Raw genomic sequence first — 86,672 nt, 5'->3', positions numbered from 1 at the left:
GGGCCTTACCGCTCGACTTGCATGTGTTAAGCACGCCGCCAGCGTTCGTCCTGAGCCAGGATCAAACTCTCCGTTGAAGACTCTCAACCACGCCCCAAGGGCGCAATCGGAAGTAACTCGAACCAGAGTCCGAAAACCTAACTAAAAACGCCAGCCGGAAATTAGCTGACAAAAATGCCTGTCCCTCACACGGGGGTATGAGGAACAGAACCAAAAATATTTGGCACTGACATTCATCGACACACTATTGAGTTCTCAAAGAACACACGCACACACAATCTCCCAGGCTCTTCACCCGCTCGATCGTGAGGCAACTTTTCCAGCTTAGCTCAGCCCTGGACTCCGATCCAAATCGGGGTCTCGGTCGAGCCAGTGTGATCGTCAGGCGCCTATCGTACATCCTCGTGTCCCCGGCCTTTCGGCCCGGGTCGGTGTCCGTGTCGCTCTGACCTGGAATAAGTTACGTGCCAACCACTTTCGATGTCAAATCGCCTGGTCACACGCCCAATCGCGATCATGGCCGAGAATGGCGAAAGCCGGTCCGCCCGCGGGCGAACCGGCTTCGGATTCGGATCAGCCGTTACAGTCCGAATGGCTGATCACGGCGGGCCCCGATCCCTCGGAACTCAGCGACGGCGGGTGGCCCGGTCCGAGCGCCGCGATCGCGTTCCGCTCGGCCTCCGCTCGGGTCGCGCCCGTTCCCACGGCGTGAATATCGTCGCGCCGGGAAATGGCGGCGCAGCCGTCGACCGCCCGCACCACGACCACACAGCGCGGCGCGCCCTCCTTCGCGCACTCGTCCCGCGCGTCCGCGTCCGCACTGGCCTGATCCGGGTAATTGAAGGCGGTGCCGATACTCCAGCCGTCCTCCATCGCCCCCGACAACGCCATGGCGCCGTACAGGTGACCGTCCGGTCCCCGCTCCGCCTGAGCCGGCGCGGCGACGGAAACGAGAGCACCCGCGCACGCGACCACTCCCAGGGCAATCCTGCCCATCGAAAACATCGTGAAAACCCCTAACGATGGCCCCCGATTGAGGCCAACCGGCAATCATGCAGGACACGGCCGAAAATGTCCACCCCCCAAGGCATCTCGGGCTCACCCGGTGCGCCAGGCCACCTCCGGCCACTGCCCGCTCGGAACCGACTGACCGAGCAGGGCGCCCGCGAGGAACTCCGCTACCAGCGCGCACGTGATCTGGGCGGCCCGGGGCGCGGGGAGCGTGCCGCACAGGTCGGACTGGCCGCCGAAGGCGCACAGGTCCGTGGGTGAGTAGTGGCCGCCCCCGCGCACGGTCGCCAGGCGGAACGGGCCGGTGGTGCGAGCGCGGAAGCCGATCCAGGAGGCGTGGACCATATCGCCGTAGGCGACGACCTCGACGGGCCGATCAACCCCCGCCTGCTCGACCGTCGAACCGTCGTGCCAGCCCGCCGAGCCGTCCAACACCACACCGGCGCGAATTCGGTTGTCCGCCACCATGGTTGCGAGGGTGGTGTAGCCGCCGTAGGAGTGTCCGGCCATCGCCACCCGCCCGAGGTCGAGATGGTCTCCGACGACAGGCAGCGTGGCGAGGCGATCCAGGACCAACCGCGCGTCCGCGACGCGGGTGTCGAGTTCGGCCGCCATGTAGTCGTCGTTGTCGATATCGGGGGCGGTGCCCGTCACCACCCGGCCGTCGGGGAAGGCCACGGCGGGAGACTCCCCCGTGTGGTCCATGACGATCGCGGCGTACCCACGGGAGGCCAGATCCGCGGCGAGCCCCGACATGATCCACCGCGGTGCGCCGAGGCCCGGCGAAATGAGCACGACCGGAAGGCGATTCGCGCCGCTGTCCACGGCGGCGGCCTCGATCGCGGCGGAGCGGGCGCCCAGCATGGCCGCGACCGCCGTGGGCGTGTGCAGCCAGTCGGCCGCTCGGGTCACGACCCGCAGCTGCACGTCCGAGGTGGTCGCCGGGACGTAGGCCGCGGGCGTGTCGTCCGCTCCGGAACCGCCGGCCGCTGGATACCAGACCGACACCATCAGCGCTCGGCTCTCGTCCCCCACCTCGACATCGACCCGTCCTACCGCGTGCGGACCGACCGGGTCGGCCAACGGCGTGGCCCGCGTCGCCGGTAGGCGGCACGCCAGCGCGTCCGCGCCGCACAGCAGCGCGCTGTCGGCGAACGCGGGTTCGATGTGCCCGCCGCCGATCGCGAGCGCCGCGAGCACACTCACCGCCGCGACTCGGCGCGCGATCATCGGGCGGCTCCGAAAACCAAGCGCGCGAACGTGTTCGGCACGATTCATCTCCCCTGTCGACGGCCCACCGGGATCGAGGCCGACGGATGATCATCTCCGACCGCGTACGCGTTGTCCAGATGTGTTCTCGCCCAATCATTTCGGGGAGGTAAACACCGGAGGCCGGTCCACTCGAACGAGTGGACCGGCCTCCGGGTCGAAAAGGGTTGCCGGGTGGCAGGACTCAGAAGTCCATGCCGCCCATGCCGCCGGTGGGATCGCCCGCGGGAGCGGCGGTCTTCTCCGGCTTGTCGGCGACGACGGCCTCGGTGGTGAGGAACAGGGCCGCGATGGACGCCGCGTTCTGCAGAGCGGAACGGGTGACCTTGACCGGGTCGGCGACGCCGGCGGCCAGCAGGTCCTCGTAGACGCCCGAGTCGGCGTTGAGGCCCTGGCCGGCGGGCAGGCCCGCGACCTTCTCGGCCACCACGCCGGGCTCCAGGCCCGCGTTGAAGGCGATCTGCTTCAGCGGGGCGGCCAGCGCGACCTTGACGATGTTCGCGCCGGTGGCCTCGTCACCCTCGAGCTTCAGATCCTCGAGCGCGGGGCCGGCCTGCAGCAGGGCCACACCGCCACCGGGGACGATGCCCTCCTCGACGGCGGCCTTGGCGTTGCGCACCGCGTCCTCGATGCGGTGCTTGCGCTCCTTGAGCTCCACCTCGGTGGCGGCGCCGGCCTTGATGACCGCGACACCGCCGGCCAGCTTGGCCAGGCGCTCCTGCAGCTTCTCGCGGTCGTAGTCCGAATCCGAGTTCTCGATCTCGGTGCGGATCTGCGCCACGCGACCCTGGATGGCGTCGGCATCGCCCGCGCCGTCGACGATCGTGGTCTCGTCCTTGGTGACGACCACCTTGCGGGCCTGGCCCAGCAGGTCCACGGTGGCGGTCTCCAGCGACAGGCCCAGCTCCTCGCTGATGACCTCGCCGCCGGTGAGGATGGCGATGTCGGCCAGCTGCGCCTTGCGGCGGTCGCCGAAGCCCGGGGCCTTGACGGCGACGGACTTGAAGGTGCCGCGAATCTTGTTGACCACCAGGGTCGACAGGGCCTCGCCCTCGACGTCCTCGGCGATGATCAGCAGCGGCTTACCGGCCTGGATGACTTTCTCCAGCAGCGGCAGCAGATCCTTGACGGTCGAGATCTTCGAGCCGACCAGCAGGATGTACGGATCCTCGAGGACCGCTTCCTGACGCTCCGGGTCGGTGACGAAGTAACCCGAGATGTAGCCCTTGTCGAAGCGCATGCCCTCGGTCAGCTCCAGCTGGAGGCCGAAGGTGTTGCTCTCCTCGACGGTGATGACGCCTTCCTTGCCGACCTTGTCCATGGCCTCGGCGATCAGCTCACCGATGGACGGGTCGCCCGCGGAGATCGCGGCGGTGGCGGCGATCTGCTCCTTGGTCTCGACCTCCTTGGCCGAGTCGAGCAGGCGCGCGGTGACGGCCTCGACGGCCTTCTCGATGCCGCGCTTCAGGCCCAGCGGGTTCGCGCCCGCGGCCACGTTGCGCAGGCCCTCGCGCACCAGCGCCTGGGCGAGCACGGTCGCGGTGGTGGTGCCGTCGCCCGCGACGTCGTCGGTCTTCTTGGCGACTTCCTTGACCAGCTCGGCGCCGATCTTCTCGTAGGGGTCCTCGAGCTCGATCTCCTTGGCGATGGACACGCCATCGTTGGTGATCGTGGGCGCGCCCCACTTCTTCTCCAGAACGACGTTGCGCCCCTTCGGGCCCAGCGTCACCTTGACAGCGTCGGCGAGGCTGTTCAGGCCCCGCTCGAGGCCGCGGCGGGCCTCTTCGTCGTACGCAATCGTCTTGGCCATTGCGTTGAGATCCTCCAGATCAGGGGATTTGACACGATCTGGCCAGGTTCGGTGCCCGCGACGGACGAGCAGGGTGTCGTGGATCCCGCTCTCACCATCCCGACCTGGCACTCACAGGTCGAGAGTGCCAGCTCCCTTTTTAGCACTCGCGTGTACCGAGTGCAAGGTTGGTCCAGGATCTCACGTATCGGTGACGCGCAGGGCGAGTGCCAGAAACGCGTCGGTGCGGCGTTCCTCCGGCGAGCGCGGTTCGCCGCGGTCGATGGTGACCTGCTCGGCGTCGTTGAGCAGCAGCTCGGCCTCGATGCGCATGATGGCACGGATGAAGGGCGGCGCCACCTCGGGCGGGAGGTCGCCGTTGACGATGTAGCTACCGTCCGGACCGGTCTCGGTCTGGACATATGTGAGCGCCCGCAGCAGGTCGGAGCGTAATTCCCCTGCTATTAGGTCGGAATCGCGATCATCCGCCATAGCGACATCGTATCCGGACAACGCTTGCAATCTCGCATCCGGGCAATACAGTACGTACGTACGGTTTGGTGAATGCGACCCTTTGGAGCCTCCGATGTGGGATCCCCAGCAGTATCTGGCCTTCGACGACCACCGTTCCCGCCCCTTCTTCGAGTTGCTCGCCCGGGTACGCGCCGAGCACCCTCGGCGTGTCGCGGACCTGGGCTGCGGCCCCGGCCACCTCACCGTGGCGCTGCGTGAGCGCTGGCCGGACGCGGTGGTGGAGGCGTCGGACTCCTCGCCGCAGATGGTGGCCGCCGCCCGGGCGCGCGGGATCACCGCGGAATTGCTGGACGTGCGCGACTGGCGGCCCGAACCGGATACCGACGTCGTGGTCTGCAACGCGGTCCTGCAATGGGTGACCGGACATACCGCGCTGCTCACCGAGTGGGCGCGGGCGTTGCCCGCGGGCGCCTGGCTGGCGATCCAGGTGCCGGGCAACTTCGACGCGGCGTCGCACCGGTGCATCCGGGAGCTGGCGGGCGCGGACGCCTGGCGGGAACGGCTCGAACCGACCGGGGTGACCCAGGCGCGCAATGTGCTGGATCCGGAGGGGTACGCGAGCGTGCTCGCCGCCGCGGGATGTGCCGTAGACGCTTGGGAGACAACGTATTTGCAGCGCCTGACCGGTCCCGACCCGGTGCTGAAATGGGTTTCGGGCACCGCGCTGCGTCCGGTGCGGGCCGTGCTCGACGACACCGAGTGGGAGCGGTTCACCGGGGAGCTGGGTGCCATGCTGCGGGCCGCCTACCCGCAACAGCCCGACGGGACGACCTGGCTGCCGTTCCGCCGGGTGTTCGCGGTCGCCCGAACCGCCGACTAGTCCGCCGATCCGGCGGGCGACTGATCGGCGACGAGCGACCGCAATTGCGCGGCGATGTCCCGTTCGAGAGTGTCGCGCACCAGGCCCAGACCGGACAGCGGGCCGGTGCCGTTCTCCAGTTCGAGCAGGGCCAGCAGGATGTGTTCGGTCCCGATGTAGTTGTGCCCCAAGCGAAGTGCCTCGCGGAAGGTGAGTTCGAGGGCCTTGCGGGACTGCGCGCTGTAGGGAATGAGCGCGGGCAGCTTCTCGGTGCTGGCGGGCGGCAGGGCCGCGGTGGCGACGCGGCGCACCGCGTCCAGGCCCACCCCGTGGGCGACGATCGCGTGCGCGGCGAGGGATTCCGGGTCGGCGATCAGGCCGAGGATCAGGTGTTCGGGATGGATTTCGGCGTGCTGCCGGTCGCGGGCCTCCTCCTGGGAGAGGACCACCACCTTGCGGGCGCGGGTGGTGAAGCGCGCGAATCCGGCGCTGGGGTCCATGGCCGCATCGGCCTTGGGCACGAAGCGTTTCTGCGCGGCCTGCTTGCTGACGCCCATGCTGCTGCCGATATCGGTCCAGGACGCGCCGGAGCGGCGGGCCTGGTCGACGAAGTGGCCGATCAGGTGATCGGCCACATCACCCAGATGTCCGGCGACGACCACGGCGTCGGACAGCTGCTCGAGCACATTGTCGGGACGGGCCTTCTTGATGCCATCGATCAGATCGTCGAGGCGGATGTTCTGCGTCATGCGTCAACTCTAAGTTGACGAACAGGGCTGCGTCAACGAGAAGTTGACGGCGAGTCGAGCCCTACCGCGTGGCGACCCCGATGGCGACGGCGACCGGCTTGTCGGCCTGACTCGACGCCAAACACACCAGCTTCGCGGTGCCGAGGGCGAGGCTGGGGTTGCCGTCCAGTTTGGAACCCGGGTTGTCGGCGAGGACCTGATCGATCACGGCCTTCTCCGATTCGGCGTCGAGGGTCTTGAACTGCGCGCAGGTCGTCTGCGAGCCGAGGCCCTGGGCGCTGTCCTTCGGCGCCTCGCTCGGCGGCTCGATCACCGTGAACGTGGTGGTGGGCGCGGCGGAGGTCGGCGCGGCGGCCGTGGTGGTCCCGTGCTGATGGTCGTGGCCGTCGTGACCGGACGAGTCGTTGCCGCCGCAGGCGCTCAGCGGCAGGGCCAGCGCGGCCACAACGGCGGCGGTCGCCGAAAGTCGTTTCATCACCGTCGATTCCCCATGGTCTCGAGCGCCCGGCGTGTCCGGCGCGCGTCGCAGAGTACCTCAGGGCTCGGTGAGCGCGGATCGCCGCCATTCGCTGGGTGACAGGCCGTACGCGGCGCGGAAGCGCCGGGCGAAATGCGAGGGATCGCGGAAGCCGCAGATCCGCCCGACCGTGGCGATCGAGCGGTGTCCGATGTCGAGCCGGGCCAATTCGGCGCGGGCGCGTTCCAACCGCTTACCGATGATCCACTGCTCGAGGCTGAATCCGCTTCGGCTGCACAGCTTGTAGAGATGCCGCACCGAGATGTGCTGGGCGCGGGCGATGCGCTCGGGACTCAGCTCGGCATCGGAGAGATGCTCGAGGACATAGCGGCGGATCCGGGTGAGCAGGACCGTGTCGGGCAGCGACGCCCCGTCCGGTTCGGATCCGATCGCGGACAGCAGCAGGGCCCGCACCATTTCCGTACAGGCGTCGCCGAGGGCGGCCTGCGCGGGGCCCACGGGCATGTCGTCCAGCGAATCCACCAGGGCCGCAAGGTAATCGGCGACCACCGAATGCAGCGGCGAGGACGGCACGCACAGCAGTGCCCGGCGCAATGTGTCCGACGGCAGGCACAGCGGTTCCACCGGAACCTGCAACGCCAGCGCGCGACAGTCACCGCCCCAATGAATCTGGTAAGGGTTGTTGAGGTCCACGACCACGAACCGGCCGGGATCGCCCACGCTCGGATTGCCGTGCTGTTCGTAGAAGCCGCGGCCCCCCTGTTGCAGGATCAGGGTCAGGACCGCGGCCGGAGAGTCCTTGACCTGCCGGGCCGTCCGCACGATGTGCATGTCGCGCAGCTGCGAGCGATAGACGGTGGCGTCCCCGAGTTGCCAGATCTCGTACCGCCCGCGCACCGATTCGGGATTGTCGAACCGGACGTGCGAGGGTGCGGAACTCTCCTCGGTGAGCGTGACCAGGGCGTCCACCCGGTCCCCGGGGTCGAGCGTGTCGGTATCGAGAACAACGGTCATCGCACCCTCCGGTGGAAACACCCGTACTCGAGGTTCGCTGGCGGTCGCGGTGCACGGACGGTCCACAGACGTGCACGCACAGCCCATTGTGGGTCACCGTCGGGCCGTATGGTCCAAGAACCGGGAACGATCCTGGCAGATGTTCCGGTACTGACAGTCTGCTGCACGTTCGACGACACCACGTTCGTGCAGCAGACCCGGGCGGTCTCAGTGGATGTGCTCGCGCCAATCCGCCGGTACCCGCTCGCGCGGTCCCGGCACCGACTGCTCACGCGGATGATGGTGCGGCGGAGCGAGTTCCGGGCCGCCGGTGAGGGTCTCCTCGCGACGGAAGTCCCAGAACCAGTCCTCACCCGGCTCGTAGCTCTGGATGAACGGGTGCCCGGTCGCGGCGAAGTGCCGGGAGGCGTGCTGGGCGGGCGAGCTGTCGCAGCAGCCCACGTGCCCGCACTGCGCGCAGCGCCGCAGATGCACCCACCAGCCTTGTGCCGCTTCGCATTCCACACAGCCGGGCCCGCTCGGCGGGACGGCCGGATCGATGCCCTCGATCGCTTCGGACATTACTCACCTCCGGTATCGGTAACCGCTTGCGCCGCTTCGTTTTTCAGGGGCAGCCGGACGATGAACCTGGTGTCGCCCGGTACCGATTCCACCCGGATGTCGCCGCCGTGCTTGTTGGCCACGATCCGGAACGAGATGTCCAGGCCCAGGCCGGTGCCCTCGCCGACCGGCTTGGTGGTGAAGAACGGCTCGAAGATGCGGTGCCGCAGATCTTCCGGGACGCCGGGCCCGGTGTCGCAGATCTCCACCGCGACGCAGTCGTTCTCGCGGTAGGTGCGGACGGTGAGGGTGCCGTGGCCGTCCATCGCGGCGACCGCGTTGTCGATCAGGTTGGTCCACACCTGGTTCAGCTCGGCCGCGTAGCACGGCACCGGGGGCAGTGTGCGGTCGAACTCCTTGACCACCGTGATGCCGTCGCCGATCTTGCGGGCCAGCATCACCAGCGTGGAGCCGAGCAGTTCGTGGATGTCGACCACCTGGAAGGGGGCCCGGTCCATCTGCGAGTACTGCTTGGCTGCATTCACCAGTTTCGAGATGCGCGCGGTCGAGTCGGTGATCTCGTTCATCAGCAGCTCGGTCTCGACCGTGTAGTTGAGCCAGCGGATCGCGCCCTCGAACACCGAAGTCTCCGCGCCCTCCAGCGTGGCCGCGACCTTCTCCAGCCAGTCGATGTCGAAACCCGCCTGCACGAAGGTCGGCGCGATGTCCCAGCCGTTGGCGATGCCGTGCCCGGACAGCCACTCGCCGAGCTCGTCCTCGCGGTCGGCGGCCTCGAGCGGGGTCAGGTCCGGGGCCTTGGCGACCTGGGTGGCCGCCTCCTCCTGGAGCTGGACCAGCGATTCGAGCGAGGCCGGATCGAATTTGCCGTGCGCGATCATCTTCAGCTTGTGCCGCATTCCGGCGACCCGATCGCGCAACGACGAGGTGGCCCGCACGGCGGCCGCGGCCGGATTGTTGAGTTCGTGGGTCAGGCCCGCCGACAGCGAGCCCAGCGCCAGCAGCCGCTCGCGCTGGCCGATGATCTCGTTGGCGTTGCGGTTGCCGAAGAAGATGCCCTCCAGCAGATGCAGGGCCATCGGGAACCATTCCTGCATCATGCGCGAGAAGGTGCCCGCGTCGAGGACGAAGAACCGCGACGGCTGGGTGACGTGGAACGAGCCGGTGTAGTTCTGGTCCCCGCGATCGCCCATGTAGGCCGTCCACGCCCCGGCGTAGGAGCCGCGATGGCTGGTGCGGACCAGCTCGATCTCCTCGCCGCCGGACCGCTTGGTGAGCACCACCTCGCCGTCGAGCAGGACGTAGAAGCAGGTGGCCGGGTCGCCCTCGCGGTAGACCAGGCCGGGTTCGAACTCCTCGACGCGGCCGTCGCGGCACAGCCAGGCGAGCTGTTCGTCGTCGAGCTTCTCGAACAGGAACAGCGTGCGCAATTCGTCGGGGTCACAGACCAATCGGGTGCCCATCGGCACACCTCCTACTGCTTGGCGAGGTATCGGTGGACGAGCATGACGGCCATCGCGCCCTCGCCCACGGCGGACGCGACCCGTTTCGCCGACTCCGAGCGCACGTCGCCGGCCACGAAGACGCCCGGCACGCTCGTCTCCAGATGATGCGGGGGCCGCGGCAGTTCCCAGCCCGCCGGGCGGCTGCGGTCGACCATGAGGTCGGGCCCGGCGAGCACGTAACCCGCCTCGTCGCGCTCGACCAGTCCGTCCAGCCACTCCGTCTCCGGGGCGGCCCCGATGAACAGGAACAAACGCTCGGCGTCCACCTTTTCTTCCACGCCGGTGGCATTGTTGCGGAGCACGATCCGTTCGAGGTGGTCGTCGCCGTCGGCGGCCGTCACCTCGGTGCAGGTGTGCACCCGGATGTTGGGGATCTCCTCGATCTGCCGGACCAGGTAGTGCGACATGGAGTTCTCCAGCGAATCCGACCGCACCAGAATGTGTACGGCCTTCGCGTTGCGCGAGAGGAACACCGCCGCCTGCCCGGCCGAGTTCGCGCCGCCGACGATGTAGACCTCGCGGCCCGCGCAGTCGGCCGCCTCGGTCATCGCCGAGCCGTAGTAGACGCCGCGGCCGGTGAACTCGTCCACGCCCGGTGCCGGATGGTGGCGATAGTTCACGCCGGTCGCGATCAGCACCGAATGGGCCGAGACCGCGCTGCCGTCGTCGAAGCGCACCAGCCGCGCCGATCCGCACACCTCGAGCCCGACCACCTCGCGCGCGGTGATCAGCTCGGCGCCGAACTTGATCGCCTGCCGCCGCGCCCGGTCGGCCAGCTGCGCCCCGGACAGTCCGTCGGGGAAGCCGAGGTAGTTCTCGATGCGCGAACTCTGCCCGGCCTGCCCACCGGTCGCGGTCCGCTCCACCAGCACCGTGCGCAGGCCCTCCGACGCGCCGTAGACCGCCGCGCCCAGCCCGGCCGGGCCGCCGCCGACCACGATGAGGTCGTAGAAGTCGCCGGTGGGGTCGGTGTTCAGGCCCACGCTCCCGGCCAGTTCGCTGTCGGTCGGGGAGAGCAGGGCCTGGCCCGTCGGATCGATCACGACCGGGCACTGATCCTCGGCCGCCCCGGCCGCCGCCAGCAGCCGCGCGCCCTCGGGCTCGTCGGCGAGATACCAGCGATACGGTAATTGGTTGCGCGCCAAGAACTCTCGGACCTGCGAGCAGCGGGCCGACCAGCGGTGGCCGATCACCTTGGTCTCGTGCACCGGGCGGTGCTCGTCCCCGCGCCACGCCTCGAGCAGCGCGTCGACCACCGGATACAGCTTCTCCTCCGGCGGATCCCACGGTTTGAGCAGGTAGTGGTCGAGGTCGACCACGTTGATGGCCTCGATGGCCGCGTTGGTGTCGGCGTAGGCGGTCAGCAGCACCCGGCGCGCGTAGGGGTGCAGGTCCATCGCCTGTTCGAGGAATTCGATGCCGTCCATGCCCGGCATGCGGTAGTCGGCGATCAGCACCGCGACCGGCTGGCCGCGCAGTTTCATCTCGCGCAGGGCGTCCAGCGCCGAGGGACCCGATTCGGCCCGCAGGATGCGGTAGTCCGCGCCGTAGCGGCGGCGGAGGTCACGCACGACCGCTCGGGAGACGCCGGGATCGTCGTCGACGCTCAGGATCGCCGGTTTGGCGGGGGCTGGGGAACTCACATCGAAAGTATGGTCGGTTCGCGCCGAGCCGTCACAGTCGATGCCGTTCCAGCAGTTCGAGCTCGCCCGGGGTCGGCAGGCGTTCGAGCCGCTCGTCGCGGTCGTTCCGCTCGATGAGCGGCAGTCGCGGAACGTCGTGCGCGTGCCGCCGAGGGAGGAGTGAGCGCAAATTCACGATCGATCACCTCGCAGTGGACTCCAGTTGCCGAACCTGCCTGATCTATCACCGCTTTCACACCCCGTATTACAGGGTAACGACCGGGATCACATCGTGCGATGATCGGGACGAACCTCGGGAAATCGAGATCTGCGTCACACCCGCTCCGCGCGGGGACGGCGGCTAGGATTCCCGGTACCGACCGTCACATCTCTCGGAGGCAGTGTGCCGCAGCCCTTGGAAGCCAGTATCGATATCGCCGCGCCCCCGGACCGGGTCTGGGCGGTGCTGTCGGATCTGAAGCGGATGCCGGAGTTCAGCCCCAACACCGTGCGCATGGTCCCGCTGGGCACGCCGCGCGCGGGCACCTGGACGGTCAACCTCAATCGCGACGGCCGCAAGTACTACCCGACCACCTCGCGCATCGTCCGTTTCGAGCCGGGCCGCGAGTTCGCGTTCCGGATGAACGAGAACGCCACCATCTGGAGCTACACCCTGGAGGCGACCCCCACCGGCACCCGCCTGGTGGAACGCCGGGACGTGCCCAACGGCGTGCGCAAACCGGTCCGCATGATGGTCGAGGCCTTCCTCGGCGGCGAGGCGGCCTTCGAACAGAATCTGGTCGACGGCATGCACGCCACGCTGGCGAAGATCAAGGCCGCGGCGGAAGCGTGACGCACCGGATCGTCGCGGCCGCAACGGTTTTCGCGGGTGCGGCCGCCCTGCTGACCGGGTGCGGGAACTCCGGCTCCGACACCGACCGCGAGGTCACGGTCGTCGGAACCGGTGAGGTGCGCGGCGCGCCCGACACCCTGAACGCCGATCTCGGGGTCGCGGTGACCGCGAGCGACGTCTCGACCGCGATCGATACCGCGAACACCCGCGTCCGGGCCGTGACCGACGCGGTGGTCGGGGCCGGGGCGAAGCGCGAGGACGTGCAGACCACCGATGTGACGGTGCAGCCGCAATACGGCCCCGGCCGCACGATCTCCGGCTATCAGGCCACCAACTCCCTGCACGTGGCGGTGCGCGATCTGCCCAAGGCGTCGGCGGTCCTGGCCGCGGCGGCGCAGGCGGGCGGCAACGAAACCCGGGTCCAGGGCGTGTCCTTCGCGCTCGACGACAATTCGAAGCTGCTCGCCGACGCCCGCGCCCGGGCCTTCGACGACGCCAAGGCCCGCGCCGAGCAGTACGCGAAGCTGGCCGGAGTGAAACTGGGCGCGGTCAAGACCGTCGACGAAACCTCCAGTGGCGCAACGCCGAAGCCCGCGCCCCGCTACAACCAGGCCCCGGCCTCGGACGTTCCACTGGAACCGGGCACCCAGACCGTGGGCTTCACGGTCACCGTTACCTGGTCGCTGGGCTGAATGTCATTGCCAGTTGGGCAGTTTCACGACCTGCGCGGCGTAGGACAGCCCGGCCCCGAACGCGACCAGCAGCGCGTCCGCGCCGGGTTTGGTGTCGCCCCGGCGTAACAGCGCCTCCATGGCCAGCGGCACCGAGGCGGCGGAGGTGTTGCCGGTCTCCTCGATGTCGTTGGCCAGGGCACAGGATTCGGCGAGTTTCAGCTCCCGGGCCATGATGTCGAGGATGCGGCCGTTGGCCTGATGAGGGACGAAGGCGTCGATCTCGGCGGGGGTGAGCCCGGCGCGTTCGATGGCGTCCAGGCACACCTTCTTCAGCGAGTGCGCGGCCCAGCGGAACACGGTGGTGCCCTCCATGGCCAGATACGGCCGGACCGCGTCGGTGCCCCGCTCGTCGATCTCGCGGAAGAACTCCATCCAGTCCTTGTCCTGCCGGATGGCGTGGTGCTGATCGCCCTCCGAACCCCACACCGTGGGCCCGATGCCCGGCTCGTCCGACGGGCCGATCACGACCGCGCCCGCGCCGTCGGCGAACAGGAACGCCGTGCCGCGATCCGCCGGGTTGAACGTGTCGGTGAGGCGTTCCACCCCGATCACCAGCACGTGCCCGGCCGTACCCCCCTTGACGAGATCCGAGGCCAGGGCGACCGCGTGACAGAAGCCCGCGCATCCGGCCGAGATGTCGAACGCCGCCGGGGACTTCATGCCCAGTTCGGTGGCGATCTGGGGGGCGGCGGCGGGCGTGAGCAGCAGCCATGTCGAGGTCGCGACGATGACGCAGCCGATCTGATCGGCGCTCACGCCCGCGGCGTCGAGCGCGTCGCGCGCGGCCGCCGCGCCCATCGCCAGGATGGTCTCCGAGTCCGAGGCGAATCTCCTGGTCCGGATGCCCGAGCGGGTGCGAATCCACTCGTCGCTGGAATCGATCGGACCCGCGACCTCCTCGTTGGTGACGACCCGAGCGGGGCGGTACACGCCGAGCCCGAGCATTGCGGTGTGCTCTGCCCCTGTGACCTGGGCGAGTCGACCTACCATCGTGCTTCTCCTAGGTACCTGCCAAGCACTGAACGAACCTTCATCGGGCCCTCACCGGCTCCGCGAGCCGCAGACATGAGGCCCCCTCATATTAGCTCGGAAGGTTAATCGTATGGGCGGGTATTAGCACAATCGTTTCGGGTATTGCCGGTCTGCAAGCCGGTTGCTCGACGCGCTCGCGTGGCCGGTGCCAACCACTGTTCCAACGAGTGATTCGAGGACACACAATGCTCGGTCTCGGGATTATCGGCTGGATCATCATCGGCGGCCTCGCCGGATGGATCGCCAGCAAGTTCATGGGAACTGATGCGCAGCAGGGCATCTTCCTCAACATCGTCGTCGGCGTCGTCGGCGGCCTGATCGGAGGTTTCCTGCTGAAGCTGTTCGGTGTCGACGTCGAGGGCGGTGGCCTGATCTTCAGCTTCCTCACCTGCCTGGGCGGCGCGGTGATCCTGCTGTTCCTGGTGGGTCTGGTCACCGGTCGCCGAAAAGTCGGCTGATCACGTGCCGGATCGCGATGGCCCGTCCCGGTGACGGGCCATCGTCACGTCCGGCCCCGATCTCGGCCCACCCTCTCCGCGTGCGCTTCCCGTAAGGTGTGAGCGCGGTCCGACAACCGCTTCAGCACACCCCAGCGCACGAAAGAGGAGCTTGTGGCCCGCCGTCCCACCCCGCCCGGCACGCCCGACCGCACCGGGCTCGGTCATGTCGCCGACCTGGTCCGCGACGCGATTCCGCCGCTGCACCCCGCCGGTCTGCCGTTCGTCGCGGCGCCCCTGGCGGTCGCCGTGGCGGGCCGCAAACGCGCCTGGGTGCGTCGCGCCGGATTGACGGCCGCGGCGGCGTCGGCGGCGTTCTTCCGGCACCCGGACCGCGTGCCGCCGAACCGGCCCGGTGTCGTGGTGGCCGCCGCGGACGGGCGGATCGCGCTCGTGGACACGGCCGCCCCGCCCGCCGAGCTGAACCTCGGCCCGGCGGAACTGCCCCGGGTCAGCATCTTCCTGTCGGTGCTCGACGTGCACGTGCAGCGCACGCCCGTCTCCGGCGCCGTGCGTGAGATCGCTTATCGCCGTGGGCAATTCCGCTCCGCCGACCTGCCCGAGGCGAGCGACGCCAACGAGCGCAACTCGATGGTGCTCGAGACCGACGCCGGGCAGCTGGTCACCGTCGTGCAGATCGCCGGACTGCTGGCGCGGCGCATCGTCTGCGACGCCGCGGTCGGCGACAAGCTGACGATCGGCGACACCTACGGCCTGATCCGCTTCGGTTCCCGCGTCGACACCTACTTTCCCGCCGGGACGCGGCTGCTCGTCGAACCCGGGCAGCGCACGATCGGCGGAGAGACGGTGCTGGCCGAACTGTCATGATCGAGGAAACCGTGCCCGGCACGGGCCGGCGCCGCCGGACGGTCCGCCTGCTGCCCAGCATCGTGACGATCCTCGCGCTGTGCGCGGGGCTGTCCGCGGTCAAGTTCACCCTGGACAATCAGCTCGACGTGGCCCTGGCGATGGTCGGCGCGGCCGCGGTGCTCGACACCCTGGACGGGCGGCTGGCCCGAATGTTGTCCGCCACCACCAAGATCGGGGCGGAGCTCGATTCGCTGTCCGACGCCATCTCCTTCGGCGTCGCGCCCGCGCTGGTGCTCTACATCGGCTTCCTGAAGTCCGACAGCGCGGGCTGGATCATCGCGCTCATCTTCACCGTGAGCGTGGTGCTGCGGCTGGCCCGGTTCAACACGCTGATCGACGACGACACCCGGCCGGACTGGCAGCGTGAGTACTTCGTCGGCGTCCCCGCGCCCGCGGCGGCGTTGATCGCGCTGCTGCCGGTCGCGCTGCTCGAACAGTTCGGCGACGGATGGTGGACCGGCTTCCCGATGGTGGCGGCCTGGACCGTGCTGGCCGCGCTGCTGGCGGTGAGCACGATCCCGACGCTGGCGATGAAGTCGGTGTCGGTGGCCCCGCAGGCCGCGGCGCTGCTGCTGGTGCTGGTCGCCCTGGCGGCCGCCGCGCTGGTGACCTATCCGCTGATCCTGCTGATGGTGCTGGTGGCGCTGTATCTGGGCCACATCCCGTTCGCGTGGCGCTCGCAGCGCTGGGTGGCGGCGCGGCCGGAGGTCTGGCATCACAAGCCCGCCGAGCGCCGGGCCCAGCGCCGCGCCGCGCGGCGGCGTCCCGCCCTACGCGTGTCGGTGAACTCGGCGCGGTTGCGGCTGCGCCGACCGGGTCGCTGACCGCCGCGCGGCAGAATGGCAGACGTGTCCCAGCTGTCCCTGACCGCGCGCCTGAATCCGTCCGCCGCCGATGCCCGGCGGGGGGTGGTGCGATTGCATCCGGAAGCGTTGGCGGCGTTGGGTTTACGCGAATGGGATGGGATCGCGCTGATCGGTTCGCGCCGGACCGCCGCGGTGGTCGGCCTGTCGGCGGAGATCCCGGCCGGGACGGCCCTGCTCGACGACGTGACGCTGTCCAACGCCGGGGTCAAGGAGAACGCGACGGTCGTGATCACCGCCGCGACGGTGTACGGGGCGCGGCAACTGTCGGTCACCGGATCGCGGCAGGCGATGCGGACGATTCCGGAACAGACGCTGCGCCAGGCGTTGCTGGGCAAGGTGGTCACCGTGGGCGACACGGTCTCGCTGCTGCCCCGCGACCTCGGCCCCGGCACCAGCACCGCCGCGGCCTCGCAGGCGCTGTCGCGGGCGTTCGGCATCGCGTGGACCTCGGAACTGCTCACCGTCACCGCGACCGATCCGCTGGGCGATCCGGTGAGCGTGCAACCCAACAGCGCGGTGATCTGGGGCGCCGGGGTGCCCGACGTGGACTCCTCGCACGATCCGGGCGCCGGATCCGCGACCGCGACGGGTCTGCCCGGGACGCGGATGCGGGTGCGGGAGCGGCCGTCGGCGGTGCCGGTCGCCGAACTCGCCGGGGTGCGCGCCCCCGCCGCGAAGCTGTCGGAGTGGCTGAGCCTCGCGCTCGACGAACCCGAACTGCTCCGAACCCTCGGCGCCCCACCGCATCTCGGCGTGCTGATCACCGGGCCCGCCGGGGCGGGCAAGGCCACGCTGGCGCGCGCGGTGGCCACCCCGCGGCGCATCGTCGAACTCGACGGCCCGACCGTGGGCGCCACCGAGAGCGGCACCCGGCTGCGCGAGGTGAGCCTCGCGGTCGGCGAGATCTGTTCCGGCGCGGGCGGAGTGCTGCTGATCACCGATATCGACGCGCTGCTGCCCGCAGAGCCGGAACCGGTGGCGGCGCTGATCCTCGATCAGCTGCGCGCGGCGGTCGCCACGCCCGGGGTGGCCTTCCTGGCGACGACCGCCCATCCCACCGCCGTGGACAGCCGCGTGCGCGCCCCGGATCTGTGCGACCGCGAGGTCGCGCTCACCCTGCCCACCGCGGCCGTGCGCAAGGATCTGCTCGAACAGCTGCTGCGCAAGGTGCCGACCGAGCGGCTCGCGCTCGACGAGATCGCCTCGCGCACACCGGGTTTCGTGGTGTCGGACCTGGCGGCGCTGTGCCGGGAGGCGGCGCTGCGAGCGGCCTCGCGCGCCAGCCGCGAACACACCGACCCGGTGCTCACGCAGGCCGATCTGATCGGCGCGCTCGGCGTCATCCGGCCGCTGTCGCGTTCGGGCACAGAGGAATTGGCGATCGGCAGCCTCAGCCTCGACGACGTCGGCGATATGGTCGAGACCAAACAGGCCCTCACCGAGGCGGTGCTGTGGCCGCTGCGCCATCCCGACTCCTTCGCCCGCCTCGGCATCGATCCGCCGCGCGGCGTGCTGCTCTACGGACCGCCCGGCTGCGGGAAGACCTTCCTCGTGCGCGCCCTCGCCGGGAGCGGGCAGTTGAGCGTGCACGCGGTCAAGGGCGCCGAACTGCTGGACAAGTGGGTCGGCTCCTCCGAGCGCGCGGTGCGCGAATTGTTCCAGCGCGCACGCGATTCCGCGCCCTCGCTCATCTTCCTCGACGAGATCGACGCCCTGGCCCCGCGCCGCGGGCAGAGCACCGACTCCGGCGTGGGCGATCGGGTGGTGGCCGCGCTGCTCACCGAACTCGACGGCGTGGAACCGCTGCGCGACGTGGTCGTGGTCGGCGCGACCAACCGCCCCGACCTCATCGACCCCGCCCTCACCCGGCCCGGCCGGCTGGATCGGCTGGTGTTCGTGCCGCCGCCGGACGGACCCGCCCGCGCGGAGATCCTGCGCACCGCGGCCCGCTCGGTGCCGCTGGCGGCCGATGTGAACCTCGCGGAGCTGGCCGACGGGCTCGACGGCTATTCGGCAGCGGACTGCGCGGCGCTGCTGCGCGAGGCCGCGCTGGCGGCGATGCGCCGCGACGTCGAGGCCGCCGACATCACCGTCGCCGACGTGGCCGCGGCCCGCGCGGCCGTCCGGCCGTCGCTGGAAGCCGGGCAGGTCGAGTCGCTGCGGCGGTTCGCCGAGAATCGGGCAAATATCCGGTAAACGGCACGTCGAGCGCGAGCGTGATCACTTTCCCGGGTACCTTTGGCCGGGTGCGGAACCTCCGCGAAGTGGCCGAAACGGGCACGGCATTCCTGTCGACGCTGGTTGCGGGGATGTCGCTGACGTTGCCGATCAACTTCGCCTGGACCTCGGAATCGTCTGCGCTGCAACTGAACATGATGTCCTACAACCTGCCGCGGTCGATCGCGGCGGGCGTGATCATCGCCCTGATCGTGGCGGTCTTCGCGACGACGGTGAATCACGGTCTGGCGGCGTGGGGTTCGGCCCTGTTCGGCATCGCCATCACCTTCGTCAACCATGTGATGGGCCGCCACGTCGGACCGTCGACCTCGCTGTCGACGCTCAACTTCATCGACGCCATCGGGGCCGGAATCCTGATCGGCGGCACCGCGGCCGCGATCCTGCACACCCGGCCGCAGGTGTTCGGCTGGACCCTGGGCGCGCTGTGCAGCATCGTGCTCGGCGCGGCCCTGCCCGGACCGCACGGCGAGACCCGCGCGACCGACTCCGGGCTGCCGGTGTACTCCCCGGCCTCGGACACCCCGCCGATGTGGCTGATCGTGGTGACGCTGTTCGCCATCGCCGTCGGCACTTTCGTCAACCGGCACCGCACCGGCATCGAACGCCGGACCTTCGAACTGCCGATGGCCCCGATCCTGGCCGGGACGCTGTTCGTCGGGGTCACCCTGTTCGGCAACGAGTGGCTCGGGCGGCACGAGGCGGGGCTGCTCCAGATCGGGCTGGCCGTCGCGGCGACGATCGCGGCCGGGCTCGTCGCCACCGCGCTGCTGCCGCGCCGGGACGGGACGCTCGCGCTGTCGGCCATCGCGCTGGCCGCGGTCGGCGCGGCCCTGATTCCGACCCACATCCCGAGCTGGTCGGCGATACCGCTGATCGCCGCGATCGGGGCGGGCATCCTGCTGGGGTTCCGGCACCCCGCGCCGGTGATCGGGCTGATCGCGCTGTGCGCGGTCGCGCTGGCCGGGGCCGAGACCACGGCCTACATCCACACGCCCCTGCACACCGCGGCGTTCGCGACCGCGCTGGCCGCGCTGACCGGCTTCAGCTTCAGCAGTGCCGCGCCGCGCTACAACCCGAGCCGGGTGCTGGGCCTGGCCATCGTGTTCATGCCGTCGGTGGTCGCCTCGCTGCGCGACCGCGCCGAGCACAGCGACTACCGGACCGTGACCGTGCAGGACGGCCGCTGGTCCTACGGGCCGATCCCGGCGCCGGACACCTCGACGCCGTACTGGACCGCCCTGGCGATCACCGTCGGCTGCCTGCTCGGGCTGCTGGCGTTGCGCCGCTGGCGGTCCCCGACGATTCCCGCGACGGGCCAGGCCCTCGCCGACCGATGATTGCGCCGACGTAGCGGCGACCCCGGCATGACGGACGCCATAGCGCCGCCGAACAGGGAATCGGGCGCGCCGCAAGTAGGATCGACACCGCAACACCCCGCCGACCCGACGGAGTGACGTTTGCTCGCAATCCTGTTCGCCCACGCCATCGCCGCCCTCATCGCGCCGGCGTGCGTGCGGACGATGGGCAGGCGGGCCTTCCTCGGACTCGCGCTCGTGCCCCTGGCCGGACTGTGCTGGGTGATCGCCGAATGGGACAGCGGGCGGCAACTGCGCATCGCCTGGGCGCCCGGCATCCACATGAACGTGGATCTGCGCTTCGATTCGCTCGCCTCGATCATGGCCGCGCTGGTGCTCGGCATCGGCGCGCTGATCCTCGTCTACTGCGCGCGCTACTTCGACGACGACGACCGGCAGCGGCTCGGCATCTTCGCCGGATATCTCGTCGGCTTCGCCGGGGCCATGTTCGGTCTGGTCGTCAGCGACAACATGCTGTTGCTGTACACCTTCTGGGAGATCACGACCGTCCTGTCGTTCCTGCTGGTCGGCCACCACGCCGACCGGATCGAGGGCCGTCGCGCGGCATTGCAGGCGCTGCTGGTGACCGGCGCGGGCGGGCTGACCATGCTGGTCGGGTTGATCATGCTCGGGCAGAGCGGCGGCAGCTATCTGCTGTCGGAGGCGATGCGGCGGGCCGATCCGCACAGCTGGTGGACCGGGGTGGCGATCGTGCTGATCCTGGTGGGCGCGTTGAGCAAATCGGCGATCGTGCCGCTGCACTTCTGGCTGCCCGGCGCGATGGCCGCCCCGACACCGGTGAGCGCCTACCTGCACGCGGCGGCGATGGTGAAAGCCGGTGTGTACCTGGTGGCCCGGCTGTCCCCGGCCTTCGCGGTGGCCGCGCCCTGGCATCCGATCGTGCTCACCCTCGGGCTGTTGTCGATGCTGCTGGCCGGGCTGCGCGCCTTGCAGGTCTACGACCTGAAACTGGTGCTGGCCTTCGGCACGGTGAGCCAGCTCGGCTTCCTGGTGACCCTGCTCGGCCTCGGCACCCCCGACGCCACCCTGGCCGGGGAGACGCTGCTGGTCGCGCACGCCATGTTCAAGGCGTGCCTGTTCATGGTGGTCGGGGTCATCGATCACAGCGCGGGCACCCGGGATCTGCGCAGGCTCTCCGGCGTCGGCCGCCGCGCGCCCGTGCTCTGCGCGATCGCGACCCTGGCCGCGGCGAGCATGGCCGGGATTCCGCCGCTGCTCGGCTTCGTCGGCAAGGAGACCGCGCTCGGCGCGGTGCTGGACGCGGACAATCTCACGGCCCCGGTCAAGGCGGCCGTCACCGCGGGCGTGGTGCTCGGCTCCATGCTGACCGTCGGGTACAGCATCCGATTCGTCTGGGGCGCATTCGGTTCGAACGCCGTGCGGGTCGGCGCGCCCGAACCCGATACGCCCTGGCATCGCCCCGATCCGCTGTTCGTCGCCCCGCCCGCGCTGCTCGCGCTGGCCGGCCTGGTCGCGGGATTCGGCGCGCCGCTGGTGGACGGACTGCTCCGGCCCTACGCGGAAACCGTTGCGGGACAGCATCTCTCGCATCTGGCGCTGTGGCACGGCTGGGGCACGCCATTGACGCTGACCCTGCTGGTGATCGCCGCGGGTGTGGCGCTGTTCGAGATCCGCGACCGGATCGGCGAATCCGCCCATCCCCGGCTGGGCAACGCCGACCGGGTCTACGACGCGACCCTGCGCGCGATGGACCAGCTGTCGCTGCGCATGACCGGCGCCATCCAGCGCGGGTCGCTGCCGCTCAACCAGGCGCTCATCCTGATCACCACGATCGTGCTGCCGCTGGCCATGCTGCTGACCGGTGCGCGCACCAATGCCCGCCTGCGCCTGTGGGATTCGCCGTTGCAGGCGCTGATCGGGGTGATCATGATCGCGATGGCGTTCGGCGCGACCGTGATGCGCAACCGGCTGGCCGGGGTGCTGCTGGTCGGGGTGACCGGCTACGGCTGCGGCGTGATCTTCGCCCTGCACGGCGCGCCCGATCTGGCGCTCACCCAGTTCCTGGTGGAGACGCTCACGCTGGTGATCTTCGTGCTCGTGCTGCGCAAGTTCCCCGCCGAGATCGAACCCGGGCGGCGCGCGGCGTTCAAGGTGCGCCGCGCGCTGCTGGCCACCGCCGTGGGCGCGACGGTCGCGGTGCTGGCCGCGTTCGCCGCCGCCGCGCGGAACAGCGACCCGATCTGGCGGCGAATCCCGCAGGCCGCCTACGAGTTCGGCGGCGGCAAGAACGCGGTGAACGTCCTGCTGGTCGACATCCGCGCCTGGGACACCCTCGGCGAGATCTCGGTCCTCGTCGTCGCCGCGACCGGGGTGGCCTCGCTGGTGTTCCGCAGCCGCCGCTTCGGCACCCTGCCCCGGGTGGCCGACGCGCCCGGCTACACGCCCGATCCGGATCGGTCCTACTGGCTGCCCGCCGCGCCGCTGCTCCCGCCGCGCGAACGGTCCATGGTGCTGGCCATGACCACCCGCCTGCTGTTCCCGACCATCATGATGCTGTCGGTCTACCTCTTCTTCGCCGGGCACAACGCGCCCGGCGGCGGCTTCGCGGGCGGGCTCACCGCCGGATTGGCCCTGGTGCTGCGCTACCTCGCGGGCGGGCGCTACGAACTGGCCGAGGCGCTGCCGGTGGACGCGGGCCATGTGCTCGGCGCGGGGCTCACGCTGTCCGCGGGCACGGCCACCGGCTCGCTGCTGCTCGGCGCGCCGCCGCTGTCCTCGGCCGTCATCGAGGTCACGCTGCCGGTGCTCGGGCACGTCAAATTCGTCACCGCCCTGCTGTTCGACCTGGGCGTGTATCTCATCGTGGTCGGCCTGGTCCTCGACGTGCTGCGCAGCCTCGGCGCGCGGCTCGACGACGCGGAGAGCCTGCCGCCGCGCGGCGAGAAGGCAAGGGAGACACGATGACCGCGAACCTGACGCTGCTGATCCTCATCGCCGTCCTGGTGGCCTGCGGGGTGTACCTCGTGCTGGAGCGGACCGTGTCGAAGATGCTGCTGGGCCTGCTGCTGTTCAGCAACGCGGTGAATCTGCTCATCCTCACCGTCGCCGGACCGGACGGGCGCGCGCCGATCCTCGGCGAATCCGATCGGGTGCACCACGACACCGCCGATCCGCTCGCCCAGGCCATGGTGCTCACCTCCATCGTGATCACCATGGGCATGGCCGCGTTCATCCTCGCGCTCGCCTACCGCGCCTACATCCTGACCCTGACCGAACAGGTCGAGAACGATCCCGAGGACGTGAAGGTCGCCACCCGCCGCGAGGGCGAGGACCCCGAACAATGACCCTCTTCCCCGCCCTCACCCCGCTGCCGGTGCTGATCCCGCTGCTCACCGCGGCCGCGACCCTGATCGCGGGCCGCAGACCCCGTGTCCAGCAGGGCATTTCGATCGCGGCGCTGACCGCGGTGGTGGTCGTGGCGGGTCTGCTGCTGCATCAGGCCGACCGGCACGCCATGGCCGCGGTGCAGGTCGGCGGGTGGGGCACCCCGATCGGCATCACGCTCGTGGTGGACCGGCTCTCGGCCGCGATGCTGCTGGTGTCGGCGATCGTGCTGCTGGCCGTGCTCGTCTTCGCCGTCGGGCAGGGCATCAGCGACGGCAGCGAACGCCAGCCCACCTCGATCTTCCAGCCCACGTATCTGGTGCTCTCCGCGGGGGTTTCGATCGCCTTCCTGGCGGGCGACCTGTTCAATCTGTTCGTCGGCTTCGAGGTGCTGCTGACCGCGTCGTTCGTGCTGCTGACCCTCGGCGCGAGCGCCGAACGGGTGCGGGCCGGGGTGTCCTACGTGATGGTCTCCATGGTGTCGTCGATGATCTTCCTCATCGGCATCGCGCTGGCCTACGCGGCGACCGGCACCCTGAACCTCGCGCAGATGGCGGAGCGCATGGGCACGGTGCCCACCGGAACTCGCGGCGGGATCTACGCGATGCTGCTGGTGGCGTTCGGCATCAAGGCGGCGGTGTTCCCGCTGTCGAACTGGCTGCCCGACTCGTATCCGACCGCGCCCGCGCCCGTGACGGCGGTGTTCGCCGGGTTGCTGACGAAAGTCGGTGTGTACGCGATCATCCGGATGCACACGCTGCTGTTCCCGTCCGGGCGCTTCGACCGCGTTCTGCTCATCTGCGGGCTGCTGACCATGCTGATCGGCATCCTCGGCGCGATCGCGCAGAGCGATATCAAGCGGCTGCTGTCGTTCACCCTCGTCAGTCATATCGGGTATCTGATGTTCGGGGTGGGTCTGAACTCCACCGCCGGGCTCACTGGGACCGTCTACTACGTGGCCCACCACATCCTGGTGCAGACCACGTTGTTCCTGGTGGTGGGCCTGATCGAACGACAGGCCGGGTCGGCGTCGCTGAGTCGGCTGGGCGGGCTGCTGGCCGCGAGTCCGGCGCTGGCGGTGCTGTTCGGCATCCCGGCGCTGAATCTCGGTGGCATACCGCCGCTTTCGGGGTTCATCGGCAAGGTGACGCTGTTGCAGGCCGGGGTGGCCGACGGCAGCGTGACGGCCTGGGTGCTGGTCGCGGGCGCGGTGCTGACCAGCCTGCTCACGCTGTACGCGATGGCGCGGGTGTGGAGCAAGGCGTTCTGGCGCCCGCGCGTGCAGGCGCCGCAGGGCGATCTGTCCGACGCCGCGCCCTCGGCGCTGATCGACGAGTCCACCGACGTCCTGTTCGACGAGCGGGCCGACGTCGGCCGGATGCCGCGGCTCATGCTCGCCCCGACCGTCGCCCTGCTCGCGGTGGGCCTGGCGATGACCGTGTTCGCCGGGCCCATCCTCGGCATCGCCGGGCGCGCGGCCACCGAACTGCGCGACCGGTCGGCGTATCTGGAAACCGTGCTGGGACCGCCGGATTCGCGAACGGGTGCGACCCGATGAACCGCGAACGGCTCGTCCGCGTCGGGGTACTGCTGTGGCTGACGGTCGTCTACACCGCGCTGTGGGGCGATCTGTCGGTCGGCAACGTGCTCGCCGGACTGCTGATCGGCGCGCTGATCATGGTCGCCCTGCCGCTGCCCCGGGTGCCCATCCACGGGCGGCTGCATCCGCTGTCGCTGCTCGAATTGATCGCGGTCACAGGCTATTACGCGATCGAGTCGAGCCTACAGATCGCCTGGTTCGCGGTGCGTCCGGCGGGCGCGCCCGTGTCGGGCGTGCTGCGGGTGCGCCTGGCGATCCGCTCCGATCTGGTGCTCGTGTTGTGCGCCAACGTGCTCAATTTGATTCCCGGCACGATGGTGCTGGAGCTGGATCGGCAGACCCACACCGCGTGGGTGCACGTGCTCGACGTCGGCAGCGAGGCGGCGGTGGACAAGTTCTATCGCACCACCCGGCGCCTCGAGGGGCTGCTGATCCGTTCGTTCGAGCGTCCCGCCGAATGGCACGAGGAGGACAGATGACCGTCGTCGCGATCGTCGCCGCGGCCCTGCTGGGCGGCGCGGCCCTGTTGACGAGCTATCGAATCCTGGCCGGGCCCGACACCTTGGACCGGGTGGTCGGCATCGATTCGCTGGTCGCCATCGCCGCCGCCGGGCTGGCCGTGTGGGCCGCCTACAGCGACGACACCATGGTCCTGCCCGCCATCGTGGTGCTGGCCCTGGTCAGCTTCCTGGGATCGGCCGCCGTCACCCGCTTCCGCGTTCGGGACGACCGATGAACACCGTATTGAACTGGATCTCCTACGTGAGCATCCTCTTCGGCGCGGGGCTCAATCTGACCGCCGCGATCGCGATGGTGCGCTTCCCCGACACCCTCACCCGGATGCACGCCGCCACCAAACCCCAAGTGGTCGGCCTGGTTCTGGTGCTCAGCGGGGCCGCGATCCCGCTGCGGGGCCATCCGAACATCTGGCTGCTGCCGCTGGTGGGCCTGTTCACCCTGCTCACCGCACCGGCCATCGCGCATCTGATCGGCCGCACCGCCTACCGCGAACAGCGTCACCGCGACGGACTGCTGGTGATCAACGAATTGGGCGACGACGTGGACTGATTCGGGAACCAGGTGGTGGCGAACGCGTACGCGTAGGCGCCGCACAGCCCGAGCAGCAGCACCCCCGCCGGGAACGGATGGGCCGAGAACCACACCGCCAGGAAGCGGTAGGACAGCAGCAGTCCCGCGAGCAGCGTCGCGCCGCCCGCGACCAGGCCGATTCGCGATGTGTCCCAACCACGTTCGGGGTCGCGCAGCGCCGACTCGACGGTCAGGCACAGCACCGCGCCCGCGAGCAGATCCGCGCCGTAGTGATAGCCGAAACCCAGTGTGGCCGTGACGGTCGCGAGCACCCAGAAGGCGCCGCCCCAGCGCAGCCAGCGCGGCGCGGGCGACCCGTCCGCCGCCCGGCGCGAATGCAGGAAAACCGCTGTGGCCCAGGCGGTGTGCATGGAGGGCATGCAGTTGCGCGGCGTCCCCCCGTCGAACGGCAGCGCGGCCGGAACGTGATCCAGCGGCGGAATCGTGTGCGGCCAGTAGTTCCCGATCTGCAATCCGTGCCCGTCCGGCCCGAAGGCGAACATCGGTCCCACCACCGGGAACAGCACGTACACCACGGGACCGACCACGCCGAGCAGCAGGAACGTCCGCACCAGATAGTGCCTCGGCCACACCCCCGACGACACCACCCGGCGCAGCTGCCAGACCGCGACAACCATTGCGGCGACCGGCAATTCGATGTACACCCAGTGCAGGATCCCGCTCGGGACCGGACCGAGCGCCGCCAGCGCCCGCCCCAGCAGCCAGGACGGTTCGCCGAGCGCGTGATCGGCGAGCAGCACGTACCGGTCGAGCACGCTCGGCCCCGCCATGACGGTGACGTGCAACCACACGTCGCCGACCTTGGTCGCGAGGATCAGCAGCGCGCCGAGCGCGGCCGCGTGCAGGGCGTCGCGCCGGACCCGGCCCTCCCAGCCCAGCCAGGCCACCAGCGCCAGCCCGGTCAGCGCGAGGACCGCGCCGTTGCCCAGCGCGGGCGCGCCGCCGCCCAGTACCCGGACGACGGAGACGATCGCATCGATGCCGATCGCGACCCCCAGCGTGACGAACCGCCGCCGCCACGACACTCCCACCAATGCCAGCGCCAGCCCGGCCCACGGCACCGACACCGACTTCGGCGTGCCCGCGTAGTCGTTCCACAGGCTGCGCAGCGGACCCTCGAAACCATTGCGCCAGGCCACGATCTGTAAGGCCACCAACAACACCGGCACGGCCGCGACGCCCGCCCACACCGCGGCCCGGCGCATCGATGTCCGCGACCGCAGGCGGTCCTCATCGTCGTAACCGGAGCGCGGATCGTCGAGCAGCACGACGACCATAGTAAACAGACCGTGAACGCCACCCCGCTGACCAGCTGAACCGCAGGCTACCGAACGGCTGTGGTAGTCAGCCCTCGAGCTCCTTCACCAGGGCGTCGACGACGGCCACCAGATCGCCCTGCGCCGCGGCCGCGACCCGGCGCTGCCGCTGATAGGACGCCCCGCGCTCCGGGATCTCGGCCACCAGCGCGAGTTCGTTCTCGCAGCCGAGCAGTTTCGCGGTGGGCTCGAGCCGGTTCAGCAGATCGGTCAGATCGTCGGTGACCAGACGCTCGTTGCTGTCGGCGTCGGTGATGACGATGGCGTCGAGGCCGTAGCGGGCCGCGCGCCACTTGTTCTCCTGCACGTGCCACGGCGGAATCGTGGGCAGGGTCTCCCCCGCCTCCACGCGCCGATCCAGATCCACGATCAGGCAGTGGATGAGCGCCACCATCGCGGAAAGCTCCGGCCAGGAAGGGATTCCGTCGCACACCCGGACCTCGATGGTTCCCCACTTGGGCGCGGGGCGGATGTCCCAGTGCATTCCGCCGAGCTGTTCGAAGACCCCGGTCTTCATCTGGTCGTGCACGAACGCCTCGAACTGCGTCCAGTTCTCGAACTGGAACGGCAGCCCGGCGGTCGGCAACTGCTGGAACATCAGCGAGCGGTTGCTGGCGTACCCGGTGTCGATGCCCGCCCACATCGGCGAGGACGCCGACAGCGCGAGCAGATGCGGATACGACAGCAGCATCGTGTTCAGGATCGGAAAGACCTTCTCCGGGTGCGAGATTCCCACGTGCACGTGCACGCCCCAGATCAGCATCTGCCGCCCCCACCACTGGGTGCGCTCGATCAGCTCGTCGTAATGTGCTGTGCGCGTGAGCTGTTGGGTCGACCACTGGGCGAACGGATGAGTGCCCGCGCAGAACAGATCGACCCCGACCGAATCGGCCGCGCGCCGGACCGCGTTCATGGTGCCGCGCAGATCGTCGACGATCTCGCCGACCGTGGTGTGCACGCCGCTGACGATCTCGACGGTGTTGCGCAGCAGCTCCTTGGTGATCTGCGGCGTGCCGTCGTGGGCGCGCAGATCACCGGCCGCGTCGAAGACCTCGGCGGCCTTGCTGGACAGATCGCGGGTCTGCTTGTCGACCAGCGCGATCTCCCATTCCACGCCCAGTGTCGGGCGGGGCGAGCTGTTCCAGTGGACGTTCCGAGTGCTTGCCCCACCCATGGCTGTCCGCCTTATCCGACCACGCCGCAGGCGATGCGGCCGCCCGCGTCACCGGTCGCCAGGGTCTCGGCGTCCGGCCCGGCGGTGCCGTTGGCCTGGGTGTACCGACTGGGAATGTTGCCGAAGTTGTCCGCCCCGGCGTGGATCATCAGGGCCTTGCCCTTCAGATCGTCGAGGGTGACCGAATCGGTGGTGGTCACCAGGTGCGCGGTGCCGTCCTGCCGGACCTGCAACGAGGACAGGTCGCCGCTGGAGGGATGCGCGTTCTGATCGCCGACCTGCAGATGCCCGCCCGCGGACAGGAAGTCGCCCGCCGGGCCGCCCGTGGGGGCGGTGGAATTGGCCTCGCACTTGCCGAACTGATGGAAGTGCAGCCCGTGGAAGCCCGGCTTGATACCGTGCACGTCGACGGTCAGCTCCAGGTGGTTGCCCGACTTGGCGATGGTCGCGGTCCCGACCTGAGCGCCCGCGGGATCCTTGAGCTGCACCGACACCGAGTCCCCGGCGGGCGCGCCGCCGTGTTCGGTGGAGGCGTGCTCGCTCCCGGTGCTCGGCGCCGCCGCGCCCGTCCACACCGGCGGGTTGGTCCCCTTGACGTCACTCGACTCCTGGCTGTTGGTGCAGCCCGCGAGGCCGAAGACCGCGAGCGCCAGCACCGGGGTCACAGTCCGCCAGGACGGGCGACGAATTGTGGACGGGGCCATCGGGGAACTCCTTTACGAGTACCGAGTTTACGAGTAATGCACGGTGGGCGGATTCGTTACCGGACACGATGATGCCAGAGCCGGTGTACAGATCGGCGGTGGGGCTCAGTTACCTGTGACGATGACGATGATTCCGGGCGGTGCGTCCGCGAGTCCGGCGAATCGGGGTTCGGCCGCGACACCGAGCTGCGTGGCGATCTCCCGGGCCGCCGCCTGTTCCTGCGGCGAATCCCCGTAGTACACAGTCGTTTTCGGGATGACACCGTTGGCGTAGTTGCCCGTCTCGGTGACATTCCAACCCTGCGAGGTCAATTGGCCGCCGGTGCGCGCGGCCAGCCCGGCGACGGTGCTGTTGTTCAGCACGCGCACCGGGATCGTCTTGTCCGGCCCCGCGGGCGGTGGGGGTGGGGGCGGGGTCGTAGGGGTTGTGGTCGTGGTGGTGGCGGGAGCCGTCGTGGTGGTGGTCGCGGGCGTGGCGACCGAGGTGGCCGCCGGTGCCGCCGCCGTGGTCGGCTTGGGAGCGGCCGTCGTCGTCGCCTGCGCCTGCGGGGTGGAACCCGAACTCTCCGAGTGGGAATTCGACAGCGACATCGCGCCCAGCCCGGCGAAGACGATGGCCAGCGCGATCAGCACCATCGCGAGCGCGCGCAGCGGCGGTCCGCCGGAGGGCGGATTCGGATTGCTCACCTCGTCGAGCCTAGTCACACGTTGAAGCCCAGCCGGCGCGCCGCCCGCGCCTTCTGCCGGCTGGCCCGCAGCCGCCGAAGTCGTTTCACCAGCATGGGATCCGCGGCCAGCGCCTCGGGCTTGTCGACGACGGCGTTGAGTACCTGGTAGTAGCGGGTCGCGGACATGTCGAACAGTTCGCGGATGGCGTCTTCCTTGGCGCCCGCGTACTTCCACCACTTGCGTTCGAAATCGAGGATGTCGAGTTCGCGCCGGGAGAGTCCGGCGGTGTCCGCCGGAGTCGTGCGGGCGGCGTCGGAAGTGCTGTCCTCGCTTGCGGATAGGTGCCGGGCCGCTGCGCTGTCCATATCGCTCCCTCGCCAGAGGTCAACACTGAGGTGCTCGTATACGTCGTCGCTCATTGAACCACGGATGCCCGGGTTGTCAGGTGCGTCGTACGGCGTGTCGGCGGGGAGCGGCAGCAGCGCGGCGCGGGGGTCCAGGCGGCCCCCAGTACAGTGTGTGACCATGGCGATTCTCCCGATCCGCATCGTCGGTGACCCGGTCCTGCACAACCCGACCGAACAGGTGACGAAGTCGCCGGAGGAGCTCGCCGAGTTGATCGGCGACATGTTCGACACGCTCGACGCGGCGCGCGGGGTGGGGCTGGCGGCCAATCAGGTCGGCGTGCCGCTGCGGCTGTTCGTCTACGACTGCCCCGACGTCGGCTCGGACGGCAAGGTCAGCCGCCGCCGCGGCGTGGTGGTCAACCCGGTCCTGGAGACCTCCGAGATCCCCGAGACCATGCCCGATCCCGACGACGACGAGGAGGGCTGCCTGTCGGTTCCCGGTGAGCAGTTCCCCACCGGCCGCGCGGACTGGGCCCGCGTCACCGGCACCGACGAGCGCGGCGAGCCGGTCGAGATCGAGGGCAAGGGCTTCTTCGCGCGGATGCTCCAGCACGAGGTGGGCCATCTGGACGGCTACCTCTACGTCGACGTGCTGATCGGCCGCAACGCGCGCGCGGCGAAGAAGGCCATCAAGCGAAACGGTTGGGGCAAGCCGGATCTCAGCTGGGTTCCGGGCACCGTGCCCGATCCGTTCGGTCACGACGACGAGGACTGAGTGCATCCCGAGATCCCCCTCGGCACGCGCGTGGTGGTGCGCCACCGCCTGCCCGCCGACGAACCCCAGCAGTTCACCGACGTCATCGGCGAACTGCTCGCGTACGACCCGCTCACGATCCGCACCGCCGACGGCCGCACCGTGCAGGTCGCCGCGGACACCGTGGTCGCCCTGAAAGCCTTGGGCCCCAGGCCGATTCGCACCAGCGAGATCCGGCGATTGGAGGCCGCGGCCTGCGACGGCTGGCCCGGCACCGAACGCGCCTGGATCGACGGCTGGCTGCTGTCGGCCGGGAACGGGTACTCCGGCCGCGCCAACGCCGCTGTGCCGGTGGGGACTTCGGCCGAACCCGCCGGTCTCGACGAGCGGACGCTGGCCCGCGTCGTGGACTGGTACGTCCAGCGCGGCCTGCCGCCCCGGCTGCGGCTGCCCGACCGGCTGGCCCCGGTCCCCGCCGGGTGGCGCACCTGGAACGAGACCGCGGTCCTGGCCATCGATATCGACAATTTCGTTCTGCCGCAAGGCCCTTCGATGGTGCGCGTGGAAGCGAAGCCGTCCCCCGCGTGGCTGGAACTGCACCGCTTCCGCGGCGAGGACGCGATCGATGTCGCCCCGCCGGTTCCGGACGTCTCGGTGCTGACCGCCGTCCGGGAGGGCGAATTGGGTTTCGCCACACTGGGTCTGCCCGACCCCCTGGCCATCGGCCGCGGCGCCCTCACCACCGCCCCCGACGGCCTGCGCTGGATCGGCGTGACCTGCGTGGCCGTCGCGGCCCCGCACCGCCGCCACGGGCTGGGCACACTGGTGTGCGCGGAGCTGATCCGCTGGGGTCACCGGCACGGCGCCACACACGCGTATGTCCAAGTGGAGCTGGACAACCCAGGCGCGCTGGCGATGTACCGGGAGATGGGCTTCATCGACCATCACCACTACCGCTACGCCGCGCCGGAGTGAGAGGAGTGCGCCCGTGCGCCTGGCCACCTGGAACGTGAACTCGATCCGCTCCCGGCTGGACCGAGTGCTGTCCTGGCTCGACCGCGCCGACATCGACGTGCTCGCGTTGCAGGAGACCAAATGCCGCGACGACCAGTTCCCCACGGAGGCGTTCGAGCGGGCGGGTTACGAGGTCGCGCACACTGGGTTGAGCCAGTGGAACGGCGTGGCGATCGCTTCCCGCATCGGCATCGACGACGTGGAGATCGCCTTCCCCGGCCAACCCGGCTTCGACAAGGATGCCCAGACCTCGCTGTTGCCCGCGCCGGTCGTGGAGGCCCGCGCGTTGGGCGCCACCTGCGCGGGGACTCGGGTGTGGAGTCTGTACGTTCCCAATGGTCGTTCCCTGCGCGATCCGCACTACGACTACAAATTGGAATGGCTTGCCGCGCTGCGTGATTCGGGGGCGCGGTGGCTGGCCGAGGATCCGGCCGCGCGGATCGCGCTGTGCGGTGATTGGAACATCGCGCCGACCGATGACGATGTGTGGTCGGTCGAATTCTTCCGTGGCCGCACTCATGTGTCTGAACCGGAACGAAATGCGTTCCGCGCCATAGTGGATGCGGGTTACACCGATGTCCTGCGCCGCTTCGCCCCTGGTCCGGGTGTGTTCACCTACTGGGACTACACCCAGCTCCGCTTTCCCCGCCGCGAGGGGATGAAGATCGATTTCATCCTCTCCTCACCTGCCCTGAACGCTCTGGCGAAGGACGCGATGGTCGATCGTCAGGAGCGAAAGGGTAAGGGGGCCAGTGATCATGCGCCGGTGATCGTGGACATCGCCGACTGACGCCTGCTACACAGCGACGAGGTTGAGGAACGGCTCCAGACCCGTGAAGTCATCCGGGTTGCGCGTATAAAGCGGTAGCCCGTTGGCGACAGCCGTGGCCGCAATCAGCAGATCGCCGAACCGCTTTCGCGGCTTGCGCCCCATCCCTTCGACCAGCAGTGCGAGCGACCCATAAGCACGAGCCGCGTCGGCATCCAGAGGCAACGGCTCCAAGGCGGCTTCCACCCAGCGCAGCCTGAACTGACGTCGCGCTTGCTCCACCGGATCTTTGGTCGCATGCACCCCGGCTCCGAGTTCGGCCAGAGTGATCACGCTGATGGCCGCCTCTCCAGCGAGTTCCTTGCCTACTACTTCGAAGTCGATGATCACCGAGGTGTCGAGCAGGATTCGCTGACTGCCGACAGGCTCAGTCATCGTGAGGATCCTGGTCGATCATGGCATCCAGATCGGCGCGGAATGCGGTGTAGTCGACCGCCGGCAGATGTGCGGCCGTCCGGAGCAGTTCGGCGATGGGCACGAACGCACGACGGCCCACCGGCCGGAGTTCGCCGACAGGCTTGCCGTTGCGGCTGATGGTGTAAATCTCCCCGGCCTCGACGGCGTCGAGAATTTTGCCACTGTCATTGCGCAAGTCACGCTGGCTGATCGTCTTCATGTACTTGAGTGTAGCGAACCGCTACACTTGAGTACCGAATGCTACACAGGCAATGTAGCAACTGTTGCTGGGACTACACCCAGCGCTTCCCGCGCCGGGAGGGCATGAGGATCGGTTCCGTGTCGCCCCCCTGCCCTCAAGGCCTGACGAAGGACGCGATGGTCGATCGTCAGGCATTCAGAAACACTCGCGCAACGGTCTCCTCGGCGCGGAAGTGCAGCAGCACAGAAGCTTCCGGGAACCGCACCATCACGTGCATCTGCACCCCTGCCGTCATTCGATCCGGTCGTGGCGTGGCACCCGGGGGATGATCGTCTCCGCACCGGGCCTGTTCGAAGCGACCAACGACCAGGCGTATCGCGGTACCGTCGCACTGTGGCCATGGTGTTGCCAGAGGCGTCGGGTATCGGTGCAACGCCGTTCAACAGGGGGTTGGATGGAGGAGTGGGAAGCGTTCGGTGCCGAGTTGCGGCGGCTCCGGGTGCGCGCGGGATGGTCGGTTCGAGAACTGGCACGAGCACTCCACTACGACGCGGGAGCGCTCTCGCGTTTCGAAAACGGTCGTCGCAAACCGCCACTCGACATTGTTCGTAAACTCGATCGCGTCCTCGACACCGACGGTGCGCTGTCGGCACGTTTCGAGATCTTGGTCAGCGACAGGGGCGAGGCCGATCAGTCGACGCGACTGCATTTGCGGGAGGCCGGCGCGCTGGCCGATCGGCGCTACATCGACCACGGCCTTGCCGACGATCTGGAGCGGCTGTTGTCGGATACTCGGCGGCTGGAGGATCAGGTCGGGTCCAAACTCGTTCTGCCAGTGACCATTCGACAAACGCGGATCGCCTCGTCATTGGCGAAGGAAGCTCGTGGATCCGCGCGCGCTGAGATCCTGGCCGCGGCCGCGGGATGGAATCAATTCTCAGGCTGGCTCCACGCCAACCTCGGCAACCACAGCACCGCGATACAGGATTATCGCGCCGCACTCGAACTGGCCACCGAGTGCGGAAATCGCGACATGGCATCGACCGCCCTGTCCATGCGCGGACATGTCGCATGGATGGCGGGTGAGATCGACGCGCTGATCGGCTTGTCGCGCGCCGCCCAACGCGACGGCACCGAACTCAGCCCCACGGTTCTCGCGCTGGCCGTGCAACAAGAGGCCCGCGGACTCGCCGTCCGAGGCGATCTGGACGCCATGGAACGCAAGCTGGATCAGGCCGCCGAACTGATAGCGCGTGGCGACCCCGACCGGCCCGACGCACAGTACTTCTACTCCGATGCCTTGATCGACATGCAGCGTGGCCTGGCCTACCGCTTGGCCCGACAATGGGACAAGGCCGTCGTATCCCTCGAAAGAGGCTTGGCCGCTTTCGATCCCGCCATCCTCACCTCCGAATGGGCAACGTGGTACATCGCGGAACTGGGCTGCGCCCTCGCTGGCGCAGGGGAACCCGAAGCCGCGTCCCGTGCCGCGACCCAGGCCCTAAGAGTCGGAGCGGCCACCCCAGGCTCTCGGTTGGTGGAGTTCGTTCGCACACTCCATCACGAGATGTCCTTGAGATGGAGGACGAACCACGCCGTCACAGCCCTGGGAGAAGAACTGCGCCAGCGCGGCCGAAAGCCTGCACGGGGAAGGTAGGTCCACGCCCATGACGGGCAGTGCCCCATCGCGGGCCGAGTGCCCATGGCGGGCTGGTCGGCGATAAGCGCTATGACAGCTCGAATCGTGGTGCGGTTCGGCTCCTGGCCGGATTCCTTGTGCGCCCCCATTCACTGAAAGTGAATGGGGGCACCTGAACTGGCTTCTTACCCTACTTTGAACGATCCCGTGATCGCGGGTGTTTCACAGTCGGTTTTTCCGAGATACATCGTGCCGGTCAGCGAGCCCATTACTTCACCGGAGCCAGTCGTATCGGTGAATGAGTCCTTCCATGTGGTGTCGGGGGCCAGCACCGGTACGGCGTGATCGAACGTATGGCTGCCACTCAGGCCGTTGTGGAGATTATGCCAGCCGAACTTCATCACACCCCCGGTGATCGGCCCCATAGCCGAAACGAACTGGAATTTGAATGTGACGCGGCCATTACCTTGATCTTCGGCCGACCACGTTGCCTGTCCGCATTTCGCTGGGGCAGCGTCCGAAATTCCGGTTGGGATTGACCCGCTGAATCGGGTTGTGACATATCGTGGTGTGGCGCAGACGCATCCGCTCGGGCTGACCTACCCTCGCAGACCGAATCCGTCGAGGCGTACTGACCGGGGGTTCACCGCGCTGGCCGTGGCTCGCTTCGTAGACACCCCCGGTGCCCCTCTCGGTCTACGGCCGCGAGCGCCCGCTTTACCGATATGCGAGACAGGGATTATCGTGGGTGCTCGAACAGTGGAAAAACGAAGGAGTATTCGACATGCCAGAATTCAGCGGAGCTATGCACATATCATCTGATCCGCCTTCGCATCGTTCTGGGCCGCAGAGTCCACAACAGGCAGCAGCGCAATTGGGTGTACCCGTCGCTCTACCAGCGAGGTCTGAACCGTTCGTAATTACGATATCCGGCCGAAATCAGATGCTGCGGTCAGTCGCCATCCGTGGCAGTCTCTCAGGTGTATTCGTCGAAACCTACCTCCTCGACGAGGGTGACACAGTTTCGGATTTCGCCGCGCGTGCGTTGAGCAGATTTTCTCCCGAAGGCGAATCGGACCCTATCGACCAAATATCAGCAAAAGCAATATCCGTCGAAGCCGCGTTCTCTATCGACAACGTCACCTACCCTGGTATGGAAATCACCCACCGGGACTTCGTGGTCCGATCCGCGGCGATCGACAACACCAGACTGGTCGCGGTGTGTAGCCTGTCAGGCCCCTCACCAGAACTTACTTGGACTCGATCATGATACTGAGCACCATCCCGACGTCCGACATTGCTCACTGAGCCAGGCCAACGCCCGCAGTTGTTCAGGATCTACCCGCACTTCGTGAATGCGATGTCGGAGGGAGACGGCGATATGCGATCTCGTGTGACAGTCGCATGCCTTCGTCGGAACCTGAAATTGTCACGTCGCTGAGGAGAAGGCGTCGGGGTGGCGTTGTCTGTACTCGGCGGCGACGGTGACGAGCATGGGTATCGGTTCGGGCTTTACGTCGAGTAGTTGTTCGGCCCATTGGGTGAGTAGGTCGGGGTCTACGAGGAGGCGCTGGGCTGCGGTGATGCTGCGGGGGCGGGGTTTGGCGATGACGACGGGGCCCGAGTCGGTGGGCGTTGTGCGGGTGGAGAAGTTGTGGGTGACCTCGGTGACGGTGAGATACAGTTCGAGCTCGTCGCGGGCGTCGAAGTAGAGCTCTTCACCGACGCGGGGGAGGTAGGGGCTGGTCACTTCGAGCGCGAACAGTGCGGTGGACTTGTCGTAGAGGTAGAGGTCCGGTGATGGCATCTCCACGATTACTCGGTACCGGCCGGCGGCTGGCGGGTGCCCTTGGTGGGCTTGCTCGGTGGTGTGCACTGCGCCAGTATCGGGCTCGTCGATGGATGAGGGCATCGTCTTCGGCGAATCGGGTTACGCACACTCATCGGCCGAGAGCGGCGATACGTTCGGATGGACGGTAGGGGCGACTACGCGACGAGCTCAACCGGCTCTGTTCAGTCGGGTGGTCACACTGACGGTCGGACGAGCAGAGTTGGTCGAAAGTGATTGAAATACTGGGTAAGTGGCCGCAAAGATGCAGGTCAATAAGTGTGCTCCCCGCACGCGCGGGGATGAGCCGGTCGGCACGATCGGATTGAACGCCGCGCTCACGTGCTCCCCGCACGCGCGGGGATGAACCAGTGGCGCTCACGGACGCAGAGATACAGGTGAAACGCGACAGGCGAAGTAGTCGATGCTGCCGAGCAGCGACACACGCTGAACGACACCCGATTTCGTATTTCGCTGCCCATGGCCGACAACTACACCGGCCGAGTCTTGATCGCATCCCGAGAGATGAACACGTCATAAGTCCCCGGCACCGAAATCACCGCATTCCCATAAGCCGACCGCACGAACGGCCTAGTCGTCCAATCCTGCTTACGCATGTCCTCGAAGAAGTCCTGATCACTCCCGTTGAGCAAAAACTGGTTCTGCTTGACCGCCACCCCGTCCAACCGCTGCCCATAGATCCGCGTGACCTTGTACCCCGAGTGGAACCCCAGCGCGTTCACCCACGGCTCGAGTTCGACGATGTTCGCTTGCAGCACCCACATATCCCCCTCGATCCGGTACGTCTGATGCTGCTCGGCGTGGTTGCCGTCGCCGAACAGGGTCAGCTCGACGTCGAGCGTATGTGGGCTGTCCGCAACGGATTTGGCGACGACGTGGGCGGCCTTCACCTCGCCGGTCAACCCTAGGAAGCTCTGGAGGAGGGTGGTTACCCACAGGACCAGGACCGCTACCAGCAGGACCGACGCGGCCCCTGCGCCGCGGCCGATCACCGCGCGCATCCCCACCCTGCGCGCCTTGAGCAGCGCCGTCACGAGGAGGGCGATGCCGATCACGAACAATACGACGATCAGCGTTTGCAGCCAACCGAAGTCCACCGGGAAGACCATGCGGTAGTTGTACCCCTATTCCGCCCGGTCATCCCGGCGATTGGGGGGACACGGAGGCCGCCACGCCCAACCCGTTCAACCGCATGAGGACGGGACATTGGAATCCCGCCACACCCAACCGTTCAACCGCATGAGGACGGGACGCTGGAATCCCGCCACGCCCAACCGTTTCCAGCGCACCCGCCACGCCCAACCGTCCACACGGACTGGGACGCTAGAACGCCCCCTCATCCAACTGCATGATGTCGATGTCCAAGTTCTCCAACACCGCCCGCACCGACGTCAACAGCGGCAGCTGATTCTTCGCGAACCACGAAGCCACACCGACCTTCCCGGTGTAGAACAGCCGATCCCGCTCCGACGGCTGCCCCTCCAGCGCGGCGAGCGCGATCGCGGCCTGTTCCAGCAACCGCCAGCCGATCACGAGATCGCCTGCGGCATGCAGGAATCGAACCGAGCCGAGACCCACCTTGTAGATCTCCTCCGGCGTCTGCTGCGACGCCCCGAGGTATCCGCCCAACGCGGTCGCCATCGCCTGCACATCGGCCAGCGCGGTGCCCAGCAGCGCCCGCTCGGTCTTGAGGCGGCTCTCGTCGGTGTCGACGAAGCGCTGGATCAGCCCGGCCACGTGGCCGAGCGCCACGCCCTGATCGCGAACGATCTTGCGGAAGAAGAAGTCCTGCGCCTGGATGGCGGTGGTGCCCTCGTAGAGCGAGTCGATCTTGACGTCGCGGATGTACTGCTCGATCGGATAGTCCTGGAGATATCCGGACCCGCCGAAGGTCTGCAATGTCTCGGTCAGCGTCTGGTAGGCGCGCTCGGACCCGACGCCCTTGACGATCGGCAGCAGCAGATCGTTCACGCGCGCGGCGGTGTCCGCGTCCGCGCCGAAGGCGGCCGCGGCGATCTCCGGGCTCTGATAGGCCGAGCAGTACAGGTACAGCCCGCGCAGCCCCTCCGAATACGCCTTCTGCAACGCCAGACTGCGGCGGATGTCGGGGTGGTGGGTGATCGGCACGCGCGGGGCGGTCTTGTCGGTCATCCGCGTCATGTCCGCGCCCTGCACGCGAGTCTTGGCGTACTCCAACGCGTTCAGATAGCCGCTGGACAGCGTGCCCGCCGACAGCACCCCGACCATCATGCGGGCGTGCTCGATCACCTTGAACATCTGGGCGATGCCGTTGTGCACGTCGCCGACCAGATAGCCGATCGCGGGTTTGTCCGCGCCGTAGGTCAATTCGCAGGTGGGCGAGGATTTGATGCCCATCTTGTGCTCGAGGTTGGTGACCAGCACGCCGTTGCGTTCGCCGAGCGCCATCGTCTCACTGTCGAACAGGTACTTCGGCACCACGAACAGCGACAGTCCCTTGGTGCCCGGACCCGCGCCCTCCGGCCGGGCCAGCGTGAGATGGAAGATGTTCTCGGCCGTGGCGCCGACGTCGCCCGCGGAGATGAACCGCTTCACGCCCTCGATGTGCCAGGTGCCGTCGGGCTGGCGGGTGGCCTTGGTGCGGCCCATGCCGACGTCGGAGCCCGCGTCCGGTTCGGTGAGCACCATCGTTCCGCCCCAACGGTTCTCCCACGCGTGCCGCGCCCAGCGCCGCTGCTCCTCGGTGCCCTCCACGAACAGCACCTGGTGCATGAGCGGGCCCATATTGTAGAAGGCGGCCGAATTGTTCGCCGCCACAAGCATTTCCTGCGTCGCCCACGCCAGCGGGGAGGGCGCCCGCACGCCGCCCATCTCCTCGGGCATCCCCAGCGCCGACCAGCCCGCCTCGTTGACCGCCGCGACCGTCTTGCGCAGCGACTCGGGCACCACCACCTCGTGGTTCGCCGCGTCGAACGTGGCCGGATCGCGGTCGGCGTCGACGAACGACGCCGCGACCGGACCCTCGGCGAGGCGCAGCACCTCGCTCAACATCCCGCGCGCGGTCTCGGTGTCCAGATCCCCGAAGACCCCCGCGTCCAGTTGTTCCCCGATTCCCAGCACCTCGAACAAGTTGAACTCGATATCCCGAAGGTTCGCCTTGTAGTGCGACACGGATCGGCCTCCTGCCTGAGGGTGATGTTTCACAGGAGGTTGCCGTACGTCCGTTCGGTTACGCAACCGTAGGCGCGAAACGCCAGGCAAACTCTTTCTACGTTGTACGAAACCGCCCGATCAGGCCGTTTGCCCACGGCGCGCCGGGCGGCGTGTCGGCCCGCTGATATCTTGTCGTCATGGGTTCGAGATCCGCCGTGCGGCCGCGTCAGCGCGCCCAGCACCTCGGCCCGGAGCGCCGTCGCCCCCAGGTTCTCGACACCGCCCTGCGGATCGCCGTGGAGGACGGCATCGCGGCCGTCACCGTCGCCGCGGTCGCCGAGCGCATGAACGTCACCCGTCCGGTCGTGTACGCCTGCTTCGCCGACCGGGTCGAACTGCTCGAGGCGCTCATCCGGCGCGAGGAGCGCGTCCTGCTCGACGGCATCGTGGCCGCCCTGCCGCGCCGCCGCGTGGAGGCCGACGAGGAGGTGTTCGTCGAGGGTTTCCGCGCGCTGCTGGAGACCGTGGCCGCCCGCCCGGACACCTGGAAACTGTTGTCGGGCAATCCCGATCCGGCCGTGGTGCACTCCTTCGGCCGCGGTCGGCAGGTCGCGCTCGAGCGCTGCACCCGGCGGCTGCGGCCCACCCTGCGCGCGTGGGGGATCGCCGACGCCGAGCGCAAACTGCCCGCGCTGGTCGAGCTGTGGGTGTCCGCCGGCGAGGGCGCGGTCCGCACGCTGCTGTCCGGGGAGGGCGACTGGACGCCGGAGGATCTGGGCGCGTTCGTGGGCGCGGCGGTCTACCGCGCGCTGCGCGGGGCCTGAATATCGAAAGCGGCCTTCGCGCGACAATCCGCATAGCTACGATGGAAATATGTGACCATCCGACCAGCAACCTGGCGGGAGTGCGGGCATGGCGTTCTATCGACGAGTGGGGTCGGTGCCCCCGAAGCGGCACACCCAGCACCGTGACGCTCAGGGGCGGCTGCACTACGAGGAGTTGATGGGCGAGGAGGGTTTCGCCAGCGACTCCGCCCTGCTCTACCACCGCGCGCCGCCGCCCGCGATCGTGGACTCGACGGTCTGGCCGCTCCCGGATCAGCGCATCGTGCCCAATCATCCCCTGCGCCACCGGCATCTGCGCCTGCACGAGCTGTTCCCCGGCGACGCCTGGACGACCGCCGACGTGGTGACGGGCCGCCGCCTGCTGCTCGGCAACGACGACGTGCGGCTGTCCTATGTCGCGGCCGGTCGCGAATCCCCGCTGTACCGCAATGGTCTCGGCGACGAACTGGTGTATGTGGAATCCGGCTCCGGCACGGTCGACACGGTCTTCGGTGCGCTGCCGGTCCGCCAGGGTGACCACGTTCTGCTGCCCCGCGCGACCACGCACCGCTGGCGACCCGACGGCCCGGAACCGTTGCGCGCCTACGTGATCGAGGCGACCGGGCACATCGCGCCGCCGAACCGCTACCTGTCCCGCGGCGGCCAGTTCCTCGAGCACGCGCCCTATTGCGAACGAGATCTGCACGGCCCCAAAGAGATTCGCGTCGAGGTGGGCGCGGACGTGGAGGTCCTGGTCAAGCACCGGCCGGGCCGGGAGGTGCTCGGTACCCGGCTGGTGTACGCCACCCATCCGTTCGATGTGGTCGGCTGGGACGGCTGCCTGTACCCGTACACCTTCAACATCGCGGATTTCGAGCCGATCACCGGCCGCGTCCACCAGCCGCCGCCCGTGCATCAGGTGTTCGCGGGGGCCAACTTCGTGGTGTGCGATTTCGTGCCGCGCAAGGTCGACTACCACCCGCTGTCGATTCCGGTGCCGTACTACCACTCCAATGTGGACTCCGACGAGATCATGTTCTACTGCGGCGGAAACTACGAGGCGCGCAAGGGTTCCGGGATCGCGCAGGGTTCGGTGTCGGTGCATCCGGGCGGTTACGCGCACGGCCCGCAGCCCGCGGCCTACGAGGGCAGTATCGGGGCCGAGTTCTTCGACGAACTGGCCGTCATGGTCGACACCTTCCGCCCGCTCGGCCTCGGCGAGGGCGCGCTGGCCTGCGAGGACCCCGGCTACGCGTGGACCTGGTCGGGCCGCGGCCCCGACTCGGGCCGATGACGGGCACGCGCCGGGTGGCGATCGCGGCCGATTCCCCGTTCGGTCTGGGCAACCTGCCCTACGGGGTGTTCGCCCCGCCCGGCGGGGAGTACCGGATCGGCGTGCGGTACGGCGACAATGTGGTGGATCTCGCTGTGCTGCTGGACGATTCGACCTTCACGCGACCGACCCTGAACGATTTCCTGGCCCGCGGACCACGGCACTGGCGCGAGGTGCGCGAACGCGTGCGGGAGTTGCTCACCGGCCCGCTGCCCGACGCGGCCGTGCACCCGGTGGCCGCCGTGCGCCTGAAACTGCCCGTGACCGTGGGCGATTACGTCGACTTCTACGCCAGCATCGACCACGCCACCAATCTGGGCCGCCTGTTGCGCCCGGACGGGGAACCGCTGCTGCCGAACTGGCGGCATCTGCCCGTCGGCTATCACGGCCGGGCCGGGACGGTGGTCGTCTCCGGCACCGATGTGATCCGCCCGCGCGGCCAACTCCGAACCGCCTCGGGCACACCGGAATTCGGTCCCACCCGCCGACTGGACATCGAGGCCGAGGTCGGTTTCGTGATCGGCGTCGGATCCGAACCGGGACGGCCGATCCGGACCGAGGAGTTCCCCGCGCACGTCTTCGGCGTGGCCCTCGTCAACGACTGGTCCGCCCGCGACATCCAGGCGTGGGAGTACCAGCCGCTGGGCCCGTTCCTGGGCAAATCGTTCGCCACCTCGCTGTCGGCGTGGGTGACGCCCCTCGCGGCCCTGACCGAGGCGCGGATACCGCTGCCCGGCCAGGATCCCGAACCCCTGCCGTATCTGCGCGAGCGCGAGGCGTGGGGGCTCGACATCGATCTCACCGTCCGGTGGAACGGCGTGCCGGTCGCGCACCCGCCCTACCGGCGCATGTACTGGTCGCCCGCGCAGATGCTCGCGCACCTGACCGCCAACGGCGCGTCGGTCCGCCCGGGTGATCTGTACGCCTCCGGAACCGTCTCCGGCCCCGAGCGCGACCAGCGCGGCAGCCTCATGGAATTGTCCTGGGGCGGAACCGAACCCGTCGAGGTGAACGGCGAGCGCCGCACCTTCCTCGAGGACGGCGACGAGGTCGTGCTCACCGCCACCGCCCCCGGCGCGGACGGCGCGCGCATCGCGCTGGGCGAGATGACCGGGCGCGTCCGGCCCGCCCGCTAACCCTCGCGCGCCCGCCGCCCGGCGTCGACGGTGGCGAAGAAGTGCGTGAGGTCGCCCGCGAGGGTCTCCACCGCGTCGGGCGACCCGCCGTCGTCGTGATGATGCAGCCAGTCCGCCACCAGCTCGAACATGCCGCCGATCGTGCCCAGCGCGAACGCGATTCGCCGTCGCTGCGCCTCGGCGTCCGGATCCGGCTCCCCCGCCCACTGCGCGTCCAGGAACGCCGCCGCCCATCGGCGGTTGCCGCGCCGCTGCCGCTCGACCGTCGCCGAGATGCCGCCCGCCTCACCGAAACTCGCGCGCGCCAGCCGGGGATCGTCGGCGATGGCGTGCACGAAGGCGGCGATCACCGCCGCGGCCCGATCCGGCCACGACAGCTCGCGCGACTGTTCGGCCGCCGCCGTGACCCGTTGCTGGATCTGCGCCGTGATCTGTTCGAGCAACGCGATGTAGCACGCCTCCTTGCTGTCGAAGTGGTCGTAGAACCCCTTCGTGCCCACATAGGCCGCCTGGCAGATCTGCTCGATGGAGGTGCCCGAAAAACCTTGCCGGGCAAACAGTTCGGTGGCCGCGTCCAGAAGCTGACGACGACGCTGCGCGCTGCGCTCCGCGGCGTCGAGACCGCGGATCCGGCGCCGCGCCGGGGTGGAAGCGGGCCGCGCGGCGGGATTGCTGCGGGTCATAGTCCGACTGTAGTAGGCAACGTTTCAAAAAGGTGCCTTGTTGATAACCGGTAGTCATGTTGTAATTCCTGTCACACCGGATGAGGGAAGGGCAGGACATGTCTCGAAGGGCGCTGTCGACCGTGCTGACCATCGCCGCCGCGCTGCTGCTGGGGCTCGTCCCGGCCGCGCCCGCACCGGCGGATCCGCCTGTGCCGCAGGCGGATTCGTTCTACCTGCCGCCGGAGGGCTTCGAAGCCGCGGAGCCGGGCGCGGTCCTGCGCTCGCGTCCGGTGCGGTTGGGCGTCGCGACCGTCCTGCCGGTGCGGGTGCGGTCCTGGCAATTGCTCTATCGGACAACCGATCTCGACGGCCGCCCGACGGCCGCGGTCACCACGGTCGTCCTGCCGGAGGGCGCCGACCCGCGACGGCACCGGCCGCTGCTGTCCACCCAGTTCTATTACGACAGCGCCGCGCCCCAGTGCGCGCCGTCCTATGTGCTCCAGCAGGGTACGGGCCTGACCGGGCTGGAGGGCATCCACTCCGACAGCGAATACCTCGGCCTCGCCGCCGCCATCGCCGAGGGCTACGCGGTGTCCATCCCGGATTACGAAGGGGTCGAGGGACATCTGGCCGTGGCGAAGGAACCCGGCTATCTGGTCCTCGACGGGATCCGCGCGGCCGAACGCTTCGAACCCCTCGGGCTGGACGGGGCGAACACCCCCGTCGCGCTGTGGGGGTACTCCGGCGGCGGCATGGGCAGCGGCTGGGCCGCGCAGACGCAGCCCGGCTACGCGCCGGAACTGAACGTCCGGGGCGTGGCGCTGGGCGCGCCGACCTCCGATGTGCGCTCGCTGCTGCACGTGAACGGCTCGATGTTCTCGAGCCTCATCGCGATCGGGGTCGCCTCGCTGATCAAGGCGTATCCGGAATTCGCCGAGGTGACCAACCGGTACCTGACCCCCGAGGGCCGGGCGCTGATGGATCGCACCAATCGCCAATGCCTTTCGCGCAACGCGCTGACCACGATGTTCGTCGACTATCAGCGCTTGCTGACGATCCCCATCGAGGAGTACCTCGCGCTGCCGGAGATCCGCTCGGTGTTCGACTCGCTCGTGCTCGGCGGCACCGCGCCGACCGCACCGACATTCGTCTACCAGGGCGTGTTCGACGAGGCGGTGCCGGTGTGGACCAACGACCGGCTGGTGCGGCAGTGGTGCGAGGGCGGTACCTCGGTGCGCTACACCCGTGATCATCTCAGCGAGCATCTGAGTCTCACCACGCTGGGGATGGGCGCCGCCTTCAACTGGATCAAGTCCCGGCTCGCTCCCGGCGCGCCCGATCAGACCGGTTGCCGCACAGACGATGTCGTATCCATGTACGCCGACGTCGACGCCTTCGTGGAGCAGACGATCATCAATCTGAACGCGCTCGCGGGCGCGCTCGGCTGGCCGATCGGTCCGCACGAAAACTGACGGGCGGCGCGGCGACCGGTGTACCCTCGGCCGGGACAACCACATATGCCAACGGGGGCTCGCACCAGCGGGCTGAGAGGACGGCTAGCCCATTCCGGGCGGATCAGGGCCGTCGACCGTACGAACCTGACCGGGTAATGCCGGCGTAGGGAGGATTCACCGATGTCATCCAGGCACGTCTCGACCGCGGTCGACACCGTCACCACGGGTCCGATCCAGGGCAGCGCCAAGCACTACGAACACCTCGACGCGGACGGCACGACGCTGCGCGTGCCGTCGCGCCGCATCGCGCTGACCAACGGCGAGCACTTCGACGTCTACGACACCTCGGGCCCGTACACCGACGAGGCCGCGGCCATCGACCTCGAGGCCGGATTGCCGAAACTGCGCGACGAGTGGGCCAAACCCGATGTCCCCGGACCGCGCACCCAGCTGGCCTGGGCGCGCCAGGGCATCGTCACCACCGAGATGCGCTATATCGCCGCGCGCGAAGGGGTTTCGCCCGAACTCGTGCGCGACGAGGTCGCCGCCGGGCGCGCGGTGATCCCCGCCAACCACAACCACCCCGAATCCGAGCCGATGATCATCGGCAAGCGGTTCGCGGTGAAGATCAACGCCAATATCGGCAACTCGGCGGTCAGCTCCTCGATCGCCGAGGAGGTCGAGAAGATGGTGTGGGCCACCCGTTGGGGCGCCGACACCATCATGGACCTGTCCACCGGGCGCAATATCCACGAGACCCGGGAGTGGATCCTGCGCAACTCCCCCGTCCCGGTCGGGACCGTGCCGATCTATCAGGCGCTGGAGAAGGTCGACGGCGATCCCACGAAACTGACCTGGGAGGTCTACCGCGACACCGTGATCGAGCAGGCCGAACAGGGCGTGGACTACATGACCGTGCACGCGGGCGTGCTGTTGCGCTACGTGCCGCTCACGGCGAAACGGGTCACCGGCATCGTCTCGCGCGGCGGGTCGATCATGGCGGCCTGGTGCCTGGCGCATCATCGAGAGTCGTTCCTGTACACCAACTTCGCCGAGTTGTGCGAGATCCTGGCGCGCTACGACATCACCTTCTCCCTCGGCGACGGCCTGCGGCCCGGCTCGATCGCCGACGCCAACGACGAGGCCCAGTTCGCCGAGCTGCGCACGCTGGGCGAGCTGACGAAGATCGCGAAATCCCATGGCGTGCAGGTGATGATCGAGGGCCCGGGGCACGTGCCCATGCACAAGATCGTGGAGAACGTGCGGCTCGAGGAGGAGCTGTGCGAGGAGGCCCCGTTCTACACCCTCGGCCCGCTCGCCACCGATATCGCGCCCGGTTACGACCACATCACCTCCGCGATCGGCGCGTCCATCATCGCCCAGGCGGGCACGGCCATGCTCTGCTACGTCACCCCCAAGGAGCATCTGGGCCTGCCCAACCGCGACGACGTCAAGACCGGCGTGATCACCTACAAGATCGCCGCGCACGCCGCCGACCTCGCGAAGGGCCACCCCCGCGCCCAAGAGCGCGACGACGCGTTGTCCAAGGCGCGCTTCGAGTTCCGCTGGCGCGACCAGTTCGCCCTGTCCCTGGACCCGGACACCGCCCGCGACTTCCACGACGAGACCCTGCCCGCCGAACCCGCCAAGACCGCGCACTTCTGCTCCATGTGCGGCCCGAAGTTCTGTTCGATGCGCATCTCCGCCGATGTCCGCGAGTACGCGGCCCGGCAGGGACTCACCGACGAGCAGGCGCTGACGGCGGGCATGGCCGAGAAGTCGGCGGAGTTCGCGGACGCGGGCAATCAGGTGTATCTGCCGGTCGTCTCGTAGCGTTCGGGCCGGTCGCTGCTCCCGGCCCCTTCCTCTCGCTGCTCCCGGCCCCTTCCTCTCGCTGCTCCCGGTCCCTTCCTCTCGCTGCCCCGGGCGGAGCCCGGGACCCCGCCTGGTTCCGGACTCCGTCCGGGGTGGCGAGCGAAAGGTCAAGCGCGCGTGGAGATCTGCTGCACCGCCCACCCGTTCCCGTCGGGATCGGCGAAGAAGAAGAACGCCACATTGTCCAGCGGATCCGGAACCGGATGCGGATTGGTGCCGATGATCTGGATCTCACCGACCTCGACGCCGCGGTCGGTGAGTTCGGCGTGCGCGCGGCGGATGTCGGGGACCACCAGTTGCAGACCCTTCAGCGAGCCCGGCGGCATCGCGGGCACCGCGCCCTTGCCGATCACGACCGAACACCCCGAACCCGGCGGGGTGAGCTGCACGATGCGAACGTCGTCGCCGGGGGCGATGTCGAAGTCGACCGCGAAGCCGAGGCCCTCGTGATAGAACTCCACCGCGCGATCGATATCGGAGACCGGCACGGTCACCACTTCCAGGGTCCAGTTCATCGGCGCATCCTTTCGGTCCGGGGGTTCATATCTGCCGACGCCACGGTCGGGGGAAAATCATCGCCCGGATCGCTGCCAGCGCTGGGCGAATTCGCCCGGTCGCGGGGGCGGACCCGGCAGTTCACCCCCTACCGTCAGGCCGTCGATCAAGACGGCCAGCACGCGGCGGCGCAATTCGGCCGTGCGGGCGGGATCGGGCGCGGTGATGGCCGCGCAGGACTCCAGGATCAGACCGAGATCCTGTGCGGTGACCCCGGCGCGCAGGCGGCCCGAGGCGCGGGCGCGCCGGATGATCTCGTCGTTGAGTTCCCCGGACCGCTGGACCTGCGGGACGAAACTCTCGTCGGGGGTGAAGGTTCCGGCCAGCCGCACGGTCAGCGAATGCACATCGGCGTCCACCACCCGCCGCAGGAACTCGACCAGCACCGTCCAGTCGTCCGAATTGTCCAGCGCCGCTTCGGCTTCCGCGTTGTACCGGCACAGCCCCTCGTAACACAGCGTGCGCAGCAGCACCTCCTTCGAGGCGTACCGGCGATACAGCGCGCTGATCCCGACCCCGGCGCGTTCGGCGACCGCGGCGATGGGCGCGCCCGGATCGGCGAGGAAGACCTCGCGCGCGGCGGCGAGGATGATGCCGTCGTTACGGGCGGCCTGGGCCTTGCGGCCGGGCAGGCCCTTGGCGGGGGAGGCGATCTCGGACATGGCCCGACTCTAACACTCGAACGGAATGATCCGTTCTATTACAGGATTGTAGGCTCCGACTCGTGAAACTTTTGCCGCTCACGCCCGACGGACAGACCCCGGTCCGCGTTCTCACCATCGCCGGGACCGACTCCGGCGGCGGCGCGGGGATCCAGGCCGACACCCGCACGATGGCGTTGCTGGGCGTGCACGCCTGCGTCGCGGTGGCGGCGGTGACCGTGCAGAACTCGGTGGGCGTCAGCGGTTTTCACGAGATCCCGCCGGAGACGGTGGCGGGGCAGGTGCGGGTGGTGGCCGACGATATCGGCGTCGGCGCGGCCAAGACCGGGATGCTCGCCTCCACCGCGATCATCGAGGCGGTCGCCGCGGTCTGCGACGAGGTCGGCATCGGGCGGGCGGGATCGATTCCGCTGGTGGTCGATCCGGTCGCGGCGTCCATGCACGGCGATCCGCTGCTGCACGCCTCGGCCCTGGACGCGTTGCGGCACACGCTGATTCCGCTGGCGACGCTGGTCACCCCGAATCTGGACGAGGTGCGGCTGCTCACCGGCATCGAGGTCACCGACGACCGCACGGCCCGGGCGGCCGCCGAGGCGCTGATCGCGCTCGGCCCGCGCTGGGCGATCGTGAAGGGCGGGCATCTGCGCTCGTCGGCGTTCAGCACCGACATCCTCTTCGACGGGGACCGCTTCCACGAGCTGTCGGCCCCGCGCATCACCACCGGCAACGATCACGGCGGCGGCGACACCCTGGCCGCGGCCACCGCCTGCGCGCTCGCGCACGGGTACGAGGTGCCCGAGGCGGTGGCCTTCGCCAAGGAGTGGACCACCCGCTGCCTGGCCGCGGCCTATGACCTCGGCGCGGGCCACGGCCCGGTGTCGCCGCTGTGGCGGCTGCGCGCCTGAGTTCCGGCTCCCAGGAATCTCCCAGCTCGACCGCAGCGCCGCCCAAGGCTGATCGCCGAATGTGGTTGCATGTCCGAGACAGTGACGGCCGTTCAGGCGAACCCCACCACCGACGCGGTACGCACTCCCGTACTGGACGTCGTGATCCCGGTCTACAACGAGGAGCGCGACCTCGCGGGCTGCGTGCGCCGGTTGCACGCCTTCCTCCGCGACGGCTTCCCGTTCTCGGCCCGAATCACCATCGCGGACAACGCGTCCACCGATGCCACGCTCGCCGTGGCCGACGCGCTCGCCGCCGAACTCGGCGGGGTGCGCGTGATGCATCTGGACCGCAAGGGTCGCGGCCGGGCGCTGCGCGCGGTCTGGGAGACCTCCGACGCCCAGGTCGTCGCCTACATGGACGTCGATCTGTCCACCGACCTCAACGGCCTGCTGCCGCTGATCGCCCCGCTGGTGTCCGGGCACTCGGATCTGGCCATCGGCACGCGGCTGGCACGGTCCTCGCGCGTGGTGCGCGGACCCAAGCGCGAGATCATCTCCCGCTGCTACAACCTCATCCTGCGCGCCTCACTCCAGACCCGCTTCTCCGACGCCCAGTGCGGATTCAAGGCCATGCGCACCGACGTGGCCCGCCGACTGCTGCCCCTGGTGCAGGACGGCGAATGGTTCTTCGACACCGAATTGCTGGTGCTCGCCGAACGGGCGGGCCTGCGCATCCATGAGGTACCCGTCGACTGGATCGACGACCCCGACTCCCGCGTCGACATCATCGACACCGCCCGCAAGGATCTGCTCGGTGTGTGGCGGGTCGGGCGCGGACTGGCCTCGGGCACCCTGCCCGTCAACGAATTACGCGCCGCCATCGGCCGCGAACCCCTGGTCGACGGGGTGCCACTCGGCATGGTCGGGCAACTCGTCCGGTTCGGCATCATCGGGGTCGTCTCCACGCTGGCCTATATGGTGCTGTACGTGCTGCTGCAAGGATTCACGGGTCCGCAGGTGGCCAACTTCGCCGCGCTGCTGCTCACCGCGATCGGCAATACCGCGGCCAATCGGGCGTTCACCTTCGGGGTGCGCGGTTCGAGTCGGGCGGTCTCGCATCACTTCCAGGGTCTGTTGATCTTCGGCTTCGCCTGGGTGCTGACGAGCGGCTCGCTGTTCGCGCTGCACCACTGGGCGCCGAGCGCGGCGGTGCATCTGGAACTGCTGGTGCTCGTGGTGGCGAACCTGGTCGCCACCCTCACCCGGTTCGTCGGCCTGCGCTGGGTCTTCCGCAACGCGGTCACCGGCTCGAGCGCGGAGCTCGCCCGATGAGCACGGCGACCCTCGACCCGACCGTTCCGGCCGCCGGATCCCCGGCGCGGCCGCGTGGCGCGCGGTGGGAGTACCTCGCCCTGGCCGCGTTGCTGGTGGGCACGGCGATCGCCTACTTCTGGAATCTCGGTGCCAACGGCTGGGCGAATTCGTTCTATGCCGCTGCGGCACAGGCGGGTTCGGTGTCGTGGAAGGCGTTCCTGTTCGGTTCCTCCGACGGCGGCAACACCATCACCGTCGACAAGACGCCCGCCTCGCTGTGGCCGATGGAGCTGTCCATCCGGATGTTCGGATTGAGCAGCTGGAGTCTGCTGGCCCCGCAGGTGCTCATGGGGGTCGGGGCGGTGGCGCTGCTGTGGGCGACCGTGCGCCGGACCTTCGGCGGCGCGGCCGGTCTGATCGCCGGGCTCGTGCTGGCGCTGACGCCCATCGCGGCGGTGATGTTCCGCTTCGACAACCCCGACGCGCTGTTGGTGTTGATGATGGTCGCGGCCGCGTGGGCGATGACGCGGGCGGTCGAGGACGGCCGCACCCGCTGGCTGGTGCTGTGCGGGGTGTTCGTCGGGTTGGGGTTCCTGGCCAAGCAGTTGCAGGTGATGCTGGTCGTTCCGGCACTGGCGCTGACCTATCTGCTGGCCGGGCCGCCCAAGCTGGGCACGCGGATCGCGCAGCTGTTCGCCGCGCTGGCGGGCGTGTTGATCGGCGCGGGCTGGTGGGTGCTGATCGCGGAGCTGTGGCCCGCCGGGTCGCGGCCGTATTTCGGTGGCTCGCCGCACAATTCGATCCTCGAGCTGACGCTGGGATACAACGGGCTGGGACGGCTCAACGGCGACGAGTTCAACGGCGGCGGCGGTCCGGGTGGCGGCGGTGGCCGTCCGCCGGGGGGTGGCGGCGGCTTCTTCGGCGGCACGCCGGGCATCACCCGGTTGTTCGCGCCCCAGCAGGGTGGGCAGATCGCCTGGTTGCTCCCGGCGGCGCTGATCCTGCTCGTGGCCGGAATCGTGCTGTGCGGCAAGGCCGTTCGCACCGATCGGCGGCGCGCGGCGTTCGTGCTGTGGGGCGGCTGGGTGCTGGTCACCGGGCTGGTGTTCAGCTTCATGCGGGGGATCTTCCATCAGTACTACACGGTGGCGCTGTCCCCGGCGATCGCGGCGCTGATCGGCGCGGGCGCGGTCCTGCTGTGGCGACGCCGGGATCTGCTGTGGGTGCGGTGCGTGGCCGCCCTGACGGTCGCGGCGACGGTGGCGACGGCGTGGATGTTGTTGTCCCGCACGGCCTCGTTCGTGCCGTGGCTGCGCTGGGTGCTGCTGTTCGCGGGCATCGTCGCGGCCCTCGCGCTGCTGATCCCCGCGCCGCGCCGGGTGGCCGCCGGGGTCGCGGCGCTCGCGGGCGTCGTGGGCCTGGCGGGTCCGCTGGCCTACACCGCGGACACCCTCGCCGGAAGCAATGCCGGGCCCATGCCGATGGCGGGACCGCGCATACCCGGGCAGTTCGGTCCGGGCGGGATGCCCGGCGGCGGTCGGCAGGACCGCGGACGCGGCGAAGACGCTGCCGCGCAAGGCAATCCGGGCCAGCCGCCGACGCCGGAAGCCGGTGCGCCGCAGGGTGACCCGGGCGCTCCCCCGCAGGGCGGCGGACCCGGGATGGGCGGGCGCCCGAGCGCGCAGGTGCTGCGCTTGCTGACCGACGGCGGCGACTCCTACACCTGGGCCGCGGCGACCATCAGCGCCATGGGCGCGGCGGACTACCAGCTGGAGACCCAGCTGCCGGTGATGCCGATCGGCGGGTTCAACGGCCACGACCCGGCCCCCACCCTCGAGCAGTTCCAGCGCGACGTCGCCGACCACCGCATCCACTACTTCATCGCCGGTCGCACGGGCGGACCGGGCCGCGACAACAACAACTCCTCGGAGGGCGGCAAGATCACGGCCTGGGTGACGGCCAACTTCCCGTCCCAAGTGGTGGACGGCGTAACCCTCTACGACCTGACACAACGAAAGTGAGTAGTCCCGACGGGATTTGAACCCGCGCTACCGCCTTGAGAGGGCGGCGTCCTAGGCCGCTAGACGACGGGACCAGAACGAAGCCCCGCAAGAGTAACCGCCACCCGGTCCCCCGACCAAATCGCCCTCTCCGGCCCCGCCCCCGGCCCAGCGGCCGGTAGGCCGGGGCCGGTGTTATCGGGTCAGCGCGGTGTGCAGGGTTGCCGACCACTGTTGGACGATCTCCTTGCGGCGGGCGGAGTCGTCGGTGAGGACGTCGGCGAGGCCGAGGCCGCGGGCCAGGTCGAGGGTGGCCTGGACCAGGTGGTGGGCTACCGGGTCGGAGTCGTCGACGCCGAGGGCCTCGACGGCCAGTCGGTGCGAGGTGCGGCCGAAGCGGGACTCGAGGGGGACGATGCGTTCGCGGAGTACGGGATCGGCGGCGGCGTGGGTCCAGACCTGCAAGGCCGCCTTGAACAGCGGGCTGGTGTAGGACTCGACGAGCCCGGCGACCACGGCCTGGGTGCGGCCGACCCCCTCGGCGACCCCGTCGAGGGCCGTCGCCTCGGCCTTGGCCTGCGCCATCCGGATGTCGAACATGTGCTCGAGGGCCGCGGTGATCAGATCCTCCCGGGTCGGGAAGTGGTGCTGGGCCGCCCCGCGCGAGACCCCGGCCCGCTCGGCGACCACGGCGACCGTGGCCGCGGCCCAGCCCATATCGGCCAGGCAGTCGATGGTCGCCTCGAGCAGCCGCTGCCGGGTGGCCCGGCTGCGGTCCTGCTTGGGTTCGTGCGGGGTAGCCATGACCGACTATTGTGCCCAGGCCGGCGGACGCCGCTGGAAGAAGGCCGTCATACCCTCCACCACCTCGGGCGTGCCGAAGAACGATCCGGACCGCCGCGCGAGTTCGTCGGCGGCGCGCTCGAATTCGGCGAGTACCCCCGCGTTGACCAGTCGCTTGCTCTCGGCCAGACCCTGAGGTGAGCCCAATCGCAGTGCGGCACAGAGGTTTTCGACCTCCGCTGCGGCGTCCTCGGCCGCCACCGTGATCAGCCCGGCACGCTCGGCCGTCGCGGCGTCGAAGGTCTCCCCGGTCTGGAAGTAGCGCGCGGCCGCCCGGGAACCCATCCGCGGCAGCAGCGTGAGCGAGATGATGAACGGCGCCAACCCGAGGCGCGCCTCGGTCAGCGCGAAACTGCTGCCGGGCCCGGCGACCGCGATATCGCAGGCCGCCACGATCCCCATACCGCCCGCGCGGACATTGCCGTCCACCTTCGCCACCACCGGCTTGGGCAGTTCGAGAATCGTCCGCAGCACCTCGACCATCCAGCGAGTGCGGATATCGGCGGCGGCGGCCGGGTCGGCGTCGAGCGCCTCCTTGAGATCCGCGCCCGCGCAGAACGTGTTGCCGGTGTGGGTGAGCACGACCCCGCGCACCCGCTCGTCCGCACCGGCGTCCCGCAGTCCGGTCAGCAGCTCCCGAACCAGCCTGGCGGACAAGGCGTTCCGATTGTGCGGCGAGTCCAGCGTCAGGATCGCGAACCCGTCCCGGACCTCGGACCGCACGAAGGGCGCGTCACTCAACGAAATCTCCTCAGTACGACTTGGGCAGCCCGAGCGAGTGCTGGGCCACGAAGTTCAGCACCATCTCCCGGCTGACGGGCGCGACCCGGGCGATACGCGCCGCGGCGAGCATCCCCGCCAGGCCCACATCACTGGTCAGCCCCGAACCACCGTGCGTCTGGATGGCCTGGTCGAGGGCCTTGATACTGGCCTCGGCCGCGGCGTATTTCGCCATGTTCGCCGCCTCCGCCGCGCCGAAGTCGTCACCGGAGTCGTAGAGCACCGCGGCCTTCTGCATCATGAGTCTGGCCAGTTCCAGTTCGATCTTGACCTGGGCCAGCGGATGCGAAATGCCTTGGTGCGCACCGATGGGCGTCTTCCACACCTGGCGTTCGCGGGCGTAGGCGACGGCCCGGTCGATGGCGTAGCGGCCCATGCCCACGGCCATGGCCGCGCCCATGATCCGCTCCGGGTTCAGGCCCGCGAACAGCTGCGCCAGCGCCGCGTCCTCCTCACCCACCAGTGCCTCGGCGGGCAGCCGCACGTCGTCGAGGAACAGCGTGAACTGGCTGTCCGGCTCGATGATGTCCATCTCCTGCCGGGTCTTCTCGAAGCCGGGCGCGTCGGTCGGCACGATGAACAGCGCGGGTTTCAGCTTGCCGGTCTTGGCGTCCTCGGTGCGCGAGACGATCAGCACCGCCTCGGCCTGGTCCACGCCGGAGATGAAGATCTTGCGCCCGTTGAGGATCCAGTCGCCGCCGTCGCGGCGGGCGGTGGTGGTGATGTGGTGGGAGTTGGAACCGGCGTCGGGTTCGGTGATGCCGAAGACCATCTTGGACGAGCCGTCGGCCAGCCGGGTCAGCCAGTGCCGCTTCTGCTCCTCGGTGCCGTACTTGGCGATGATGGTGCCGCAGATGGCCGGGGACACCACCGCCAGCAGCAGGCCGCAGCCCTGGGCGGACAGTTCCTCCTGCACCAGCGCCAGTTCGTAGATGCCCGCGCCGCCCCCGCCGTACTCCTCGGGCAGGTTCACCCCGAGGAAGCCGAGTTTGCCCGCCTCGTCCCACAATTCGGACAGCGGCTCGTTGCGGCGCGCCTTGGCCGAGACGTAGTCGCGGAAGTTGTATTTGGCGGCGAGCTTGGCGACGGCGGCCCGCAGCTGTTTCTGCTCGTCGGTCTCGACGAAACTCATGGTCACTCCTCGGTGTTCTCATCCGTGCGGACCACGGCCAGCACCGCGCCCACGTCGACCTGTTGTCCGGCGGCCACGTTCAGTTCGGCGAGCACCCCGTCGGCGGGCGCGGCGATGGTGTGTTCCATCTTCATCGCCTCGAGCCACAGGATCGGCTGGCCCTTGGCGACCCGCTCCCCGGCCGCCGCGCCGAGCCGGATGACCGCGCCGGGCATGGGCGCGAGCAGCGAGCCCTCGGCGACGTGCTCGGCGGGATCCTCGAAGCGCGGCAGGCGGCGCACGGTGACCGGTCCGAGCGGCGAATCGATCGCCACCAGATCGCCGTAGCGGGCGATGTCGAAGCGCCGCCGCACCGGGCCGCGTTCGCCGGGCACCAGCAGCGTCACCGAATCCGGTGTGGCCTCGACCGATTCGAGCCCGTCGAAGCCCTCGACGGTCAGCCCGTCCCGGGTGAGCGCGTAGCGGATCTCGTGCCTGCCGGTGGTGCGACTGTCGTAGGACTTCGACTGCGGCTGGGAGGGCAGGTTCCGCCATCCGGAGGGCAGGCCGCCGCCGACGCGCGCCCGCGCGCGGTTGTGCGCGGCGTCGGCCAGCGCGGCCGCGGTGATCGACAGCCGCTCGTCGTGCTCGGAAACCAGTGGGGCCGAGAGGTTTTCCAGCCCGTGCCGGTCGAAGAACGCGGTATCGGTGTCCCCGGCCAGGAACGCCGGATGTTCGAGCACCCGCACCAGCAGGTCCCGATTGGTCACCAGGCCGTGGATCCGGGCGCGCCGCAGCGCGGCCGCCAGCAGCCGCGCCGCCTCCGCGCGGGTGTCGCCATAGGAGATGACCTTGGCCAGCATCGGGTCGTAGAACACGCCGACCGCCGAGCCGTTCTCCACCCCGGAGTCCAGCCGCACGCCGGGCCGGTCCAGGATCGCGAATTCCGTTGTGCCCGAACCGAGGTCGATGCGGTGCACGGTCCCGCTCTGCGGCTGCCAGTCGTGTGCCGGATCCTCGGCGTAGAGCCGCACCTCGATCGAATGTCCGTGCGCCGCGGGCGGTTCGGCGGGCAGCCGGTGGCCCTGGGCGATCTGGAGTTGCAGCCGCACCAGATCCAGGCCGGTGGTGTTCTCGGTGACCGGATGCTCCACCTGCAGGCGGGTGTTCATCTCCAGGAAGAAGAATTCGCCCCGATCGTCGGCGAGGAATTCGACGGTGCCCGCGCCCGTGTACCCGATGGCCCCGGCCGCCAGCCGCGCCGCCTCGAACAGCCGCGCCCGCATACCGTCGATTCGCTCCACCAGCGGCGAGGGCGCCTCCTCGACAACCTTTTGATGCCGCCGCTGGATCGAGCACTCGCGTTCCCCGACCGCCCACACCGTGCCGTGCGCGTCGGCCATGACCTGCACCTCGATGTGCCGCCCGGTCTCGAGGTAGCGCTCGCAGAACACCGTCGGATCGCCGAAGGCCGATTCCGCCTCGCGCCGCGCGGCTTCCAGCTGACCGGGCAGGTCGGCGAGCGCGCGCACCACCCGCATGCCGCGCCCGCCGCCGCCCGCGGACGCCTTGATCAGCACGGGCAGCATCGACTCGGTGACCTCGGCCGGATTCAGTTCGGCGAGCACCGGCACCCCGGCCGCGTCCATCATCTTCTTGGCCTCGACCTTGGAGCCCATCTGCTCGATGGCGGTCACCGGCGGGCCGATCCACACCAGCCCGGCGTCGATCACCGCGCGCGCGAATTCGACGTTCTCCGAGAGGAATCCGTAGCCGGGATGGATGGCGTCCGCCCCCGCCGCCCGCGCGGCGGCGATGATCAGATCACCGCGCAGATACGTCTCGCCGGGGGTGTTGCCCGGCAGCCGGACGGCCGCGTCGGCCTCGCGGACGTGCGGGGCTGCGGCGTCCGCGTCGGAGTACACCGCGACCGTGCCCAGGCCCATGCGGCGGCAGGTGGCGAACACGCGCCGCGCGATCTCGCCGCGGTTGGCGACCAGAACCGTGGAAATCATCGTGCCGCCCTCACATTCGGAAGACGCCGAAGCCCTCGGCGCCCTGGATCGGGGCGTTGTGGATGGCCGACAGGGCCATTCCCAACACCGTGCGGGTGTCGCGCGGATCGATCACGCCGTCGTCGTAGAGCCGCCCGGACATGAACATCGGCAGCGATTCGGCCTCGATCTGCGCCTCGATCATCGCGCGCATGTTCGCGTCGGCCTCCGCGTCGAACGGCAGCCCCTTCGCCTCGGCCGCCGCCCGGCCCACGATCGAGATCACCCCGGCCAGCTGCGCGCCGCCCATCACCGCGGATTTCGCGCTGGGCCACGCGAAGACGAACCGCGGATCGTAGGCGCGCCCGCACATGCCGTAGTGGCCCGCGCCGTAGGAGGCGCCCATGAGCACCGAGATGTGCGGCACCTTCGAATTGGAGACGGCGTTGATCATCATCGCGCCGTGTTTGATGATGCCCTTCTGCTCGTACTCCTTGCCGACCATGTAGCCGGTCGTGTTGTGCAGGAACAACAGTGGCGTATCGGACTGGTTGGCCAGCTGGATGAACTGCGCCGCCTTCTGGGCCTCCTCGGAGAACAGCACGCCGCGCGCGTTGGCGAGGATGCCGACCGGATAGCCGTGCAGTTCGGCCCAGCCGGTGACCAGGCTCGACCCGTAGAGGGGTTTGAACTCGTCGAAGTCGGAGCCGTCCACGACGCGGGCGATGACCTCGCGCGGATCGAACGGGATCTTGAGGTCGGTCGGCACGATGCCGAGCAGATCCTCCTGGTCGTACAGCGGTTCGATGACCTCGCTCGCGGGCCGCGGGGCGGGCCCGCGCTTGGACCAGTTGAGCCGCTTGACGATCGAGCGGCCCAGCCGGATCGCGTCGGCCTCGTCCACGGCCAGATAGTCGGCCAAGCCGGAGACGCGCGCGTGCATCTCCGCGCCGCCCAGCGATTCGTCGTCGGACTCCTCGCCGGTGGCCATCTTCACCAGCGGCGGGCCGCCGAGGAACACCTTGGAGCGCTCCTTGATCATGACCGTGTAGTCGGACATGCCCGGAATGTAGGCGCCGCCCGCGGTCGAGTTGCCGAAAACCAGTGCGATGGTGGGGATTCCGGCCGCCGACAGCCGGGTGAGGTCGCGGAACATCCGCCCGCCCGGCACGAAGACCTCCTTCTGCGTGGGCAGATCCGCGCCGCCGGACTCCACCAGCCCGATCACCGGGAGTCGGTTCTCCAGCGCGATGTCGTTCATGCGCAGGTTCTTGCGCAGCGTCCACGGATTGGAGGTGCCGCCGCGCACGGTCGGATCCGGCGCGACGATCATGCATTCGACGCCCTCGACGATGCCGATGCCCGCGATCACGCTGGCCCCGACGTGGAATTCGCTGCCCCACGCCGCCAGCGGGGCCAGCTCCAGGAACGGCGAGTCCTCGTCGAGGAGCAGTTCGATGCGTTCGCGCGCGGTCAGCTTGCCGCGCTTGCGGTGCCGGGCGAGTTTGTCGGGGCCGCCGCCCGCGATGTTCTTGGCGTACTCGGCCTGGACCTCACCGAGTTTGGCGAGCATGGCCTCGGCCGAGGCCCGGTAGTCCGCGGAGTTCGGATCCACGGTGCTGCGCAGGATACTCAAGACTGGAACCCCAATCGCTTGGCCGCGAGGCTGGTCAGGATCTCGTTGGTGCCGCCGCCGATGCCGAGGATGCGCACATCGCGGTAGTGCCGCTCGACCTCGGACTCACGCATGTAGCCGAGCCCGCCGAACAGCTGAACCGCTTGGTGGGCAACCCATTCCGCGGTCTCCACGGCGGTGTTCTTGGCGAAGCACACCTCGGCGATGAGGTCGGTCTCGCCGCGGGCGGCGCGTTCGACGACGTGGTGGGTGTAGACGCGGGCGACATCGATGCGCCGGGCCATCTCCGACAGTGTGTTCTGCACGGCCTGGCGGCTGATCAGCGGACGGCCGAAGGTCTCGCGGTCGCGGCACCAGCGCAGGGTCAGGTCCAGGCAGCGCTGCGCGTGCCCGTACGCCTGGGCGGCGAGGCCGGCGCGCTCGCTGACGAACGCCTGCGCGATCTGGGCGAAGCCGGAGTTCTCCGGGCCGACCAGATTCGAAACCGGCACGCGCACATCGACATACGACAGTTCGGCGGTGTCCGACGCCAGCCAGCCCATCTTCTCCAGCTTACGGCTGACCGTGAAGCCGGGGGTGCCCTTCTCCACCACCAGCAGCGACACCCCGGACGCGCCCGGCCCGCCGGTGCGCACGGCGGTCACCACGAAATCGGCGCGCACGCCGGAGGTGATGAAGGTCTTGGACCCGTTGACCACGTACTCGTCGCCCTCGCGCACCGCGGACGTGCGCAGATGCCCGACGTCGGAGCCGCCGCCCGGTTCGGTGATGGCCAGCGAACCGATCTTCTCCCCCGCCAGGGTCGGGCGCACCCACCGCTCGATGTGCTCCCGGTTGCCCGACGCCACGAGGTGCGGGACCGCGATGCCGCAGGTGAACAGCGAGGCGAACACGCCGCCCGAGCAGCCCGCGTAGTGCAACTCCTCGCACACGATGGCGGCGTCGATGCCGTCGCCCCCGGCCCCGCCCACGTCCTCGGGGAACTGGATGCCGAGCAGGCCCAGCGCCCCGGCCTTCTTGTGCAGTTCGCGCGGGATCTCCCCGGCGCGCTCCCACTCGTCGAGGTACGGCAGCACCTCGCGTTCGGCGAAACCGCGCACGGTGGCGCGCAATTCGCGGCGTTCGGGGGTGTCCCAAGGGTTCACAGCAGCTCCACGGGGATGTCGACGTGCCGGGAGCGCAGCCATTCGCCGAGCCCCTTGGCCTGTGGATCGAATCGGGCCTGATAGGCGACGCCCTGGCCGAGCAGTCCCTCGACGACGAAGTTGAGGGCCCGCAGATTGGGCAGGACGTGCCGGGTGACGGTCAGTTTCGCGGTCTCGGGCAGCAGGCGGCGCAGCTCGTCCACGGTCAGCGTGTGGGCCAGCCAGCGCCACTGCTCGTCGGTGCGCACCCAGACCCCGATATTGGCGTTGCCGCCCTTGTCGCCGCTGCGGGCCGCCACGACGGTCCCCAGCGGCAGGCGGCGAGTCTCGGTGCGCGGCAGGGGTTCCGGTAGTTCCGGCTCGGGCACCTCGGCCAATTCGGTTGTCCGCGAGGTGGATTCGATCTCCACCCGGCCGCCCTCGGGCAGCACTGCCACCTGTGTGACGGCCGTGGCGTCGACGTAGCCGGGGGTGAAAACCCCGTAGGGCGAACCGTTTCCGGGCGGTGAGGTGAGGGTGAAGCCGGGATAGCTGGCCAGGGCGAGTTCCACCGCGACATTGGAGAACGCGCGCCCCACCCGCTTGGGATCCGGATCGCGCACCACGCAGCGCAGCAGCGCGCTGGCCTGCTCCTCGGTCTCGGCGTCGGGTCGGTCCGAACGCACCAGCGTCCAGTCCAATTCGGCCGGGCGCTCGGGCAGCCAGCGCTCGAGTTGCCGCCGTGCCAGGTCCGCCTTGGCCTCGATATCGAGTCCGGTCAGCACGAAGGTCATCTCGTTGCGGAATCCGCCCAGGGTGTTGAGCGAGACCTTCAGCCGCGGCGGCGGGGCCTCACCGGTGACGCCCTCGATCAGGACGCGATCCGGACCCTGCGCGGCGAGCCGGATGCTGTCCAGCCGGGTCGTGACGTCCGGCCCGGCGTATCGCGCGCCCTGGATCTCGTACATCAGTTGCGCCGCAACGGTATCCATCGTGACCGCGCCGCCGGTGCCCGCGTGCTTGGTGATCACGCTGCTGCCGTCGCGGCGGACCTCGGCGATCGGGAATCCCGGCCGGTCGAGATCCTCGAGTTCGGTGAAGAAGGCGAAGTTGCCGCCGGTCGCCTGGGTGCCGCATTCGATCACGTGCCCGGCCACCACCGCACCGGACAGCGCGTCGAAATCGTCTCGCCCCCAACCGAAATGGGTCGCCGCGGGGCCGACCACCAGCGCGGCGTCGGTGACCCGCCCGGTCACCACCACATCCGCGCCCGCGCGCAGGCACTCCGCGATGCCCCACCCGCCCAGATACGCGTTGGCCGTCAGCGGCGAACCCAGCCCGAGTTCGCCCGCGCGGGCCAGCAGATCGTCGCCCTCCACGTGCGCGACCCGCGCGGACAGCCCGAGCCGGTCGACCAGCTCGCGCACCCGCCCGGCGAGCCCGGCCGGATTGAGGCCACCGGCATTGGCGACGATGTGCACGCCCCGCTCGAGCGCCAGGCCCAGGCAGTCCTCGAGCTGGCGGAGGAAGGTCTTGGCGTAGCCGAGGTCGGGGTCCTTCATCCGGTCGCGGCCGAGGATGAGCATGGTGAGTTCGGCGAGGTAGTCCCCGGTGAGCACGTCGAGGTGCCCGCCCTCGAGCATCTCCCGCATGGCGCTCGCCCGGTCCCCGTAGAACCCGGAACAGTTGCCGATCCGGATGACCTCCGGGTCGGCGGCCAGGGTGGGTGCGGTCATGGCAGTAGCGTCACACCCACCCCAGAAAAAATCAAGCCCGCGTGCTTGTTATTCTCCTGAGGCGGGGCTGGCATGATGGGCGGGTGTCCCATTCCGTGATCGTGATCTTCCTGCTGGCCCTCGCCGGATTCCTCGTCGGCGGGGCCGTGAGCACCTGGAAGAACAATCGCGTCGTCGCGGTCGCCCTCGGGGTGTGCGCGGTGTTGGCGGCCGTGGGCGCGTTCACGTGGTGGGGGTGACGGCTCCGGCGCGCGGGCGGTCCAGGCGGAAGATGCGCAGATCCTCGGGTACGCCGCTGAGCGGGGCGGCGAACAGGCCGCGGCGGTAAGGCCGTGCGGCACGGCCCAATTCGGGCAGCGTGTCCGGATCGAGCGCCCGCAGGGTGGTCTCGGAGAGCATGAGGTTGCCGTTGCCGCCCGCCTCCATGACCCGGGCCGCGATGGTCACGTCGACGCCGAGCCAGTCGCCGCCGATCTCGCGCGGGGAGCCGGTGTGCAGGCCGATGCGCATGCGCGGGCGATAGCCCTCGACCTCCACGCGGGCGAGATTGTCCCTGGCGGCCACGGCCGCGCGCACGGCCCGGTCCGGCGAGGTGAACACGGCCATCACGCCGTCGCCCATGCGCTTGACGACGTGCCCGCCGCGCTCGACGATCGGCGGTTCGATGGCCTTGGCCACCCGCCGCAGCAGTTCGAGGGTCGCCTCGTCCCCGGCCGACAGCGACCAGCGCGAGAATGCCACCAGATCGGTGAACATCACCGTCACCTGCTGATCGCCCTTGCCGCGGCCGACCCGTTCGAGCACGGCCTGCCACACCTGCAACGCGCCGAGGCCGATCTCCTTGGCGGCGCTCGGGGTATCGCCCACGAGTTTGTCCGCGGCGCGGGCCACCGCGCGCGGGCCGCCGGGCCCCGACAGCGACAGCGGATCGCCGAACGAGGGATCGCCCGGCAGGTTCTGGCGGGCCTTGCGGATCGCCCCGATGAGATCCGCGCGCTGATTCGCCGCCATGAGCGCCGACAGCTGGCCCGCCCGCAACCGGGCGCCCGAACGCCGGCCCGGCTCGATCTCGTCGGCGGGGGTGAGCGGGATGACGAGCTCGGGATCCGCTTCGGCCCGTTCGCGACTCGTGTCCTCGCCGTCCCCGGAGGGTCTTTCGCTCACGCCCCGAGCGTAGCCCAGGCACCGCGATGGGTTGGACCCGTAATTTTCCCCTGAGGGGATCCCTTGGACACGCCACCGGCCCGACGCGGGTCCGCCGAACTCCCTTGAACACGCCACCGGCCCGATGCGATTCGCATCGGGCCGGTGTTGCCACGTCGGACGGGCAGTGTCCGAGGTGACCCGGGCGCGGCGACCCCCGACGGGTCGCGCACCCTTCCCGGGGCGGCGAGGGAATGACGCCCCGAGCTCGGGTGGGCTGGTGGGTTACGCGTCGCGTTTGTTCACTACGAAGATCGCGGCGCCGAAGACGAGCGCAACAATTGCCAGGAAATACAGCAAACCACCCCACGGTCCCCAGTGCCAGGGCAATTCGTCACCCCCGGCGGTGCCCAGGAAACGACCGGCGTTCTGGAACGGCAGCAGCACCTGGATCTCGCGGCCGACCTTGCCGAACGCGCCGACGATCGGCTCGATCAGCACGGGCCACACGATCAGCAGCGTCAGCGCGCCCGCCGACTGCCGGATCAGGGCGCCCACGCCGACGGCCAGGAACACCACCAGCGCGATGAAGATCGGCACCGCGTAGAACACGTGCATATCCCCGTGGGTGAGGCTCAGCTTCTGGCCACCCTCGTCGGACACGATGGCCTTGAAGATGAAGAAGCACACGAACGTCAGCACCGCCGAGAGCACCGCGGCCGCGACCGCGATCAGACCGGCCTTGGTGACCAGCACGACCGTGCGGTTGGGCACGGCCATGAAGGTGGCCTTGATGGTCCCGAACCGGTACTCGCTGGTGATGGCGAGCGCGGCCAGGATCATGATCATGATGTAGCCGAAGCCCGGAATGCCTTGGGACGCACCGGTTATCCCGAGCGCGGCGATGCCGTTGGCCGGGTAGGGGGGCTCGTTCATCGTGGGGTGACCGCTGGCGAGTTCCTTGTGGTACTCGTTCACGCTGACATTGATCAGCAGGCTGAACAGGGCCGCGATGCCGAGCGCGAACACGGCGGTCAGCGCCGTGCACCACGCCGGGGAGCGGACCGAGGTGAGCTTGATGCGTTCGGCCGTCAACACGCTCATCAGAGCGCACCTCCCATCACCTGGTCGAATCCCTCGCCGTGGTACTGCACGGCGCCGCCGGTCATCCGCATGAACGCCTCCTCGAGCGAGGCGCGTTGCGGTGCCAGCTCGTACAGGGTGATGTTGTTGGCGCCCGCGAGTTTGCCGACGTTGTCGCTGGTCTCGCCGACCACGATCAGGGCCGGGCCCTCGTCCTCGCGCACGGTCATGCCGCCGGAGGTGAGCAGGCTGCGCAGCTGATCCAGCTGCGGGCTGCGCACCCGCACGGTCGCCTCGGAGGCGCGTTCGATGAAGTCCTTGGTGCTGGTGTCGGCGATGAGCTTGCCGCGCCCGATGACGACGAGGTGGTCGGCGGTCTGGGCCATCTCCGAGAGCAGATGGCTCGACACCAGCACGGTCCGGCCCTCGGCGGCCAGGCGCTGCATGAACCGGCGGATCCACAGGATGCCCTCCGGGTCGAGCCCGTTGACCGGCTCGTCGAACAGCAGCACGGGCGGATCGCCGAGCAGCGCGCCGGCCAGCCCGAGCCGCTGCGACATGCCGAGCGAGAAGCCGCCCGCCCGCTTGTCGGCGACCTCGGTCAGGCCGACCAGCCGCAGCACCTCCTCGACCCGCTCGCCCGGCAGGTTGTTGGACGCGGCGAGCCAGCGCAGATGAGCGCGCGCGGATCTGTTGGGGTGCACCCATTTCGCGTCGAGCAACGCCCCGACCTTGCGCAGCGGCTGATCGAGCTGCTGATAGGGCACCCCCTCGATCAGCGCCTCGCCCCCGGTGGGCCGATCCAGTCCGAGGATCATCCGCATCGTGGTCGACTTGCCCGCGCCGTTCGGCCCGAGAAAGCCGGTCACCTGCCCGGGTTTGACCGTGAACGACAGATCGTCGACCGCGACCGTCGTGCCGAACCTTTTGGTCAGGCCTCTCACTTCGATCATGCGCCACAGTCTTCCCGAAGACCGCCGCCCCCACCATCGCTCACAGGTCGCGTCACCGGTCATCCTCGAGAACTACCCGCACCCCGAACCCCTCCCCCACTCGGCCCTGATCAGGCCGGACGAGGTTCACAAACCGGGCGAAGAGGCCTGCGCCCAGAAGCGTTTCGGGATGCGGCCCGCCTGGCGGGCCAGGCAACCGGCCTCGACGGCGGCGGCCATGGCGGCGGCCATGACGGCCGGGCGGCGGGCGCGCGTGACCGCGGTGGCCAGCAGGACCGCCGAGCAACCCAGTTCCATGGCGAGGGCGGCGTCGCTGGCGGTGCCGATGCCCGCGTCGAGGATGACGGGGACCTCCGCGGCGGCCACGATCATCTCGATGTTGTGCGGATTGCCGATGCCCAGGCCGGTGCCGATGGGCGCGCCGAGGGGCATGACGGCCGCGCAGCCGATGTCCTCGAGCCGTTTGGCCAGGACCGGATCGTCGTTGGTGTAGGGCAGCACGGTGAATCCAGCGTCGACCAAACGCTCTGCGGCCGTGACCAATTCGACGGCGTCGGGCAGCAGGGTGCGTTCGTCGGCGACCACCTCGAGTTTCACCCAGTCGGTCTCGAGCGCCTCGCGGGCGAGGGTGGCGGTGAGCACGGCCTCGGCGGCGGTGCGGCAGCCCGCGGTATTGGGCAGGGGCGCGATGTCGAGGCGCCGCAGCAGGTCCAGCACGCCGGTGCCGCCCGCGGCGTCGACGCGGCGCATGGCGACCGTGGTGAGTTCGGTGCCCGAGGCGAGCAGCGCCTCCTCGAGCACGGCCAGATTGTCGGCGCCGCCGGTGCCCATGATCAGGCGCGAGCCGAACTTCCGGTCCGCGATCTGGAGCGGTTCCATCGACTCAGCCACCCTGCACCGCCGTGAGCACCTCGATCGCCCAGCCGCGGCCGACCGGTTCGTCCCAGCGCGACTTGGGGAAGACCGCGCCGTCCACGGCCACCGCGATGCCCTTGTCGGGCAGGTCCAGTCGCCGCAGCAGTTCGCGCACGGTCGGCGGCTCGGCGAACTCGTGGTCCTCGCCGTTGACCGTGACCCCGACGGGAATCGCCGTCATGTCCTACCTCCTGATGAAAAACGTTGCGGGTCGGCGGCTTTCGCCTCGCCGAGGGTGTCGCCGTCGAGCAGGGCCGCGACCGCGTCGACCGTGATCGGCACGCCGAGGATGCCGTTGCGGCCGTGGCCGGTGGCCACGACGACGCGGTCGTCGAGCCGCCCGAGCAGCGGCAGGTTGTCCGGGCTGCCCGGCCGCGAACCGGCGATGGCCTCGGCGAACTCGTATTCGCCCAGCGCGGGCAGGACGGCCTCGGCGGCGGCGATCAGATCGCGCACCCCGGCCACGGTGACGGCGGTGTCGAATCCGGCCTCGTATTGCGTTGCGCCGACGACCATTCCGTCGGCGCGCGGCACGAGGTAGACCGCGCGGCCGTGCACCCGGGCCCGGATGACGTGTCGCGGAGGCGGCGGTGCGCCGGGCCGTCGCCGTAGGCGCAGGATCTCGCCCTTCACCGGGCGCACCGGCAGGCCGGGCCACAGCGCGGCCGACGCGGCCCCGGCGGCGAGCACGATCCGATCCTGGTCCAGGTCGGCCAGATCGGTGACGCGCTGGGCGCGCACCTCGACCCCGGCGTGGTCGCAGCACTCGCGCAGGGCCGCGACCAGCGCGCGATTGTCCACCGCGGATTCGGTGGGCGAGAGCAGTCCGGCGCGGACCGTGCGGGCCAGCTCGGGTTCGCGTTCACGCACCCCGGCTCGGTCCAATACCCGCAGGTCGTGTCCGCGGGTGCCGCAGAATTCGGCGATCGTGCGCAGGTCGGCGGCGTCCGCGGCGTCCAGCGCCACGGTCAGCGTGTGGTCGGCGACGAAGACCGAACGCCCGGTGACCGCGCGCAGCCGCTCCCCGAATTCGGGCCAGCGGGCGAGCGAGGCGGCCCCGAAATCGAGGGCGGCCTCCTCGCCGGGCCAGCCCTCCGACAGCGGCGCGAGCATCCCGGCCGCCACCCACGAGGCCCCGGCGCCCACCTCCGGATCGAAGATCGTGACCGCCCAGCCCGATTCGGCGGCCCGCCAGGCCACCGCCAACCCGATCACACCCCCACCCACGACGGCCAGCGTCCGCATCAACCTTCCACCTCGCTCGGTGCCGAACGCACCGCGATCGCTCCCCGCGCGGCCGCCTTCGCGCCGGGGATGCACACCTGTTTCGCCTACCCACGGTAGCGCGGCTACCGTCGAGGGCGTGCAACCGTCCCACCCGAACCGATCGGTCGCCCCCCGCGATCGGCTGGCCACCGCCCGGCTCTACCTGTGCACCGACGCCCGGCGCGACACGGGCGACCTGGCCGAGTTCGCCGAGGAGGCGCTCGCGGGCGGGGTCGACATCATCCAACTGCGCGACAAGGGCTCGCGCGGCGAGGCCGAGTTCGGGCCGCTCGAGGCCGAGGCCGAACTCGGCGCGCTGGCCGAGCTGCGGGCCGCGACCCGGCGGCACGGCGCGCTGCTCGCCGTCAACGATCGCGCCGATATCGCGCTGGCCGCCGGGGCCGATGTGCTGCATCTGGGGCAGCGGGATCTGCCGCCCTGGTACGCCCGCAGGATCCTCGGCCCGAACGTGGTGATCGGCCGCTCCACCCACAATCGCGACCAGGCCGGGCTCGCGGCGATCGACGAGCACATCGACTACTTCTGCACGGGCCCGGTGTGGGCCACCCCGACCAAACCGGGGCGCGCGGCCGCGGGCCTCGAGCTGGTCCGCGCGACCGCCGAATCCCGGCCCACCCGACCGTGGTTCGCCATCGGCGGCATCGACCCGGGACGACTGGACGAGGTGCTGGCCGCCGGGGCCGAACGGGTGGTCGTGGTGCGCGCGATCACCGCGGCCGACGATCCGCGCGCGGCCGCGCGGGCGCTGAAACAACGCCTGCTGGAAAGCGCTCCCGCCTAACCGTTTTCGGCCGGGACGAGCGCCTCCACCCGCACCGCAACGCCGTTGAGGTGCGCCATCCCGGCCAGCCGCTCGACGTCGGCGATCTCGGTCGACATCAGCAGGTTGACGTTCGCGCCCCCGGCCTCGGCCGCGCGCCGCCAGCCGCCGCGGTGTCCCCAGCCGTGCGGCAGCGCCACCGTGCCCTCGATGAGATCCTCGCTGAGCAGGGCGGTCACCTCGACGCTGCCGTGCGCGGAACTGATTCGGCAGCGGTCGCCGTCGGCGAGTCCCGCCACGGCGGCGTCCTTCGGATGGATGCGCAGCGCGTGCTCGCGCCGGGCCACGAGCGACTCGACATTGTGCATCCAGGAGTTGTGCGACTTCGGCTCGCGCATGCCGATGAGCCGCAGCGGATACGCGGGATCGGCGGATTGTTCGGCGAGCCCGGCCAATTCGGCGACGAGCTGTGGCGCGGCCAGCCGCACGCGGCGGTCGGGGTGCCGGACCACGCGCCGGAGCACACCGGTCGGCGCGTGCTCGGCCAGCAGCAGCCCGTGCGGATGTTCGCGAAGCCGGGCCAGACTGATGCCCTTGGGGCGCAGGCCGAACCAGTCGCCGTAGGGGCCGGTGCGCAATGCCAGGTCGAGCAGCAGGTGGGGTCTCATCCGCAGCGCACCGGCCTGCGGCAGTCGCCGCCGCAGCGCGCTCAGCGCCCGGCCGCCGAGGCGGGCGGGCCCGACGGCGAAGGGCTGCACGCCCATTCGGGTCGCGATCTCGTCGATGATCTCCCACTCCTGTCTGGCCTCGCCGTACGGCCGCACCACCGCCTCGGTGTACTGCGTGTAGGGGATGGGGGCCAGCGCCGCGAACGGCAGCGGGGCGTCGTCGCGTTCGAGGAAGGTGGTCGCCGGGAGCACGTAGTCGGCCATCCGGCTGGTCTCGGTGAGGTACAGGTCGATCGCGACGAACAGATCCAATTCCCGCAGCGCCGAGGCCAATTCGTCGCCGCCCGGCACCGACAGCATCGGATTGCCCGCCGAGGTGAACAGCGCCCGCAGCCGCCCGGGTCCGGGCGTGGTGATCTCCTTGGCCATGATCGCGGCGGGGAAGGTGCCCAGCACGTCCGGGAAATCGCCGACGCGCGAACGCTTTCGGTCGTAGCCGATCAGGCCGAGCCGTGCGTTGAGTTCCGAGACCGCCACCAGCTCCTTGCCGAACACCGAACCGCCGGGCCGATCCAGATTCCCGGTGACCGCCGCGAGCGTATCGATCAGCGCGGCCACCAGCGTGGCGTGCCTGCCCAGGCAGGTTCCGGTCCGCCCGTACACCGCCGCCCGGCGCGCCCCGGCCAGATCGCGGGCCAGCGCGCGCACCGTCCCGGGATCGACGCCGGTCACCGCGGCCGTGCCCTCGGGGGTGAATCGGGCCACCGCCGAACGCAATTCGGCGACCCCGCTGGCCTGATCGCGCAGCGCCGCCGCGTCCTCGAGCCGTTCGGCGAAGATCACCTGCAACAGCGTGGCCAGCAGCCACGCGTCCGAGTCCGGGCGCACCGCGATGTGCTCGAACAACTTCGCGGTCTCGGTGCGGCGCGGATCGACCACGACCACCCGGCCGCCGCGCTTGATGATGCCGCCGAGTCGGTCGCGGATGCGCGGCGCGCTGATCACACTGCCGTGCGAGACAACAGGATTGGCGCCGAGCATCAGCAGGAAGTCGGTGCGGTCCAGGTCGGGCACCGGCACGCTGGTCGGCGAGCCGTACAGCAGGTTGCTGGCCACGAACCGGTTGTTGACGTCCTGTGAGCCCGCCGAGTACACGTGCCGCAGTCCGGCGGCGAGCTGGAAACCGCCCAGCCACAACGTGTGTGAATAGGAGAACGTCGCCGGATTGCCGAAGTACCAGCCCAGGCTCTCCCGGCCGTGCGCGGCCGTCACCACGCGCAGTCGCGCGGCGATCTCGTCCAGGGCCGTCTCCCACGAGACGCGCTCGAACTCGCCGGAGGCGGTGCGCCGCAACGGATACAGCACCCGGTCCGGGTCGTTCTGGACGTCGGCGAACGCGATTCCCTTGGGGCAGGCGAATCCCCGGGAGAGCGGGTGTCGCTTGTCGGGGCGCAATCGGATCAGCCGGTCGTTCTCGACCGTGGCGATCAATCCGCAGAGCGGCTCACAGATCCGGCAGTAGGTGGGCACCTCGCGTGCGGTCATTCCTCAAGCCAACACCTGCTCGAGAGTGAGAAACAAAACATTTCCGGTCATCTCATCCGGCCCGTCCTGTGCCTCCGCGATCCGCGCCGGACGGCCCCCGTCGCCGTTGCTGTGCAGCCAGACGAAACCGCGATCGGCGAGGTCGAGCGTGCGCGGCAGCGCGGCGGCCACCGTGTCGGCGGCGGCGACGCGGGTCAGGTCGACGCGCGCGGACTCGGCGCGCAGCGACGGCCAGGCCGCGGCGAAGGCCGGATGCAGCGGGCGATCGGTCACCTGTTCCTCGGGCACCCAGGCGAGTTCGGCGCTCTCCTTGTTGGCGGTGGTGGGCAGCACCTCGGTGACGTCGGCGACCACGGTCGTGTAGGTCCAGCCGCTGGGCATGGTGGCCGTCACCCGGCAGGCCCGCACCCGCACGGCCTGCGGATCGATTCCGGTCTCCTCCTGCGCCTCTCGCACCGCGGCGTGCACGCTGGACTCGTGGCTGTCGCGCGCCCCGCCGGGCAGCGCCCAGGTGCCGCCCTGATGACTCCACGGCGCGCGATGCTGCAACAGCACGACCGCCCCGCCCTCGGGGCGCGGCGCGCGCAGCAACAATCCGGCGGCGCCGAACAACCCCCAGTTCCGGGAGCCGTCCGGATTCGTCACGAACCCGTCTCCATCACCACGCATACTCACCCTCGTCCCGTTCCCGCCGACGCCGTTGCCGCCCCGAAGGCCCCGAGAAGCAGGGTCTTCACCCGGGTGACACCCGAAGCGGCGTCGCTACGACCACAATAAGCTCAGTTCCGCCGGCGCAGGCCGGTGACAGCAGGGAGGTGGATATGGCTCGGACGGGACAGCCGAGGCTGGACGAGCTGTCGCCACGGGCCGCGGCCGCCGCCGTGCGCCGCCAACTCGACGCCACCGACCTGCGCGCCTTCGTCCGTTCCTCGCCCGCCCGGCTGATTGCCGTCGGATTGCTGTTGCTCGGGCTCTGCGTGATCGCCGGGGTGGTGACCGCCACCGCGGTGAGCAGTCGCCAGCACGCGCTGGACCAACTGCTGGATCAGGCCGAGCCGGACGCGAATTCGGCGCAGCGCCTGTACACCTCGCTGTCGGTGGCCGACGCGGCCGCGGGCACGGCGTTCATCTCCGGCGGCCTCGAACCCAAGCCGGTGCGCGACCGCTACGACCAGGCGGTCGGGGAGGCCGCGGCCGAACTGGTGACCCAGTCCAGCAGCACGGGCGCGGCCGATCCGGACAGCCGGTTGCGCGCGGGCATAGCCGCGGCGCTGCCGGTCTACTCCGGACTGGTGGAGACCGCGCGCGCCAACAATCGGGAGGGACATCCGGTCGGCGCGGCGTATCTGAGCGAGGCGTCCAATCTGATGCAGACCCGAATGTTGCCGATGGCCCGCGAACTTCAGGAACATCGGTCGGCCGCGATCGTGGCCACCCAGCGTCATCACGTGCGCCCGCCGTGGGCGGCGATCCTCCTGCCGATCGTCGCGCTGGCCGCGCTGGCGGGGGCGCAGTGGTATCTGGCGCGGCGCTGGCATCGGGTGCTCAATCCGGGGCTGTTGCTGGCCTCGGCGACGCTGGTGGCGCTGCTCGGCTGGATCGTGATCGCCGGGTCGATCTCGGCGGTGTCGACCGTGCACGGCCGCGACGACGGCAGCGTCCCGACCGCCGATCTGACCGAGAGCCGAATCCTGGTGCAGCAGGCCCGGACCGCGGAGACGCTGAAGCTGGTCCGCCGCGACGCCAGCGGCGACTACGACCACACCTACGACGACACGACCGCGAAGCTGACCGCGCTCCTCGGCGAATACCCCGGCGGCGCACCGGGTTCCGGGAACGTCGGCACCGCCCGCGAGGCGCTGGACCGCTGGAAGGGGGCGCATCAGCGGATGAACGACGCGCTGGCGCGCGGGGATTTCCCGGGCGCGGGTTCGATCGCCATCGGGCCGGGCGCGAACGAGGCCGCCGCCTCGGTCGACGCCCTGGACGCCGCCCTCGCCGACGGCCTCGGCGGGACCCGGAACACGTTGCGCGCCAATGTCTCCGACGCCGCGCGGGTGCTCGACGTGCTCGCCCCGGGGGCGTTGATCCTGGCGTTGCTGGCGGCGGGCCTCGTGCTGGCGGGACTGTGGCCTCGACTGCGGGAGTACCGATGAGCCCCACCCGGATCCTGGCCGTCGTGCTGGCCGCGGTCGCGCTGCTCGTGGCGGGCTGCGCGAGCGAGCCGCCCCCGCCGCGAGCGAGCCGCACCGACAGCTACACCGAACCGCCGCTGCCCGCCAAAGCCGCTCCCGCGCAGACGGATTCGCCGCTGCCGCCGGAGACCGACCCGCAGTGCCCCGACGCCACGGCCAGCCTGCGGCCCGGGAGCGGCGGGCCGACGATCGACGCGATCCGGGCGCGCGGGCGGCTGCTGGTGGGGCTGGATCCGGGCAGCAATCTGTTCAGTTTCCGGGCGCCGATCAGCGGCACGCTGGCCGGCTTCGACGTGGACATCGCCAAGGAGATCGCGCGGGACCTGTTCGGCGATCCGGAGCGGGTGGAGTACCGGATGCTGAGCTCGGCCGAACGCGAGCGGGCGTTGCAGGAGCACACCGTGGACGTGGTGGTCAAGACCATGACCATCACCTGCGACCGGCGCCAGCGGGTGGACTTCTCGACCACGTATTTCCTGTCGCACCAACGGATTCTGGCAATGCGGAACTCCGGGATCACCGGGCTGGGCGATCTGGCGGGCAAGCGGGTGTGCGTGGCCGCGGGGACCACCTCGTTGAATCTGATCCGGCGGCGGCAACCGGCGGCGTCGATCCTGACCGTGCCCGCGTGGGCGGACTGCCTGGTGGTATTGCAACAGCGGCAGGTGGACGCCATCAGCACCGATGACGCGTTGCTGGCCGGGCTCGCGATCCAGGACCCGTACACGACGATGGTCGGCGACAATCTCAGCGACGAGCCGTACGGGGTGGGCATTCCCAAGGGCAACGACGACATGGTGCGGTTCGTGAACGGGACGCTGGAGCGGATCCGCTCCGACGGCACCTGGAACCGGCTGTACCAGGCGTGGGTGCTGCCGGTGCTCGGGCCGTCGGCCGGACCGCCGCAACCGACCTATCGGGACTGAGTTCGAATGACCGTTCCCGGCGAGCCCACCCAGGCGCAGACCCAGATCCAGAGCACCCAGCCCTCCGGGCGCAGCGGGCGCACGGCGCGCACCCGTCCGGTGCGGCGGCTCGGGGCCGGGCTGGTGCAGATTCCGCCGGTGCCGCCGGTCGATCCGCGGTCGGCGGTGCTCACCGATCCGGTGGTGGCGGAGAACCGTCGATTCTGTTGGCGCTGCGGCAAACCCGTGGGCCGGGCGGGTGCGGCGGTCGGGGTGTGCGAGACCTGCGGGGCGCGGTTCGATTTCCGGCCGTATCTGCGCGCCGGGGATATGGTCGGCGGGCAGTACGAGATCCAGGGCTGTATCGCGCACGGCGGGCTGGGATGGATCTATCTGGCGATCGACCGCAATGTGAGCGATCGGTGGGTGGTGCTCAAGGGGCTGTTGCACGGCGGGGACGCCGAGGCGCAGGCGGTGGCGGTCGCGGAGCGGCAGTATCTGGCCGAGCTCGCGCATCCGAGCATCGTCAAGATCCACAATTTCGTGGAACACGCCAGCCCCGAGGGCATTCCGATCGGCTACATCGTCATGGAGTACGTGGGCGGGCGGTCGCTGCGCGGGATGCTCGCCGACTACCCGAAGCCGGAGCGGATGCCGGTGCCGGAGGCCATCGCCTACATCCTGGAGGTGCTGCCCGCGCTGGAGTATCTGCATTCGCTGGAGCTGGCGTACAACGATCTCAAGCCGGACAACATCATGGTCACCTCCGATCAGGTGAAGCTGATCGATCTGGGTGCGGCCACGGTGTTCGAATCGTACGGAAACCTGTACGGCACCAGAGGTTTTCAGGCGCCGGAGATCGCCCGGACCGGGCCGACGGTGGCGACGGACATCTATTCGGTGGGGCGCACGCTGGCGGTGCTGACGATCGATATGCCGATGGCGCGGGGCCGGTATCTGGACGGGATCCCCGATCCGGCCGACGCGCCGGTGCTGGGACGGCACGAGTTCTTCCATCGGCTGCTGCTGCGGGCGACCGATCCGGATCCGGACCGCCGGTTCCCGTCGGCGCGGGCGATGGCCACCCAGCTGGCCGGGGTGCTGCGCGACCTGCTGGCGGCCGAGACGGGGAACGAGCATCCGCAGTTGTCGACCGTATTCAGCCCGACCCGAACGAGTTTCGGGACCGAGGAGCTGATCGCGGAGACCGACGCCTGCGCCGACGGTGTGCCGCGCACCCGGGAGTTGCGGGCGCGGGCGGTGGTCGCGGCGCTGCCGGTGCCGTTGATCGATCCGGCCGATCCGGCGGCGGCGCTGCTGGCCGGGACGGCGCATCCGGAGCCGGAGCACGCGCTGGACGCGATCCGGGTGGCGCGCGAGCGGGCCGCGGCCGAACCGGGGGAGATATCCGAAAGTTTCGGTGTGGAGAGCGCTTTCGCCGAGATCCGGGTCCATGTGGACCTCGATCGTCCGGCGGCGGCCCGGCGGTTGTTGGCCGGAATGGATGCCGCGGAGTGGCGGGTGGAGTGGTATCTCGGGGTGGTGGGTCTGCTCGAGGGGGAGTTCGAGCGCGCGTTCGATCATTTCGACGCTGTCCTGTCCGCGCTGCCGGGCGAGATCGCCCCCAAACTCGCCTTGGCGGCGACCGCGGAACTCGTTCTGCAACAACGGGGTTCGGCCGCGGGCGAGCGCTGGGAGGATTGCGCGGAGAAGTACTACGCCACGGTCTGGCGCACCGACCGGGATGTGGTGAGCGCCGCGTTCGGGTTGGCCCGCCGTCTCGCCGCGGGGGGCCGCACCGGCGAGGCCGTCCGCGCCCTCGACGAGGTTCCCGCCGCCTCCCGCCACCACACCGAGGCCCGCATGACCGCCATCCTGCTCCTGCTCACCGCGGTCCCCACCCCCGACCTCGACGAATCCACCCTCCACCTGGCAGCGACCCGCATCGAAGCCCTCCCACCCACCGACCGCCGAACTCCTCAGATCCGCATCCTCCTCCTCGGCATCGCGCTGGCCTGGCTCCAATCCGGCCGCGCCCCAACCGATCCCACCGTCCCCCTCCTGAACGCCCCCTTCACCGAACGAGACCTTCGCCAGGCCACCGAATCCACCCTCCGCCACCTGGCCCGCTCCGCCCCCGCCCGAACCCACCGCTACGCCCTCGTGGACCTGGCCAACGCCATTCGCCCGTCCACCTGGTTCTGAGCGATGGGCGATGAATTCCACACCCCCGCCCCGCCGCTACACCCTCGTGAACCCGGCCAACGCCATTCGCCCATCCACCTCGTTCTGACCGGTGGGCAATGAATTCCACACCCGGCTCCGCCCCGCCGCTACACCCTCGTGAACCCGGCCAACGCCATTCGCCCATCCACCTCGTTCTGACCGGTGAGCAACGAATTCCACACCCGGCTCCGCCCCGCCGCTACACCCTCGTGAACCCGGCCAACGCCATTCGCCCATCCACCTCGTTCCGACCGATCGGCGATGAATTCCACGGCCCGGCGTCGTCTGATCAACCATGTCTGTATCAGTGCTGGATATGTCGATGTCGCTCGACGGGTATATCGCGGATTCCGATGACTTCCTGGGCGGGGAGGACGGTGAGCGCTTGCATCGGTGGGCCGAGGACGCGGATGGGCCGGTCGTCCGGTTTCAGGAGGAGTGGAACGCCGCGGGTGCGGTGTTGTCGGGGCGGCGGACCGCGGAGCTGATGGACCACTGGGGTGGCGATCACAACGGCCAACCGATCTTCGTGCCCAGCCACCGCCCGCCTACCCCGGCCGCTCGCTGGGGTTATCCGCTGGTGACCTATGTGCGGGACGGCATCGAAAGCGCGATGGCACAGGCGAAAGCCGCTGCGGGAGACCGCGATGTGCAGATCCGCGGCGGCGCTCACACCGTGCGCGAGGCGTTGGCGGCGGGCGTGCTGGACGAACTCCAGATCCACGTGATCCCGGTACTGCTCGGTCGTGGCCATCGCCTGTTCGACACCCTCCCGTCGGAGATCGAACTCGACATCATCGAGGTCATCAACACCCCCGAGGCCACCCATATCCGCTACCGCGTCCGCCGCTGAACCCCCGCGTGCGGCAACCCAGCCGCACTCTTTATTTGGATCCGCACCCCTTGTAAGGCCCTGCAACGGGTGCGGATTCGAATAAGGGGTGCGGCTGGGTTGCCGGGCCTGGGGTTAGGTGATCAGGTGGGCGGCGGCTCGGGCTATGGCCAGTTCTTCGTTGGTGGGGATTACGAAGACCTTGGTGTGGGAGTCGGGGGTGGAGATGGGGCGGGGGGAGTGGGAGGGGGTGGTGTTGCGGGTGGGGTCGAGGGTTATGCCGAAGGGGGTCAGGGCGGCGAGGGCGTCGGCGCGGACTCGGGGGGTGTTCTCGCCTACGCCGGCGGTGAAGGTTATGGCGTGGACTTCGCCCAGATCTATGAGGTAGGCGCCGATGTAGTGGCGGAGGCGGTGGATGTAGACGTCGTAGGCGAGGCGGGCGGCGGGGTCGCCGGAGTCCACCCGTTCGGCGAGGGCGCGGAAGTCGTTGACGCCGGAGAGGCCCTTGAGGCCGGAGTCGCGGTTGAGGAGGTGGTCGATGGCGTCGATGTCCATATCCGCGGTGCGAGCCAGGTGCGGGATGATGCCGGGGTCGAGGTCGCCGGAGCGGGTGCCCATGACGAGGCCCTCGAGGGGGGTGAGGCCCATGCTCGTGTCGACGGCGCGGCCCGCGCGGATGGCGGAGGCGGAGGCGCCGTTGCCGAGGTGCAGGACGATCTGGTTCACCTCGGTGAGGTCGCGGCCGAGCAGGCGGGCGGCCTGGGCGGCGACGTATTCGTGCGAGGTGCCGTGGAAGCCGTAACGGCGGATGCCGTGCCGCGCGGCCACTTTCGCGTCGATGGCGTAGGTCTTGGCGGCGTCGGGCAGGCCGTGGAAGAAGGCCGTGTCGAACACCGCCACCTGCGGCACGTCCGGCAGCAACTCCCGAATCGCCCGAATCCCGGTGGCATTCGCGGGATTGTGCAGCGGCGCCAGCGCGGACAACTCGTCGATCGTCCGCACCACCTCGTCGGTGATCAGCGTCGGCTCGTAGAACACCTCCCCGCCGTGCACCACCCGATGCCCCACCGCGGCCGGTCCGGTCCCGCTCAGATCGTGCCCGCCGCGCGCGAACAGCTCGAACACCACCCGCAGCCCCTCGGCGTGATCGGCGATCGCCCCGTCGTGGGTGAGCGTGTTCCCGTCGCTGTGGTGTTCGACGGTGACCGTCCCGTCCGCGACCGACTCCCCGATCCGCGACACCTGTCCCGACGCCGCCACCGATCCCGAATCCGGTTCCAGCAGTTGATATTTGATGGACGACGACCCGGAGTTGATCACCAGGACCTGCATCGCGCCTCCTCGCTCCTCGATCCGGTCAGCGCGCCTGCGCCTGGATGGCCGTGATCGCCACGGTATTGACGATATCCGCGACCAGCGCCCCCCGGGACAGGTCGTTGACCGGCTTGCGCAACCCCTGCAACACCGGCCCGATCGCCACCGCGCCCGCGCTGCGCTGCACGGCCTTGTAGGTGTTGTTGCCGGTGTTCAGATCCGGGAAGACGAACACCGTCGCCCGCCCGGCCACCCGCGAATTCGGCAGCTTCGTCGTGGCCACCGACGGTTCGATCGCCGCGTCGTACTGGATCGGCCCCTCCACCAGCAGCTCCGGCGCCCGCTCGTGTACGAAACCCGTTGCCGCGCGCACCTTCTCGACATCGGCGCCGCTGCCCGACTCCCCCGTCGAATACGACAGCATCGCCACCCGCGGCTCGATGCCGAACTGCGCGGCCGTGCGCGCCGAGGAGATGGCGATATCGGCCAGCTGCTCGGCGGTCGGATCCGGCACCACCGCGCAGTCGCCGTAGGCCAGCACCCGATCGGCCAGGCACATGAGGAACACGCTCGACACCGTCGACACCCCGGGCTCGGTCTTGATGATCTCGAGCGCGGGCCGGATGGTGTGCGCGGTGGTGTGCGCCGCGCCGGACACCATGCCGTCGGCGATCCCCTCATACACCATCATCGTGCCGAAATACGATATGTCGCTGATGAGTTCGCGCGCCCGCTCCAGCCGCACGCCCTTGTGCTTGCGCAGCTCGGCGTAGGTCTCGGCGAACCGATCGCGCAGATCCGACGTGCGCGGATCCAGCACCTGCGCGGCGTCGATGTCCACGCCCAGCTCCGCGGCCCGCCCGCGCACCGCGGCCTCGTCGCCGAGGATGGTCAGATCGGCGATCTTGCGCTGCAACACCCGCCCGGCCGCGCGCAGGATGCGGTCGTCGTCGCCCTCGGGCAGCACGATCCGCCGCCGATCCTCCCGCGCCCGCTCGACGAGCTGGTACTCGAACATCTGCGGGGTCACCACGGTCTGCACGGGAACCTCGATGAGCCCCACCAGTTTTCGCCCGTCCACCCGCTGCTCCATCAGCGCCAGCGCGGTGTCGACCTTGCGGATGCTCGACAGCGAGACCCGCCCGCGGGTCCGGGCGGCGGCATTGGCGGTGTCGAAGGTGCCCAGTTCGGTGGTCAGGATCGGCAGCCGCGGCTTGAGGCCCTGGATCAGGCGCGCGATGGCCGGATCGGGCGGCAGGCCGCCGTTCATGATGATGCCCGACAGCGACGGGAAACCCTCGGCCTCGTGCGCGTTCACCAACGCCAGCAGCGCGTCGGAGCGGTCGCCGGGCACGATGACGGCCACCCCGTCGGTCAGCCGTTCCAGAATGTGCTCGGCGGTCATGCCGCCGACCATCACCGACAGCGCCTCGCGCTGCATGAGTTCCGGGTCGCCGGAATACATTTCGCCGTGGATGGCCTGACACAGTTCGGTCATGGTCGGCGCGGTGAGCAGCGGCACCTCCGGCAGCGTCCACGAGGGCGTCCCGATCGCGCCCAGCGCCGCGTCCACCGCGTCGAGCGCGTCCGGATCGCAGCGGTTGACGACGATCGCCATCGCCTGGGCGTGCTCGGCGGCGAGTTCGCTCTCGCACAGCTCGGCGACCTGGACGATCTCGGCGGGCGAGCGGCCCGCGCCGCGCAGCACCAGCAGCACCGGCGCGCCGAGGTTCACCGCGATGCGGGCGTTGTAGCGCAACTCGCTGGGGCTGGCGACGTCGGTGTAGTCGCTGCCGACGATCACCACCGCGTCGCAGACCTTGGCCACCTCGTGGAAGCGCATGACGATCTCGCTGATGGCCGCGTCCGGATCGGTGTGCACCTCCTCGTAGGTGACCCCGACGGCCTGGTCGTAATCGATATCGGCCGTGCAGTGTTCGAGCAGCAACTCGAGGATGTAGTCGCGGTCGCTGCCCGAGCGCATGATCGGCCGGAACACCCCCACCCGCGGGGTGGTCGCGGACAGCAGATGCAACATGCCCAGCGCCACCGTGGACTTGCCGGTGTCTCCCTCGAGGGAGGCGATGTACACGGTGGACGGAGCGGGATCGGCCATGATCACGAGCTTAATGACGGCGAGCGCCGGAACCGGTGGACCATGGGGCAACTTTCCGGAAAATCACATTCGAACGCGCCCCGAGCAGTGGCGAGCCGATCGGACATACTTCTGCGTCAGCCGAGCATTGGCCCGCTCGAGCCCGCGCCGTAGCGTCGATCCCGAACAGGACGAAAGGTTTTCGACATGTCAGTGCGACTCGGCGCGTTCCTCCCCACCTCGACCCCGGATCCGGCCCGGCCGGTGCTCGGCGACGTACGGCTCGCGGCCCGCCTCGCCGAGGACGGCGATCTGGACTCGGTGTGGGCCACCGACCATCTGATCGCGAGCGCGCCCATGCTCGACAGCACGGTCACCCTGGCCACCGCCGCCGCGGTCACCGAGCGGATCGGCATCGGTTACGGCGTCATGCTGCTGGCGCTGCGGCCCGCGGCGTGGGCGGCCAAGGCGGTGAGTTCGCTGCAATACGTGTCCGGCGACCGGCTGCTGCTGGGGGTGGGCACCGGCAATCCGGCGCACGGCGACATCGGCTGGCGCGCGGCCGAGCGGTCCTTCCCCGATCGGGGCCGCCGCACCGACGAGAGCCTGCGCGTACTGCCCGATCTCATCGCGGGCCGCCCGGCGACGCTGCCCGACGGCACCGAGGCGACGCTCGCGCCGGGTGCGACGGTGCCGCCGATCCTGGTGGCGGGCGACGGCTCCCGCGCGCGGCGGCGGGCCGCGGAGTTCGGCGACGGCTGGGTGGGAATCGGCCAGACCCCGGCGCAGGTGCGCGACGCGGCGGCCGAATTGGCCGAGCTGGCAAGCGGTTTCGGCCGTCCGGCGCCCACGATCACGGTCGTCGCGTTCGGTTCGGGTGAGGTGAACGCGGCGGTCGACGAATTGGGCCGGTTCGGGGACGCCGGGGTGGAACGGGTGCTGCTGGCGGGCGGCGACGACTGGCGGGCGCACCTCGATTTCCTGGTCAAGGTACGCGCGCAGTTGTGAAACACATTGTCTGCCAATAGGTTCCGGGCAGCGGGCGGACACCGGCGCGGCCCGTAGAATACCCGCTATGACAGCACCGTTCCCGCACCGCCAATGGGGTTCGCGCACCACACCGTTCGCGCGGCTGGCGAGCCGGTTCGCGGCGACGAAGCCCGGCTCGTTCGTCGTGCGCGCGCTCACCCCGCTGGATCGGAGGGTGCTCGAGCGCACGGCGGGCCGCTACACCGTGCTCGGCCCGATCGGCGCGCCGGTCGTCCTGCTCACCACCACCGGCCGCAAATCCGGGCAGCCCCGCACCTCACCCTTGCTGTACGTGCACGACGGGAGCGCGCTCTACGTCCTCGGCAGCAACTTCGGCCAAGCCCACCACCCCGCCTGGACGGCGAACCTGCTGGCCCGCCCCGAGGCGGTGGCGACCCTCGCCGGGGAGCGAATCCCCGTGCGCGCCAGGCTGATCGAGGACCCGGCGCGCAAGGACGAGATCTTCGCCCGCTTCGTCGACACCACCGCCGCCTACGCCGCCTACCGGGAGCGGACCACCCGGAACATGCGCCTGTTCGAACTCACCCGCGCCTGACCGGAGCGCCTACAGCGCCCGCAGCCGGGGCGCGAGATCGCGGGCGAACAGGTCCAGGAAGCGGCGCTGGTCGTGGCCCGGGGCGTGGAAGACCAGGTGGTTGAGGCCCGCGTCGACGTACGGCTTGATCTGGGCGACGGCCTCGTCCGGATCGCTGGCCACGATCCAGCGCTTGGCGATCTGCTCGATCGGCAGCGCGTCGGCGGCGGCCTCCATCTCGATCGGGTCTGTGATGGAGTGCTTCTGCTCCGGGGTCAGCGACAGCGGGGCCCAGAACCGCGTATTCTCCAGCGCCAGTTCGGGATCGGTGTCGTAGGAGATCTTGATCTCGATCATCCGGTCGATGTCGGCGAGGGTGCGCCCGGCCTTCTCCGCGCCCTCCTGCACCGCGGGCATGAGCTTGTCGGTGTAGAGGTCCATACCCTTGCCGGAGGTGCAGATGAATCCGTCGCCCGCGCGGCCCGCGTACTTGGCCACCAGCGGGCCGCCCGCGGCGATGTAGATCGGGATGCCGCCCTTGGGCACGTCGTAGATGGACGCGCCGAGGGTGTGGTAGTACTGCCCCTCGTAGTCGGTGCGGTCACCGGTCCACAGCGCCCGCATCAGGTCCACGGCCTCGCGCAGCCGCGCGAACCGCTCCTTGAACTCCGGCCAGTCGCCCTTGTACCCGGTGGCGATCTCGTTGAGCGCCTCCCCCGTGCCGACGCCGAGCATGATGCGGTCGGGGTAGAGGCAGCCCATGGTCGCGAACGCCTGCGCGACCACGGCCGGGTTGTACCGGAAGGTGGGGGTGAGCACCGAGGTGCCCAGCTGGATCCGCTTGGTGCGCTCGCCGACCGCGGTCATCCAGGCCAGCGAGAACGGGGCGTGCCCGCCCTTGTGCCGCCAGGGCTGGAAGTGATCGCTGACGGTGGCGCTGTCGAGCCCGTGTTCCTCGACGGACACGGCCAGCTCCACGAGTTCCCGAGGTCCGAACTGTTCCGCCGACGCCTTGTACCCGAGCTTGAGGTCACTCACTGCGCCACTCCTTAAGGTTCGCCTGTCGCTGTCTTCGACCTTAGGCCGCCGTCCGAATCGTCGCATGTACCGTGGGCTGTGTGACCGCCGAAGACGAGCCGATCCTGTCCTATCTGACCGATATGGACGGTGTGCTGGTGCACGAGGACCACCTGGTCCCGGGCGCGGACAAGTTCCTGGCCGAACTCCAGTCCAACGACATCCCCTTCCTGGTGCTCACCAACAACTCCATCCGCACCCCGCGCGATCTCCAGGCCCGGCTGCGCCACACCGGCCTGGACATCCCGCCGGAGGCGATCTGGACCTCGGCGCTGGCGACGGCGACCTTCCTCGACGAGCAGAAGCCGGGCGGCACGGCCTACGTGGTCGGCGAATCCGGCCTGACCACCGCGCTGCACGAGATCGGCTACGTGCTCACCGACAGCGATCCGGACTACGTGGTGCTCGGCGAGACCCGCACGTACTCGTTCGAGGCCATCACCACGGCCATCCGATTGGTCGATCGGGGCGCGAGTTTCATCGCCACCAACCCGGATCCGACCGGGCCGTCGCGCGAGGGCCTGCTGCCCGCGACCGGGTCGGTGGCCGCGCTGATCACCCGGGCCACCGGCAAGGACCCGTACTACGTGGGCAAACCCAATCCGCTGATGATGCGGTCGGCGCTGCGGCGGATCGGCGCGCACTCGCAGTCGACGGTGATGATCGGCGACCGGATGGACACCGATGTGATCGCCGGACTCGAGGCGGGGATGCGGACCATTCTGGTGACCTCGGGCATCTCCAGCCGAAACTCGTTGGCGGCCTTCCCGTATCGGCCGACCACGGTGATCGAGTCGGTGGCCGATCTGGTGGGCCGCACCACGAATCCGTTCTCCGCCTAGGCTATTCGGCCTCGAGGTCGTCCAGCGCGGCCGAGAGCGTGGTCAACGCGGCGACGACGCGTTCGAATTCGGCCTCGCCCAGCCGGTCCGCGAGCCGCTTCGCGAGTTTCGCGTGGCCGGGGCCGATGCGCGCATTCGCCGCGCGCCCGGCCTCGGTGATCGCGACCAGTTTGGCGCGGCGGTGCGCGGGATTGGGCCGGTACTCGGCCAAACCCTTGTCCACCAGCAGATCCGCGATGCGCTGCACGCTCTGCCGGGTGATGCCCATGGCGCGGGCGATCCCGGCCACCGGCAGCGGCTCGTGCAGGACCGCGCCGAGCACCTGCCACCACGCGGCGGTGATCCCGGCCGGGCGCGCCAATTCCTCGGCGATGGTGAGGAATTGGCCGTTGAGTTTGAATGTGGTGATCGCGGCGGTGCTGAACAGCGCCTGCTGGGCACGGCTCATCGGCGCGACTCGTAGTCGGCGAGCGCGTAGAAGCCCGCCGCGTCGTTGCGGCCGTACAGGTCGTACCAGGCGTCGAGCACGTGCGGCTCGTAGAGGTCCAGGCGCGCGGCGATCGCGCGGGCGAACTCCACCGGTTTGGTGCCCGAGGCGGTGATCAGGTCGCCGTCGCACACCGCGGGTTCGGCCACGTATCGGGCCGCGCCCGAATATCCGCTGGCGGCAAGGAATTCCGCGGCGTTGCTGGTGTGGTCGCGGTCGTCGAGCAGACCCTCGCGGGCCAGCCCGAAGGTGGCGCCGCAGATCGCGGCGACCGGCACCCCGGCGTCGAGGAATTCGCGGGCCTTGCGCCCGAACGCGGCGAGTTCACCGGTCACCCAGGTGTCGGAGCCGGGCAGGAGCAGCAGGGCGCTGTCGGCGGGGGCGAGCTCGTCGAGCGCGAGATCGGGGAGCACCCGCAACCCGCCCATCGAGGTGACCGGTTCCCGGCTCGGGCCCACGGTCACGACCCGCCAGCTGCCCGGTTCACGCTGCCACAGGCCCCGGTTGATCTGCGCGGTGACGTAACCCGGCTCCCAGTCGGCGAAGGTGTCGTACACGGCCACATGCGCTGTTCTCATCATGACAGTATCCTGTCATATTTGACAGAATGCTGTCAACGGCGGACGCGGTACACGATCTCCACCGAACCGCCGGGCAGCGACCGCGAGCTCTCGAACTCCAGCCCGGTCTCCGGATTCAGCGAATCCGTCAGGCGCATACCGCCGCCCACGAAGAACGGCAGGACCACGAGTTCGAACTTGTCCAGCACGCCGAGCGCGCGATAGGTCTCGATGGTGGCGGGACCGCCGATGAGGTGGACGTCGCCGCCCTGGTTGTCGGCCTTCAGCCGCTCCAGCAGCCGCACCGGATCGCTGTCGAAGGTCACGTCGTCGGGCGTGCCCGCGGGTCGCTCCGAGCCGAGCACGTACACCCGCAGATCCGGCCACGGCCAGCGGTCGGCGGTGAGCGCGGGGACGAAGGTGGTGCTGCCCATCAGCGCCGCCTCACAGGTGCGCAGGAACTCCGCGATGCCGTGACTGCCCGGGCCGTGCGTCGGATCGATCACCTGCGGCGGCCATCCGTCGGGGGTGGTGATGTAGCCGTCGGCCGAGATGCACAGGCGGGCCATGATCCGCATGGGAACGTCCTTTTCGTAGGGGTCACGGAAAAGGACGACGCCGCCCGCCGGAACTCATCGGCGGGCGGCGTCCGGGAAACTCAGGCCAGGGCCTGCTCGAGATCGCGCAGCAGATCCTCGACGTCCTCGAGGCCGACCGAGACGCGTACCACGCCGTCCGTGATGCCCACGGCCGCACGGCCTTCCGGCCCCATGGCGCGGTGCGTCGTGGTGGCCGGATGCGTGATGAGGGTCTTGGCGTCGCCCAGATTGTTGGAGATATCGATGACGCGCAGCCGGTTGAGCACCTCGAAGGCGCGCTTCTTGGCCGCGCCCTCGCCCGCGCCGTCGCCGACCCCGAGTTCGAAGGTGACGACGGTGCCGCCGCCCGACATCTGCTCGCGGGCCAGCTCGTACTGCGGATGTGATTGCAGGAACGGGTATTTCACCCAGGCCACGGCCGGATGCCGCTCCAGGAACTCGGCGATCCGCAGCGCGGAGGACACCGAGTGCCGCACCCGCAGGGGCATGGTCTCGAGGCCCTTGAGCAGCGTCCACGCGTTGAACGGGCTGAGCGCCGGACCGGTATGGCGCATCAGCGTTTTCACCGGGCCGTCGATGTAGTCGCGCGGGCCCAGGATCGCGCCGCCGAGCACCCGGCCCTGGCCGTCGATGTGCTTGGTGCCCGAGTACACCACGACGTCCGCGCCCAGGTCGAGACTGCGTTGCAGCAGCGGGGTGGCGAAGACGTTGTCCAGCACCACCTTCGCGCCCGCGGCGTGCGCGAGGTCGGCGACCCGGCGCACGTCGACGAGGGTCTGCATGGGATTGGAGGGCGTCTCGAAGAACACCGCCCGCGTGGGCTTCGACAGCGCCTCCTCCCACTGCGCGATGTCCTCGCCGTCCACGAACACCGTCTCCACGCCCCAGCGCGGCAGGATCTCGTTGCAGACCACGAAGCACGAGCCGAACAGGCTGCGCGCGGCGACGAGGCGATCGCCGTTGCCCAGCAGCGCGCCGAGCGCGACGAAGACCGCGGCCATCCCGCTGGCGGTCGCGAAACACGCCTCGGCGCCCTCGATCTGCCGCATCCGCTCCTCGAACATGGCGACAGTGGGGTTGCCGTAGCGCGAGTAGACGAAGTGCTCGATATCGCCGGTGAACGCGGCCTCGGCCGCCTCGGCGCTCTCGTAGACGAAGCCGGAGGACAGGTACAGCGCCTCGGCGGTCTCCTCGAATCCGGAGCGGCGCAGCCCGCCGCGCACGCTGATCGTCGCCGGGCCGACGCCCTCGGGCAGGGGACGGTCGAACGCCCCGCCGCTGATCACGACTGCCTCCAGGGCAGGCCGCGGGCGCGCCAGCCCGCGCCGCCGCGATGGCCGTTCGCGTCGAGCGGTCCCTCGAAGCCCTCGAGCACGTTGTAGGCAGGGGTGAAGCCCGCGGCGGTGGCCGCCTCGGCCGCGCCGATGGATCGCTGGCCCGAGCGGCACAGGAAGATCACCGGGGCGTCGTCGGGGCGATCGCCGAGCACCTGCTTCAGCTGATCGACGAAACGCGGATTGCGCGAACCGGTTCCGTCGACCCATTCGATCAGGGCCGTCGGCCGGTCGATTCCGCTGGTGTCGGGTACGCCGACGAACCGCCATTCGGCGTCGGTGCGTACATCGACGAGAACCGCGTTCGCGTTGTCGCGCAACAGGTCCCACGCCTGCTGCGGATCGATGTCACCCGCGTAGCTCATGATCGTGCCTCACCGGGACAGCGGCGACTCTGCTCGTTCATCCGAATCGAACCTCCTCGAGAATCCACGCTTGCCGCGCCGGGATTCGACGCGTGCCAGGTCGTCACCCGGAGCACCCCA

85 protein-coding genes, 1 tRNA gene, 1 rRNA gene and 2 riboswitches (1 of these 89 running past the window's edge) are annotated in these 86,672 nt (G+C 69.6%); of the genes, 36 read left to right on the top strand and 51 right to left on the bottom strand.

The genetic code is table 11. The features are described 5' to 3' along the window. The 5 genes from ACWDSJ_RS13845 to ACWDSJ_RS13825 all read right to left on the bottom strand — a co-directional run. Positions 1 to 77, bottom strand: a 16S ribosomal RNA gene (locus tag ACWDSJ_RS13845); the annotation flags it as partial. A gap of 496 nt (positions 78 to 573) precedes the next feature. After that, positions 574 to 1,005: a DUF4189 domain-containing protein gene (locus ACWDSJ_RS13840; protein ID WP_450031953.1), complete on the bottom strand. Its 432-nt coding sequence runs from the start codon at positions 1,003 to 1,005 to the stop codon at positions 574 to 576. Positions 1,006 to 1,098: 93 nt separating this feature from the next. Further along, positions 1,099 to 2,241 (bottom strand): alpha/beta hydrolase family protein, encoded by a 1,143-nt coding sequence (locus ACWDSJ_RS13835; RefSeq protein ID WP_450031951.1) that lies wholly within the window; start codon positions 2,239 to 2,241, stop codon positions 1,099 to 1,101. Positions 2,242 to 2,464: 223 nt separating this feature from the next. Further along, a complete protein-coding gene (gene groL / locus ACWDSJ_RS13830) occupies positions 2,465 to 4,090 on the bottom strand; it encodes a chaperonin GroEL (RefSeq protein WP_387369480.1) in 1,626 nt (541 codons plus the stop codon). A gap of 180 nt (positions 4,091 to 4,270) precedes the next feature. Next, complete coding sequence (locus tag ACWDSJ_RS13825; protein ID WP_387369478.1) at positions 4,271 to 4,561, bottom strand: hypothetical protein; 291 nt, start codon at positions 4,559 to 4,561, stop codon at positions 4,271 to 4,273. 94 nt (positions 4,562 to 4,655) lie between these two features. On the opposite strand from ACWDSJ_RS13825, the gene ACWDSJ_RS13820 reads away from it, so the two are divergent. Then, on the top strand, positions 4,656 to 5,423 hold the full coding sequence (locus ACWDSJ_RS13820) for a trans-aconitate 2-methyltransferase (RefSeq protein ID WP_450031949.1): 768 nt from the start codon (positions 4,656 to 4,658) through the stop codon (positions 5,421 to 5,423). On the opposite strand, the gene ACWDSJ_RS13815 is transcribed toward ACWDSJ_RS13820, so the two are convergent. The 7 genes from ACWDSJ_RS13815 to ACWDSJ_RS13785 form a co-directional block, all read right to left on the bottom strand. Beyond that, entirely contained in the window at positions 5,420 to 6,151 is a 732-nt protein-coding gene (locus ACWDSJ_RS13815; RefSeq protein ID WP_450031948.1) for a Clp protease N-terminal domain-containing protein, read from the bottom strand. The genes ACWDSJ_RS13820 and ACWDSJ_RS13815 overlap by 4 nt on opposite strands. A 61-nt stretch (positions 6,152 to 6,212) precedes the next feature. After that, the gene (locus tag ACWDSJ_RS13810) at positions 6,213 to 6,626 is read right to left on the bottom strand and encodes a hypothetical protein (protein WP_450031975.1); all 414 of its coding nucleotides are present in this window, start codon (positions 6,624 to 6,626) and stop codon (positions 6,213 to 6,215) included. Positions 6,627 to 6,686: 60 nt separating this feature from the next. After that, positions 6,687 to 7,643 (bottom strand): helix-turn-helix domain-containing protein, encoded by a 957-nt coding sequence (locus ACWDSJ_RS13805; protein WP_450031946.1) that lies wholly within the window; start codon positions 7,641 to 7,643, stop codon positions 6,687 to 6,689. A gap of 207 nt (positions 7,644 to 7,850) precedes the next feature. Then, positions 7,851 to 8,204 (bottom strand): UBP-type zinc finger domain-containing protein, encoded by a 354-nt coding sequence (locus tag ACWDSJ_RS13800; protein WP_387369468.1) that lies wholly within the window; start codon positions 8,202 to 8,204, stop codon positions 7,851 to 7,853. Continuing rightward, entirely contained in the window at positions 8,204 to 9,664 is a 1,461-nt protein-coding gene (locus ACWDSJ_RS13795) for an ATP-binding protein (protein ID WP_450031944.1), read from the bottom strand. Before ACWDSJ_RS13795 ends, ACWDSJ_RS13800 begins: the two co-directional genes overlap by 1 nt. Before the next feature lie 11 nt (positions 9,665 to 9,675). Further along, on the bottom strand, positions 9,676 to 11,349 hold the full coding sequence (locus tag ACWDSJ_RS13790) for an FAD-dependent oxidoreductase (RefSeq protein ID WP_450031942.1): 1,674 nt from the start codon (positions 11,347 to 11,349) through the stop codon (positions 9,676 to 9,678). A 31-nt stretch (positions 11,350 to 11,380) separates the two neighbouring features. After that, on the bottom strand, positions 11,381 to 11,524 hold the full coding sequence (locus ACWDSJ_RS13785; protein WP_387369462.1) for a hypothetical protein: 144 nt from the start codon (positions 11,522 to 11,524) through the stop codon (positions 11,381 to 11,383). Between the two features lie 207 nt (positions 11,525 to 11,731). On the opposite strand from ACWDSJ_RS13785, the gene ACWDSJ_RS13780 reads away from it, so the two are divergent. Next, a complete protein-coding gene (locus ACWDSJ_RS13780) occupies positions 11,732 to 12,181 on the top strand; it encodes an SRPBCC family protein (protein WP_387369460.1) in 450 nt (149 codons plus the stop codon). Continuing rightward, the gene (locus ACWDSJ_RS13775) at positions 12,178 to 12,873 is read left to right on the top strand and encodes an SIMPL domain-containing protein (protein WP_450031939.1); all 696 of its coding nucleotides are present in this window, start codon (positions 12,178 to 12,180) and stop codon (positions 12,871 to 12,873) included. The genes ACWDSJ_RS13780 and ACWDSJ_RS13775 overlap by 4 nt, the downstream gene beginning before the upstream one ends. Before the next feature lie 3 nt (positions 12,874 to 12,876). Here the strand turns inward: ACWDSJ_RS13775 and ACWDSJ_RS13770 are convergent, their stop codons facing one another. Beyond that, positions 12,877 to 13,905 carry a beta-ketoacyl-ACP synthase III gene (locus ACWDSJ_RS13770; RefSeq protein ID WP_450031937.1) on the bottom strand — a complete coding sequence of 343 codons (1,029 nt, stop codon included), beginning with the start codon at positions 13,903 to 13,905 and terminating at the stop codon, positions 12,877 to 12,879. Between the two features lie 227 nt (positions 13,906 to 14,132). Here ACWDSJ_RS13770 and ACWDSJ_RS13765 point away from each other — a divergent pair, with 227 nt between their 5' ends. From ACWDSJ_RS13765 to mnhG, 11 genes are all read left to right on the top strand, one after another. Next, positions 14,133 to 14,405 (top strand): GlsB/YeaQ/YmgE family stress response membrane protein, encoded by a 273-nt coding sequence (locus ACWDSJ_RS13765; protein ID WP_450031936.1) that lies wholly within the window; start codon positions 14,133 to 14,135, stop codon positions 14,403 to 14,405. A 153-nt stretch (positions 14,406 to 14,558) separates the two neighbouring features. After that, complete coding sequence (locus ACWDSJ_RS13760) at positions 14,559 to 15,272, top strand: phosphatidylserine decarboxylase (protein ID WP_387369452.1); 714 nt, start codon at positions 14,559 to 14,561, stop codon at positions 15,270 to 15,272. Next, complete coding sequence (locus ACWDSJ_RS13755; RefSeq protein WP_387369450.1) at positions 15,269 to 16,138, top strand: CDP-alcohol phosphatidyltransferase family protein; 870 nt, start codon at positions 15,269 to 15,271, stop codon at positions 16,136 to 16,138. Before ACWDSJ_RS13760 ends, ACWDSJ_RS13755 begins: the two co-directional genes overlap by 4 nt. Positions 16,139 to 16,162: 24 nt before the next feature. Next, positions 16,163 to 18,376, top strand: coding sequence for an AAA family ATPase (locus tag ACWDSJ_RS13750; protein WP_387369448.1), 2,214 nt, complete (start codon positions 16,163 to 16,165; stop codon positions 18,374 to 18,376). Between the two features lie 50 nt (positions 18,377 to 18,426). Further along, positions 18,427 to 19,755, top strand: a complete 1,329-nt coding sequence (locus ACWDSJ_RS13745; protein WP_450031933.1) for a hypothetical protein — start codon at positions 18,427 to 18,429, stop codon at positions 19,753 to 19,755. 120 nt (positions 19,756 to 19,875) lie between these two features. Beyond that, complete coding sequence (locus ACWDSJ_RS13740; RefSeq protein WP_450031931.1) at positions 19,876 to 22,719, top strand: Na+/H+ antiporter subunit A; 2,844 nt, start codon at positions 19,876 to 19,878, stop codon at positions 22,717 to 22,719. Next, positions 22,716 to 23,099, top strand: coding sequence for a Na(+)/H(+) antiporter subunit C (locus ACWDSJ_RS13735; protein WP_387369442.1), 384 nt, complete (start codon positions 22,716 to 22,718; stop codon positions 23,097 to 23,099). Before ACWDSJ_RS13740 ends, ACWDSJ_RS13735 begins: the two co-directional genes overlap by 4 nt. Further along, the gene (locus ACWDSJ_RS13730; protein ID WP_450031929.1) at positions 23,096 to 24,697 is read left to right on the top strand and encodes a Na+/H+ antiporter subunit D; all 1,602 of its coding nucleotides are present in this window, start codon (positions 23,096 to 23,098) and stop codon (positions 24,695 to 24,697) included. The genes ACWDSJ_RS13735 and ACWDSJ_RS13730 overlap by 4 nt, the downstream gene beginning before the upstream one ends. Beyond that, positions 24,694 to 25,218, top strand: coding sequence for a Na+/H+ antiporter subunit E (locus tag ACWDSJ_RS13725; RefSeq protein WP_450031927.1), 525 nt, complete (start codon positions 24,694 to 24,696; stop codon positions 25,216 to 25,218). The genes ACWDSJ_RS13730 and ACWDSJ_RS13725 overlap by 4 nt, the downstream gene beginning before the upstream one ends. After that, on the top strand, positions 25,215 to 25,475 hold the full coding sequence (locus ACWDSJ_RS13720; protein ID WP_450031925.1) for a monovalent cation/H+ antiporter complex subunit F: 261 nt from the start codon (positions 25,215 to 25,217) through the stop codon (positions 25,473 to 25,475). Before ACWDSJ_RS13725 ends, ACWDSJ_RS13720 begins: the two co-directional genes overlap by 4 nt. Next, a complete protein-coding gene (gene mnhG / locus ACWDSJ_RS13715) occupies positions 25,472 to 25,807 on the top strand; it encodes a monovalent cation/H(+) antiporter subunit G (protein WP_387369434.1) in 336 nt (111 codons plus the stop codon). Before ACWDSJ_RS13720 ends, mnhG begins: the two co-directional genes overlap by 4 nt. On the opposite strand, the gene ACWDSJ_RS13710 is transcribed toward mnhG, so the two are convergent. The 5 genes from ACWDSJ_RS13710 to ACWDSJ_RS13690 all read right to left on the bottom strand — a co-directional run bounded on the left by ACWDSJ_RS13710 (position 25,756) and on the right by ACWDSJ_RS13690 (position 30,077). Next, the gene (locus ACWDSJ_RS13710; RefSeq protein WP_450031973.1) at positions 25,756 to 27,054 is read right to left on the bottom strand and encodes a DUF5933 domain-containing protein; all 1,299 of its coding nucleotides are present in this window, start codon (positions 27,052 to 27,054) and stop codon (positions 25,756 to 25,758) included. The genes mnhG and ACWDSJ_RS13710 overlap by 52 nt on opposite strands. A 139-nt stretch (positions 27,055 to 27,193) precedes the next feature. Further along, positions 27,194 to 28,339: a glutamate--cysteine ligase gene (locus ACWDSJ_RS13705; protein ID WP_387369432.1), complete on the bottom strand. Its 1,146-nt coding sequence runs from the start codon at positions 28,337 to 28,339 to the stop codon at positions 27,194 to 27,196. 11 nt (positions 28,340 to 28,350) lie between these two features. Further along, positions 28,351 to 29,043 (bottom strand): superoxide dismutase[Cu-Zn], encoded by a 693-nt coding sequence (gene sodC, locus ACWDSJ_RS13700; RefSeq protein ID WP_387369430.1) that lies wholly within the window; start codon positions 29,041 to 29,043, stop codon positions 28,351 to 28,353. A 105-nt stretch (positions 29,044 to 29,148) separates the two neighbouring features. Continuing rightward, positions 29,149 to 29,730 carry a LytR C-terminal domain-containing protein gene (locus ACWDSJ_RS13695; protein WP_450031922.1) on the bottom strand — a complete coding sequence of 194 codons (582 nt, stop codon included), beginning with the start codon at positions 29,728 to 29,730 and terminating at the stop codon, positions 29,149 to 29,151. A gap of 14 nt (positions 29,731 to 29,744) precedes the next feature. Continuing rightward, the gene (locus ACWDSJ_RS13690; RefSeq protein WP_450031920.1) at positions 29,745 to 30,077 is read right to left on the bottom strand and encodes a DUF3263 domain-containing protein; all 333 of its coding nucleotides are present in this window, start codon (positions 30,075 to 30,077) and stop codon (positions 29,745 to 29,747) included. Positions 30,078 to 30,237: 160 nt separating this feature from the next. Here ACWDSJ_RS13690 and ACWDSJ_RS13685 point away from each other — a divergent pair, with 160 nt between their 5' ends. The 3 genes from ACWDSJ_RS13685 to ACWDSJ_RS13675 are packed head-to-tail and all read left to right on the top strand — an operon-like array spanning position 30,238 to position 32,617. Further along, positions 30,238 to 30,834: a peptide deformylase gene (locus ACWDSJ_RS13685; RefSeq protein WP_387369424.1), complete on the top strand. Its 597-nt coding sequence runs from the start codon at positions 30,238 to 30,240 to the stop codon at positions 30,832 to 30,834. Continuing rightward, a complete protein-coding gene (locus tag ACWDSJ_RS13680) occupies positions 30,835 to 31,788 on the top strand; it encodes an N-acetylglutamate synthase, CG3035 family (protein WP_450031917.1) in 954 nt (317 codons plus the stop codon). It abuts the gene before it with no gap. A 13-nt stretch (positions 31,789 to 31,801) separates the two neighbouring features. Further along, positions 31,802 to 32,617, top strand: a complete 816-nt coding sequence (locus ACWDSJ_RS13675) for an exodeoxyribonuclease III (protein WP_450031915.1) — start codon at positions 31,802 to 31,804, stop codon at positions 32,615 to 32,617. 6 nt (positions 32,618 to 32,623) lie between these two features. Here ACWDSJ_RS13675 and ACWDSJ_RS13670 read toward each other — a convergent pair whose 3' ends face one another. Further along, positions 32,624 to 33,031, bottom strand: coding sequence for a PIN domain-containing protein (locus ACWDSJ_RS13670; RefSeq protein WP_450031914.1), 408 nt, complete (start codon positions 33,029 to 33,031; stop codon positions 32,624 to 32,626). Continuing rightward, a complete protein-coding gene (locus ACWDSJ_RS13665; RefSeq protein WP_450031912.1) occupies positions 33,024 to 33,272 on the bottom strand; it encodes a type II toxin-antitoxin system Phd/YefM family antitoxin in 249 nt (82 codons plus the stop codon). Before ACWDSJ_RS13665 ends, ACWDSJ_RS13670 begins: the two co-directional genes overlap by 8 nt. Before the next feature lie 436 nt (positions 33,273 to 33,708). On the opposite strand from ACWDSJ_RS13665, the gene ACWDSJ_RS13660 reads away from it, so the two are divergent. Then, complete coding sequence (locus ACWDSJ_RS13660) at positions 33,709 to 34,911, top strand: helix-turn-helix domain-containing protein (protein ID WP_450031910.1); 1,203 nt, start codon at positions 33,709 to 33,711, stop codon at positions 34,909 to 34,911. Positions 34,912 to 35,078: 167 nt separating this feature from the next. On the opposite strand, the gene ACWDSJ_RS13655 is transcribed toward ACWDSJ_RS13660, so the two are convergent. Next, a complete protein-coding gene (locus tag ACWDSJ_RS13655; RefSeq protein WP_450031908.1) occupies positions 35,079 to 35,318 on the bottom strand; it encodes a hypothetical protein in 240 nt (79 codons plus the stop codon). Between the two features lie 323 nt (positions 35,319 to 35,641). On the opposite strand from ACWDSJ_RS13655, the gene ACWDSJ_RS13650 reads away from it, so the two are divergent. Beyond that, on the top strand, positions 35,642 to 36,163 hold the full coding sequence (locus tag ACWDSJ_RS13650) for a hypothetical protein (protein WP_450031906.1): 522 nt from the start codon (positions 35,642 to 35,644) through the stop codon (positions 36,161 to 36,163). 159 nt (positions 36,164 to 36,322) lie between these two features. Here the strand turns inward: ACWDSJ_RS13650 and ACWDSJ_RS13645 are convergent, their stop codons facing one another. The 3 genes from ACWDSJ_RS13645 to ACWDSJ_RS13635 all read right to left on the bottom strand — a co-directional run bounded on the left by ACWDSJ_RS13645 (position 36,323) and on the right by ACWDSJ_RS13635 (position 39,892). After that, the gene (locus ACWDSJ_RS13645) at positions 36,323 to 36,706 is read right to left on the bottom strand and encodes a hypothetical protein (RefSeq protein WP_450031904.1); all 384 of its coding nucleotides are present in this window, start codon (positions 36,704 to 36,706) and stop codon (positions 36,323 to 36,325) included. 506 nt (positions 36,707 to 37,212) lie between these two features. Continuing rightward, positions 37,213 to 37,851 carry a hypothetical protein gene (locus ACWDSJ_RS13640; protein WP_450031903.1) on the bottom strand — a complete coding sequence of 213 codons (639 nt, stop codon included), beginning with the start codon at positions 37,849 to 37,851 and terminating at the stop codon, positions 37,213 to 37,215. 214 nt (positions 37,852 to 38,065) lie between these two features. Then, positions 38,066 to 39,892, bottom strand: a complete 1,827-nt coding sequence (locus ACWDSJ_RS13635) for an acyl-CoA dehydrogenase (protein ID WP_450031901.1) — start codon at positions 39,890 to 39,892, stop codon at positions 38,066 to 38,068. 179 nt (positions 39,893 to 40,071) lie between these two features. On the opposite strand from ACWDSJ_RS13635, the gene ACWDSJ_RS13630 reads away from it, so the two are divergent. The 3 genes from ACWDSJ_RS13630 to fahA all read left to right on the top strand — a co-directional run bounded on the left by ACWDSJ_RS13630 (position 40,072) and on the right by fahA (position 43,167). Continuing rightward, positions 40,072 to 40,698, top strand: a complete 627-nt coding sequence (locus ACWDSJ_RS13630; protein WP_450031899.1) for a TetR/AcrR family transcriptional regulator — start codon at positions 40,072 to 40,074, stop codon at positions 40,696 to 40,698. A gap of 88 nt (positions 40,699 to 40,786) precedes the next feature. Further along, positions 40,787 to 41,992, top strand: a complete 1,206-nt coding sequence (locus ACWDSJ_RS13625; RefSeq protein ID WP_450031897.1) for a homogentisate 1,2-dioxygenase domain-containing protein — start codon at positions 40,787 to 40,789, stop codon at positions 41,990 to 41,992. Further along, positions 41,989 to 43,167, top strand: a complete 1,179-nt coding sequence (gene fahA, locus ACWDSJ_RS13620; protein WP_450031895.1) for a fumarylacetoacetase — start codon at positions 41,989 to 41,991, stop codon at positions 43,165 to 43,167. Before ACWDSJ_RS13625 ends, fahA begins: the two co-directional genes overlap by 4 nt. Here the strand turns inward: fahA and ACWDSJ_RS13615 are convergent. Then, a complete protein-coding gene (locus tag ACWDSJ_RS13615; RefSeq protein ID WP_387369394.1) occupies positions 43,164 to 43,850 on the bottom strand; it encodes a TetR/AcrR family transcriptional regulator in 687 nt (228 codons plus the stop codon). The genes fahA and ACWDSJ_RS13615 overlap by 4 nt on opposite strands. Positions 43,851 to 43,948: 98 nt before the next feature. Here ACWDSJ_RS13615 and ACWDSJ_RS13610 point away from each other — a divergent pair, with 98 nt between their 5' ends. After that, on the top strand, positions 43,949 to 45,304 hold the full coding sequence (locus ACWDSJ_RS13610; protein ID WP_450031892.1) for a lipase family protein: 1,356 nt from the start codon (positions 43,949 to 43,951) through the stop codon (positions 45,302 to 45,304). A gap of 41 nt (positions 45,305 to 45,345) precedes the next feature. Next, positions 45,346 to 45,473, top strand: a riboswitch (TPP riboswitch). Then, positions 45,467 to 47,119: a phosphomethylpyrimidine synthase ThiC gene (thiC, locus tag ACWDSJ_RS13605; protein WP_450031890.1), complete on the top strand. Its 1,653-nt coding sequence runs from the start codon at positions 45,467 to 45,469 to the stop codon at positions 47,117 to 47,119. Its footprint overlaps the riboswitch before it by 7 nt. A gap of 149 nt (positions 47,120 to 47,268) precedes the next feature. Here thiC and ACWDSJ_RS13600 read toward each other — a convergent pair whose 3' ends face one another. Continuing rightward, on the bottom strand, positions 47,269 to 47,676 hold the full coding sequence (locus ACWDSJ_RS13600; protein ID WP_387369388.1) for a VOC family protein: 408 nt from the start codon (positions 47,674 to 47,676) through the stop codon (positions 47,269 to 47,271). A 57-nt stretch (positions 47,677 to 47,733) separates the two neighbouring features. Beyond that, a complete protein-coding gene (locus ACWDSJ_RS13595) occupies positions 47,734 to 48,378 on the bottom strand; it encodes a TetR/AcrR family transcriptional regulator (protein ID WP_450031888.1) in 645 nt (214 codons plus the stop codon). Between the two features lie 62 nt (positions 48,379 to 48,440). Between ACWDSJ_RS13595 and thiD the strand changes: the two genes are divergently transcribed. From thiD to ACWDSJ_RS13580, 3 genes are all read left to right on the top strand, one after another. Continuing rightward, the gene (gene thiD / locus ACWDSJ_RS13590) at positions 48,441 to 49,283 is read left to right on the top strand and encodes a bifunctional hydroxymethylpyrimidine kinase/phosphomethylpyrimidine kinase (protein WP_450031886.1); all 843 of its coding nucleotides are present in this window, start codon (positions 48,441 to 48,443) and stop codon (positions 49,281 to 49,283) included. Positions 49,284 to 49,352: 69 nt separating this feature from the next. Next, positions 49,353 to 50,597: a glycosyltransferase gene (locus tag ACWDSJ_RS13585; RefSeq protein ID WP_450031884.1), complete on the top strand. Its 1,245-nt coding sequence runs from the start codon at positions 49,353 to 49,355 to the stop codon at positions 50,595 to 50,597. Next, the gene (locus tag ACWDSJ_RS13580) at positions 50,594 to 52,600 is read left to right on the top strand and encodes an ArnT family glycosyltransferase (RefSeq protein ID WP_450031882.1); all 2,007 of its coding nucleotides are present in this window, start codon (positions 50,594 to 50,596) and stop codon (positions 52,598 to 52,600) included. The genes ACWDSJ_RS13585 and ACWDSJ_RS13580 overlap by 4 nt, the downstream gene beginning before the upstream one ends. Before the next feature lies 1 nt (position 52,601). On the opposite strand, the gene ACWDSJ_RS13575 is transcribed toward ACWDSJ_RS13580, so the two are convergent. From ACWDSJ_RS13575 to ACWDSJ_RS13540, 8 genes are all read right to left on the bottom strand, one after another. Continuing rightward, positions 52,602 to 52,674: transfer RNA gene (locus ACWDSJ_RS13575), tRNA-Glu, on the bottom strand. 100 nt (positions 52,675 to 52,774) lie between these two features. Continuing rightward, positions 52,775 to 53,383, bottom strand: a complete 609-nt coding sequence (locus tag ACWDSJ_RS13570) for a TetR/AcrR family transcriptional regulator (protein WP_387369378.1) — start codon at positions 53,381 to 53,383, stop codon at positions 52,775 to 52,777. 6 nt (positions 53,384 to 53,389) lie between these two features. Continuing rightward, positions 53,390 to 54,163, bottom strand: a complete 774-nt coding sequence (locus ACWDSJ_RS13565) for an enoyl-CoA hydratase family protein (protein WP_450031879.1) — start codon at positions 54,161 to 54,163, stop codon at positions 53,390 to 53,392. Positions 54,164 to 54,173: 10 nt separating this feature from the next. Continuing rightward, positions 54,174 to 55,334, bottom strand: a complete 1,161-nt coding sequence (locus ACWDSJ_RS13560; RefSeq protein WP_387369374.1) for an acyl-CoA dehydrogenase family protein — start codon at positions 55,332 to 55,334, stop codon at positions 54,174 to 54,176. A 2-nt stretch (positions 55,335 to 55,336) separates the two neighbouring features. Then, positions 55,337 to 57,328 carry an acetyl/propionyl/methylcrotonyl-CoA carboxylase subunit alpha gene (locus ACWDSJ_RS13555; protein ID WP_450031877.1) on the bottom strand — a complete coding sequence of 664 codons (1,992 nt, stop codon included), beginning with the start codon at positions 57,326 to 57,328 and terminating at the stop codon, positions 55,337 to 55,339. A gap of 10 nt (positions 57,329 to 57,338) precedes the next feature. Further along, positions 57,339 to 58,943, bottom strand: coding sequence for an acyl-CoA carboxylase subunit beta (locus ACWDSJ_RS13550; RefSeq protein ID WP_387369370.1), 1,605 nt, complete (start codon positions 58,941 to 58,943; stop codon positions 57,339 to 57,341). Continuing rightward, a complete protein-coding gene (locus tag ACWDSJ_RS13545; protein WP_387369367.1) occupies positions 58,940 to 60,088 on the bottom strand; it encodes an acyl-CoA dehydrogenase family protein in 1,149 nt (382 codons plus the stop codon). The genes ACWDSJ_RS13550 and ACWDSJ_RS13545 overlap by 4 nt, the downstream gene beginning before the upstream one ends. After that, entirely contained in the window at positions 60,085 to 61,803 is a 1,719-nt protein-coding gene (locus ACWDSJ_RS13540) for an acyclic terpene utilization AtuA family protein (RefSeq protein ID WP_450031875.1), read from the bottom strand. Before ACWDSJ_RS13540 ends, ACWDSJ_RS13545 begins: the two co-directional genes overlap by 4 nt. 83 nt (positions 61,804 to 61,886) lie before the next feature. Here ACWDSJ_RS13540 and ACWDSJ_RS13535 point away from each other — a divergent pair, with 83 nt between their 5' ends. Next, positions 61,887 to 62,042 (top strand): hypothetical protein, encoded by a 156-nt coding sequence (locus tag ACWDSJ_RS13535; protein WP_387369363.1) that lies wholly within the window; start codon positions 61,887 to 61,889, stop codon positions 62,040 to 62,042. Here ACWDSJ_RS13535 and ACWDSJ_RS13530 read toward each other — a convergent pair. The 6 genes from ACWDSJ_RS13530 to thiO form a co-directional block, all read right to left on the bottom strand. Next, a complete protein-coding gene (locus ACWDSJ_RS13530) occupies positions 62,026 to 62,814 on the bottom strand; it encodes an adenylate/guanylate cyclase domain-containing protein (RefSeq protein ID WP_387369492.1) in 789 nt (262 codons plus the stop codon). The genes ACWDSJ_RS13535 and ACWDSJ_RS13530 overlap by 17 nt on opposite strands. Before the next feature lie 417 nt (positions 62,815 to 63,231). Further along, the gene (locus ACWDSJ_RS13525) at positions 63,232 to 64,050 is read right to left on the bottom strand and encodes an ABC transporter permease (RefSeq protein WP_450031872.1); all 819 of its coding nucleotides are present in this window, start codon (positions 64,048 to 64,050) and stop codon (positions 63,232 to 63,234) included. Next, complete coding sequence (locus ACWDSJ_RS13520) at positions 64,050 to 64,982, bottom strand: ABC transporter ATP-binding protein (protein WP_387369359.1); 933 nt, start codon at positions 64,980 to 64,982, stop codon at positions 64,050 to 64,052. The genes ACWDSJ_RS13525 and ACWDSJ_RS13520 overlap by 1 nt, the downstream gene beginning before the upstream one ends. Positions 64,983 to 65,108: 126 nt before the next feature. Next, positions 65,109 to 65,861 carry a thiazole synthase gene (gene thiG / locus ACWDSJ_RS13515; protein ID WP_387369357.1) on the bottom strand — a complete coding sequence of 251 codons (753 nt, stop codon included), beginning with the start codon at positions 65,859 to 65,861 and terminating at the stop codon, positions 65,109 to 65,111. Between the two features lie 4 nt (positions 65,862 to 65,865). Next, positions 65,866 to 66,078: a sulfur carrier protein ThiS gene (gene thiS, locus ACWDSJ_RS13510; RefSeq protein WP_387369355.1), complete on the bottom strand. Its 213-nt coding sequence runs from the start codon at positions 66,076 to 66,078 to the stop codon at positions 65,866 to 65,868. Beyond that, a complete protein-coding gene (gene thiO / locus ACWDSJ_RS13505) occupies positions 66,075 to 67,142 on the bottom strand; it encodes a glycine oxidase ThiO (protein ID WP_450031869.1) in 1,068 nt (355 codons plus the stop codon). Before thiO ends, thiS begins: the two co-directional genes overlap by 4 nt. Positions 67,143 to 67,260: 118 nt before the next feature. Between thiO and thiE the strand changes: the two genes are divergently transcribed. Then, positions 67,261 to 67,965 (top strand): thiamine phosphate synthase, encoded by a 705-nt coding sequence (gene thiE / locus ACWDSJ_RS13500; protein WP_450031867.1) that lies wholly within the window; start codon positions 67,261 to 67,263, stop codon positions 67,963 to 67,965. On the opposite strand, the gene ACWDSJ_RS13495 is transcribed toward thiE, so the two are convergent. Then, entirely contained in the window at positions 67,962 to 70,157 is a 2,196-nt protein-coding gene (locus ACWDSJ_RS13495; protein ID WP_450031865.1) for a molybdopterin-containing oxidoreductase family protein, read from the bottom strand. The two genes, thiE and ACWDSJ_RS13495, sit on opposite strands and share 4 nt — an antisense overlap. Positions 70,158 to 70,160: 3 nt before the next feature. Beyond that, a complete protein-coding gene (locus ACWDSJ_RS13490) occupies positions 70,161 to 70,826 on the bottom strand; it encodes an NUDIX hydrolase (protein ID WP_450031863.1) in 666 nt (221 codons plus the stop codon). 152 nt (positions 70,827 to 70,978) lie between these two features. On the opposite strand from ACWDSJ_RS13490, the gene ACWDSJ_RS13485 reads away from it, so the two are divergent. The 4 genes from ACWDSJ_RS13485 (at position 70,979) to ACWDSJ_RS13470 (ending at position 76,336) form a co-directional block, all read left to right on the top strand. Further along, the gene (locus tag ACWDSJ_RS13485; RefSeq protein ID WP_450031861.1) at positions 70,979 to 72,313 is read left to right on the top strand and encodes a hypothetical protein; all 1,335 of its coding nucleotides are present in this window, start codon (positions 70,979 to 70,981) and stop codon (positions 72,311 to 72,313) included. Beyond that, positions 72,310 to 73,278 carry a glutamate ABC transporter substrate-binding protein gene (locus ACWDSJ_RS13480; protein WP_450031859.1) on the top strand — a complete coding sequence of 323 codons (969 nt, stop codon included), beginning with the start codon at positions 72,310 to 72,312 and terminating at the stop codon, positions 73,276 to 73,278. Before ACWDSJ_RS13485 ends, ACWDSJ_RS13480 begins: the two co-directional genes overlap by 4 nt. Positions 73,279 to 73,284: 6 nt before the next feature. Further along, positions 73,285 to 75,462, top strand: coding sequence for a tetratricopeptide repeat protein (locus ACWDSJ_RS13475; protein ID WP_450031857.1), 2,178 nt, complete (start codon positions 73,285 to 73,287; stop codon positions 75,460 to 75,462). Positions 75,463 to 75,778: 316 nt separating this feature from the next. Then, positions 75,779 to 76,336, top strand: coding sequence for a dihydrofolate reductase family protein (locus tag ACWDSJ_RS13470; protein WP_450031855.1), 558 nt, complete (start codon positions 75,779 to 75,781; stop codon positions 76,334 to 76,336). A gap of 114 nt (positions 76,337 to 76,450) precedes the next feature. Here the strand turns inward: ACWDSJ_RS13470 and ACWDSJ_RS13465 are convergent, their stop codons facing one another. Continuing rightward, complete coding sequence (locus tag ACWDSJ_RS13465; protein ID WP_450031853.1) at positions 76,451 to 77,647, bottom strand: acetate/propionate family kinase; 1,197 nt, start codon at positions 77,645 to 77,647, stop codon at positions 76,451 to 76,453. A 25-nt stretch (positions 77,648 to 77,672) separates the two neighbouring features. Further along, positions 77,673 to 79,745 (bottom strand): phosphate acetyltransferase, encoded by a 2,073-nt coding sequence (gene pta, locus ACWDSJ_RS13460; protein ID WP_450031851.1) that lies wholly within the window; start codon positions 79,743 to 79,745, stop codon positions 77,673 to 77,675. A gap of 186 nt (positions 79,746 to 79,931) precedes the next feature. Here pta and ACWDSJ_RS13455 point away from each other — a divergent pair, with 186 nt between their 5' ends. Together ACWDSJ_RS13455 and ACWDSJ_RS13450 are read left to right on the top strand one after the other, a co-directional pair. Next, positions 79,932 to 80,732 (top strand): LLM class flavin-dependent oxidoreductase, encoded by an 801-nt coding sequence (locus tag ACWDSJ_RS13455; RefSeq protein WP_450031849.1) that lies wholly within the window; start codon positions 79,932 to 79,934, stop codon positions 80,730 to 80,732. Positions 80,733 to 80,799: 67 nt separating this feature from the next. Then, positions 80,800 to 81,309: a nitroreductase family deazaflavin-dependent oxidoreductase gene (locus ACWDSJ_RS13450; RefSeq protein WP_450031847.1), complete on the top strand. Its 510-nt coding sequence runs from the start codon at positions 80,800 to 80,802 to the stop codon at positions 81,307 to 81,309. Between the two features lie 9 nt (positions 81,310 to 81,318). On the opposite strand, the gene fgd is transcribed toward ACWDSJ_RS13450, so the two are convergent. Beyond that, complete coding sequence (gene fgd / locus ACWDSJ_RS13445) at positions 81,319 to 82,326, bottom strand: glucose-6-phosphate dehydrogenase (coenzyme-F420) (protein WP_450031845.1); 1,008 nt, start codon at positions 82,324 to 82,326, stop codon at positions 81,319 to 81,321. A gap of 122 nt (positions 82,327 to 82,448) precedes the next feature. Between fgd and ACWDSJ_RS13440 the strand changes: the two genes are divergently transcribed. Next, positions 82,449 to 83,207, top strand: a complete 759-nt coding sequence (locus ACWDSJ_RS13440; RefSeq protein WP_387369490.1) for an HAD-IIA family hydrolase — start codon at positions 82,449 to 82,451, stop codon at positions 83,205 to 83,207. A gap of 1 nt (position 83,208) precedes the next feature. Here the strand turns inward: ACWDSJ_RS13440 and ACWDSJ_RS13435 are convergent, their stop codons facing one another. From ACWDSJ_RS13435 to ACWDSJ_RS13415, 5 genes are all read right to left on the bottom strand, one after another. Then, positions 83,209 to 83,655 carry a MarR family winged helix-turn-helix transcriptional regulator gene (locus ACWDSJ_RS13435; RefSeq protein WP_387369328.1) on the bottom strand — a complete coding sequence of 149 codons (447 nt, stop codon included), beginning with the start codon at positions 83,653 to 83,655 and terminating at the stop codon, positions 83,209 to 83,211. Beyond that, on the bottom strand, positions 83,652 to 84,275 hold the full coding sequence (locus ACWDSJ_RS13430; RefSeq protein ID WP_450031843.1) for a type 1 glutamine amidotransferase family protein: 624 nt from the start codon (positions 84,273 to 84,275) through the stop codon (positions 83,652 to 83,654). Before ACWDSJ_RS13430 ends, ACWDSJ_RS13435 begins: the two co-directional genes overlap by 4 nt. Before the next feature lie 32 nt (positions 84,276 to 84,307). Continuing rightward, a complete protein-coding gene (locus tag ACWDSJ_RS13425; protein WP_450031841.1) occupies positions 84,308 to 84,832 on the bottom strand; it encodes a dihydrofolate reductase family protein in 525 nt (174 codons plus the stop codon). An 80-nt stretch (positions 84,833 to 84,912) separates the two neighbouring features. After that, positions 84,913 to 86,139, bottom strand: coding sequence for an O-succinylhomoserine sulfhydrylase (locus ACWDSJ_RS13420; protein WP_450031839.1), 1,227 nt, complete (start codon positions 86,137 to 86,139; stop codon positions 84,913 to 84,915). Beyond that, positions 86,136 to 86,552, bottom strand: a complete 417-nt coding sequence (locus ACWDSJ_RS13415) for a rhodanese-like domain-containing protein (RefSeq protein WP_387369322.1) — start codon at positions 86,550 to 86,552, stop codon at positions 86,136 to 86,138. Before ACWDSJ_RS13415 ends, ACWDSJ_RS13420 begins: the two co-directional genes overlap by 4 nt. Before the next feature lie 61 nt (positions 86,553 to 86,613). Beyond that, positions 86,614 to 86,672: riboswitch (SAM riboswitch) on the bottom strand; it runs 56 nt beyond the window's last position.

The organism is Nocardia sp. NPDC003482, assembly GCF_053588115.1.
This window is presented reverse-complemented; position numbering and strand designations above follow the sequence as displayed.

What these genes read in the sequence shown, in the direction of transcription:
- ACWDSJ_RS13625 (WP_450031897.1), top strand. Translation starts at nt 40,787, where the DNA reads ATGGCGTTCTATCGACGAGTGGGGTCGGTGCCCCCGAAGCGGCACACC.
- ACWDSJ_RS13485 (WP_450031861.1), top strand. Translation starts at nt 70,979, where the DNA reads ATGGCTCGGACGGGACAGCCGAGGCTGGACGAGCTGTCGCCACGGGCC.
- ACWDSJ_RS13835 (WP_450031951.1), bottom strand. Translation starts at nt 2,241, where the DNA reads ATGATCGCGCGCCGAGTCGCGGCGGTGAGTGTGCTCGCGGCGCTCGCG.
- thiS (WP_387369355.1), bottom strand. Translation starts at nt 66,078, where the DNA reads ATGACGGCGATTCCCGTCGGGGTCACGGTCAACGGCGAGGACCACGAG.
- ACWDSJ_RS13840 (WP_450031953.1), bottom strand. Translation starts at nt 1,005, where the DNA reads ATGTTTTCGATGGGCAGGATTGCCCTGGGAGTGGTCGCGTGCGCGGGT.
- ACWDSJ_RS13800 (WP_387369468.1), bottom strand. Translation starts at nt 8,204, where the DNA reads ATGTCCGAAGCGATCGAGGGCATCGATCCGGCCGTCCCGCCGAGCGGG.
- ACWDSJ_RS13490 (WP_450031863.1), bottom strand. Translation starts at nt 70,826, where the DNA reads ATGCGTGGTGATGGAGACGGGTTCGTGACGAATCCGGACGGCTCCCGG.
- fahA (WP_450031895.1), top strand. Translation starts at nt 41,989, where the DNA reads ATGACGGGCACGCGCCGGGTGGCGATCGCGGCCGATTCCCCGTTCGGT.
- ACWDSJ_RS13730 (WP_450031929.1), top strand. Translation starts at nt 23,096, where the DNA reads ATGACCCTCTTCCCCGCCCTCACCCCGCTGCCGGTGCTGATCCCGCTG.
- ACWDSJ_RS13530 (WP_387369492.1), bottom strand. Translation starts at nt 62,814, where the DNA reads ATGGCGGCGAATCAGCGCGCGGATCTCATCGGGGCGATCCGCAAGGCC.
- ACWDSJ_RS13820 (WP_450031949.1), top strand. Translation starts at nt 4,656, where the DNA reads ATGTGGGATCCCCAGCAGTATCTGGCCTTCGACGACCACCGTTCCCGC.
- sodC (WP_387369430.1), bottom strand. Translation starts at nt 29,043, where the DNA reads ATGGCCCCGTCCACAATTCGTCGCCCGTCCTGGCGGACTGTGACCCCG.
- ACWDSJ_RS13685 (WP_387369424.1), top strand. Translation starts at nt 30,238, where the DNA reads ATGGCGATTCTCCCGATCCGCATCGTCGGTGACCCGGTCCTGCACAAC.
- pta (WP_450031851.1), bottom strand. Translation starts at nt 79,745, where the DNA reads ATGGCCGATCCCGCTCCGTCCACCGTGTACATCGCCTCCCTCGAGGGA.
- ACWDSJ_RS13725 (WP_450031927.1), top strand. Translation starts at nt 24,694, where the DNA reads ATGAACCGCGAACGGCTCGTCCGCGTCGGGGTACTGCTGTGGCTGACG.
- ACWDSJ_RS13665 (WP_450031912.1), bottom strand. Translation starts at nt 33,272, where the DNA reads ATGAAGACGATCAGCCAGCGTGACTTGCGCAATGACAGTGGCAAAATT.
- ACWDSJ_RS13735 (WP_387369442.1), top strand. Translation starts at nt 22,716, where the DNA reads ATGACCGCGAACCTGACGCTGCTGATCCTCATCGCCGTCCTGGTGGCC.
- ACWDSJ_RS13455 (WP_450031849.1), top strand. Translation starts at nt 79,932, where the DNA reads ATGTCAGTGCGACTCGGCGCGTTCCTCCCCACCTCGACCCCGGATCCG.
- ACWDSJ_RS13415 (WP_387369322.1), bottom strand. Translation starts at nt 86,552, where the DNA reads ATGAGCTACGCGGGTGACATCGATCCGCAGCAGGCGTGGGACCTGTTG.
- ACWDSJ_RS13435 (WP_387369328.1), bottom strand. Translation starts at nt 83,655, where the DNA reads ATGAGCCGTGCCCAGCAGGCGCTGTTCAGCACCGCCGCGATCACCACA.
- ACWDSJ_RS13610 (WP_450031892.1), top strand. Translation starts at nt 43,949, where the DNA reads ATGTCTCGAAGGGCGCTGTCGACCGTGCTGACCATCGCCGCCGCGCTG.
- ACWDSJ_RS13690 (WP_450031920.1), bottom strand. Translation starts at nt 30,077, where the DNA reads ATGGACAGCGCAGCGGCCCGGCACCTATCCGCAAGCGAGGACAGCACT.
- ACWDSJ_RS13765 (WP_450031936.1), top strand. Translation starts at nt 14,133, where the DNA reads ATGCTCGGTCTCGGGATTATCGGCTGGATCATCATCGGCGGCCTCGCC.
- ACWDSJ_RS13825 (WP_387369478.1), bottom strand. Translation starts at nt 4,561, where the DNA reads ATGGCGGATGATCGCGATTCCGACCTAATAGCAGGGGAATTACGCTCC.
- ACWDSJ_RS13600 (WP_387369388.1), bottom strand. Translation starts at nt 47,676, where the DNA reads ATGAACTGGACCCTGGAAGTGGTGACCGTGCCGGTCTCCGATATCGAT.
- thiC (WP_450031890.1), top strand. Translation starts at nt 45,467, where the DNA reads ATGTCATCCAGGCACGTCTCGACCGCGGTCGACACCGTCACCACGGGT.
- ACWDSJ_RS13570 (WP_387369378.1), bottom strand. Translation starts at nt 53,383, where the DNA reads ATGGCTACCCCGCACGAACCCAAGCAGGACCGCAGCCGGGCCACCCGG.
- ACWDSJ_RS13630 (WP_450031899.1), top strand. Translation starts at nt 40,072, where the DNA reads ATGGGTTCGAGATCCGCCGTGCGGCCGCGTCAGCGCGCCCAGCACCTC.
- ACWDSJ_RS13585 (WP_450031884.1), top strand. Translation starts at nt 49,353, where the DNA reads ATGTCCGAGACAGTGACGGCCGTTCAGGCGAACCCCACCACCGACGCG.
- ACWDSJ_RS13430 (WP_450031843.1), bottom strand. Translation starts at nt 84,275, where the DNA reads ATGATGAGAACAGCGCATGTGGCCGTGTACGACACCTTCGCCGACTGG.
- ACWDSJ_RS13755 (WP_387369450.1), top strand. Translation starts at nt 15,269, where the DNA reads ATGATCGAGGAAACCGTGCCCGGCACGGGCCGGCGCCGCCGGACGGTC.
- ACWDSJ_RS13660 (WP_450031910.1), top strand. Translation starts at nt 33,709, where the DNA reads ATGGAGGAGTGGGAAGCGTTCGGTGCCGAGTTGCGGCGGCTCCGGGTG.
- ACWDSJ_RS13615 (WP_387369394.1), bottom strand. Translation starts at nt 43,850, where the DNA reads ATGACCCGCAGCAATCCCGCCGCGCGGCCCGCTTCCACCCCGGCGCGG.
- ACWDSJ_RS13465 (WP_450031853.1), bottom strand. Translation starts at nt 77,647, where the DNA reads ATGCAGGTCCTGGTGATCAACTCCGGGTCGTCGTCCATCAAATATCAA.
- ACWDSJ_RS13425 (WP_450031841.1), bottom strand. Translation starts at nt 84,832, where the DNA reads ATGCGGATCATGGCCCGCCTGTGCATCTCGGCCGACGGCTACATCACC.
- ACWDSJ_RS13555 (WP_450031877.1), bottom strand. Translation starts at nt 57,328, where the DNA reads ATGATTTCCACGGTTCTGGTCGCCAACCGCGGCGAGATCGCGCGGCGC.
- ACWDSJ_RS13480 (WP_450031859.1), top strand. Translation starts at nt 72,310, where the DNA reads ATGAGCCCCACCCGGATCCTGGCCGTCGTGCTGGCCGCGGTCGCGCTG.
- mnhG (WP_387369434.1), top strand. Translation starts at nt 25,472, where the DNA reads ATGAACACCGTATTGAACTGGATCTCCTACGTGAGCATCCTCTTCGGC.
- thiG (WP_387369357.1), bottom strand. Translation starts at nt 65,861, where the DNA reads ATGGAACCGCTCCAGATCGCGGACCGGAAGTTCGGCTCGCGCCTGATC.
- ACWDSJ_RS13710 (WP_450031973.1), bottom strand. Translation starts at nt 27,054, where the DNA reads ATGCGCCGGGCCGCGGTGTGGGCGGGCGTCGCGGCCGTGCCGGTGTTG.
- ACWDSJ_RS13470 (WP_450031855.1), top strand. Translation starts at nt 75,779, where the DNA reads ATGTCTGTATCAGTGCTGGATATGTCGATGTCGCTCGACGGGTATATC.
- ACWDSJ_RS13520 (WP_387369359.1), bottom strand. Translation starts at nt 64,982, where the DNA reads ATGATCGAAGTGAGAGGCCTGACCAAAAGGTTCGGCACGACGGTCGCG.
- ACWDSJ_RS13720 (WP_450031925.1), top strand. Translation starts at nt 25,215, where the DNA reads ATGACCGTCGTCGCGATCGTCGCCGCGGCCCTGCTGGGCGGCGCGGCC.
- ACWDSJ_RS13440 (WP_387369490.1), top strand. Translation starts at nt 82,449, where the DNA reads ATGGACGGTGTGCTGGTGCACGAGGACCACCTGGTCCCGGGCGCGGAC.
- ACWDSJ_RS13450 (WP_450031847.1), top strand. Translation starts at nt 80,800, where the DNA reads ATGACAGCACCGTTCCCGCACCGCCAATGGGGTTCGCGCACCACACCG.
- ACWDSJ_RS13815 (WP_450031948.1), bottom strand. Translation starts at nt 6,151, where the DNA reads ATGACGCAGAACATCCGCCTCGACGATCTGATCGATGGCATCAAGAAG.
- ACWDSJ_RS13525 (WP_450031872.1), bottom strand. Translation starts at nt 64,050, where the DNA reads ATGAGCGTGTTGACGGCCGAACGCATCAAGCTCACCTCGGTCCGCTCC.
- ACWDSJ_RS13580 (WP_450031882.1), top strand. Translation starts at nt 50,594, where the DNA reads ATGAGCACGGCGACCCTCGACCCGACCGTTCCGGCCGCCGGATCCCCG.
- ACWDSJ_RS13670 (WP_450031914.1), bottom strand. Translation starts at nt 33,031, where the DNA reads ATGACTGAGCCTGTCGGCAGTCAGCGAATCCTGCTCGACACCTCGGTG.
- ACWDSJ_RS13595 (WP_450031888.1), bottom strand. Translation starts at nt 48,378, where the DNA reads ATGTCCGAGATCGCCTCCCCCGCCAAGGGCCTGCCCGGCCGCAAGGCC.
- ACWDSJ_RS13655 (WP_450031908.1), bottom strand. Translation starts at nt 35,318, where the DNA reads ATGGGGCCGATCACCGGGGGTGTGATGAAGTTCGGCTGGCATAATCTC.
- ACWDSJ_RS13795 (WP_450031944.1), bottom strand. Translation starts at nt 9,664, where the DNA reads ATGGGCACCCGATTGGTCTGTGACCCCGACGAATTGCGCACGCTGTTC.
- ACWDSJ_RS13805 (WP_450031946.1), bottom strand. Translation starts at nt 7,643, where the DNA reads ATGACCGTTGTTCTCGATACCGACACGCTCGACCCCGGGGACCGGGTG.
- ACWDSJ_RS13640 (WP_450031903.1), bottom strand. Translation starts at nt 37,851, where the DNA reads ATGGTCTTCCCGGTGGACTTCGGTTGGCTGCAAACGCTGATCGTCGTA.
- ACWDSJ_RS13705 (WP_387369432.1), bottom strand. Translation starts at nt 28,339, where the DNA reads ATGGGTGGGGCAAGCACTCGGAACGTCCACTGGAACAGCTCGCCCCGC.
- ACWDSJ_RS13810 (WP_450031975.1), bottom strand. Translation starts at nt 6,626, where the DNA reads ATGAAACGACTTTCGGCGACCGCCGCCGTTGTGGCCGCGCTGGCCCTG.
- thiO (WP_450031869.1), bottom strand. Translation starts at nt 67,142, where the DNA reads ATGCGGACGCTGGCCGTCGTGGGTGGGGGTGTGATCGGGTTGGCGGTG.
- groL (WP_387369480.1), bottom strand. Translation starts at nt 4,090, where the DNA reads ATGGCCAAGACGATTGCGTACGACGAAGAGGCCCGCCGCGGCCTCGAG.
- ACWDSJ_RS13495 (WP_450031865.1), bottom strand. Translation starts at nt 70,157, where the DNA reads ATGACCGCACGCGAGGTGCCCACCTACTGCCGGATCTGTGAGCCGCTC.
- ACWDSJ_RS13560 (WP_387369374.1), bottom strand. Translation starts at nt 55,334, where the DNA reads ATGAGTTTCGTCGAGACCGACGAGCAGAAACAGCTGCGGGCCGCCGTC.
- ACWDSJ_RS13770 (WP_450031937.1), bottom strand. Translation starts at nt 13,905, where the DNA reads ATGGTAGGTCGACTCGCCCAGGTCACAGGGGCAGAGCACACCGCAATG.
- ACWDSJ_RS13475 (WP_450031857.1), top strand. Translation starts at nt 73,285, where the DNA reads ATGACCGTTCCCGGCGAGCCCACCCAGGCGCAGACCCAGATCCAGAGC.
- ACWDSJ_RS13540 (WP_450031875.1), bottom strand. Translation starts at nt 61,803, where the DNA reads ATGACCGCACCCACCCTGGCCGCCGACCCGGAGGTCATCCGGATCGGC.